Here is a 114,019-nt window from a genome sequence, read left to right on the forward strand (position 1 = left end):
ATGTAGCGGGCGAAGATTGGGCCGAACCGCCCCCACGATTGCAGCACCGTCTCATAGCAAATGTCGATCCCGGACTCGAACAGCAGATTCTTGACGTTTCGAAGCGACAGCGGGAACCGGACATACATGATCACGACCAGTCGGGTCACCTCGGGTGAGGAGTTGAACCGGCGGAACGGGCTGGGGGGCAGGGCTCTCGATTTGCGGCTCATTGGGCCACGGTAGCGAACGCCTGGTTGGTCTGACAGAGCCGAAGGGTCATGGGCTTGCGCGGCATGGAGGCCTCCTCGATGCGAGTCGGGAGAGCAAGATGCTGCGCCCGAATCTGCGGAGCCGAAATGGGGCGCGTTGCCCGCAGCAGCTTTACCAAGTCAACCAGCGCGCCAATATCGACGTAGGGAGCCGCTCGAAACGCACCTTGGCGCAAATCCCGCGATCGAACATCCATGCCGGAACCGAAGGACAGCGCTCCGACACCGAACCGCCGATACTGCAGCGGAAGATGTTCACGTCCACCCGCTCGACGGTCTCATGAATGTGAAGCTGACGGCCGGCCCAGAGATGCCACCGATAGAGAACCTCTCGAACATCGGTCCCGTGGGCGTTCCGTCGCCGCGTTGTACAACACAGTCCGTCCGCACAGCAGCCTTGGCTACCGACCACCGGCCCCGGAAACGGCTTCATCGCCATATCCGGCCTCCGTTTCCGCTTCGCTCCACCTTCGTCCGGATATGGCGGCAGCGAGCATAATCCAATAACAATAATGCCGGTCCACGCGAAGGGGGCAGGTCACCCAGCGCCGGGTGATACCGTTTTCCTGACCGACCCGCGCCTCGTCCTGCCACCAAAGCTCTATCGGCGTGCCGCGCGGGAGGCGTGCCCGGCTCGCTGCCACCTGGGTGGGGAAGTTTTTTTACAGGTCGGGATGGCATCATCGTCTTGCGCATGGTGGCGTGTTTGCGCCGACAGCTTGCGATATTCAATGGCCCGAAGCTCCCGGCTCAATGTCTGCTTGCTGATCGCGATTTCGAACTCGTCCCACACCCACTGTGCCAGATCGATCAAGCGCCAACGCACGACACCGTGCTAAGCCGGCGTAGGACCGCTCTCGACGATCTGCGCCAGCGCGCTGCGCTGCGGGTCATCGAGCAGCGGCATGCCAGCCGGCGGCGGCACGTCGATCAGCCCGTCAGACCCGGCAGCGTTGAACCGCAACACCCAGTCGCGAACCGTCTGGAGACCAACGCCGCCAAGCTGCGCCGCATCGCTGCGCGTCCTGCTCTCATAAATTGCCGCAAGCGCCAGCAGCCGACGCACCTGGTCCGCGTCTCGGCTCGATCGCGCCAAGGCCAGCATCCTCGCCGCCATGAAATCCAATCGAAGCGCCACCGCCGCTGCCATCGCAAACCTATCCTGGGTCTCGACCATTGAATCGAACTTCAAACGCTTTGGGAATCCCTCATGGTCAGCCCTCGCGGGATTTGGTATTGAGTGCCAAGGAACACTTTCTGTTTCGCTCGCGTTTTGGCTTCAGAAGGATGCTGTTGTGGCATCCGCCGATCGGAGGCTTCCCATGCTCTGGACCATCGCCGCAATTCTCGTCGTTCTCTGGATCCTTGGGTTCGCCGTGCATATCGGGGGAGGGTTAATCCATCTTCTGCTGGTAGCTGCGGTGATTGTGGTAATCTACAACCTGCTGAGCGGCCGTCGCGCGGTATAGGTAGTATAACAGGCGCCGCTGACCCGACGTATTTAACAGCGCGGCGCGGAAGGACGACCCACCCTCTTTCGCCGTTCTGCTATCGACTTTCCGGAAATGGGTGTCAGCCGACTGGCCGATTCTGCGCTGCTGCGTCCATGCAATACTTTTGATTTGCATCAGGAACGACCGGGTTTGGTGGACTGGCGACAGGCAAATTTTCCAATATGTCCGTCCGCTTGAAAACGTAAAGAGTGAGAGGTTCGAGCGGACGGAACGGCAGGGTGAGACCGGCCGCCTTGCCTTCCTGTGGGCAGATCTCCGAAGATATCGGCGTTTCACAGACCTCTGTACGTCTGCGGGCCCGCGGTGAGTTACCACTCGTTTAACATGAGCGTCAGGGCTCTTCGCAAATCTTCCACCCTACAGGATGAGCGATGCGGATCCGGGAAAAACCCTTTTTCAAGTTGCCGCGCCTGTTCGACCGCCTGAACGGTAAAACAGCAGAACCGTCTCGCCGAGAGAGCTAAGAAGCGCACGGGCGGATAGCGACGCTGCTGGTGGCCGAATTCGAAGCGCATTCCAACGGCTGGTTCTGGCAGACCGATGTCGGAGGAAACATCACCTATCTGACGACGAAGGTCGCCGTGTTGTTTCAGTCGCTTGGCCTAGACAGCAACCGATCGATCGCCCAGGCTCATCCAAATTCGCGTTTTAACGGCCTAAAAACGCGAATCGATTGAATTGAGCGTCTTAAGCATTCAATTGCCGACGTAAATTGTGACATATTTCGATTAAGCCATGGAAAATACCATAGCTTTGAAATCTGCTCGCGTTCTAATCCGGGACACGTATTCAAATGTGGCACTTTCCATCGGCTGCCGTATGTCACCTCTCGATAGTCTGGGACGGCTTTGTTGCAAAACTGATGGCGGGGATTCACGCAGGGAATCGAGCGGTATAGATAGGCGTAATGCCCAAACCTGCCGCACCTGTGTATCGTACGACGAACTGGCCTGAGTATAATGCGGCGCTGAAGCGGCGTGGGTCGCTGGAAATATGGTTTGATCCGGAGATGCACTGGCTTTCGAAGCCGTGTGGTCGCCCTGGTCGCCCGATGCGGTTTTCAGACAGCGCGATAGAGCTGTGCCTGACGCTGAAGACGCTGTTCAACCTGCCTTTGCGGCAAGTGACGGGGTTGGTTTCGAGCCTGATCAAAATGGCGGGGCTGGATTGGTCGGTGCCGGATTATACGACGCTGTGCCGACGGCAGAAGACGTTGAAGGTCAACCTCGGCGGGCGGATCAGCTCGGGCGGACTGCACCTGCTGGTCGACAGCACCGGGATCAAAATGACGGGAGAAGGCGAGTGGAAGACGCGCAAACACGGACCGTCCTACCGTCGCCAGTGGCGCAAGGTGCATCTCGGGATTGATGCTGGGACGCTGGATATCCGGGCCATTGAGGTCACGACGAATGCCATTGGTGACGCACCGACGCTGCCCGTTCTCCTGGCGCAAATTCCCGGAGACGAGCGGATACTCAGCGTCGGCGGAGATGGCGCTTATGATACCAGGGACTGCCATGCCGCTATTGCCGGGCGCGGTGCCGATGCGGTCATCCCGGTCCGCCGCAACGGGCAACCATGGGCAGAAGGCGGTCCCGGCGTCGATGCACGCAATGGAGCGCTACGCGCGACAAAGCGGCTTGGTCGCGCAATCTGGAAAAAGTGGAGCGGCTATCATCGCCGCAGTCTGGTCGAGACCAAAATGCACTGCTTCAAACTCCTGGGCCAGCGCGTTGTCGCCCGCACCTTCGATCGTCAGATTACCGAGCTCAAAGTCCGTGCTGCAATTCTCAATCGGTTCTCCGAAATAGGAACGCCGGTGACCGTCCGCATCCAATAACATCTTCAAGTAAAACGTCGGTCATGCTCTCGCGTAATTATGCAACAAAGCCCCCGAACAGGCGCAGAAGGAAATCGCCAAGCAGCTCCCCCCGCTCGCCCGCGGTGGCACCGAGGGTGCGCAGGCCGAGAGCCGGATCGTCGATATCGTCGCCGCGCAGCGCAAGGTCAGCCATCCCGAGGCGCAGGCCCAAGTGACGCGCGCCAAGGCGCAGTTCGTCAAGACCAAGAACGACACGATCGCCACCGCCAAGTCGGCGACCGACACCGCTGCCGGTGTGGCAGCCGGCACGTCGTTCATGCTGGTGATCGCGCTGCTGATCGGCGCGGGTGCTGCGAGCTTCGGTGCTACCGCCGCGACGCGCCGCCGCGTCTGATGTCGGTGACAGTGCCACCCGATCGCGGGTGGCACTGTTCTCTCATGGGAAGAAGTGCCGCCCATCTGCCATTGCTCGATCGGGTAAGCCGTTTACCTGTCAAAGATGCGCGCATATACGAGCACGCGTCGGCGCACGGTCTCGATCACGATGCGACGCCCATCGAGAGAGGATTTCTTCATGACGCTTCGTGTCGCCGCCATGCCCTTGCTGTTGGTCGCTGCCAGCGCGTCCGCGCAGGTCGCCGCGCCGCCGCCGCCGGCCAAGGTCGCGCCGGTTGCAGGAACGCCGGTGCTCCCCGCGTGGACCAAGCCCGCACTCCGCGGTGCATGGAACGATGCCAAGCTCGACCCTGATACGCGCGCCAAGGCGCTGGTTTCGGCAATGACGCGCGACGAGAAGCTGACCATGGTGTTCGGCTATTTCGCCACCGATTTTCCGGTATCGATGTATAAGGCCCCGGCCGGGGCGCGTGCCGGTTCCGCCGGCTATGTCCCCGCGATCGCACGGCTCGGCATTCCCGCGCAGCACCAGACCGATGCCGGCATCGGCGTCGCGACGCAGGGCGGCGCGGCGGTCAAGCGCGAGCGCACCGCACTGCCGTCGAACCTCGCGATCGCCGCCAGCTGGGACGTCGCGATCGCGCATGCCGGCGGCGCGATGATCGGCGACGAGGCGCGTCGCTCGGGCTTCAACGTGATGCTCGCGGGCGGGGTCGACCTGCTGCGCGAACCGCGCAACGGGCGCAATTTCGAATATGGCGGCGAGGATCCGCTGCTCGCCGGGACGATCGTTGCCGAGCAGGTGCGCGGCATCCAGTCGAACCATGTCATTTCGACGATCAAGCATTATGCCTTCAACGACCAGGAAACCGATCGCAACGCCGGCAATTCGCTGATCGAGCACAGCGCCGCGCGCGTGTCCGACCTGCTCGCCTTCCAATTGGCGATCGAGCGCGCCGATCCGGCCTCGATCATGTGCTCGTACAACCGCGTCGATGGTGCCTATGCCTGCGAGAATAGCTGGCTGCTGACCGACGTGCTGCGCACCGACTGGGGCTTCAAGGGCTATGTAATGAGCGACTGGGGCGCGACGCACAGCACCGTCGCCGCGGCCAATTCCGGGCTCGACCAGGATTCGGGCTTTCCGTTCGACACGCAGCCGTTCTTCGGCGCACCGCTCCGCGCGGCGCTCGACAGCGGGGCGGTGGCGCCCGCGCGGCTCGACCTGATGACGCACCGCATCCTGCGCGCGATGTTCGCGCAAGGCATCTTCGAACATCCCGTCAGCGAACAGCCGATCGATTATCCCGCGCATGCTGCGGTAACGCGCGCTGCGGCGGAGGCGGGCGCCGTGCTGCTCAAGAATAGCGGTGACCTGCTCCCCCTCGCTGCGAGCGCCAAGCGGATCGTCGTGATCGGCGGTCACGCCGACAAGGGCGTGCTCGCGGGCGGTGGATCGTCGCTGGTCTATCCGGTCGGCGGCAATGCCGTGCCAGGGTTGCTGCCGACATCGTGGCCCGGCCCGATCATGTATTATCCCTCGTCGCCGCTCGACGAGATCAAGCGCCGCGCGCCGGGGGCAGAGATAGCCTTTGCCGATGGCAGCGATCCCGCCGCTGCCGCCGCACTGGCGCGCGGGGCCGATGTCGTGATCGTCTTCGCGACGCAGTGGCAGGGGGAATCGTTCGACGTGCCGATGGCGCTCGACGGCGCGCAGGATGCGCTGATCGACGCGGTCGGCACGGCCAATCGCAAGACCGTCGTCGTGCTCGAAACGGGCAGCCAGGTGGCGATGCCGTGGCTCGGCAAGGTCGGCGCGGTGCTCGAGGCGTGGTATCCCGGCACCGCCGGCGGCGCGGCGATCGCCAATCTGCTGTTCGGCACGACCAATCCGTCGGGCCGCTTGCCGATGACCTTCGCCAGCAGCGTCGACCAGCTGCCCGACCCGGCCAAGCCGCACGCCGGCGACGTCGTCTACACGGAAGGCGCAGCGGTCGGCTACAAATGGTTCGACGCCAAGGCGATCACACCGCTATTCGCCTTCGGGCACGGCCTGTCCTACACGCGCTTCGCGACCGACGGCCTGACAGCGATCGCCGCGAACGGCGCGCTGACCGCACGCTTCACCGTGCGCAACACCGGCGCGCGCGCCGGCGCGACAGTGCCGCAGATCTATGTCGCGCCGGTCGCAGGCGGATGGGAAGCGCCCAAGCGGCTCGGCGGTTTCACCAAGGTCGCGCTGGCGCCAAGCGCGCGCCAGACGGTATCGGTATCGGTCGATCCGCGCTTGCTCGCGACGTGGGACGAGGCCGGGCACCAGTGGCGGATCGCGGGTGGACGCTACAAGGTGATGCTCGCGGATTCAGCGACCGACATTCGCCAGACGGTAATCGTCAGCGTGCCGGCGCGGACGATGCCGGCGACGTGGCGCGCGCGCTAGGTTCAACGGAACCGTCGCCCCGGCACGAGGCCGGGGGGACGGCGGGGGGGCTGATGGGATCAACGCGAGCATGATCCTATCAGCGTCAGCGCCTCACAATCGCTCGTCGCTCGGTACCAGCTGCGCGGCGATGGTCTTCGTTGCCGCGACCAGCATCAGCGCGACATGCTCCGCGCTGTGGATCGGCTCGCGCCGCTCGAGATAGGGGACGGTGAGCGCCGCCGCCGCCGCGCCGCCGCGCATGATCGGCGCCGAAATGTCGGTCACGCTGCTGACCAGCGGACTTTGCGTCAGCTCGACCTGGTGAGCGCGGACCGCATCGGCGCGGGTGCGGAACGCGACCAGCGCGTCCTTGCCGAGTTTCGGTGCAAACAGACCCTCCCAGCGCCGGCGCACCTCTTCGGGCTGGAAGGCATAGAGCACGACGCCCGACGCGGTGCTCGGGATCGGCCGACGATAGCCGACGCGCACCGAGAAGCCGACCTGCTCGCCCGATTCGACGCGCGCGACAACGACCATCTCGCCGCGGCTGTGGAAGGCGAGGTGGCACGATTCGCCCGAATCCTGCACCAATTGCCGCATTACGGGGAGCGCCAGCTCGACCAGATTGCGCGTGCGCGGCTGGCGCATGCCGAGCGCGAACAGCCGGTCGGTCAGGCGATAACCTTCCGAGCCGACATCGTGATCGATATAGCCGCGGAATTGCAGGACCTGCACCATGCGGTGAAGTTCGCCGCGCGACCGGTCGAGCTGGTCGGCGATTGCCGCTAGCGGCAGCGGGTCGGTCGCGTCGGCGAGCAGCTCGAGAATGTCGAGCCCCTTTTCCAGCGCTGGCGCCTTGTAACGCCGGTCTTCCCCATCCTGATCGTCCGACAGATCGTTGATCGGATCGCCTGCCTGCTCGTCCATGCCCCACCCCGTTCGGTACGCGTTCGCGCGCCGCGCTCCGTCATAGAGCGCGGCGTCGAACGCGCACAAGCGCCGCCTCAGCGGCCCATCACCTTGACCAATGCCGCGGCATCCTGACCGCCGGGCAGCTTGCCCGACGCGGTCAGCCGACCACTTGCGTCGTCCCAGCGCAGCACGGTGCCGGCTGTACCCTTGCGATAGGCGTTGCTCACCCCGTCATCGTCATACAGCGTGAAGCTGGTCGAGCGCCCGGGATAGACGCGGATGCTCTCGAGCGGCTGGCGCGTTGCGGTGCTCGGCACCTGCACGCCCATCGGCACGATCGATCCGGCGCGGACGAACAGCGGGATCTTGTCGATCGGCGCATTGGCGGTGATCGTCTGGCCACCGGTGTGGCGCTCGTTGGTCCAGTAATCGTACCAGTCGGCGGCGGCCGGCAGATACACCGAGCGGCTGGTCGCGCCCTGCTCGGTCACGGGTGCGACGAGGAAGGCGGGGCCGAACATATATTCGTCGCCCATGTCAGCGACCTTGGGGTCGTTCGGGAAATCCATGAACAGCCCACGCATGAACGGCGCACCGGTCATGTAGGTCTGGTGGCCCATCGCGTAGAGATACGGGATCAGGGCGTACCGCAGCTTGAGATACTGCGCGAGCACCGGCTCGGCCGCCTTGCCATATTCCCAGATCGCGGTGCCCGGCCGCTGGCCATGGATGCGCAGCGTTGGCGTGAAGGTATTGTACTGGAACCAGCGCACGAACAGTTCGGGATAATCGGCGTAGTTCGGTGCCATCGCGGTCGCGCCAGCGGGATCGAGCAGGACGGGATGCTCGGCCTTGGGGCCCGCCGGATATTGCCAGCCGCCGGTGTCGCTGCTCCAATAGGCCATCCCCGACGCGGTGAAGTTGAGCCCGGTCGGCACCTGCCGCTTGAGCGCTTCCCACGTCGCCTGGACGTCGGACGACCAGAACAGGCAGCCGTTGCGCTGCGTACCAAGATACGCCGCACGGCACAGGATCAGGTTGCGGAAGTCGGGACGATCCTTCGCCGAGCCGTCGGCGACGCTCGCGGTATGTACCAGCGGGAAGACGTTGTGATAGCGATCGCCCGAGCCGATCGAGAATTGGTGGCCGTCGGGCACCAGATCGGGTTCGGTTTCGTCGAGCCAGAACCAGTCGAAGCCCTGCGAGGCGATATTGTCGCGGATCTTGCCCCAGAACCAGCCGCGCGCATCCGGGTTGGTGCTGTCGAGCAGACCGCCGGCGCGGTCGGCGCGGATCGGCAGGCCGTCGACGACGGTGCCGTCGGTGTCATGCAGCAGCCAGCCCTTGGCGGCGAGCATGTCGAAATAGCGCGATTCCTTCTCGAAGCGCGGCCACACGCTGATGATGCTGTGCATGCCGAGGCCCTTGAGCTTGGTATTCATGCCGGCCGGATCGGGGAAATAGGTGCGGTCGATGTCGAGCTGGCCCATCCGGGTCCAGTAGAACCAGTCGAGCACCATCACGTCGAGCGGATAGCCGCGGCTGCGATAGCCCTCCGCGACGCCGAGCAATTCGGCCTGGCTCTCGTAGCGCGCCTTGCTCTGGATGAGCCCGAACGCGGCCTTGGGCGGGAGCGGGGTCTTGCCGGTCAGCTTGGCATAGCCGGCATAGAGCTCATCGGTGGTCGCACCGGTGATGACGAAGAACGACACGCGCTCGCCGACATCCGATTGCCAGTGCGTGCTGTTGTGCAGCCCGGGCGAGACCGTCGTCGCCGACGGATTGTCCCACACGATGCCATAGCCCTTGTTCGTCACCATGAACGGCACGCAGACCGTTTCGCCAGCCGGCGCATCGTAATTGTGGCGACAGTCGATCGTGCGGCCGCGCAGATCGAGCTTGCCCTCCTGGTTTTGGCCGAGCCCGTAATAATGTTCGTCGAGCGGAGCAGCGAAGCTCGCGCCGACCTTGAAGGTCTTCTCGCCCGCGACGGTGTGCGGCGCCATTTCCCAGCCGTTCATCTGCGTGATGAGGTGCCCATCGGCGCCCTTCACGCTGACCGACACCGGCGGCAGCGACGGCGCGAAATAGCGCTCCATCTGGCTCGGCGCCTTGGGCCACGCTTGCGCGTTGACCGTCATCGACAGCGCCGACGAGGTGAACACATCGCCGCTCGCATCGGCGCTATGGGTCCAGCCGGCGGCATCGGGCTTGGCATTCGGGCCGGGGCCGGGGGGCGCATCGGCGAGATCGCGATCGACCGCGATCGTCACGCGGACGATGTTGGGGGCATAGGGTTCGATCGAGACATGGCTGCCGTTGCGGTCGAGCGACCCGAGCGGCGCGGCCTGCGCTGCGACGGCGGGGACGAGCGCGAAAGCCGCTGCGCCAGCCCATTTTGCAAGCGCGCGTTTGCGTGCCGATACCATTGCCATATCGCTGATCCTCACCTTTGATGCCGGCGGTTGACGCACTCGCGGTTGCCAGGCAGTGCGTTCACCTATGAGTATTCGTTTCACTGGCGCAAGTGAGAATGTCATCTCTCTGCGTCATCGGGGCGTGGCTTGGGGCAGGTCGGCGGCGAACACGATCGCTCCAATGGTCGCATACGCCGCGCAAAGCGCGATCGCCGCGGGCGACGTGTCGGGAGAGGATTCACGATGAAGACCATGCCGCTGTTTCTTGCCGCACTCACGCTCGCGGCTACGCCGCTATCGGCCCAATCGCGCGACGTTCCGCACATCGCGACCAGTGCCGGCGGCCATCACGCGCTGATCGTCGATGGCGCGCCGTTCCTGATGCTGGGCGCGCAGGTCAACAATTCGAGCAACTATCCCGCGGCGCTCCCCGCGGTGTGGCCGATGCTCGACCGGCTCCACGCCAATACCGTCGAAGTGCCGATCGCCTGGCAACAGATCGAGCCGAGCGAGGGGCATTTCGATCTGAGCTTCGTCCAGACGCTGCTCGATCAGGCGCGCACGCACGACAAGCGGCTCGTGCTGCTATGGTTCGGCGCGTACAAGAATAGCGGGCCGAACTACACGCCCGACTGGGTCCGCCAGAACAATCGCCGCTTCCCGCGGATGAAGACGCGCGACGGCAGCGACCATTACGTGCTGTCGCCGCATGCGCGCAGCACGCTCGAGGCCGACAAGCGCGCGTTCCTCACGCTGATCACCTACCTGCGCGACCATGACCAGCAGAACACCACGATCCTGGTGCAGGTCGAGAACGAAACCGGCAGCTATGGCAGCCCGCGCGATTATGCCGCGGCACCCGAAGCGCTGTTCCGGGGGCAGGTGCCGGCGGCGCTGCGCAAGCGCGGCTCCTGGACGCAGGTCTATGGCGCGCAGGCCGACCGCGCGTTCAACAGCTGGTACACCGCGGCCTATTGCAACGAACTCGCGGCGGCGGGCAAGGCGATCAAGCCGCTGCCGATGTACGTCAACGCAGCCCTCGCCGACCCCTTCAAGATCCCCGCACCGACCGACGTCGCGAGCGGCGGCCCGCAGCAGGACGTGCTCGACATCTGGAAGGCCGCCGCGCCCGCGATCGATTTCGCCGCGCCCGACATTTACGACCGCAAGAGCGCGAACGTCTTTGCGTTTCTCGACGGCTATCACCGCCCCGACAATGCGCTGGCGATCCCCGAGATCGGCAATGCCGCCGAATATGCGCGCTTCTTCTGGGCCGCGATCGGGCGCGGCGCGATCGGTTTTGCGCCGTTCGGGATGGATGCGACGGGCTTCTACAATTACCCGCTCGGCGCCAAGACGCTCGACGCGCATACGCTCGACGCCTTTGCCACGCCGTATGGGCTGTTTTCCGGGATGCAGCGCGACTGGGCGAAGATCGCGTTCGACCATCCGACCTGGGGCACCGCCAAGGGCGACGACGGCGCGGCGCAATCGACCACGCTGGGCCACTACAAGATCACCGCGAGCTATGGCGAGTGGCAATTCGGCCATCGCACCGACACCTGGATCAAGTCCGAGCCGACGCCGTGGGCGAACGAGAGCGTCGGCGGGGCGGTCGTCGCGCAGCTGTCGGCGACGCAATATCTCGCTGCGGGCGACCATGTCCGGATCGAGTTCGCGCCAGCGGAGGGTGCCCCGAAGAACGCGCTGATGCTGCGCGTCGAGGAGGGGCGGATGGTGCAGGGCGCGTTCGTCGTCGATCGCGTGTGGAATGGCGACCAGACCGATTACGGCCTCAACTTCATCGACCATCCCGTGCTGCTGCGCGTGACGATGGGGCGCTACGCCTAAGCGCGGCGGCGCGCGCCGCCGCCGCCGTTCACATCCGATGATCAAGCGGATCGAGCCGGTCTCCGAGGACGGCCCGATCCGCGCGCTTGTGTCGAAGAATGATAGCGCTAACCAATTCTGTCATCTTGTTCATATATGAACACAAAAATCACCTATCCACATTTTGATTGACCCTAGGGATTGGCGGGCGTAGCGAGCCGCGATCGAGAGAGACCTCCTCAAAACTTCGGTTGAAGCGAGGGAGGCTCACAGGGGAGAGGCAAGGCGGCGTCGATGGTCGCACCCTTCCCGAGATGTTCGTGAGCCTCGCCGCGTCGAGGTATCGCTTGGAAGGAATACGAATGTCTGCTGTTGATGCCGTCCGCCGCATGGGGATGAGCAAGGCGCTGTTGCTTGGCGCCTCGGTCCTGCCATTCATCGCGATCGCTGCCCCCGCCGCCGCACAGACCACGCCGTCGACCGGCACCACGGCGCCCTCGGGCGACACATCGGCGCCGATCTCCGCAAGCGCCCCCGATGCCGCCGCTCCCGCCGCTGCGCCCGACGCCGCCACGCCCGCTCCCGCGGCAGCCGCGGGCGAGGACATCGTCGTCACCGGCGTTCGCGCGAGCCTCCGTTCGGCGCAGAACATCAAGCGCAACGCCGACCAGGTGGTCGATTCGATCGTCGCCGAAGACATCGGCAAGCTGCCCGACCGCAACATCGCCGAGGCGCTGCAGCGCATCTCGGGCGTGCAGATCCAGCGCAATTTCGGCGAAGGCAGCTCGGTCGCGATCCGTAGCCTGACGCAGGTCCGCACCGAGCTCAACGGCCGCGACATCTTCACCGCAAGCGGATCGAGCAATTCGCTGAGCCTCGAGGACGTCCCCTCCGAGCTGCTCGCAGGGGTCGATGTGTACAAGAACCCGTCGGCCAACCTGATCGAGGATCAGCTGAGCGGCACGATCAACTTCCGCACGCGGAAGCCGTTCGACTTCAACGGCTTCAAGATTTCGGGCTCGGCGACCAACACCTATTACGACCTGATCCGCAAGAGCCAGCCAGCCGCCTCGCTGCTGGTCAGCAATCGCTGGAACACCGGTATCGGCGAGATCGGTGTGCTTGCCAGCGCGTCATACCAGAAGACCGCGTTCCGCCAGGATACGATCTCGACCGAGCCGTTCTACACGCTCGACCAGAGCCGCAAGGCCGATGGCACGCCGAACAGCCCGACCGACGTCGCAACCGCCGCCTTGCTCGGTCGCACCGGCCAGACGACCACGCTGCCGCACGGCACCGGCATCGGCGAAGTGTTTGGTGACCGCCGCCGCCTCGGCGTCGACGTGTCGGTGCAGTGGCGGCCGACCAGCACGCTCGAATTCACCGGCGAGTATTTCCGCAACGATTACAAGCTGCGCTCGTACGGCTACAGCTATTTCGCCTATACCAGCGGCGCGTCGATCACGCCGCTCGCGGGGGCGCCCTTCACCTATGCGTCGAACGGCGATTTCCAGAGCGGCACCTTCACCAACGTTCCGATCGGCGACAACACCTCGATCGGCACGCGCCATTCGGTGACGAGCGATTACTCGCTCAACGGCAAGTGGAATCCGTCCGCCAATCTGACCGTCACCGGCGATTTTCAATATGTCGATTCAAAGACCAATAATCTCAACTCGATCGTCGGGCTGAGCGGCACCGCGACGACACTGACGCAGAACATTTCGGGCAATATCCCGTCGTTCCAGATCGCCTCGGCGGCCGGGTTGTCGAACCCGGGGACGTACAGCAACGCGTACTATCTCGACGACCTCAACCATTCCGAAGGCACCGACACGACCGCGCGGCTCGACGGCGAATATCGCTTCGACGGGGGCATTCTGAGCTCGATCAAGGCCGGCGTGCGCTTTGCAGATCGCAAGAACACGACGAGCGACACCGGCTATCGCTATATCGGCCTGACCGGCACGGCGAGCAATCTGACCTATGTCGATCTCAGCGACTTCTTCCGCGGGCAGGCCAATCTGTTCGGCAATATCCAGGCCTTCTCGCTGCCGACCGTGCTCAGCTATGACGCGACGCGCGCCGCGCTCAACGTGACGACGACGCCGGCCTATACGCCGAGCGGCACGAACACCGAGTCGCAGAAAACCTATGCCGGCTATGTCACCGCCTATTTCAAGGCGTCGAACCTGCCGGTGCCGATCGATGGCAATGTCGGCGTGCGCGTCGTCCGCACGCAGTCGGCGGTATCGGGCTTCTATCAGCAGGTCGATCTGATCACGGCGGCCGACGGCAGCCAATCGACCGCGGCGCCGACCTTCACGGGCCTCACCGAAACCAACACCTACACCTCGGTGCTCCCGAGCCTCAACCTGCGGGCGCATTTCACCGACCGGCTTCAGCTGCGCCTGGCCGCGTCGAAGAACATCTCGCGCCCAGGGTTCGATCAGGTCAACCCGACGCTGACGATCACAGAACCCGGCACGGCGCAGATCAACCAGCAGCACACCGCTTCGACGGGCAACCCCTATCTCAAGCCGATGAAGTCGACCAATTTCGATGCCTCGCTCGAATGGTATTTTTCGCGCACCGGGTCGCTCACGGTCGCTGGATTCTACAAGGATATTTCGAACTATATCCAGACGGTCATCACGCCCCGTAACGTCACGTTCACCGACGGCGTAACCGCGACATACGATGTCACGACCTACAACAATGCGGCCAAGGCCAAGGTGAAGGGCGCCGAAATCGCCTATCAGCAGTTCTTCGATTTCCTGCCCGGCGATCTGAAGGGCTTGGGCGTCCAGGCCAACTTCACGTACGTCGACTCGCAGGCACCGAGCCCGGCGAGCGACGGTCCCGTGACGCAGCTGCCGCTCGAGGGGCTCTCGAAGTACAATTTCAACCTGGTCGGCATCTACGAGCACGGGATCATCTCGGCCCGCGCCGCGTATAACTGGCGCGACAAGTTCCTGGTGACGACCTCTGCGAACGGCACGGGCAATCTGCCGATCTTCCAGAAGGCGTCGGGGCAGCTTGATGCGTCGATCACCGCAAACATCACGCCGCATTTCTCGCTGACGCTGAACGGCACCAACCTCACCAACACGGTGCGCTCGACCTATTACGGCATCGCCACCCGCCCGCGCGATTCGATCATGAGCGATCGCCAGATCACGGGCGTCGCGCGCGTCACCTTCTAACGGCTGACCTGGTCAGCCTGGTCCGCCCGGTGACGGGCGGACCCTTCGGTTCCTCCCCCCTGCTCGTCCGGGTGGCATCGCTTCGGTGGTGTCGTCCGGACGGGCTTTTTTGCGGCCGTAGCGATGGGGTCAGCGAAAGCGACAACCTTATCGGGAACGGCGGAAAGTGATGGATTTGCGACCGTCCCCTTTCGTGTAATATCGTCTGAAAGTACGCGTCCGTTCTCGATCGGAGAAGGTCATGAAGCCAAAGAGTACATCGTTAATCGCGGCGCTCATGGCACTCGGCGCGACTGAATTTTCAGCCCAGGCAAACTCGCCCGACGGTGTGTCGCTTAGCTCGAATGAAATACGAAAAGCTCTAGCAGGTAAAAGTATACGCTATAGCCCACCTGGTTGGGCAGAAGTGGCAATGTACGAGGAGTTTCATTCTGATGGCGTGTGGAGTGGCGTGGAAGCTGGACGTGGCGCCTGGTCATTTTCGGGACGGTGGTTGATCACCGCCAACCAGATATGTGTTACCGCCGACGCGGGGACTTCCTTCGAGCGCTGGCATTCAGGGCAGTCCTGTCGAAAGATCTGGCAGGATCGAAAAACTGGCCTTCTGCGAACCTATTATCCGTGGGCGCACCCGTCTTCGTCGAGTAAGTCTGGTACGCAAACCCTTGCGGTTTCTGATCTTGCCCTGGATAAGTAAGGCCTATGAACGTCCGCTTCTCTATCGCGGCTTGAGTCAACAGGCACACGTCACTCCCCGCCGTCGCGAATGCGCCGGTCGTGACGGATGGGCAGGCGACGAAGTGCAATACTGGGTTTCTGCCGGGCTTGAGATCGCCACACGGGGTTCGTGCTTCTCTCCGGGGTCGGCACGTAGCCGCCCCATGATGGGGTAAGAAAAAGCGGTGTGGATCAATCTTTTGGACGCCCTTGTCGCTGGCGACAGGGCTGCGGACGTTACGATCTCACACCACCTTCGTCCCCGTGAGGACCTCTTTCTGCCGAGGCAGAACCGTGAAAGCTCCTTTCTGAGATCGTATCAGGCGACCGCGACCGCGGTGCCGGGTTCGCTTCCCCAGCGGAAGTCGGTGCCGTCCGTCCACATGCGGTGGAGAACGACGGCCAGGCGGCGTGCGACGGCGACGATGGCGCGCCGCATGCCCCGGCGCTGTGCGACCTTAATCCCCCATGCCTTGAGCCACGACCAATGCCGGCTCTGGGTCATCAGGATCTGCGCCGCTTCGTACAACATCGTTCTCAGCATGGTGTCACCGGACTTGGAGATGCCGCCGTCATAGTCGATCTCGCCCGACTGATGCCGCCGGGGTGTCAGCCCGACATGTGCGCCGACCGCTCTGGAATGGATGAAGCGCTGCGGCTGGTCGATCGAGGCGCGATAGGTAAGCGCAACCACCGGGCCGACGCCGGGTGCGGTCATCAACCGCCGACACACCGGATCGTGCCGGACCGTGTCGAGCAGCATCTTGTGGAGCTTGGCCAGCTGCTGGCGCATCACCCGCCGCACCGTCAGCAACGGCTCGACAATCGCCGCCAGTCTCGGAAAGCCCTCGACCAGGTGACGGATACGAGCCTCATAGCCGATCGTGCTGACCACGCCGACCTTCAGGCCGAAGTTGCGCAGCGTGCCGCGCATGTCGGACTCGATGTCGATCAGCTTGCGCTGCACGAGCTTGCGGCTTGTCAGCAGCATGCGTTGCTCCTGCGCCGCCAGCGTCTTCACATGCACCGGCTTGAACAACCCGACCCGCATCATCTGGGCGATGCCGCGCGCATCGTTGCGGTCGGACTTGTTGATCTGCTGCGCCTGCAACAGCGCCTTCATGTGGCGGGTCTCAACACAGATCACCGGCAGCCCTGCCTCGCTCAGCCCGTTGACCAACCACTGCGACAGCGGCCCAGCCTCGATCCCGACCCGCACGTAATCGCCGCCGACCGACGTCAGCAGGACGGCAATGTCATCCGGCTCGGTCGGCACCTTGCGCTCGCACACCACCTTGCCGGCATCGTCCACCACGCACACCGACGTCTCCTTAACCGAGACGTCGAGACCCACGAAATGCGTCATCGCTCTCACTCCTTCCCTCGATGCACGAGGTCAGGTCGACCCCGATCCAGGCATCGTACGTGAAGGGGCTGCAATCTCATCTGCTGTCGAAATGCAGCCGCCGCGATACACCATCTTTTATAGAACGCAATACGGGCGGCAGAACGACTAGTTTTGGTCGAAAGAAGACGTACCCCTCCTACCACCGCATCCTAATTCACCCACCCGCCATCGATGACGTGCGCCTGCCCGGTCGTGAACCCCGCCTCGTCGCTTGCCAGATACAGCGCGAGTGCGGCGATCTCCTCGGGGCGGCCGAGCCGCCCAAGCGGTTGGCGCGCGGTGAAGTCGGCGCGCGCCTTCGCGTAGTCGCCGGTGTCGCGCAGCCGCTGCTGGAGCGAGGGCGAATCCACCGTGCCCGGGCAGATCGCGTTGCAGCGGATTCCCTGCGCCACGAAATCGGCGGCGACCGCCTTGGTCAAGCCGATCACTGCGGCCTTGGTCGTGCCATACGCGAAGCGGTTGGGGATGCCCTTGATCGAGCTCGCGATCGACGCGACGTTGACGATGCTGCCCGATCCTTGCGCCAGCATCCCGGGCAGATACGCGCGGATCGTGCGGTAGAGCGCGGTGACATTGAGGTCGTTCGAGGCCGCCCAGGCGGCTTCGTCGCAGTCGAGGATCGTGCCGTTATGGACCATGCCGGCGCAGTTCATCAGCACATCGACCGGCCCGGTCTGCGCGGGCAATGCCGCGACCGCGCCGGCATCGCGCACGTCGAGCGCGAACGTCGCGCAGTCGAGTCCGGCGAGCTTGGCGGCATCCACGTCGCTCGCGAAGACGCGCGCGCCCTCGGCGGAGAAGCGTTCGGCGCAGGCGCGGCCGATGCCCTGGCCCGCCGCGGTGACGAGCGCGGTCTTGCCGGCAAGCCGCCCGCTCACGCCGCAGCCCTTCGCGGCAGGCAGGCGGGACCGACCGGCTCGAACGTCTTGTAGGTGAGGATGAATTCGCGGTGGCCGAGCGCCTCCGAAACGCTGCGCGCGCCCCTCGCGACCGCGATCGTGCGGTCGTAGATTTCATCCCCGACGTCGCCGATCGTCGCGAGCCCCTCGATGATCCGCCCGGCGTTGATATCCATGTCGCCCGCCAGATTGCGCGCGGTCTCGGGGTTGGCGCAGATCTTGATGACCGGCGAGATCGCCGAGCCGACCACCGAGCCGCGCCCGGTGGTGAACAGCGTGACATGCGCGCCGCACGCGATGAGCTCGACGATCTCGGCATTGTCCGAGATGTTGGGGAAGCCGAAGCGCGGCTCGCCATCGGGGACGACGTCGAGCAGGTACAGGCCGGGGGAGGGGGGGATGTCGCCGGGTTTGACGATCCCCGAGATCGGCGAGCTGCCCGATTTGGAATAGGCGCCCATCGACTTTTCCTCCTGCGTGGTGAGCCCGCCCTCGGCATTGCCCGGCGCGAAGCTGCCGAAGCCGAGCACGGTGTAATAGCGCTCGGCCTTCTCGACGCTCGCGACCAGCGCCGCGCCGAGTTCGGGCGTCAGCGCGCGATCCGCCATGATCGTCTCGCAGCCGACCAGTTCGCCGGTTTCCTCGAAGATGCAGGTCGCGCCCTCGGCGACGAAGCGGTCGAACGCGCGGCCGACCGCGGGGTTGGCGGTGATCCCGCTGGTCCCGTCCGACCCGCCGCAGATCGTGCCGATGACGAGCTCGCTCGGCGCCATTGCCCCACGCGCGCCGGCGTCGGCGATCGCCTTGACGCGCGCGACGGCCGCAAGCCCGGCGGCAATCGTCGCGGCGGTGCCGCCATTCTGCTGGATCACCAGCGTCTCGACCGGGCGACCGCTCGCGGCGACGGTCGCGGCGAGCCCTTCGCGATTGAAACTCTCGCAGCCGAGCGAGACGATCACCAGCCCGCCGACATTGGGGTGCGTCGCGATCGCCTTCATCACCGTGTCGGCATAGCTGTTGGGGTAGCAGCCGGGAAAGCCGATCAAATGGACGTCGGCGTCATCGATCTTGTCGACGATCCGCCGCGCGACATGGTGCGCGCATTCGACGAGATAGGCGACGGCGACGACGTTGCGGATGCCCTTGCGGCCATCGTCGCGCAACCAGGCGGAAATCATGAGGGGCTCCGTTCGAGCGTATCGCGCAGGTGCGAGGCGATATAGTCGCTCTTCATATTGTGCAGGTGGACATGCTCCGCGCGGCCGGCCGACGCGGTCATCGATCCGATCGGCGCGCCGTATTTGATCACCGTCTCGCCCGCGGCGAGCGGCTGGCGGGCGATCTTGTGGCCGACGCCGATCGGCGCCTGGATCACGCTTGGCGTGTCGTCGATCAGCACGATGTCGCCCGGCGCGAGCGCGGCGGTAACGACGAGGATCGTGTCGTCGGGGTGGAGCAGGATCGCGCTCATCGCGGTGCGTCTTCGGCGCGCACGGCGTCCCACAGCGCGTCGGGGATCGGCGAGGCGGCGTAGCGCAGCGTCGCGGCGACCTGATCCGCGCCAACCAGACCGGGGATGACGCCCGCGACGACGGGCTCGCGCACCGGAAATTGGAGCGCTGCAGCCGCAAGCGGCACGTCGAACGCCGCGCAGGCGCGCTCGAGCTCGGCGACGCGCGCGACGATCGCGGGGGGCGGGGGGGCGTAATTGAAATGGCTGGCGGCGCGGCTGCCCTCGACCAATATGCCGCTATTGTAGGAGCCACCGATCACGAGCCGGGTGCCGGTCTTGCGACACCGCTCGATCAGCGGACGTGCCGCATCCTGTTCGAGCAGCGTATAGCGCCCGGCGAGCAGGATGACGTCGAGCTCGACCCGGTCGAGCAGGTCGAGGCACACCGCGACTTCATTGACGCCGATCCCGATCGCGCCGACCTCGCCCGCATCGCGCAAACCGCGCAGCGCGCGATACCCGCCCGCAAGGAAATCCGCCATGTGGCGCGCTGCGGCATCGCCGTGCGTCAGTACGCCGAGATCGTGCGCGAACAGCACATCGAGCCGGTCGCGCCGCAGCCGTACGCGGCTCGCGTCGACGCTGCGCAGGACCGCGTCATACGAATAATCGAACACCGGCTCGAGCGCGGGCGCATCGACGAAGCCGTGCCGCTCGGCCGCCCGGCTGTCGGTCGGCTCAAGCAGGCGGCCGACCTTGGTCGAGACGATCGCCGTTCCGTGCGGGTCATGCTCGGCCAGCGCCGCGCCCAGCCGGGTTTCGGCGAGCCCGAAGCCGTAATGCGGTGCCACGTCGAAATAGCCGATCCCGCCCGCCAGCGCCGCTGCGACGGTATCGCGCGCGGTCGCGTCATCGACCGCGCGGTAGAGGTTGCCGATTCCGGCACAGCCCATGCCGAGCGTGGGAAGCGCGATCATCGTGTCGCCCCCCGCGCGCTCAGGCCGAACAGCAGGACGACCAGGAAACATCCGGCCGGCACCAGCATCGCGGGCACGATCGATCCGCTCGCGTCCGAGACCAGCCCCATCACCGCCGGGAACACCGCGCCGCCGATGATCGCCATCACCAGCAGCGCGGACCCTGCCTTGGTGCGCGTCCCCAGGCCATCGACGGTCTCGGCGAAGATCGTCGGATACATGATCGACATGAAGAAGCTGCTCGCAACGAGCGCGACCACGCCCGCCATGCCGCCGGCGAGGCCGGCAAACGCGCAACACGCCGCCGCGATTCCCGCAAACGCCGTCAACAGCGGCAGCGGCCGGATCCGGCCCATCAGCGCGGCCCCGACGAAGCGCCCGATCATGAAGACGACGAGCGAGGCGGTGAGGTACCCCGCCGCCTCCGTTGCGCGCGTCCCCGGGATGGTGACTTCGGCATAGCGGATCATGAAGCTCCACACCCCGACCTGCGCGCCAACATAGAAGAACTGCGCGAGGACGCCGGCGAGGAAGCGCGGCGTGCGGGCAAGCGCGGCAAAATCGGCAGCCGCGCCGACGCCTTCATTCGGCTCGGGCTGCGTCGCGATCGCAGGGAAGGGGGCGAGCCGGATCAGCAGCGCCCAGAACAGCACGCCGAGCCCGATCACGAGATACGGGATCTGTACCGAAGCCGCCTGCGTCGCGCGGTCCAGCGTGTGGGGTGCGTCGGACAGGATGAAGGCGCGTCCGATCAGCACGCCGGTGATCGAGCCGAGCGGGTTGAACGCCTGCGCGAAGTTGAGCCGCCGCGCCGCCGTCTCGGGGCTGCCGAGCCGTGCGATCAGCGGATTGGCCGAGGTTTCGAGGAAGGCGAGCCCGCTCGCGATGACGAACAGCGCGACGAGGAAGAAGGGGTAGCTCAAGGCCGCCGCGGCAGGCCAGAAGAGCAGGGCGCCCGCGCCGTAAAGTCCCAGCCCGAGCAGCACCGCGGCGCGATAGCCATACGCGCGCATGAACAGGGCCGCCGGAATGGCGAGGCAGAAATAGCCGAGATAGAAGGCCGATTGCACCAGGCCCGCGCCGAAATCGCCGAGGCTGCACAGCCCCTTGAAATGCGCGATCAGCACGTCGTTGAGATTGTTGGCGGCGCCCCACAGGAAGAAGAGCGCGACGATCAGGACGGTCGGTACGATCCGAGTGGCAGCCTGTGGGTGTGGCGTCATACCAATCCTTTCCCGTCGAGACGGATTACGGGGACGAAGCCGCCCGCGGGCTTGCGCGGCAGGTCGAGATGCAGGCCTGTGGCATCCTGGCGGTGCGCGACCGGTCCGCCGCCGAGCAAGGTCGCGCGTTCGATTACGCCCGACAAGCGCCCATGCGCGAGCGACGCGACCGAAGCGGTGCCGCTCGGCCAGCCGAGGAACAGCACGTACAGCGCGCCCTTGTTGGTGGTGAAGCGCACGTCGCGCGGTGTGAAGGCGCCCGCGCCGGCTTCGTTCTGCATCCCCGGTGTAAGTCTGGTCGGCCCTTCGCCATAACGCCGCCACGGCCGCGATCCGAAGATCGCCTCGTCATTGATCGCGGTCCAGGCACCGAGCTGGTCGAGGATTGTCTCCTCCTCGCTATCGATCGCACCGTGGCCGGGTTGCGGCACCGAGAGCAGCAGATTGCCGTTCTTCGACACGACGTCGGCAAGGCGTTGCACAACCTGCTCGGCGGTCTTGTAGCTTTTGTCGTTCAACCGCGCGACGTTGTAGAACCAGTCGCCGAGGCAGGTGTCGGTCTGCCACGGCTCGTCCCACAGATGGTCGCTGAAGCCGCGCTCGACGTCCTGCACCACGCCGAAGCGTTCGTGCGGCTTCAACTGCTTGGCGAACAAGGCGACGTCGATCTTGCCCGACCATGCGATCGAGCGGTTGTAATAGTCCGCCGCCGCCTCGAGTCCGATCGATCCGAACGGCAGCCCGTAATCGTCGAAATAGACGAGGTCGGGCTTGTACTTGGCGACCAGATCGGTCTGCCGCAGCAGCCATTTGGTGACATAGGCCGGGTCGTCGGTCGGGCCGGTCTCGATCCACTGGCCGTCGTGCGTGTCGTGCCACGATTCCATGCCGGCGATCGTGTCGATCCCGTTGGGCATGACGGCATGACCGCCGGTATAGAGCTCCTGCGGGTCGAGCCCGTCCCACCATTGCCCTTTGCCGTCGGCCTTGCGCAGCCGGAACGCGTCGTAGCGCTCGCCCTTGTTGGGGCCGGTCGGATCATAGCCATAGGCGGTCTGATACCAGTGCCAGCTGTGCGCCGAATGGTTCGACACGCCGAATTTAAGCCCCGCCGCGCGCGCGGCCTTTTCCCAGGTGCCGACCACGTCGCGCTTGGGGCCGACGCGCAGCGAGTTCCAGGCGTGATAGCGGCTGTCGTAGCAATCGAGATTGTCGTGATGGTTCGCCAGCGCCATGAAATAGCGCGCGCCGGCCTTCTTGTAGCGCGCGATCAGCGCTTCCGGGTCCCAGCGGTCGGCGGTCCAGCGGTTCTGGATGTCCTTCATCCCCGCGACCGAGGGATGGCCGTAGGTCTTTAGGTGATGCGCGTACATCGGGTGGCCCTGCATGTACATGAAGCGGCCGTACCAGTCGCCTTGCTCGGGCACCGATTGCGGACCCCAATGCGACCAGATGCCGAGCTTGGCGTCGCGAAACCAGTCGGGATAGCGGTAGTTCGAGACAAGCGACGGCCAGTTGGGCTGGACCGGCCCGCGCGCGGCGCCCATCGGGCTTTGCGCCAGCGCGCCGCGCGCCATCGGCAGCGCAGCCATGCCGGCGAGGATAGAACGCCGGGTAGGGCTCACTTGCCGAGCGTTTTCGCGATTGCGGCGAGCGCGAGCGGCCGCATCACAGCATAGCCTTGCGCGGTCGGATGGACGCCGTCGCTTGCCAGGCCCGGCTTCATCGCGCCTTCAGGCGTTGCCAGCGCGGCGAAGTAATCGACATAGGTGAAGCCTTCGGCCTTGGCGTAGCCACGCAGCCAGCTGTTGAGCGCTGCAATCTGCGGCACGGGCTGCTTCGACGGGCTCCACGGGAAAGCGGCGGCGGGCGGGACCGAGGCGAGGATCACCTTGATGCCGTGCGCGCGGGCGAGCTCGGCCATGCTCATGATATTGCCCTCGACCGTCTCGATCGTCGCGGCGCCGGTATTGCCCGCCACGTCGTTGGTGCCCGCCATGATATGCACCGCCTTTGGCCTGAGCGCGATCACGTCGGCGCGGAAGCGCGCGAGCATCTGCGGCGTGGTCTGCCCGCTGATGCCGCGATCGACCACACCGTTGCTGAACAGCGCCGCGTCGGAGTGGATCCAGTTATCGGTGATCGAATCTCCCATGAAGACGACGCGGACCGGCGCGCTGCTGCCGGCGAGCGCCTGATTGGCGGCGGCGTAGCGGCAGGCTTGCGCGAAGTCGCGCGTCAGCATGTGGAGCTTCCACGCTTCCCAGCCGGCACCGTCGGTCGGGTTGGGATGCTGCGGGCAGGGATCGGTGACGATGCCGACCGGATCGCCGGCATAGGGGTCGCCAGGGACATTGGTCTGCGCCTGCGCGGCACCCGCCAACACGGCAAGAAACGGCAGTATCCACGCGGTGCGGGTCATATCCACGATCCTATCCTCTCTTTGTCTTCGCCCCGGCCGCGCAAGCGCACACCGGGACGTGACGGAGATGTCCTATCCGGTTCACTTGTGAAGCGCAAATGCACATATGAACAAATTTGAGCGCGGGTTGCCGGGGCCCGATTCGACGCTTCAGGCGGCGAAAATCCCTTGGCTGACGCCGAAGGTGTGGAGCAGGTCGGGCCAGGCCGACGCCGGGTTGGTGCGCGGCAGGCGCACGCCGAACCCATGCCCGCCCCCGGCAAAGGCATGGAGTTCGCTCGGCCGCTTCTGCGCGGTGAGCGCAGCGTACAGGGTAAGGCTGTTGGCGACGGGGACGAGCCCGTCATCGCCGGCATGGACGAGGAAGGTCGGCGGCGTATCGGCGGTGACCCGCGCTTCGACCGAGCCCGCATGGCGCAAGGCGGCGGACCCATCGCGGCCGAGCAGATTGTCGCGCGACCCGCCATGCGTGAACGGCGCCTCGAGGCTGACCACCGGATAGAGCAGCCCGACCAGATCGGGCCGCGCCGACAGCGCATCGGTCCGGTCGACCGGCGCATAGGTCGGCTCGGCGAAGCGCGTCGCGAGCGACCCTGCCAGGTGTCCGCCCGCCGAAAAGCCGAGCGCGGCGATCTTGCCGGGATCGACCTTGAAGCGCGCCGCGCCCGCGCGGATCACGCGCAGCGCGCGTTGCGCATCCTGCAGGGGTACGAGCGCCTGGTTCGCCCAGCCTTCGCTCGGCAGGCGATAGAGCAGGATGAACGCGGTGATGCCGCGCGCGTTGAGCCACGCCGCCTGTTCCTCGCCCTCATTGTCGTACGACAGGAAGCCATAGCCGCCGCCCGGCATCACCAGCACCGCGGCGCCGTTGGGCTGCGCGGCGCGCCGCACGACCAGCATCGGCTGGGCGATCCCGGTGATCCAGCGGTCGAGCCGCTTGGGATCGTGCGACTGGTCGGCGCTCTTGCGGACGATCGCGGCGTGGCGGTCGCCGGGGATCGCGCCGGGCCAGAGCGGGACGAGCTCGTCGTTCGGCCGGGTCTGCGCACGCACTGCAACCGGGGCGACCGACGCGACCGCCGCCAGCGTCGTCGCGCCGAGCAGCAGGGTCCGCCGCGTGGTCAATTCCTCGAACATTCTCAATCCTTCCGCTGTCGTTGCGCACGTCCGGTCGTCGCCGATCGCCGCTTTAGTGCCGTAGCGTCGATCCCGCGGCAATCACCGAACGCTCCACCGCGGATCGCTTGCCGTCGCGCGATCATCGCGGTTGATAGCGCGCGGTGCGATCTGCGATGATCCTGCCGCAGGGTCCCCGACCCGAAAGTGTACCGCGTAGCCGCCACACGTACATTTCCTGCCCCGAGGAGACCGCTCATGCCCAACATCACCACCAACGACGGCACCGAAATCTTCTACAAGGATTGGGGACCGCGCGATGCGCAGCCGATCGTGTTCCATCACGGCTGGCCGCTCAGCGGCGACGATTGGGACGGGCAGATGCTGTTCTTCCTCGACAAAGGCTATCGCGTCATCGCGCACGACCGGCGCGGCCACGGCCGCTCGACCCAGACCGCGACGGGCAACGACATGGACACCTACGTCGCCGACGTCGTCGCGCTCACCGATGCGCTCGATATTCAGAATGGCATCCATATCGGCCATTCGACCGGCGGGGGCGAAGTCGCGCGCTATGTCGCGCACGCCAAGCCAGGCCGGGTCGCCAAGGCGGTGCTGATCAGCGCAGTCCCGCCGCTGATGGTCCAGACGCCGGCCAACCCGAACGGCGTTCCGATGGCGGTGTTCGACGAGATCCGCACGCAGACCGCCACCAACCGCGCCCAATATTATTACGATTTCACCATGCCATTCTACGGCTTCAATCGCGAGGGCGTCGCGGTTCACGAGGGCGTGCGCCGCAATTGGTGGCGGCAGGGAATGATGGGCAGCGCGCTCGCGCATGTCCGTGGCGTGGCCGCCTTCTCCGAGACCGACTTCACCGCCGATCTCGCGGCGATCACCGTCCCGACGCTCGTGCTGCACGGCGAGGACGACCAGATCGTGCCGATCGCGATCTCGGGCGATCTGTCGGCCAAGCTCATTCCGGGGGCGCAGTACACGACCTACCCGGGCTATCCGCACGGCATGCCGACCACGCATGGCGCGCAGATCAATGCCGACCTGCTGGCGTTCATCGCTGGCTGATCTTGGGTGTCGGGTGGCGTTGCGGCGTCACCCGACATTGTGTGCGAAAGTCTCGAGAACCTTCAGAGCCTGTGGCGCAGTCGGGCATTGCCTGGCACGTCAGCGTGGTGTGTTGGTGGCCGCTCGGCGCTGGCGACCCCTACGGACGGTGTCGACCAGCTTCGAAATCGGCGGAATTCTGCGGGTTCGGGCGGTTGCGGATAGGCTCCGCTAGATCTGCGACCCGCCAACGCCCCATCCTGCCGCGCTCCCGCCGATCTGCCGGCGTCAAGCTCCGCTACCGGTCCATTCCTCCCGATTGCTCTGCAGATGCGGGAGAGCCGTCGATCACGCTTGAACCCAACCGAGCTTCAAGAGCCGATTGCTGCTCAATGAGCGCAGGCGGAAGGCGGTCGCCAAACGTCTCGAGATATGTCCGGTTGAGGCGTGCTTCCTCCAGCCACACCGGCGTATCCACCGTCAGCAAAAGATCTGCGTCGTTCGCGGTAAGCGATAGGCCGCTGAGATCGAGCGCGTCGACTTCGGGCAACAGGCCGATGGGTGTCGTGACCGCCGCGGCAGCACCCGTGACTCGTTCGACAATCCATTTGAGCGCGCGCGCATTGTCCCCAAAGCCCGGCCAGAGGAACTTGCCGGCGCTGTCCTTGCGGAACCAATTCACCAGGAAGATCTTCGGCAGGACGGACGCATTCGATTGCGCTGCTGCGCCGATCCGCAGCCAATGGTTGAAATAGTCGGCAATGTGATAGCCGCAGAAGGGCAGCATCGCGAACGGATCGCGACGCAGTTCACCGACCGCGTTTTCGGCTGCAGCGGTACCCTCCGACGCGATGTTCGCCGCCAGATAGACGCCGTGCTCCCAATCAAACGCCTCGGTCACCAAGGGCACCGCGGTTGCGCGACGACCGCCGAACAGAATCGCCGAAATCGGCACGCCTTCCGGGGAATCCCATTCGGGCGCGATGCTGGGGCATTGTGCCGCAGGAACCGCAAAGCGCGCGTTCGGGTGGGCGGCCGGCTTGCCGCTTGCCGGATCATATGGCGCGCCGGTCCAGTCCGTCAGGCCGTCGGGCGCGGTCTTGGTCAGACCCTCCCACCAGACGTCGCCATCGGCCGTCAGCGCGGTGTTGGTGAAGATGCAATTGTCGATAAGCGTCGCGATCGCGTTGCGATTGGTGCTCGGTCCGGTTCCTGGAGCGACCCCGAAAAAACCGGCTTCGGGGTTGATCGCATACAGCCGTCCGTCTTTGCCGAACCGCATCCAGGCAATGTCGTCACCAATCGTTTCGGCTTTCCAGCCGGCCAGGCTGGGCTCGAGCATCGCGAGATTCGTCTTCCCGCAGGCGCTCGGAAACGCTGCCGCGATATAATGGCTGCTACCCGCGGGATCGGTCAGCTTCAGGATCAGCATATGCTCGGCAAGCCAACCCTCATCGCGCGCCATCACGCTGGCAATACGCAGCGCGACGCACTTCTTGCCTAGCAGCGCATTGCCGCCGTAGCCCGAGCCGTATGACCAGATCTCCCGCGTTTCGGGAAAATGCACGATCCACTTCTCGTCGTTGCACGGCCATGCGACGTCGGCGACACCGTCCGCGAGCGGCATCCCGACCGAATGCACGCACCGGATGAAGAAGCCGTCTTCCCCAAGCAGATCGAGCACCGGCGCGCCGATGCGGGTCATAACGCGCATGGAAAGCACGACGTAGGGGCTGTCGGTGATCTCGATGCCGATCAGGCTCTTGTCGGATCCCAGCGGGCCCATGCAAAACGGAACGACATACAGGGTGCGACCCGCCATGCAGCCGGTAAACAAACCGTCGAGCCGAAGCCGCATTTCGTCGGGTTGCGCCCAATTGTTGGTCGGCCCCGCGTCGTTTTCCGAGTCCGAGCAGATGAAGGTTCGGCTCTCGACACGGGCGACGTCGCGCGGATCCGATCGGGCGTAGAACGAATTGGGCCGCAACGCGGGATTGAGGGGGATGAGCGTGCCGCTTTCGACGGCCTGCGCGGCAAGGGCCTGCGCTTCGGATTCCGAGCCGTCGCACCAATGGACGTTCTGCGGCAGCGTCTGCGCCGCGATCCCCTCGACCCAGTCGAGCAGGACGCGATGGCGTGTCGGCATTGCTGCCTCGGCAACCAGCAGGTTGGTCGATTGGCTCGACATGTTCGCGTCCTCTCCAGACATTTTCATTCACGTGTTTCTGCAAGGCTAGTCGCCGCCGCGGGCTACAACAAATTTCTTTATCGGAATGCCATAAGGTCATGCTAAAGTAGAGGAATGGCGACGCCCTATGACCTCAACATGCGGCACTTGCGCATGGTCGTGGCGATCGCCGACACCGGCAGCCTGAGCGCTGCGGCGCGGACGGCGGCGATTTCCCAGCCTGCGCTGACCCAAGCGCTCGCGCGTCTCGAAAAGGCGTTTGGCGCATCGCTGTTTCACCGCAGCGCAGGCGGTGTAATCCCGACCGCCGAGGGCAAGCCCGTCCTGCAGCGAATCCGCCGCGCAATGCGCAGCTTTGGCAAAGCGTGTCGGGCGATCGGGAAGACCCAGGCCGCCGAGCGGCTCGAATCGTACCTCACGACCGCGCACGTGCGGGGCTTGATCGCGCTCTCGGAAGCCGGCAGCTTTTCCCGCGCTGCGGAAAATGTCGGAATCTCGATCCCCTCGCTGCATCGCGCGGTCCGCGATGTGGAGCGTCTGGCGGGGACGCCGCTCGTCGAGCAACGGGGACGCGGCGTCGAGCTGACCCGCGCCGGGGCGAAACTGGCGCGGGGGTTCATGATGGGCGTCACCGAACTCTCTGCCGGTCTCGAGGAGACGACTGAGCGCGGCGGGTATCTGTCGCTCGGGGCGATGGCCTTGTCGCGCTCGCTCCTGTTGCCCGCGACGCTGGCGAACCTGTTGCAACAGCGCCCGGATGTGCGGGTCGATGTGGTGGAAGGATCGTATTTCGAGCTCGTCGAATTGCTGCGCAGTGGGCGGATCGACGTCCTGATCGGCGCGCTGCGCGACCATCCCGGGGCGGATCTGTTGCAGGAGCCGCTGTTCCACGATCGGCTCACGATCATCGGGCGCGCCAGCCACCCGCTTGCGGGCGCCGTCGCCGGCCTGGAGGAACTCGCCACCTATCCGTGGATCGTCGCGCGGCGCGCATCGGGGTTGCTCGACCGTTGGCAGAAGATGTTCGATCGCTCGGGGATGCCTCGGCCCGATGCGCCGATCCAATGCGGTTCGGTCGCGCTGATCCGTGGGCTGCTGGTCCGTAGCGATTTCCTGACGCTGCTGTCGACAGACCAGGTGAGCGCCGAAATTGACTCAGGCACGCTCGTCCGGATCGAGTCGAACGTGCCGGATACGATGCGCACAATCGGCGCGATATCGCGCCGCGATTGGTTCCCTACTCGAGCACAGCAGGCGTTTCTGCACTGCCTTCGCGAGACGTCCGCCGATGTCGAAGCGCCGCCGCAATAGGGCGGTTCCAGCGCGCATCCCGCGCGCCGTTCCACGTCCCATGCAAAGCTGCTCGCCGTTTGACCTTGTCAAAGCGATGCGCGATCCAGCGAAGGCTTGCCGCTTTCTGCGGTGAAAGCCGATTTCGGGAAGGGAGCCGTCGGATCCGACAGGCCTGGTGCATCTTTTAGAAAGTGAGCGCGCGCAGCTGCCGACCGATCCAATCAACGTATGCGCGATCGTGCGTATGAAATTTCGTGGCAGCGGAGAGCCCACGCCCGAGAATCATTCTATAAGAGTGGAGAGGATTGCTATGATTTCTGCCGATCACCTCATGCGCCTTGAGGTAGAGCTGGGACCTGTTGTCGATATTGGCCCTGTTCCGGGCGGGTACCGTCGGATTATTCCGATCACCGGCGGGCGCTTCTTCGGACAACGCCTTCGTGGAACGATCCTGCCCGGCGGGGCGGATTGGAATTTGGAACGCCCGGACGGCACGGTGTACCTGTGGGCTCGCTACACGCTCCAGACCGACGACGGCGCGCTGATCATGATCACGAACGACGGGCTCCAGCCGGGCGCGCGCGACATGATGGCGCAGATCCTGGCTGGCGAGGAAATCGACATGACCAACTGGTACGCAAAAACACGCCCGACGTTTGAGGTTGCTGGCGAAAAATATGCGTTCCTCAACAGTCGTATCTTCATCGGGAACCTGACGCCCCAAGGATCATCGGCAGTGGCGATAGACGTTTTTGAAATAACGTAAAATCGACGCCGGTCGGTCAAATTGCCGGCGCATCTGCGACGCGCGAGCGCAGTACGATCCCGCCATTTCCGATGCAGAACGGTGCGAGCGCGCTCGCACCGACCTGACGAAACGGCCTCCCAGGCCCGCTTCAACTCTGACTAAACAGTCCAATAGTGATACAATAAGTCACATTGCGATCAGGCGCTCCGGTGTCGCCACGACCATTGGGTATCCATTGTCGCGGTCGATAACACGGCCCCTCGTACGGATCGGCAGGAAGCGTTCGGGCAGCCGACGTTTGCGATGCCGGTGTCGCGAAGGGGTGCCTGGCGGGGTCGATAACAGCCGCAAAAAAATCGCGGCGGCATCTGGAGGGGATCACGATGAAGCAATATATCAAATGCTCGATGCTCGCGGTGGCAGTCGCGTCGATGAGCGGTGCCGCCGCTGCGCAATCGCAGGTCGCAGCGCAGCCGCAGGCCGCTGACAGCCAGGGTATCGGAGATATCGTCGTCACCGCTCAGCGGTGGGCCGAAAGCGTCCAGCGTGCCTCGATTTCGATCGAGGCGTTCAGCGGTCAGGAGATCGCCAATCGGGGGGTGACGCGTCCTGACGACCTGACCAAGATTGCCACCGGCGTGCAGGTCGGCGGGGGCACCTCGACGCAGATCTATGTCCGTGGCGTGGGCGATTTCGGGGTGGTCGCGACCGCGAACCCGGCTGTGGTGACCAACCTCGACGGTGTCCCGATCTCGCGACCCCAGGCGATCTCGGGCAACTTCTTCGACCTCGATCGCATCGAATTGCTCAAAGGTCCGCAAGGCACGCTCTATGGGCGCAACGCCAGTGGCGGCGCGCTAAACCTCATCGCGGCAAAGCCTCGGCTCAACAAGTTGGAAGGTTATTTGCAAGGTACCGCCGGCAATTACGATACGTTGGGCGGCGAAGGGGCGATCAACCTGCCTGTCGCGGACGATGTCGCGGTGCGCGCATCGTTCCAACTTTCCGATCGCGGCGGCTACCTCACCGACGGCGGCGATGATGACAAGCATCAGTCGGTTCGTCTGCAAGCGCTTGCGAAGTTCGACAAGCTGACCATCCATCTGCTCGGCGGATATACCCATCTCGGCGGCAAAGGCTCTGGCTTGGCAGTCCTTCCGAGCATTCCGGGGCAGTCGCCGTGGACCGGAACGACGTCAAAGGCCGCCGCCGACTATTATTTCTCGGTCATCAACGCAAACTTCGTCGCCTCGAGAGGCGCGTCGCCGCCCGCTGCCGTGTTCGACCGCCCGGATGCGGAGCGCTTGTTCCAGAACGTGAAAAGCTGGAATATCAGCGGTCAGGCGGATTATGATTTCGGCGGCGCGACGCTGACCGTCCTGCCGGCATACCGCCGCACCACCGCGATCTTTTCCGTATCTCCCGGCTTCAACTACTCCCCCGGTGGGAAAGGCACCAAGGGCGAAACCTCCGATCAATATTCGCTCGAAACCCGGCTGGGCGGCACCAGTGGCAAGCTGAAATGGGTCGTGGGCGCGTTTGCCTTCCAGGAGAATCAGAGCACCGATTTCGCGATCACCGCTGGTGTCATCCAGCGTGTTCGGATCGCCTCGGACCTGCAATCCAAATCCATCGCGGGGTTTGGCGAAGCGACGTACAGTCTTACGGATCGGCTGCGCCTGATCGGCGGCCTTCGCTACACGTCGGATCAGCGGTCGCTGACCAATTTCCGCAAGTTCGCGGTTTCGCCGACCGTCACCGGTTCCCCGCCGCTCGCCACTCCGTGCGTGCCGCCGACCTTTGCACCGGGCAGCGAGTGCAACCTCCTGCCGCCGGTCAATTTCGACAGCGCCCGCACTTTCAACCGCGCGACCTGGAAGGTTGGCGGCGAGGTCGATCTGGCGCCGCAGAGCATGCTGTTCGCAACGGTGAGCACCGGGTTCAAAGCCGGCGGGTTCAACCAGGCCGTCGATACGGTCGCCACCAACCGCGCGTTGCCGTTCAAGGCCTAGACGATCACGGCCTACACCGTCGGTCTGCGCAACCGTTTCCTGCACAACACGCTGCAATTCAATCTTGAGGGATTCTACTGGGACTACCGTGATCTCCAGCTCTCTTCGCTGATCCTCGACGGATCGGGCAATCTGTCGCTGACCACGCAGAATGCCGGCAAAGCGCGAATTTACGGCCTCAACGCGGACGTCGTTGCCAAGCCGTTCGCCGGGACCACGCTGCACGCGGGCGTAGAATATGTGAACTCGCGCTATCAGGAATTTTCCTTCGTACAGGCAGCGCAGTTCACCACCCCCGGTTCGACGGGCTGTGGCGTATCACCGGCAAACATTACGCCAGGGCCGCTGGGTCCGTATGTAACGGTGAATTGCGCCGGCAAGCCGCTCGTGCGTTCGCCCAAAGTTTCGGGCAATGTCGGCATGACACAAGTGTTCCGATTGACGAGCGGGAGCAACATCACGTTCGATACCGATCTGGCGTTCGCAACGAAGCGCTACACGTCGACCAGCTTCGTGCCGAATTCGCTGGCGGATGCCTATGGCAACTGGAACGCCACGCTGACCTACAACGCCCCCGGGGAACGGTGGTTTATCGGGGGGTATGTCCGCAACATAACGAACGCCACCGTCTATACCGGCGGCGGCGGCGACCAGAGCCCGTTCGTCAACGGCTTTGTCTCCAGCACGATCGGCGCACCCCGAACCTACGGCGCGCGCTTCGGCATGCGGTTCTAACGACACGGGAAGGGGGGGCGACAATGGCGTTGGTTCCTGCCGCCGGAGGTCGTCCGCGTGACGATCGAGGCCCGGCGGCAGGCCAGCGCAACCGGCGAGTGCCAGCGCTCCGCCGCGACTGCGCGCCACGACGATGGTCTGGCTGGAATTGATGCAAGCCGGCGGTACACGCATTGCGATCGGGTTGCGCCCGGGGTGGCGCTGCTCGATGATGCGGTTGCCGCTGGAGACCGCCATGACCGACGATACGCCGCCGCCCGACAGCAAGCTCACCCGTTCCAAGCAGCGTTGGGCGAGCGAGCACAAGTTCATTACGGGGGACGATGCACGCCACGGCGCATGAGCGCCTTCCACCGGGCCAGCATCTGGTGAACGACTGGCCGGTGCTCGATCTGGGCCGCCAGCCCGACGTCGCGCAGGAGCGCTGGGCGCTGGCAATCGGCGGGCTCGTCGAGCGCCCGGTGACGCTCGACTGGACGGCGTTTATGGCCCTGCCGCAGATGCGGACGCGCTCGGACATCCACTGCGTGACGACGTGGTCGCGCTACGACAACGGATGGACAGGGGTTGCCACGCGCGACCTGCTCGACCGCGTCCGGCCGCGCGAGGAGGCCGCCTTCGTCCTGTTACACGGCTATGACGGCTATACGACCAACGTGTCGCTCGCCGACTTCGCGGATGCGGCGGCGATGGTCGTGCATAGCTGGGAGGGCAAGCCGCTCACCCGCGCGCATGGCGGCCCGGCGCGGATGCTGATCCCGCACCTCTATCTGTGGAAGAGCGCCAAATGGATATGCGGGATCGACTTCTTGGACGCCGACAAAGCCGGGTTCTGGGAGGTCAATGGATACCATATGCGTGGCGATCCCTGGTCGGAAGAGCGCTATTCATGAGCAGCGGGTTCAGGACGGGCGTTTCGTGTCGGTAGCCTACGGAACGGTGACGCGCGGCACGCCATCGAAGTGAGGCCGTCGCGTGACACCGTTCGGGTCGACCAGCCCGGATCGGCGCCTCGTTATCGCTGCTTCTTCGTTGTGGTAGCGGTGAAGTCGGGATCCTTCTTCGCGACCCAATCCACGAATTTCCGGACGGCGGGATCCGCGAGCAGCGCTTCCACATCCATCGCGTGGCGTTGCAGCTCGGCGTTGGTGAAATTTGCGACCAGCGTCTGTTGGCAAATCGGATGCATCGGCACCACGTCGCGACCACCACGGCTTTTCGGCACGGGATGATGCCAGACAATCGTCTTGCCCAGCACGCGGCCGCAGAGCCAGCAGGGCGCTACCGCAGCCGGGATATCCTCGTCCTCGAGCTGTGGCGCCTCGTACGGGCCATGTTTCGAATGCTTGCGGGCCATGCGTCTCTCAATTCCAAAATCAGCGCAGGCTGTAGCAGCGCGCCGGGCGCCACGACAGCCCAGTCCGTCGCGAGGGATCGCCGGCTTCGAGTCATAAACGCCCGCGGTCACGAACCGCCCAAGCGAAGCTCCAGACGTGCCGCCGATGCCACTATCCAAAAGACCTTGCTCAAGGGTGCATTGCGGTGGATTGATACCGGGTATTACGCTGCCAAATGTCGACCCCGTTAGATCGCTCTATCTTACGTTGGACCTTCCCTTGCCGAACACCGCTTTGAACCGCTGGATCATCGACAGCGCGACCGACTTCGCGATCATCGCCACGGACCGCGAGGGGCGGGTGACCGCCTGGAACGCGGGCGCGCGGCTGATCCTTGGATGGAGCGAAGCGGAGATGCTCGGCCAGACCCTGGCGCGCGTCTTCACGCCCGAGGACGATGCAATCGGCCGCGTCGATACCGAGATGCATGAGGCGCTCATCGCGGGAGCCGGCGCTGACGAGCGCTGGTATCAGCGCAAAAGCGGCGAGCGTTTCTGGGCCAATTGTCAGATCACGGTGCTCCGTGACGACGCCGACCAAGCGATCGGGTTCGTGAAGGTGCTGCGCGACAGGACCGAGCAGAAGCTTGCGACCGAAGGGCTGAGCGGCAGCCAGAGCAACATCCGCCTGCTGCTTCGATTCGATGATGGAGGGCTTCTACGCGGTCGATACCGAGGGCGTGACGACGCTTTGCAACGCCGCGTTCCTGCGCATGATGGGCTTCGCGCGCGAGGAGGACGTGCTCGGCCGCAAACTGCACGACACGATTCACTCCAAACATCCCGACGGATCGCCCTATCACTTCAGCGACTGCCCGATCTCCAGATGCGCGCGCGACGGCATCGGCGCCCATGTCAGCGATGAGCTCTTCTTTCCGGTCAATGGCGCGCCGCCGTTGCCCGTCGAATATCGGGTCATCCCGATCATCAGCGGGGGCGAGCATCGCGGCGCGATTTGCACCTTCGTGCCCGTTGCCGAGGAGCGGAACGCCTCGGAGCGGTTGAAGCTCGCGCTCGACGCCGGTGCGATCGTCGGCACCTGGGTATGGGACGTTTCCGCGGACACTTTCATCGCCGACGATCGCTTTGCGGAATCGTTCGGCTTGTCGCCCGAACTGTGCCGATCGGGTTTGCCGCTCGATCAGGTCACCGCGTCGATCCATGAGGACGACCGAGCCAGGGTTGGCGACGCGATCCAGGACGCCCTTGCGCGCGGCGGGCCGTACTGCTGCGAGTATCGTGTGCTCCAAGGTGACGGCGTCTATCGATGGGTCGAAGCCAACGGCCGGGTCGAACTCGACGGTGAGGGGCGCGCGCTTCGTTTCCCGGGGGTGCTGCTCGACATCGAGGCCGGGCGTGTCGCGGAAGCCGAACGCGATCGCGTGACCGCGCTGCTGCGCACGTTCACGGAAGCCGTGCCGGGCGTTGTCTATGCGAAGGATCGCGAGGGGCGCTTCCTCATCGGCAACCGCGGCACGACCGAGCTCATCGGCAAGCCGCCAGCCGAGTATATCGGGCTGACCGATGTGGACGTGCTCGATGACCGCGCCGAGGGCGAGAGGATCATGGCGACCGATCGCCGCATCATGGAAAGCGGCGTAGAGGAACAGGCCGAGGAAGAGGTCAGGCTTCCGGATGGCAGACCGGCGACCTGGCTGTCGACCAAGGCCCCGCTGTTCGACGACGCCGGGGCGGTGATCGGCCTCGTCGGCTCCTCGGTCGACGTGACCGCCAGAAAGCAGGCAGAAGCGGCTGTCCGCGAACTGAATCGAACGCTCGAGCAACGCGTCGCCCAGGCGATCGACGAGCGTCAACAGGTCGAGGAAGCGCTCCGCCAATCGCAGAAGGTGGAAGCCGTGGGGCAGCTGACCGGCGGCTTGGCGCACGATTTCAACAATCTGCTGACCGGCATGATGGGGAATCTGGAACTGCTCCAGTTGCGGATCGCGCGCGGCCGGCTTGACGATATCGATCGCTTCGTGCTGGCAGCCCAAGGCGCGGGCCGCAGGGCCGCGTCGCTGACGCAGCGTCTGCTCGCTTTCTCGCGTCGGCAGACGCTCGATCCCAAGCCGACCGACGTGAACCGTCTGATCGGCGGCATGGAAGACCTGTTGCGGCGCACCGTCGGCCCGGGCAACACGATCGAGGTCGTCGGCGCTGCTGGTCTCTGGGCGTCCAATATCGATGCCGGGCAACTCGAGAATGCCCTGCTCAACCTGTGCATCAATGCCCGCGATGCGATGCCGGACGGCGGCCGGCTGACGATCGAGACCGCCAACAAATGGCTCGACGATCGGGCGGCCCGGGAACGCGACCTTTCCGCCGGTCAGTACCTTTCCGTGTGCGTGACCGACACCGGCACCGGCATGTCGCCCGAGACAATCGAGCGCGCGTTCGAACCCTTCTACACGACCAAGCCCATCGGCCAGGGCACGGGGCTGGGGCTCTCGATGATCTACGGTTTCGCGCGGCAGTCCGGTGGCCAGGTACGGATCTATTCGGAGGTGGGTACCGGCACGACGATCTGCATCTATCTGCCACGGTATCACGGGGATGCGCCCGTCGCCGAGATCGAAGAAGCATCGACGCGTCGCGATAGCGCGCACGGCCAGACGGTCCTGATCGTCGACGACGAAGCCACTATCCGCCATCTCGTCGACGAGGTGCTCGAAGATCTGGGCTACACCGTCATCGGTGCAGCCGATGGCGCGGCCGGTCTGAAGGTGCTGCAGTCGGGCGCGAGGATCGAGTTGCTGATCACCGACGTCGGCCTCCCGAACGGAATGAACGGGCGGCAGGTTGCCGATGCGGCTCGGTCGCTTCGGCCGAATCTGAAGGTGCTGTTCATCACGGGCTATGCGGAGAATGCCGCCGTCGGCAACGGGCATCTCGAGCCCGGCATGGAGTTGCTGACCAAGCCTTTCACGATGGAAGCGCTCGGGATCAAGGTCGGCGAAATGCTTCGTAAGTCAGACGCGGAAAAGCCCTAGCGATCCCGGAATGCCAAGCCGGCGAGCCATGGCGCTGACTGGGACGGAGCCGAAGCATCGTCCCTTTTCCGGCTCCAGGAACGATCGGTTGGTTTCGGGAAGCCTTGCGCTGGTCGGGGCTGCTGTTTCGAGCGGGTGGCGCGCGTCCGCCGACAGCGCATACGGTTCGAGCGCGACCGTGTCGGGAAGCCCTTCGTGCAAGGGCAAATCACAGGTGCTGAAAAGCACGTCCGGTCTGACCGTTTATGCCCAGGCTTCTCCGGTCGGTCCGGGGAACGGAATTGGGGCGCACCGTGCGTGGACGCTGAGCCATTCGCGGCCTGCTGCCACCCGATGGCGATCTGCGCCTTGCCAAACGTCGGGAACGCTTCCGCCGTCACCTGCCCTTCACCCTGATGACCTGCTGCCCGTTTCCTGGACCGTTTTGAGCTGGAAAATTCCAGTTTAGGATTGAGGGTCAGTCGATGGAGTGAGCGATGAAAAGATCGAAGTTCAGCGAGGCGCAGATCGCGTTTGTGTTGAAGCAGGCCGAGGACGGCACGACGATCGGCGAGGTGTGCCGCAAAGCCGGGATCAGCGATGCGACATTCTATGCCTGGCGCAAGAAATACGCCGGTTTGATGCCATCGGAGATGCGGCGATTACGCCAACTCGAGGATGAGAATGCGAAGCTCAAGCGGTTGGTGGCCGACCTGAGTCTCGACAAGGCGATGTTGCAGGATGTCGTCTCGCGAAAGCTCTGAGGCCTGATCGGCGGCGTCAGCTCGTCGACGACATCCGGGGCATCTGGTCCGTCAGTATCCGACGGGCGTGCAGCGTGCTTCGGGCGGAGCGATCGAGCTACCACTATCGTGGACGCCGCGCGGATCAGGCCGACCTAAAGAAGCGGATGCAGGAGATCGCTGAAACGCGCGTGCGTTACGGCTATCGCCGGATCCATGTGCTGCTCCGGCGGGAGGGTTGGGACGTGAACGCGAAACGTGTTTATCGGCTTTACAAGGAGTTGGGGCTGCAGCTGCGACAAAAGCCACCGAAGCGCCGGGTGAAAGCGAAGCTAAGAGAAGGACGCTGCGCGGCGTCGTGTTCGAATGAAGTATGGGCCATGGACTTCGTCCATGACCAACTCGCCACGGGATCGAAGCTACGCATCCTGACGGTGATCGACACGTTCAGCCGGTTCTCGCCAGCAGTAGTGCCACGGTTCAGCTTCCGGGCGCCTGACGTGATCGCCGTGCTGGACCGGGTCTGCGGCGAGGTCGGCTATCCAGCCTCGATCCGGGTGGATCAGGGCAGCGAGTTCATCTCCCGAGACCTCGACCTGTGGGCGTACATGCGGGGTGTCGTACTGGACTTCTCGCGGCCTGGCACGCCGACGGACAATGCGTTCATCGAGAGCTTCAACGGCAAGTTCCGGGCGGAGTGCCTGAACCAGCACTGGTTCATGAGCCTCGACGATGCGGTCGGAAAATGCGAGACTTGGCGTAGAGACTATAACGAGGTGCGACCACATAGCGCGATCGGCAATAAGCCGCCGATATCGCTGGTGAACCGGTCAGCGGCACATGGCCCGCCCTGGCCGGCAGGAACTGGATGACGCCCAGCCGGGTGGTCCAAGAATGGGTAGCAGCTCACTGAACCCAACCTTTCCATGCCAGGTTGGTCCAGGAAACGGGGAGCAGGTGACCTTTAGTGGGCTGCGCCTGCTTCGACGGCGCGGGTAGGGCGGGGCGACAGCCAGATGATCATCGCGGCAAAGGCGAAGACGATCGCCGACAGCAGAAAGAGATGGTTGATCGCCATCGCATAGCTTTCCTGGGTGACCGTCTGCTCGATGGTGCCACGCACCTGATCGAGCGAGAAGCCGCTGGCCTGCATCGCCGCGCTGGTCGGGTCGGCGTTGAGCTTCGACACGATTTCGCTGCGCGCGACGACGGCGTTATTGGCATAGAGCGTGGTCGAGACCGAGGTGCCGATCGCGCCCGCCATCGTCCGCAGGAAGCTCATCACGCCCGCCGCCGAGGCGGTTTCCTCGGGCTCTACCGCACCAAGCCCGATCGTGGTGAGCGGGATGAAGAAGAACGGCATGCCGATCCCCTGCAACAGCTGCGGCATCGCCAGTGTCCAGAAATCCGCGCCGCTGGTCCAGTGGACCCGGAGCAGCGAGGTCGCGCCGAGCCACAGGATGCCGAAGCAGACCAGGCCGCGCGGATCGACCCGGTCCATCAGCTTGGCGACGATCGGCGACATCGCCACCGCGCCGACCCCGGTGAAGGCGGTCACATAGCCGGCATAGGTCGCGGTATAGCCCATGCTGCTTTGGAGCCATTGCGGGATCAGCACCGCCGAGGCGAAGAACGCGGCGAAGGCGAAGGCGAGGCTGATCACCGAGACGGTGAAGCCGCGGTGGCGAAAGACGCGCAGATCGACGATCGGCTGGCGCTCGGTGATTTCCCAGGCGACGAACACCGCCAGCCCGATCGCCGCGACGATCGCGAGGGTCACGATCAGGCCGTCGCCGAACCAGTCATGCTCGCGGCCGATGTCGAGCATGATCTGCAGCGCGCCGATCCAGACCACGAGCAGCCCGAGGCCGATCTTGTCCATCGCCAGCTTTTCGGTTCCGGTTTCTGCCGGCGAGAGCAGGCGGTGCGCGCCGAACGCGCACAGCGCGGCGATCGGGATGTTGATGAAGAAGATCCAGTGCCACGACCAGCTGTCGCTGATCGTCCCGCCCAGGATCGGGCCGAGGATCGGCGCCGTGACGGTCGTCATCGCCCACAGGCCCATCGCCTGTCCCTGCTGTTTCTTTGGAAAGATGCGCAGCAGCAGCGTCTGGCTGAGCGGCATCAGCGGGCCGCCGCACAGCCCCTGGCCGATCCGACACGCGACCAGCATGGTCAGGCTGGTCGAGAATCCGCACAGCATCGAAAACAGGCCGAAACCGAGCATCCCCAGCATGAAGGTCTTGACCGTGCCGAAACGTCCGGCAAGCCAGCCGGTGAGCGGCACGCAGATCGCCTCGGCAACGGCGTAGGAGGTGATCACCCACGTGCCCTGCGTCGACGAGATGCCGAGCGAGCCGGAGATGTGCGCGACCGACACGTTGGCGATGGTGGTATCGAGCACGACCATGAAATTGGTCAGCGCCAAGACCACGCCCGCCAGCAGCAGGGTGGGCCCGGTGAAAGGCTTGAAGTCTTCCTGAACGGCCATCGCCGCCTTACTCCTGCCGGCGCCGGAGCGCCCGGTTAACGGGTTCATTTCTCGGCTGGCAGGCGGGTCGACCTATGCGATCCCGCCTGCCCTCGACGGGGCGTTCCCGAGCCGGGAGGGGGAACCCCGGGCTCTGGCGTTCGGGAAGGAACGCCCCGACAAGCACGTGCCGACGCAGGCGTTAGCGCGCGGCGGTATCGATCTCCGCGGTCATCGACAGGCCGACCCGCAGCGGATGCGCGGCGAGTTCCTTCGGATCGAGCGCGACGCGGACCGGCAGGCGCTGGACGACCTTGATCCAGTTGCCCGTCGCATTCTGTGCGGGGATCAGCGCGAAGGCCGAGCCGGTGCCGCCCGAAAAGCCGACGACACGACCGTGATACGCGACATCGTCGCCATAGAGGTCGGAGGTCAGCGACACCGCCTGGCCCGGCTTCACCTTGGCGAGCTGGCCTTCCTTGAAGTTCGCATCGACGTACATCTGGTTGACCGGGACGATCCGCATCACGGTCGTACCCGGCGCGACGCGCTGCCCGATCTGGATGCTGCGGCTCGCGACCACGCCGTCGACGGGCGCGCGCACGATCGTCCGGTCGAGATCGAGCCTCGCCTGGCGAACGCGGGCTTCGGCGGCGAGCACGTCGGGCGCGGTGGCGGCGGTGGTTCCCTGGATCAAGGCCTGGTTGGCGGCGAGATTGCCCGACGCCGCGCCCTGTTGCGACATTGCCTGCGCCACCGCGGCGCGCGCTTGCTCGAGCGTTGCGCGCGCGCCGGCCAGCGCATTGGTCGCCGATGTCAGTTCGTCGCCCGAGACCGCGCCGTTGGGCGCGAGCTTCTGCCGGCGGTTGAAATCGACCTGCGCCTTGGCGAAGCCCGCGCGCGCCGACACGAGCTGGGCCTGGGCGCTGGCGATATCGGCGCGGCGCGCATCGACCTGCGCCGACAGCGCGTTGCTGGTCGCCGCGCTCTGGCCGAACTGGCGGCGCGCCTTGGCCAGATCGGCCTCGGCACCGGCAAGCGTGATCTGCGCATCGCTGTCATCGAGCCGGACAAGCACATCGCCGCGCTTGACCGGCTGCGTGTCGGACGCGAGCACCGCGATCGTCTGCCCCGACACCATCGGCGTCACCTGTGCGGTATCCGCGCCGACATAGGCGTTGTCGGTCTCGACATGATGGCTGCCCACCACCGCATACCATCCGCCATAGCCTGCGCCGCAGAGCAGGACGACTGCGGCGATGCCGGTCAGCAGCCGCTTGCGCGTGTTCGGCGTCTTGCTGTCGGCGGCCATGTCCGGGGTCTCGGTCTGGTGGAATTGACGCGGCGTGGGGTCGGCATCAGCCATGGGTCTGGTCCTTGCTGGTCGGGTCCGTAAGGGTCCGGGCTGTCGCCACGGACGGGGAGAAGCCACCGCCCAACGCGCGCACGAGCGCGACATCGAGGGTGAAGGCGCGCGCCTGGAGGTCGGCGACCGTCCGCTGCGACTGGAGCGCACGGTCCTGCGCGGTCAGCACATCGGTGAAACGCGACAGCCCGACTTTGTAGCGCTGGCGTGCCACCGAATAGGCCGCCTGTGCCGCCACCAGTGCGGCGCGCGATTCGGACAGCCGCGTCGCCAGCGCGCGCTGGCTGACGACGGCATCGGCGACGGCGCGATAAGCGTCGGTCACCGTCTGGTCGTAAGTGGCGACCGCTGCGTCATAGAGCCCGCGCGCATGGCGATATTGCCCCTGCAACGCACCGCCGCGGAAGATCGGCAGGCTGATCGCCGGTCCGGCATTGCCGAAGGTCGATCCGCTGTCGAACAGCGAGCCGAGCCCCAGCGACTGGAGGCCGAAGACCGCGCTGAGTTTGACGTCCGGGTAGAAATCGGCGCGCGCGACTTTGATGCGGCTCGCCTCGGCCTCGACGCGGGTGCGGGCTGCGATGATGTCGGGCCGGCGGCCGATCAGATTGGTGGTGACGTCCGCCGGCACGCCGCGCGCGGTGATGATCGCGGTCGGCGCGGTAATCGCGAGCCCGCGATCGGGCCCCTTGCCGAGCAGCGCGGCGAGGCGGTTGCGCGTCAGCGCGATCTGTTCGTCGGTCGCGGCGATATCGGCGCGCGCGGTGGGTACGGCGGATTGCGCCTGTTTGAGCTCGGCCTGCGTGTCGAGCCCGGCGACGACGCGGTCGGCGGTGAGGCGCTCGGTCTGCTGGCGGATGTCGAGCGCAGTGGCCTGCACGCCGCGCTCGGCAAAGAGCTGGGCGAGCGTGGCATAGGCGTCGGCGATACTGGTCGAGAGCGTCAGCGTCGCTTGTGCGAGGTCGAGCCGCGCCGCCGCCGCGTCCGATTTGGCCGCTGCATACGATGCCTTGTTGCGGCCCCACAAATCGAGGTCAAAGCCGAGATCGGCCTCGAGCTTGCCGGTGCCTTTCCACCCCTTGGGCACGAAGGCCGCGGGATAGCCGTTATTGTAGCTCTGCTTGGCGGTCCCGACGCTGCCGCTGGCGTCGAGCGTCGGCAGGCGCGCCGCCTGGGCCTGCTGGACATAGGCATCGGCCTGGCGAACGCGCGCCACCGCGGCGGCGAGATCGGGCGTGCCCGCCATCGCTTCGGCGATCAACGCGTCGAGCTGCGGATCGCCATAATCGTGCCACCACGCCTGGTCCGGCCAAGCCGAGCGGTCGACGCCGGCAAGCGTCGCGTCCGCGGCATAAGCCGTCGACGGCGCCATTGTCGGAGCCGGGCCCAGCCTCGGGACGGTCGCACAGGCGGACAGCAGAAGCAGGGCGAGCGGTGCCATCGGGCGGATCGCGGTGCGGGGTGTCATGAGCGTCATATCTAAAACCGTACTAAGAGGTACAGTTTTCAAATGGGGGAGACGTGAACGGTTGTCAATTAAAAAGTGTACCGTATAGTACGATCATGACGATCGAACCGAACACGGCGCCGCTCGGCAAACGGGAGGCGCGCAAGCAGGACCGGCGGCAGGCGATCGTCGCCGCCGCCCGACGCTCCTTCCTCGAGGACGGCTATGCTGCGACGTCGATGTCCGGCCTGCTGACCGAACTGGGCGGATCCAAGGCGACCTTGTGGAGCTACTTCCGGTCGAAGGAGGAGCTGTTCGCCGCCGTCATAGAGGATGTGACATCCGATTTTCGCGCGGAACTCGAAGGCGGCTTGCTCGCCTCGGCCGACCTCGAAACGACGCTGTTCAGCTTCTGCCGCAGGTTCATGCAAAAGACCGCGCAGCCCGACGCCGTCGCGGCGTGGCGACTGATCGCGGGAGAGAGCGGGCGCTTCCCCGAATTGGGCGCCATCTTCTACGAACGCGCAGCGATGCGGGTCGAACACGCGCTGGCGGGCTATCTGCGCGGCCAGATTGGTGCCGGCTGCCTCCGCGACGAGGATCCGGTCGACATGGCCCAGATGCTGCTGGGCCTTTGCACGACCCAACATAACCGCCGCTTATGGGGCGTTTCGCCCGATGCCCCCGACTCTACCGAGCGCAATGCGCGGCGGTTCACCGGCTATTTTCTTCGGCTTTTCGCTGTGAACGCGACATAAGGTCGGGACCTGAAGCCGCCGGGAGGAACGTCATCATGTCAGGTCCGGGCCGTGTTGGCTGAGTCGGATCCCAACGGGCGTGATCTCTGGTTCCAGACCGCCGTTTGGAGTCGCCGTTGCAGCAGGAAGACGTGTCGGACGCTGAGTGGTCGCGGATCGTGGCCAACGATGCCCGGAGCCCTCGTTACACCCCATTGAAGCCTGTCGGGACTGTCAGACGGAATGCGGCGCAAGGTAGGCGGAGTTGGTGAAGTCGCGCTATCAAGCCATTCATTGCTTGGCGATGGTGACCCCTACGGGAGGGGGCAACGGCTCTAAGAAACGGCGGAAATCCGCCATTTTCGGCGCATATCCCCTCAGCCGCTATACCAGGAGGACCGACCTCCCGCTATGCCTGCGGCCTGCAGCATCACGGCGGCGCCGCGACAGAAACGGCATATGAATTTCAGGATGAGAGAGTCATCCTGAAAATCGGCGGCGCGCGATGGGACGCCTTCAACACGCGACGGAAGCCACCGCGCTGGAGCGACGATCAGGAGAACGCATCACTCAGCCTCGCGTGGCCGTTCGTCACCGCGGTCCGTATCAATGCCTCGAAGAAGTGGACATTCGCCACTTCACGGAACGAGAGCCGGGCAGTTGCCTTCGACTTTGGTGGCCCGTCGATGACAAGAGATCCGTCGATCGTTCGGAATGAGACCTCATGCCATCCAAACTGCGTGCGCTTCTCACCGAAGAGTTTGGAACACGGCAGGGTGATGCTTTCGTTTCGGACCACGGCGGCGCCTACGCGAAGATCGCGTCCGGTCTGGAGTTCCGAAATGATCTGACTGATCACCGGCTCCGCGAGTACGCGCCAAAGGCGTTCCACATAGGCTTCGTAGATGCCCTTGTTGCGCAATTTGATGACGGCTTCGCCCGTGCCATCGCTCCACGCGATGAGATATTCCGTGCCCGTTGGGATCCCGTTTAGCGAGTGGCTGATGCCGCCCCATCTGGCGCTGCGGATTTGCGCGACGTCATATTGGCGCCCCTTCCACTCGAGGGTGCGCGAGCTGATGCTCAGGCGCGTCTTGTTGAAGGTACCGACCTCAGCGACGTACGTATTTTTAGCTTCCAGCTGCTTCTTTTGAGCGACGAAACTGGCGATGGCCTCCCTGTCTTCGTCCGCCTTTGCAATGAAGCCCGGCAGGGCGGCGAAGCTCCTGACCAGCATTGCGTTCAGCTTTCGTGCGTCCTCGGAGAGATCGTGCTCGTTGTGAAGATCGATCGAGAGGCTGCGGATCATGTAGGCCAATCGTTCGCTATCGCGATCAGTGCGGCCTAGAATCGTCATGCTGCGCTGAATGGGCCTGGTTACCTCCTCCCAGGTCTCGAGCAGCTCGCCGAGCGCATCGATCAGCGGGCCCAACGCTTGGGGCCGGCTCCCAGCGACGTCTTTCGCCTTCTCGCAGAGCCTTTCGGCACCTGTCAGTTCTTCCTGGAGGAAGGGCTGTGTCCGCAGCGCGTAGTCTTCGATGACTTCGTGCATGAACGTGGGAAGGGCGCCCGATTTCGCCATCCTCTCCGACGCGCGGTACAGGCCTTCAGCCATCAGCGTCGTTGGCAGGCGCGACAGTAGCGAGAGGACGTCCCGTCGCCATAGTTGATGGCGTTCGCGGAGCATTTCCTCAGCCGCGTCTGTAGAGCTGAACGGCGGAAACCCCGCGATCTCGCGATCTTCGTTCACCTCGCGAAGCGTGCCGCCCAACGTCACCTCACTGACGGCTGAGGTCATCGCGATCAGGAAGCCGACGAGGTCGTCAAGCGTCCCCGGTGGGTATTGCTGGGCGCAAGCTGCGAGCGCATTCGCCATCGCCAGCCCGGCAAGGGGCATATCCTCGATTTCGCTCAGTCCGCGCGCTTGCATGGCGCGCTTGGCGGTCGATGGAGCGACGCCGGGAAACCAGCCGAGCTCGGCTTCAAACCGGCGGCGTGGTGCGGTCAGCACGGCACGGGCTTCCATGCATGCGTCGGGATCGAACATGAGCGAGCGGTCTTCGACGGCTTCGAAAATCCGCTCGCGCGTGTCTCGTGTCGTGACGTCCAGAATGGCGAAGGGGTTGGTCGCGATCGCAACCTGGTCGACGACGTTAGCTGACACGGGCACGGCCCTCCGCTTCGAGGCTCACACGCTGGTTTTCGACCTGCGGTTCGGCCATTTGCTTGTCGCTTACGTTGAACGACCGCTTGGAACAGCGGCTCTGATAATCTGTGATCGACGCGTTGATGCCATCGACATTGCTGTTGTAGCGCTCTCCGTCTGACGACCTAAGCTCATTAAGCTCCGACTGCTCGGCGGAAATGCGGATGTCCTCGGCTAGACAGTAGCGCAGTTCGCCTATCGATAGTGTCGAGCTGTCGTAGGCGGTCGGCTTCGGCATATCCGTTGGATCGCCTGCCGACGGATCGGGTCGGGGCGCAGCCGAGGGACCTTGATCGACGATCTGCCAGTTGCCGTCGGTCGAGGCAGCCGCAGTGTCCGTGGCGCCATCCGTAGGCGGCACGATGGATGTATCTTCGGCCTGCGGTGTCGAAATGGCGGGTGCAGCCGTTTCGGTACTCTGCTCGTAGGGCGCTGACGTGTGCGTCGCGCCGAAGAACGCGCCCTTTATACCGATGATGATGATGATTCCGAGGACCCAGCCGCCGATCTTCTTCGCGACTCCGGAAGATGCGCCGGTGTCGCGGTGAACTGGTGCCGCCGTAGTCGTATCCGATGTGTCCTGTCGCATCGGACGAGGCCCCGAAGCGGCACGATCTGCCTTCGCGAAAGCTGCATCGATGTCGGTTCGAAACGTGCTGAGCCCCGCAAAGCCGATCGCCTCTTTTCCCCCGTCGCTCATTAGAATCCGATCCGCTTCTGATCATCGGGATTACGTGATGGACTACGCGAAAGCGCTTCCTCGAAGTCTGTGGGCGCGATCCGGTCCTTGCCTGAGCGTGCTGCTAGGCGACCGGCCTCACGGACGACGTACGCAACGTCGGAGAGCGGCCGTCCGGCAAGATTGCTAGATAACGTAGCGAAATCTTCCAGATCATGCGGAATGTCTTGCAGGAGAGACGCAAGCATGCCTTTGATCTCCTCCAGCTCCGCGTGGTCGACCCGAACCACATGATCGAAGCGACCGCGGCGCAGGATGGCGGGATCGATCAGTTCGATCTTATTGGTCATGCCTATTACCAGGACGCGTGCGGCGCTCGCTTCGGGAATGCGCCGGAGAAATTCGGCGACTTCTTCAACACGGTGGTGGCCGGTTCCCACGTCACGGTCAGCCAGGAAGGCGTCCATTTCGTCAATGACGATCACGGCGGGAGCCGCCTTAATCGCCTCGGTGAAAATCTCGGCGACCTTGCGTGATGTCTCATGAATATACGGACTGGCGACGCTTGACGCATCGATCGAGAAACTTCGCCATCCCAGGTGCTCTACGAGTTTTTCGACGGCGAAGGTCTTGCCGCAGCCGGTGGGGCCCTCAAGGATGACGCCCCCCGGGAAGCCGATCCCCAAAGCGGCGTAGCGGGTCTCGTTCGCGACGATGTCGACGACATGCTCGTTGAAGAACGCCTCGAGATGGCTTCTTCCGGGGAGCCTGAAAGGTCCAATCGCTTCGGCCGGGACCTTGGGACTCCGCGGCGCCGAGGTTTTGCGTTTGGCCGCACGAGGTATGGGCTGCTTGATATCGATCCCGGCTGTCGCCGCGACATCTACGAGATCGTCCAGGTCCATTTTAGTGACGATCCGGTCGAGCGCGACAACGTCCTCGGCGGAAACGTCGACGCCGCCGCTCAAATAGCGACCGAGAGCGAGGGCCTTGTCGATCCGCGCGTCCCCATCCGTATCGATGGGGATCATGCACTCATGCTGGCGACAGAAAATCGCTCCGGACGTTCCTTCCGGCAGGGCCTCCAGCGCTCTGGCGAAAGGAAGAGCGTCGTCTTTGGACAATGGCCGTCCAAGCCGGGATATTTCGTCTATCTCGCCTACGACTGCCATGTAATGGTATTCGACATCGCCGAACGACAACACCGATAGCTCGGGAATCGGCACCTGATTCATTGCACCGCGGATGCCGGCATGGAACTCGCGCGTCATGATTAGCGCCCGCCCTTCGGGCACGAGCGCATGAAGCCAGAAGTCCCCATCACGTCCTACCAGCAGTCGGCCGATCTTGCGGCCATCTGGCTCGGACAGTTGGAAGCCGCGAGGAAGAGGGGAGGACGCCATTATGCCCCCACGATGTTCGTCATGGCCAAGATCTCCTCCTCACCAGGGCGAGTAAAGCGGAGCTGGTCGAGGATCATCAGTATCTCGCGCAGCTTGTCGAGATCAGGCTTGCCCAACGCGACGCGACCTTGCGAAATGAGCGCGACGTAGCGGTCGTGGTCGATGAACTGTTCCGGGCTCTGTGATAGCCAGTGGAAGCGATCCACGATGAAGTCGTCGGATCGCCATACCGTATTAATGTTGCGGGAGCGCAGCTCGGCGAGGTGTGTCTCGAAGTCGTTGCCATTTGCGTCGATAGAGTGCTGCGCAGTCCGGAGAAGTGCATCGAACGACTGCTCTTCTTCCGGGCGTGCATATCTGCGTGTCTGATCATCAAAGAAACCAGCGATGCCGTCGAGATCGACCTGACGGATGACCTTGAGGTGATCCTTGCGCAGGATCGAGATCTCCTTGCGGATCACGCGGATTTCGTCGAGCGCCAGTTTGGTCTCTTCAGGATCGGCCCGATCGGCGTCGATCTCACGGATTCGATGCAATCTTTGGCGGATGCCGGCAATGCGCGGATCGTCGACATGCCTCGCGATTTCGTCGAGACGGGAGACCGTGGTGGCAGCCTCACTCGATACGAGCGCTGCGGCTTGGGTGTAATCTAGCTGAGCGTCTTGCCGGGAATAGTAGTTGTGACCGCTCGAGAACGATCCCCCGATTGATGGTACCGACACATCGAGCTTGATGTTGCCGCTATCCGTGACCTCATACTCGAGGAGGATTTCAGCGCCTGTGGCAATCATGCCCTCATCGAAGTCGGACCCGTTCACGCGGAAGGTTCCGATGAACTGATTGTCTCGGATCTCCCCCTGGGTATCGCCTTCGTAGAGCATGAAATTCAGCGCGCCCGGACTTCCGGCTCGGAGTGTTTCCCCCGCGAAGAGAGACAGTTTTCCGCGCTTCGGGAGAGGATCTCCAGCTTTCACGAGGCGCGAAAGAGTCTCTTGGCCGCCCCGGCTCCGGAGGACCGCGAGGCCGATCGTGTGCGAGGCAGGAATGGCGTCTATCGACGCCGCGGTACGACTGACGACGATCCGGTCGTTCCCGATCTTGATAGGTCCGCCGTTCGCGTCGAACACGAAGACACGGAAAGCGTTCTCGCCCGGCTTCGCCAACGGGAGCTCCAAGGACGCCCCGTCGTGCAGATCCTTGCGTCCCGACGACCAGCCCGTGTCTAGGCTGTCGACCTGGAACTCGCCGCTCATTCCGCCGACGCTGCGGGCTACGATACGGGCCTGGGAATCGGGAGTCCTGGCGGTATAGGCGAACTCGATCCCGACCGAGGATAGTGAGCTTCGCGACGCTTTGCGGCCTCGGGTCTGCGTCGACCAGTCGATCGACTCCGCGAAGATCGCTGCACCCTCGGCGACAGCCGTCATCGGGTTGACCTCTGTCGAGGCCGAGATGCCGAGTTCGAAGGCGACCTTGTCTCGCAGCGGCTTGTACTGGGTTGGGCCGCCGACGAAGACGATGCGATCGACGTCATGCGCGCTTATGCCCCCCTGCTCCAGAGTTGCGCGCGCGGATGCGATTGCCTTGTCGAGAATCGGAGCAATTAGCTTGTCGAGTGTCATTCGATCGATGGCGATATCGACGTAGACTTCCTCGTCGGATTCATCCCGCACCGCGATCTCGGTTTCCGAAAGGGCGATCACGGAGTCCTCCGACTGGGACAGCTCGATCTTTGCCTTCTCGGCTGCCCACGTCGCCATGCGGACGAGGCCCTTGTATTTCGCGTTCGAAGAAAAATCGTCTCCGATGTCGAATGTTTCAGCCAGCCAAGGTTTTACGAGATCGTCCAGGATGGCGCGATCGATATCGCGACCGCCACACATTTCGACCCCGCCATGTGCGAGTAGGCTCACTCGGCCTTTCATGCTCTGGGCGATGGCGATGTCGAGCGTGCCGCCGCCAAAGTCGAAGACGAGGAAGGTGCCGTCGCGGTTGCGCTGACGCATCACGCTCATGACGGCTGCCACCGGCTCCTGCATCAGGGCCACGCGGCCGATCCCGGCGGTCTCTGCGGCGGCAAGCGTGGCATCCTTTTGCATCTGATTGAAGGCCGCGGGAACGGTAATGACCGTACCGGTCTCTCCGCCGTTCCGCATCGTCTCGGGCAGGTAGCCGAAGACAGTGCGCAGAATTTCGGCCGAGCATTCCTCGGGCGTCATCGTCTTACCAACCGCCTTCAAATTGATAGGCGTGCTGGTGCCCATGAAGCGCTTGAACAGGGTCGCGGAATTATCGGGGTTCCGAGCGGCGTTGTTGTACGCGCGACTCCCGACGAATTTGTTGCCTCGACGATCGAGAAAGATCGCCGAAGGCGTGACGTCGTGCTGCTCGGGACTCTTGTACAGCGTCACGTTTTCGCCGTCGAAACTGGCGATGGCACTGTTGGTCGTGCCGAGATCGATACCGACGTATTCCACTATCCTACTTCCTCAACATCATCGTGCCGGTACGGCGCACGCTATCGGGACCCATGACGACGGGCTCCATCATCTGATCGACGTAGAGGACATCGTCAGCCTCGAAGTCGGCGGCGTTCAGCGCCGTCGCAGCCATCCCGGCATCGAAGGGCTGGCCGTCGAGATCAACGAGCCGAAGCCCGAGCGGTGACAAGGACTCGTCGAGCTTGCGCTGGAAATAGCGGATCTGGTTGGATTGCCGCCCCGCCGCCTTGATGTCACGGACGTCGATCGACCTCAGGAACATTCGCGACAGGCGCCAACTTTCGACCGCTAGGTCGATCAAGAGCTCCTCGGTATTAACCGACGTTTCTTCGTCCGACATTGAAACCCCCGATGTTTCCGCCGCTTCCAGCTGCATCCTGGAACCCGTTGTAGGATGGAGGTTATGAAATTCAAAACAACAGGATGTTATCGCTCTATTATCCGGTGATAGGTGTCGTTGGCGCGGGCCGATCTCCTGGTGCGGTTCGCCCGCCGATGATGGACGCTGCTAGGCCGCGCGTCGTCCCAGCAACGAGAACATGCTGGGCTCGCGGACCAGCTCAACGCGATCGTCCCACGCGAAGCGCGTCACGGAACGCCGGATCGAACCGTCCGCCGCGGTGATGACGATCTCCTTTTCGTCGCGAAGGAAGGCGAGCTGGCTGTCGACGATGTCGGCGACTACCGGTGTGTCGTTGCACCGGGAGACAAAGATGCGCTGCTTGGTCAGCGGCGCTGCGTCCTGCTGCGCGTTCGCGTGAATGAGGCGGGGCAGCTGATCGAGCACGGCCGCCTCCGACCGTGACCTGGCGTTGTCGTTAAAGCCGAAGTCGAGATCATCCTCGCGCACATCGATGCCGGGGATGAATCCGAGCGCATTGAATCCGGTGCGTCCGAAGTGCTCGAACGTGTTCTCCAGGCCCCAGTGGATCTTGCCCATCTCCTCGCGCGCCTGATGATGCTTGGAGAGATGGAGCAGCCAGTAGTCGCGGTTGGACTTCTCGGGGTGGATGAAGAAGGGCGTGTAGAACGCTGCGCCCGTCTGGGCCTGGATGTGGCTGTACACGGTGTTCTGGATGATGCGCTTCCATCCGCGCTGCTGCTTGAGCGCCATCAATGCCTTGATGTCCTCGCGTCCGTAGTCGATCGCGGTCAGGGCGCGGAAGTCGGACATGCCGTCGTGCAGGAGGTTGACCAGGCTATCGACCATGAAGGTCAGGATCACTTCCGGGTTGGCCAGCTTGCCCATAATGTCTCGAATCGTGGCGAACGTGACGTCGCTCCAGCCGTACTGGTCGAGGAAGAACAGCGACCTGTGAGCGCGTCCCTTTTTCTTGATCCCCTCGATCACGCCGGCGCAAGCAGCCTCGAACGTCGACGTGATGATCCGGATGTCGCGACCGATGCGGTCACCGTGGCCGCGCTGATGCAGCTGGTCGCGGAGAAATTCGATGTGATTGGCATTGTCGTCAATGAAGACGAAGTCCGCCTTGATTTCAAATCCCATAGCGCGCGCGGCGTCGAGCTCGACCTGGGCCCGCTCGACCGCGGCCAGCATCCGTAGGGGTGAGCCGTCGACTTCCTGACCATACAGCCTGTATCGGCCGCCACCGCAGAACCCGTCGACAATCGTGAGGTTGAGGGCGCGCTTGAGGTGATTGCGTGTGAGCGTGCGGATGTACGCCGCGATATAGCGGTCGAAGACCTCATGCTTCGCTACACTGTGGCGACCGAGCTCGGGGAGCTGGCCGCCCAGAATCCAATCGTAGCCTAGACGCTTCCCCATCCATGTCGCCTCGCCGGCGCCCTGTCGCCGGAGCCGAGAATATGGGTAACGCGCGCGCCCGCTGTCTAGCGGAATGCGCTTGACGCTTGTCGATTCTACCGTGTTCGAAGGTCAAATTCGTTGCAGCGCGACTCGCGATGTGGCAGATTCACGGTTCGTTCTTCGGAGGCGCGAAAACTATGGCCGATGGCAGTGCGATCGAGTGGACCGACGCGACGTGGAACCCGGTCACGGGATGCACGAAGATCACGGCCGGCTGTGACAATTGCTATGCCGCGCGCTTCTCGGAAAGATGGCGCGGCGTTCCTGGGCATCCTTTCGAGAACGGCTTCGACCTGACGCTCCGCCCGGAGCGGATCGGTCAGCCGCTGTCGTGGAAGCGGTCGCGCATGATCTTCGTCAATTCGATGAGCGATCTCTTCCACAAGGAAGTCCCTCGGGCTTTCATCGATCAGGTCTTCGACAGCATGGAGAAGGCCGACTGGCACGTCTTCCAGGTGTTGACGAAACGCAGCTCGCTGATGCGGGACTATCTGAAGCGGCGCTACCGCGACGTCGCACCTCCGGCGCACATCTGGCTTGGGGTATCCGTCGAGGACAAGCGGTCGAGATCGCGGATCGATCATCTTCGGCAGGCCCCCGCGGCGGTGCGGTTCCTCTCGATCGAGCCGCTGATCGGTGCCGTCGGCAAGGTCGATCTAGCAGGGATCCATTGGGTGATCGCCGGCGGTGAGAGCGGGCCGGGGGCTCGTCCGATGTCCATCGAGTGGGCACGGGAGATCCGCGATCAGTGCGCCGGGCAGGGCGTCGCCTTCTTCTTCAAGCAGTGGGGCGGCATCAGACCGAAGACCGGTGGCCGAGATCTGGACGGCCGCGAATGGAATCAGCTTCCCGTTCCGGTGGCGTCCAGAGCAGCCTGATGCCCCTGAACCTCGCGAACTATAAGGGCCGCGAGCAGGCCTACGTGAAGCATTTCTTTCTTGCCAGCTATCTCGAGAAGCTGATCTTCAAGATTGGCAGCAAATACGATGAGATCGTCTATGTCGATGGGTTCTCCGGGCCTTGGCAGGACAAGGGCGAGAGCTTCGAAGACACGTCCTTCGGCATCGCATTGCGGGCGTTGACCCTTGCGAAGCAGACTTGGGCGACGATGGCCGATCCCGCGCAACGGCGTCGGGTGAAGATGACAGCGCACCTCGTCGAAAAGCACAAGGGCGCCTTCGCGAGGTTGGGCGCCCTTCAGGAAATGTTCCCGGAAGTCACGATCGTCCCGCACAACGCAGACTTTACCGACATCGCGGCCGACATCGCGGGCCAGATATCATCCCGGGCTTTCTCGTTCGTGCTGATCGACCCCAAGGGGTGGTCGGTCGACCTTGTGGCAATTCGACCGCTGATCGCCCGCGACAGCAGCGAGGTCGTTTTCAATTTCATGTTCGACTTCATCAATCGGTTCGCGCTCTCGGAAGACCCGACGATCTCGGGGCAGCTCGACAGGCTGATCCCGGGACGGGATTGGAGGTCACGCGTCAGGTCGATCGACCAGCAGGGGCTGCAAGATTTCGAGCACCGTGCGTCCGACGCCCGGAAGGGAGTGCTCGTCGAGGAGTTCCGTGATGCACTGGCCGATGTGGGCCGGTACCAATTCGTTTCCGACGTGGACGTGTTGCGGCCGACGAAGGATCCGACCCTCTACTTTCTGGTCTACGCCACGCGACGCCCGCCCGGCGTCGAGGTCTTTCGGGATTGCCACATCAGCTCGCTGACGGTGCAGAGTGAAATCCGCGGACGGCGAAAGCTCGAGGGGCAGGAGAGCCGTAGCGGCCAATTTGAACTGCTGGCATCAACGAACCAGATGGGACCCGATCGAAGCTCGATCTCACTCGTCGACGAAGAGCAACGTGCTCGTGCATTGCTTCGCGATCTGCCTCCAGCCGATGGGCCAGGTGTCCGCTGGGATTCGGTCTGGCCCGTAGTGCTGAGCCGTTGCGTGATCCGCCTCACCGATCTGAAACGCATCGCCAACGAGTATCGCAAGAGCGGTGTGTTGGAGTTTCCCGGGTGGCCGACCACCCCCAAGCGAACGCCCGAGGACGAATATCTCGTCCGACGCGGTGCCACGACGATGATGCAGGCGCCGCTTTTCTGAAAAAGCGCGCGCTGGCGGCCGTCAGGTCGAGCTTCCGACAAAAAGTTCAGTTCCCGGTTTGTTCGATTTTGCGGCCTGTCCTACAACGGCCGGTCTGACCCTCGAACACGCACGGATACGCCATGCCCCCACTCCGACTTCATGACGTGCCGTTCGAGATGCTCCCAAGCGAGGCCAGGCTGTTGCTCTGTCCGACGCCGGCCGGCTTTCCATCGCCCGCGCAGGATGACATGGAAGAGCCGATCGACTTGGCCGCCTGGCTGATCGATCACCCCGCGGCGAGCTACCTCATGCGTGTCTCGGGACATTCGATGACCGACGCCGGCATCGTCGACGGCGACATCGTCGTGGTCAGTAGGGCGGTGGAAGCCCGGCCAGGAGACATCGTCGTCGCGCTGGTCGCGGGTGACCGCACGATGAAGCGCCTGCGCCGATCGGGAGACCGGCTGTGGCTGGTGCCCGAATCCGAGGGGTACGAGCGGATCATCGTCGATGAGACCGTCGAGATCTGGGGCGTCGTGGTTGGCCTGGCGCGCCGCTACCGCGCGTGAGCGTCATCGCGCTCATCGACTGCAACAACTACTACGTGTCGTGCGAGCGTGCGTTCGACAGCAGCCTCGTCGGCGTGCCCGTCATCGTCGCGTCGAACAACGACGGCTGCGCGATCGCGCGGTCCTCCGAGGCCAAGGCGCTGGGCGTGAAGATGGGCGATCCCATCCACCTGATCCGCGATCGGCTCGACAAGCATGGCGTGCGGGTGATGAGCAGCAATTACACGCTCTACGGCGACATGCAGCGGCGCGTGATCGCGTCTATCCAGGATTTCGCGTCCGAGATCGAGATCTACAGCATAGACGAGAACTTCATCGACCTGGGGGGCTTCGGGGGACGCGATCTGGTGGTCCACGCGAACGCGATGCGGGCCCAGGTGCAGAGGTGGACGACGATCCCTACATGCGTGGGGATAGGCCCGACGAAGACGCTGGCGAAGCTGGCGAACGCCGCGGCGAAGAAGAACCCTCTGTTCAACGGCGTCGCGGATCTGCAGGACGAGGTCATCCGCCGCTGGGTCCTCGACCGCTTCCCGGTCGGCGACGTCTGGGGCGTCGGGCGCGCCACTGCGGTGAAGCTGGCCGAGCTCGGCGTCATGACGGCGGGGCAGCTGCGCGACATGCAGATGAAACAGGCGCGCGGCGTCGGAACGGTTGTGCTCGAGCGGCTGGTCGCCGAACTCCAGGGCGTGCCGGCGAGCGCGGTCGAGATGGTCGAGCCGCAGCGGAAGGGCATGGCGGTCACCCGCAGCTTCGGCACGCCGGTAAACGACCTCGAGACGCTGATGGGCGCGGTAACCCAATATGCCATGCGCGCCGGCGAGAAGCTGCGGTCACACGGTCTGGTCGCCGGCCGGTTGACGGTGTTCTTCCACACCAACCCGCACAAGCGCGATCGGCCGCAGCACCAGGGATCACGCAGCATGTCGCTGCATCCGATGACCGCGGACTCTCTCGAGCTCCTTGCGGCGGCGCGACGCGGTGTCGAAGCCGCATGGCGGGACGGGTTTGCCTACACCAAGGCCGGTATCATGCTAGACGACCTGATCCTTGCCGAGATGCGTCCAAGGACGCTTTTCGAGGGTGACGTCGATCGTCGCGATCGCCTGATGACCGCGATGGACGAAGTGAACTCGCGGTTCGGCAAATTCGCCGCCGTTCCGGCAGCTCAGGGGTTCAAGCGCGATTGGAAGATGCGGTCTGACAACAAGTCGCCGGCGTGGACGACGCGCATCGGAGAGCTGCCGGTCGTCCGAGCCTGAGCCTATAGCGCGGATACGACAGCCTCCCTGGTAACTTCGTCAGCGACCGGGATCGACCATGCCTCCGCCGCCAGATCCGACAGCCATGCGGCGCGTTGCGCGATGTCGGTCCGAGTCCAGGTCTCGAACGGTTTCATCGCGGCGACCGCCCGATCGATGGCGGTCTGGCCGATATCCGGCTTCTCCCCGAGCACTCGGGTCAGCAGGTACTGCGACTTGGGATAGATAGTGCGCTTGTAAGAGAAGGGCCGGCGACCAAGCGACGTGTTGATCGCCTTTTCGGCCAGCGCGAGGTTGCCGATCGACCACAGCAGCGTAGGGCTGTCCGCGCCCTCGCCGAATTCGGCGCGCACCTCGTCATCGGGCGATTGGGGCAGGATGTGTTCGATGTGGACGTTGGCACCGTCGCAATACCGCGAGAGCCACATGCTGCTCTGTGAGGACTGGCCGTAGGCGGCCCGATCGACGTGCTGCGTGAGCTTCCCGAGGATGTACCGCAGCTGATATTGGCGCAGCGTGCTGCCGTCCAGGACGGCGAACTCTCGGTGGAAGCGGGCGGCCAGCTCGCGGCGACGCTTGCGCAGCGTCTCCTCGGCGAACGGCTCATAGTCGTCGATCGTCCGTAGTGCAGCGAGCCCCGGTGCCCATTCCGGGAACATGACCTCGAACTCGCGATTTGTCTGACGCGTGACGAGATAGGTGAAAAGCAGGGCTTCGGCGTCCGCGCACAGCGCGTCGAAGACGGCGGGGGGAAGATCACGCCCCGCCAGCAGCAGGATTAGATGCTGCCGCGTCGATCCGCCGGCGAGAAGCGAGATCGACTGCACCGCAGGCGACTCCTTGCCGTCTCGACCGAGCCCATTCAGGAAGTTGAGATAGGCGGAGAGCGCATCCTGCAGCCGGTCGACGAACGCGATCGGGTCGCTGGAGAAGCCGACGAGCTTCTCGTTCTTCACGAACCAGTTGTAGAGCTCGTCCTCTCGCAGCTTGGTGACGCCGTAGGTGGCGAAGACAAAGTAGCGCAGGAAACGAAGCGGCTTTTCGCCGGCTTTGTACAGAGCGTCGGTCAGCGCCTTCCATCGGTCCTTGAGCCGATCGAACTTCGCCGGGTCGGTCTGCATGAAGAGCAGGTTCTTCAGCAGGTCCATCGCATCGAGCCCGATGCCGCGATCGTTGATCGTCTCGAAGATCTTGAGCGCTCGCGCGATGCTGTCAGTGCGAATGCGGATCAGCTTCACGCGGTGGACCAGATAGCCGTAGAAGGCCTTCGCCGCCTGCGGATCGGTGCCGAATTCCTCCGAGAGGAAATCCCGAGCCGTCTTGTAGGCCGTAGCGACGTTCTTCATCGACCTGGTGCCGGTGGCCGCAGGCGTCGTTCCGTCCACGAGCTTTTGGAATACGTCGCCGGCGTCCTCATACTGGGGATCGAGCCTGGCGCGGAAGCTGTCGTTGCCGCTGAGGTCGGTGATCGTATCGGCGATCAGCTTTTTGATGCTCTCCGTGCCGGCATCGCCGATCGCTGTGAGGTGGTCTCGGATTGCGCACAGGATCACGAACAGCGTCGTGGTGCGCTGTTGGCCGTCGATCAGGTCGAATGCGCCATCGGGGCGGGGGCAGACGACGATGGACCCGATGAAATACTCGGCGTCTGCGCCTTCGGCCTGCTCGGTGCGAATGTCCTTCAGTAGCTGATCGACCTCAGCCTCACCCCAGACGTATTCCCGTTGATAGTTGGGGACGACGTAGAAGTCCTTGAAAATGCCCGAGACGGTCTCGTCCTTGGATTCGATGGCAGCCATGGTTCCCCCTATTCGTGTTCGATACCAGTAAAGGGCCAAGATGCCAGATGCTAACGCTCGTCCGTGGGTGGCCGGCGCTTGCGAGGATCGGCGTTAATCATCGGCCTAGGAGGCTGCCACCTGGTCATCGCATCGATGCACGGGTACGCTGGCGACATGGCGGCGGGTGACGATTGGACGGCGGCAGAGCTGAATGCGATCGTCGCGGACTATTTCGCCATGCTCGGCGACGAGATACGCGGCGCGCCCTTCAACAAGGCCGCTCATAATCGCGATCTGCAGAAGACCATCGCGCGTTCCCACGCTTCGATCGAGTTTAAGCACTGCAACATCACGGCGGTGCTCGAGGAGCTCGGGGTTACCGGAATCACCGGATACAAGCGGCGCGACAACTATCAGGGCGCGATCCTGAACGCGATCGAGCGCTACCTCGACAGGACCGGCGCTCGCGATCTGTCGGCGGTGCCGGAAGTCCCGAGGGGATTGCTGACGCTGGTCGACATTCCGATCCCGAGGATCAGCAACGCGCCAAGAGTTCCGGGCCTCGAGCCGCTCGTCCGGCGGTTCGATCCGGTCGAGCGCGACCTGCGCAATCGTGAGCTTGGGCTGGCTGGGGAACTGGCCGTGCTCGACCACGAACGCCACTGGCTTGCCGATCGTGGCCGCGGAGATCTTTCGGAGCGCGTCCAGCATGTCTCGGTCGAGATCGGCGACGGCCTCGGATACGACATCGCATCCTTCACGGATCAGGGCTTGCCGAAGCTGATCGAGGTGAAGACGACGCGCGGCGGCGCCGCCACACCGTTCTTCATGTCGAAGAACGAGCGCGAAAGAGCCGAGCATCTGGCGGATTCGTACCATCTGTACCGCGTCCATCAGTTCGGACCGAAGACGTCGTCGATCTTCATGTTGAGGCCGCCGCTTGACGGGTCGGTGCGCTTCTCGACCGAAATCTGGCGAGCGGAGATCGCGTAGTCGAGATGTCCGGGCGCGAGCCTAGATCCCGGGTTCGATCCTGCCCGGGAGATCGACGTGCGGCCCGCAACGCCGCGACCACTCGCCATCCGGGCGTCCTGCAGAGCGTGCCCCTCCCGCCGCACTGATCGCAGGTGACACCCGCTCGCGCGATCGCCTTCGCTACCATCAGATCGGCTGGCCAGGTCGACGATGCGAATACGATCCTGAGCTTGCCGAGGCGCTGATCCGCAAGCGCCAGGAGCGGGACGGGATCGATAGTCGACAGCTGCTGGACAGAATCGTCGAAGATCGGGCGCCACGCGGTGGGCAGGGATGACCGCCAGCGCCGATTGGCCGCAGTCTGGATCGGCAAAAGTCGTTAGCTTGGACCACGCGCATCGCCAAGGTTCCGATAGTGTGGTCGTAACGCCCTCGGACATCAACGTGTTACCGTTGGGACTGGTCAGCTTGTGCGCGATGCATGCTGTTCCAGTCGAGCGGCATGACGTCGAGTTGAGACGCGAAGTGCTTGAGGAGCCTCTCGCCGGCATGGGTTGCATCCAAGTCGTTTGGATCGACATAGATCCAGCAGACGGAAAAGGCCTCTCCTTCCACAGTGCGCCGCTTCGTGTCGCGTAGTACGATCCGTGTCATGCCTGTGGTCCTGCGGACTTGCGTCTGCACTATGTAACGCCCCTCGTTGCTAGGTCCCACGCCTTTTCGGCGATCTTCGTTACACAGTACCACAATTTCCCGGGCGAGCGATTCCGTCGCTGTACTGACGACAAGCCGCCCGGTCTGCGTGTCGACGACGCCGACGCCACCCGAGCGCCGCCTTCCGCCCAGCACGCATTCAGGTCCGTTCATACCGAAGAGTTCGCAACCTCTATGACGCTGCCCGACGTCGTCATCGAAGTAGTAATGTCTTTCATGCAGGACCGACTGCACGGGGACAATCGATTGCCGCCCGCGATACCAATCGAGCGCTTGCTCGTCCTGTCTTCCAACCATGGATTTTTCCTCTGACCAGTTCCGATTGCCCCTGTTGCCGCCTCTCGAATGAATTTCTGGTTCGACATCACTGTCATCTGCGAGATCTGGTACGGCTGAGTTTCCAGGCTAGGGTCGGAGACAAGATCGCCGCTGGTCGCCTTCTGGCGGGCGGCGGCTGGGTGAACGACCCCAGGGTGATCAAGATACAGCGTTTCAATGCACAGCGGATCTGCGGCCGCTGCAACAATCTCGACTCGATCGATCCTGCCTCGAGACCGGGTCGATGGTTCTCGCTGACGCCGGTTGAGATGGGCATGCTTCGACGCTTTGCCGGCTCTGATTCCAACAGGGGAAAGACGGTGACCGAGGTCGTGGGCTTATTGCGCGGAGCCGCTCGTCACGACTATCTCCGCCGGATTGGACCGGCCGTACTTGTCGGTCGGGCACTCGCGGATGAAATGACGGCTGCGGCTGCGGCTGCGGCTGCGGCTGCGGTGGCGAGCGCGACCGCAGGCTGACCGCGGAGCGCCGTTCCAAGAGCAGATACGTCATTGGCCATGAGGGCGGTTTCCGCTGCTCTCGAATCCGGCTATGGTCGGATCGCTGAAGAACGGCGGGGTGTCGACAGCCGTGAGGAATGGCCATCGTTTCCGATGGCGTCACTGAAAGCCTTTTTTAGTGTCATGCGTACGGCAGGCGCGCCTGCCCGTCAGTCGGCCGCGGCGCCGTTTAGCGACGATCCCATCCTGAAAATATTCGCCTTTCTTTAACCCGGCGATTATAGCCTGGTCCCGCACGGGAAGAAGTTCTCGTGCCGGGGCGTGGAAACCCCGAGTAGAAGCCGGTCGAAAGACCAACACGGTCGAAGAGCTCTTCGGCCGGGTGGCGGACGCGTATGTCCAGACCACTCGGTTAAAGGTGCCCGCGCCTGTTCTACTCAGGTTTCCAACACCCGGCTCACAGGGGCCGGCATCCCCGAGGTTTCAACGGGATGCCGCCGGCTGTCCGGCGGACATGGACGTGTGGAAGGATTGCGCCGGTGCACGAGACAGTTCAGCATTTGACCCTGCTTGCGATTCAATCGCCCGCCTTACGGATGACTTTCTGAGATGGTCGTTTCGACCGTCGCGTTCATTCCGCCGTTCATCTTCGGCTTGGTATTCCTTCTGGGCCCGTCGCTGCTGGTGGCTCTGCTGGTGGGCGACACGGCAAGTGCTGTTGCGGCGGCTCTTATCGCGATCGCCGCATTCGTGTGGCCACGCGACAATTTCTACCTGTCGAACGTGCTGTGCGCGCTGCGCACGATTCCGGCGATCTACCTCATCGCCGTTCTGGTGGGCATGAAGATCGCGCACTCCGGGCCACCGTCCATTCCGCTTTTCATCGCCGGCATCGTCGTCGCGGGGTGCGCCCAATGGCGCATCCGCGGACTGGTCCGCGATGGCGATCTCGCAATCTGATCTGGAGAAAGAACGATGTTCATACAGGCATTGCTGCTGATGGCGGTCGGCGCGCCCGTCGCGCAGGTGGGGGTCACCGCGACGGCTCCGACGACGATGAAGACGGATCCCGCCACCTATGATCTCGGCGGGTTTCGTCTGGGCATGACAGAGGCGGAGGTCGAGCAGGTGATCCGCACGCGGCATATGACGGTCCGATCGAGGGAGCGCGTCGTCGATTTCGAGACGAAGGTGAGGACGGTGCTGAACATGCAGGACCACGGTACGAACCGCGAGACTGGAAGAGGCGTCCTGGAGGGTGCGACGCTCGACGATGGTCAGGGCGGTCAGATCGTGCTGCACCTGCTCGGCTGGCCTGATGGCGCCCACATCTCGGTGATATCGTATCTGGTGCCGCGCGGAACGACGCTGGCGAGTTGGCGGGGCGTGCTGGAGGCGAAGTATGGCGCGCCCGGCGAGGTGTCGACGAGCGCACATTACCAGGCGATGTGGTGCGGACGGGTGAAGGACTGCTTCAACACGTCTGACCGGTTCCGGCTTCAGGCTGGTGTCGGCCCGGATGGCGGCACCGTCGTACTTACGCAGCCGGAAAGCACGCGCGGTCATGTTGCCGAAGCGGTTGCTGCGGAGGCGGCGCGTCGTACGAAGGGTGGTCGCCCGACCCTCTGACAGGTCTTGAGGCATTTCGACCGACAGCGCATTGGCAGCGTTCGCATGCGCGTAGCGCGGCCACTCGCCGCGGGACCGATGGCAGGGAGGCCGGTGACGGCTATTCCGTGTTCGGCTTCTGCTGTACTCGTTCGAAGATTATGAGCCTGTAGGTCTTCGCATCCTTGCGATATTGGAGTCGGTATGAACCTGAGACTGGTCGTTCTGGCTCTCGCAGCGGCAGCCTCTCCGCTCTCCGCGCAGCAGCTTTCATTCGACGCCGTACAGCCGGACGCCGCGGCCGTACGCATCATGGAGGTCTACGCTCGATGCGCCGTTGCTCATGATCCGAAACGCGCCGCCGAGATCGTCAATGCCGATTACCGCACCGATGCATATCAGGTGGAAATCCGATCCTTTGCGATGAAGGAGCGGAGTTGTGTGCCGCGGGCCGGAAAGCTGAAGTTCCAACCGATCGTCTTCGCCGGCAACATCGCGGAAGACCTTCTCCGCAGGCGCGGGATAGACGTCTCGGCGTTGGAACATGCCCCGCCACCTTCGAGCCCAGAGGGCCCGATCGCATGCGTCGTACATACCCAGGCATCACAGGTCGCGGAGCTGTTTCGAACGCCTCCAGCATCAAGCGCCGAAACGCAGGCGGTCGCTCGCATCCAGGTGGCGATGGCCGATTGTCTGCCGAGCGGACGATCCCCGATCACGAACAAGGTGGTGCTCCGTGCGATGCTTGCGCTGGTCAGTTATCGATTCGCCACGGCATCCTGAACGAAGCTCCGCGTGTCACCGGCTACTTGAAGCGTGACCACCTAGGACCTGTAAGCTCCGCAGGCGGCGGTCAGCTATCGTCGCCTGACGGACCCCGGCGCTGCCTTTCGCTCAACGTGGCGAATACGGCAGCCTGATCCAGATGGGCGCGCTTGTCTGTCCCGGTTGTGCCTGAGGCCTTCTCGAGTTCGATCAGGGCCAGCTGCCCGTAGTCGGTGGATGTCAGGGAATCGGGCAGAGGGACCTCGTCAAATGGCTCGACCGCGGGATGCGGAATGACAGCTACGTTCCCCGAAACGGTCGGACGCAATCGGCTGCGACGGAAGGGATCAAGCGTGGTCTGAGCCCGATCAGCTCCCGCCCGGGAAGAATCCACTCGCGAGGTCGGCCCTTGATCTAACTTTGCCCTTCGGCTGTGGACCGTGGAAGCCGTGGGCATGGACGAATTCCTCAATCGGATGAACGATGTCTCACGTGCAGGGACCTGCACGTGAGATCGAAATGCATGCCGCACCGACGAGCCCACTTCGCATCTGGAGTGCGACAGACCGTTCCGCCGTCGCCGCCGCACAGATCGCATGTCCCGGCAGCAGTGGTGACAGCGTCCTGTGCCACCATCTCCGCGACCGCACACGCTTGATCGAGCTGGATCCGCAATTGCCCATATCGCTGCTCCACATTCATGATGATCGGCACTGGGTGGAGGGTCGACAGCTGATCTAGGAGGCGATTGAAGATCGGCTTCCAGCCATAGGGCACGGCCACCGCCTTGCGTCGATTGGCCGCGATCTGGATGGGGATGATGGTAGCGGATGTCATTTCAGGCTCCTCGGAAGGTCCGGCTTCGGCACACCCGAACAAATGCGTTCACAAGGGACAAGTGACCGTCGGCATCACCAGACGGAGCCGGATGCCGATGCCGGGCAACGCCTCGTTAAGCTGGTCCAGGCTTCGGACGACTATGCGATCGTCGGTTAGCAGGTCGTGGCCGAGCACCGTGGCGATCGGAAGATCTGTGGCGGTCATGATCGTTGCCGGGAGCTCGACGCAGAACAGATGGATTTCGTCGCTTGGGTGATGATACCAGGCGAGACGGCCGATCTTTATCGCGCAGCTGATACCACCGTGACCCAGATGCGCTTCGACGCAGATGTCGCTTTCCAAACTCGTAAGCACCTCGTCTCGGAACGGCGCGCTCGCCACGAGGGTATCGAGGAACGCCGGGATGGCGATACCTAGCTCGGCGAGTGCATGGACTAGGATTATGGGCAGGAGAACGGAGCGTTCGGGCTCGATGTGTGGAGACGTGTTGGATGAAGCGATGGCCGGCGCGCGCTGGCCCGTTCGTGTCCCGCCGCTGCGATCTTCCGTTGGAAGGCGACGAGACACGACGATCAGCCCTTGTGAACGATCGCGAGGCGAACGGGCGGAACGGGATCGGGATCACTGATCCGTTTCTCGTCCAGTACGAGCAGCGAGAACAGGTGCTGGGTCAGCGCGGTGGCGCCGTTCCTCAGTCCCAGTTCGCCCCATGCCGTCCATCGATCAAGTCGCTCGTACATCCACTCGAAGGTCCGATCGCGGCTCCGGTCATCCGCGAAGGGCTGATGCCAGATCGTACGGACCAGCGGCATGTCCGTGTCGAGGTCGCGATACAGCAGCGAGATCGCGGCTTTCCCGAAAAGCTGCTCGCGCACGAACGCGAACGCGAGGCGTCGAGCCTTGCCTTCAGCTGCGGCGAACCGTTCGCGATTGCATTCCGCCGCCGATCCCGGTTCGCCGAACGCCTTCACGGCGGCGCTGCCGATCGGGACACCGTTCAGGCCCAACGGCCGAGTGGCAATCAGCATTCGGATCACCGCGACGCCTTCGTCATTCGGCATGGACGCCATCGGGCTTGCCGAATGCCCGCCTTCGATCAGGCCGGCCGCGTGCAGCCAGTGAAAGTAGAACCGGTAGAAAAGCGCGCCCTTGAAGGTTTCGTGGATGCTTTCTCGCATCGCGACGACGCTGCGGTCCAGCGACGCCAGGGCGGTGAGCATCAACTCGAGCTGCTCGTCCTGCACACTCGGCATCGACCGGCTCATGCCGAGACGCTTGCCCCAGAAGCAGTCTCGAACCGAGGGCCAGCGGCCGCCTTCCTCGTCGACGAGGAAGGTGACGCCGGTCGGCGCGGTGACAGTCCGCAACCAGGAACCCCAAGGGATCTCGCGACCATATGGATATCGACGGTTCGCCATCAGCTGTCCCTCGATTCGAGGCCCATCGGTGCGGCTGAGGGGGTATCGATCGCGACCGCATGCAGCTGCGCGGCGAGATCTGTGCACTGTTCGAACACGTATTGTTCGGTGCGATAGGTCTGCTCGATCCCGAGAGATCGAGCCTCGGCCGCATGTGCAGGGTCGTCGGGCACGAGATCGGTGTTCTTGTCGCACTCGAACCCAAGCCACCAGCGGTCGTCGTGTCGGGCGCGATGATCGCTGACGTGGCAGACGGAGCTCTCCTCCGGCCCGTCGTCGTCGCACCTAGCCGAGTAGTCGAGACCGCCGTGCACCTGCAGGATCTCGCGCGGGATCGCACGGGCATCGAATCCGAATAGCGGATGGTCGTTACCGATCGCGACGTATCCACATAGATAGCCGGTGATTTCGCGCCTGATGATGCAGGCGTAGCCGGTGTCAGGATCCTGCCAGGCGATCTTCTCCGCTTCGCGACGCCATTGCCCCGACGCCTTCGGCTGAAGGTCCGGGACGTGATAGACCGCCTCCATCTCCTGGTTGCAGACGACATATGCCTTGCGCGCAGCCGGCACTCCGGCGCTGCTTTTTTTAGGGGTCCTTGCCATCATGACCTCCCGATCACAGCGGGAGCAGGGCGATGCCCGCCCCTGCAACGGTGACGGCGACGTCGACCAGGCCGATGAAGCCCAGCATCAGCAGGACTGGTACGTTGGGCGGCTCACGCCCCGTGCGCGGAACTGCGAGTACCTGACGGCCGGCCTGCACAGAGATGCTGATGCCGGAGACGCCGAGGATGGCGGTGCCGAGACCGAAGATGTTGATGGCACTCATTCGGCGTCTCCCTCGAAGTCGTAGGCGCCGAGCTGGTAGCCGCGGTCGGACTGGAACCAGTCGACCTGTGACAGGACGGCCGGGTTCAGCAGCGTTCCTGCCAGCGTCAGCCACGAGACGGCGGTGTTGATCCTCGTCGTCGGATCGATCGACACGTAGGGCTCGGCGAGCGCCTTGAGCAGCGTGACGAGCCCGAGTGCGTCGAGCTGGTGCGCAGATAGCGCCGCGCAGCTGCCCGCGATGTCCCAGCAGAGACCCAGGGTCGCGCGGTCGAGCTGGTGGAAGTGGACGGCCAGGTCGTTCCAGACCGGCACGCGCTCCTCGAACTGGGCAGTCAGGAGTTCGCTGATCAGTTCCGGCGGCGCGAGCCGGGATACGCTGATGAGCGAGGCGACGGAGGTCTCGACGACCCCCACCTCGCCGGCGAAAGTCGTGGCGCTCAGCGTGCGCCAGTAGCTCAGAGGGCTGATGAGGTGGCGCGAGAGCGCCGACAGTTCTTCTTCGAGTGCGATGTTGCGCATGGGATTTCTCCCCATGTTCGCCGGCGGCTCAGCCGGCTGCGGGTTTCAGGATGGAAGGATCATCCCATCCAGAAAGCAGAACACAAAGAGAACGAAATCGACTCATCGTCCCGCAATTTATTACGATGGGTGAGCGGAAACTTCCTTCCGAACTAGGCGCGGGCACCACCGACCGGGCATTGCGAGTATTCCAATCGGCTTGTGACGTGCGCAACCGATCTCGGAGCCGGCCGCAGGCGACGATAATGTGGTCAAGCTCAACCGCGAAGTTGATCGTCAGTATTTTGGCGTCGTCAAACGTACCGGTTTGGAGAAGTGTCGAACCAGATTGGCGTGAGGTCCGGAGTATCTATCGGTGCAACGCCACCCTACAGCGCTCGCAAATCCGAAGTCCGTAAGGAGCGATCGGGGTAGAAAAGCCTCGTCGTTGATCGCGATGGCCCTCTGCCCGTTGACGAATATGGCGCTGTAGGAATGGGCCCGGGAGGATCCTTCGTCGAAACGCGTCCAACCGCCTGTGATTGCGGTGATCCGGTCGACGTCGCCTGGCGCGGGGGCCAAGGCCTTGTCGGCGCGCCTCGCGAGATTGTGATCGAGCTCCACAACGGCGCTGTCGCATGAACCCTGGCTCGCATAGTCGTTCTGGAACAGATGGGTCACCGAAATTGCAACGATCGGAACTGCCAGCATCGCTACGATGGCCGACCGTGTTACCAGCACGGTCGACCGTCGTAGAGTCCAACAGACCGCAAGACCATGCATCCCACCGACGACTGCACCCCAGATTAAGTAGAGCGGCAGGTCGGCACCACGCTGGACGGAGTTGGCCTCGAGGGCCTGCTCGATGGGATAGGCCAGCGCGCATCCCAGAAGAGCCAGCACGATCGTAAAGACAATCGGGTGCCGCGCGATCGGGCCCTGTGCCGTCCAGACGATAGGCGCGCCGACCACCAAGCCGCATGGCACCGCTATGATCGATCCTACGGTGAAGACGAAGAGAAGCGCCACGGGTGTCATCGCAATGGGTGCACCAAGGGCTCCGCTCGTCAAGAAATCGAAGATCACGAACGCGCAACTCGCGACGAGCGCGGCGGCGAGCGTCGATGCGAGCGAGAGCGCTACCGCTCGAAGCAGCGATATGCCTCTGGGTTCGTCGATTGATGCTGGAGTTGTCACCTTACTCATGGATCGGCTTCTTTCATGAAAAATTTGCCGTAAGTTCCGTGTGACCTACTGCCTTGGTAGACGCCGGTCGAACCGATGCTCTACGGCTTGCATGGACCATGGCCGGTCCGTGACGCCGGTTGCCATGGGCCGAACTCGCGAGACGCGTCGCATCGAAATCGTATGTCGAGGTTCTGGCGCTCGCCGATGTATGACCCGTCGACGACGCATCAGAGTATGCGCGGCGTCAGGTGGCATTCCCATCCGCGACTCGGGTGGCTCGCGTCACCGTGACGGTAGAGAAATCCCAGGAGCGAGCAGAACGCGGCCGATCGGACCGCATTCGCGCAGGATCGCAAAATAAAATTTCGTTCGTGATCGCGCACTTGCTGGTTTCAGGATAGCTCAAGCAATCCCCGCTTCGGCCGAATACGTTTTTTTCCAGATCGGGTCGCTGAACCGCAGCCATCTGCGAAACGCGGATATTTTCAGTTTCAGGATGAGATTTTCGTGACTGGCTTACGCGGGTAATCACCGGCCGGGTCGTCGAGTACCTGTCGGCCTGTAATCGACTGATAGAGGGCCGGCGTCGCACTTGACGCACGTAGCTCATCCCGGAATCGTGAGTCCGTGGTCGGCGCGCATGACCGCCGTTGAGATCGTTTCGTTGAAAATGGGTCTACGGATTTCATGCATCGATCACCATCATGACCGGGCAGGGCGCCCGGTGCGTCGCGTAATCGACCAGAGTCGGCGAGGCTGCCCGTTAGGCAGGCTGCCTCGCCGCTCGGTTACGCAACGTGATGGTGTCCCGAGTCTTGAGCCCACGAGGAAACCACGATGCGCATCACCTAGATCGAAACAGAGGCTCCGACCTTCGTGAAGGCATCAGAATCGCACACGCGATTCGCGAGGTCAAGCACGAAGGCGGCCCGCCCTCGTCGATCGGCATGAGACGGCAACTCGAATTTTCTGGATGGCATATGAGCTTTCCGGAACAAGTTCTCTGTATGTTCCGTTCAAGCCGATTCCGCGGATGTGATCGAGACCGGCCTTCGCCGGCGATCTCGCCGCGATCCCGGGGGCGGGAAGGAGCAAGTCATGTCGGAACCCGCGGATGGAACCGCAGGCCGTGAAATCGAGGCCGACGTCGGGCGCATGCAGCTCCCCGACTGGCCTCGGCTCATGAGCCTGCCGCTGGCAAGCGCCTACTTCGGCGTCTGCGCGGCAAAGTTTCGTGCGCTCGAAATCCGGCCAGTCAGAATTGGCCGCCGCGTCCTGTGGGATCGGCACGATCTCGACCGATTTGTCGATGGCATGTCCGGGCAGCCCGTCATGGGCGCTGACCCGGTCGCCGTGGCAAAATCGATGGAGCGGCGATTTTACACAAGGTTGAAAAATGAAAGAGTCAAGGCTGTCGGGCCGTAAGCCCGTCTATACGTACGTCACCGCATCTGGAGGCTGGCGATTCCGCCGCAACGGCTTCGACGTCGCGCTGCCGGGTATCCCGGGAGAAACGTGCTTCGAAGTGAAGTACGCCAAGCTCAATGGAGGCTGATCATGAAAGGAACGAAACAGCCGGCTAACAGGCTGGCATACACCTACGTCGCCAAAAGCTGCTATTGGAGGTTCCGGTACAAGGGACTGGACGCCCCTTTGCCGGGCGTCCCCGGCGACGCGTGCTTTCAGGAGAAATACGCAGATCTCCTAGCGCGCTTCCTGCGTCAGCCGCCCGTGGTGGTCGACCTCGCCAGAGGCACGTTCGATCACGCACTTCGCAAGTTCTACGCGGATGCGGAGTTCCTATCTCTCGCCAAGTCGACGCAGGGCAATTACCTCCAGTTCGGTAAAATCGTATCACGGCTTCTCGGCGATTGCCTCATGGAGCAAACCACTGTCGACATGATTGGCGCGGTGCGGTCCAGCGTCAAAATCGGTTACCGAAGAACCATAAGGTGCTTCATCAGCCGGCTTTACGTCTTCGCCAGCGATCGTGGGTATGTCACGCGGGGGCTCAACGTGGCCGAGCGACTAAGGCCGCTGAAGCCTAAGAAGGGCGGGCACGAGCCGTGGAGCAACGACGAGATTGCGAAGTTCTTCGAGTATGCGCGCGGCTCCGTCCGGACGTTGATCATCATCGCGCTGTGCACGGGGCAGCGTGCCTCCGACATCGAGCAGATGTCATGGTCGCAGGTTCTCGGAGACTTCGTCAGGGTGCGGCAGCGCAAGACGGGCGAACTGCTCGAGATTCCTCTTCATCCGATGCTGCGTCGCGAACTCGATCGTTTGCGCTCGGAGGGGCTGGTTAGCGGGGTCATCGTCAGAAAGCCCAGCGGTTGCCCGACGGGGGGCAAGAGCTTCGAATACCAGATGAGGAAACTGGTCAAGGCGATCCCCAATATGCCGAGGCGTACGCCGCATGGCGCCCGGTACGCTACCGCGGCTATTCTGCAAGATGCCGGCTGCGACGTGGAGGAGATCGTGTCGATCATCGGTCACCGCAACTACGAGATGGCGATCCAGTATGCGACGAAGCGCAAACTGGCCCTGCGAGCGATGGCTAAGATGATAAGGCATGCTGCGCTTGCGGATGGCCACCCGAAGGATCAGGAAGACTATTCTCCAACGGTGTCGATGCCGATGGCATCGTGCTCCGCGGGGCCCGCTCGCACGGTCCGCTTGGTCCGCGCGGGGCCTATCGCGCCAGTGCCTGATCTGCAGCGCTGGACGTCGGACGCCGCCTGAACCGTATTCCTTTCAGATGGGTCGCCTGGGGTCGGTGCCGTTACGCGCCGGCCCTTTCTATCCTTTCGGACATCCTGGGAAACGCGCTGAGAAATTGCGAACTCGGTGCGAACTTTCGCGGTTTCCCGCCCGAAAACTTCGTTTTCGATGCTGCGACTAAAAAAGGGGGGCGTGCGGGAAAACCGCGATAGTTCGCACTCGGATGTTATGCCATCCGTAAACTGGATGACACCCAGGTTCGCATTAAGTTTGCACCTCTCGCAATCAGGCAATCTGACGACCCGCCGCTCCGCTGGGGAGATGACCCAGCTCTAGGGCCTGCCGATGGTCCTCAGTTGCGAAACCACATGCACTGAACTGGCTCCCCTGCTGAGCGCGACATAGAGGTTGGCTGCGTCGAGCGGCGTCGCGTCGAGGATGATGCCATGGTCGGCTTCCAGCCCCTTGAGCAACAAGGTGCTGCCGATGCCGCGGCGTGGCATCGATCGTCCTTTTAGCCGGCGTGCCTCTTTCACCTCAATCGCCTGCGCGCGCAGATCGTCGCTAGCCTCGGTGCGTCGCAGGGCGTCGACCACGACGGATAGGACGTCGGGCCGGAACACTCGGTGACCGTTGTTCGCGGCGAATGCCTCCAACATCCTCGCAAGTTCCGCGTGAGATGGCGTCGCTACGAGTCGAGCACCGGCAACATCCTCGGCGTTCGCCATCGGCTGCCCGTTTTCCTCGGCTCGCCGGATCATGCCTGCTCGACCAGGCGTGACGCCGGTCATCACCTTCCCGGCGAAGGCGAGCCCCCGCTCGAGAAGCTCACTCGCCGGACCATCGGCCAGAGCCGCTGCTTCCAAGATCGCCTCCGGCAGCTCCGCGCGCTCCACGACCTGCACGTCGTCGAACCGTCGGGCGATGGACACCCGGGAATCGATGCTGAATTGGTCGCCGATTATCAACGTCGTTCCGTCTGCCATTGCGGCGAGAGCTTCATCCGAATGGGTATCCTGCCGTGCGGGATCGGCGACATGTGTCCAGATGACCCTGGCCGGCGCCGAAGAGATGTCCACGCCCCTACCGGCGATCAGGTCGTTTCGGATATCCATCATCCATCGGCCCAGTTCAGGCTGGCCGGCGTTTATCCATCGCCAGGGGTTGTCGAGCACGCCGACCATGGGGAAGTCGACCAGAACCCCGGCATCCCAGTCCGGCACCGGGCCGGCGAACGTGAAGATCCGCTGAAGCGGATCGCCCAGAACAGCACAAGGTAGCCGATCTGCCAACGCGAGTACCATGCTGTGCTGAGCTTCGCTGCAATCCTGATATTCGTCGACGATCACCCGGCTGTAGGTCGCGTGAAGGACCGCATCGAGCGCCCCGCTTCTGATTGCCGCAAGGACGGCGCCTCGAAGGGCGGGATAGTGAATCGCGCCGAGGTTAGGCCGCAGACCGGAAAGCTCCGGGTAAGCGAGTACGACGCGGAGAGCCCACCCATCCAGCGTCGCCAGACGATAGTTCGCCGCCGGAACCCTGGCACGCGTCAGTCGTGCGCGTAGGGCGGTGACACCTGCGTTGGTGTGCGTGATTATCAGGACGGGCTTGCTTCGATTTCGGCCTGCCGCATTGACGATCGACTGCGTCTTGCCGCAACCGGCAGGCGCTACGATCGCACCGCGATCGACTTGCAGCAGATCGACTTCGGCCATGGCTCAGCCGCGCACCCAGATGTCGAGGGCAGCGATGATGTCGGGCAGAGTTCCAGTACTCGTGGCGAGATCGGGACCGAGGATCTCGCGTCCGACACGCTCACCCAAAGTGATGTTCTTGAACCATCCGCCCTTTTTGGCGGCCATGCCAAGGCTCGCTCGCACGTTCGGCTCGTTCAGGAAATGGATATAGTCGAAATCCCGGACAGACAGTTCCGGATCCTGTTTCGTCAGGTCCGCTTCGACCTTGTCCATGTTCTGTTCGTCGACCGCGATGGCGACGAGCTTCGGCAAAGCGTCGAGAGGAAGGCTCAGACAGAGCTGTTGCTCGGTCGACAGTCCCTCGTCCCAATGGAAATCCTCGACGCCGAGAGCAACCAGGCTGGCCAGCTGATCGGCAGGTAGCACCACGTCGCAGTCGCGCAGCAGGCAGGTCGCGTAACCCATCCGCCCGAACGTGCATGCCCGAGAGATCATGCTGCCTCCGTGTCCATCGGCCAGGGCCGCTCCGTAGGTGGCGAGAGTCGATACGTCGGTCTCGTCGCGATAGAGGTTCAGACCGCGAAGAAGACCGATTTCGGTCGCCCCCTCGCATACGATGACGCGAGGGGCGAGGAACGCTTCCGCACATGCACGAAGAGTCGCCTGATCACTGGCTTGCGAGAAGACCATGCCGCCGTCGGCCCCGCGGCCGGCACGCCAGAGCTGCGCGGCGGTCAGCTCCCGTACGACCACTGCGGAATGCGTGGTGAGGAAGACTTGGCGCTTTGACGGCTCATCCTTGCTTCCCAGCGTGTGAAGCAGACGAATGATCCGGTGTGGTTCGAGACCGTGCTCGATCTCGTCGATCAGGAGAATAGGGCTCGCGTCGCCTGCTTCCGCCTGCAGTGCGGCAACGAGAAGCCTCGCGCTGCCGGTCCCCAAGTTGCGGAGCGGCACGCCATCTTCGTCATGAAGCGCGATCGAGCCGCCGTTGAGGCTGATGCCATGAACGTCGAGAAGAGCGGTCGCCGCAGCTGCGCGCGTCACGCCGGCACGCGTCGCCACCGCACGCACGATTTCGAGAGCGTTCTCGACCGATCCCAGTGCAGCCCCGCCGAAAACCGAGCGCGCTTCACGCGCGGCCGCGGCCAAGGCACTTCCCGTGCCCTCCGGCACCGCTGCGAGCTTGTTGAGGATGGATCGGGCGCCCCATGCAAGGTGGTGCGTACCGGTCATTCCCAATCTCGTCGGAGCGAGCCTGTTGCGCTCCGTCGATGGTATCTCTCGGCGGTGGTCATCTGCTTCCGCCCGATCTGAGAATAGGCACCATCTGGGCTCGAGATCGGCGTCGACGGTGAGCCGTATGGTGATTACGGTCTCCCCGTTGGGTGTCGGTTCGTCCGACAATCCGTGTTCGGGGTGCCAACCCCTGTGCAGCATGCCATACCGCTCGAGATCGAGCATCGGATCGGGCAGCTCGCCGATGGTCGCGCGAATGTCGATCGGCTCCGACACGTCGAGCATCCAGAAGTCGGCATCCGTAAAGGTGATGTTCCGTCGAGGAGCCATCACCATTTCGATCGCGTCCAATATGGTCGACTTGCCGTTATCGCCCGAACCGATGATGGCGTTGATGCCATGCTTCGGACGCCAGACGGCTTCGCGAATGCCGCGAAAGCGGTATATCTCGATCTGCCTGATGATCGGCATCCGTCCCCCTGATGCGGACGCCCCCTTTGGCCCACCCTTGCTCTCTAAGCGTCGACCTCCTGACGCTCAAGCTCCAGTGTGATCGTCGAGGACGCTTCCAACGCAGCCGTCAGGGAAGCAGCAGGTGACGCTCGATCCGCATCCGCCCCGGCGTGCCGTCGGACGGCATGAGCATGACACTCGCCTGATCCGTCAGCCGTTCGACGAGGCGGTCAAGCGTAACTGCCTCGCCATCGAGGAAGACCTTCGGGCGACCGTCCGCCAACGTCTGCAGACCGACACCGACGAGGCTGCACCCGACTGCGACGATCTGGTCGGTATCCTGGTCGAACAAGGTATAGACGTGGGTCCCACTCATCTGCTGATCCTCGCGCCGGCATCCGATCGCGCCGCGATCCGTGCGACATGCGTCCCGACCATCTTGCGCCAGTCGACGGCGGCCGCCGCTTCCGAAAGCCCGTTCCAATCGACGGACTCGAAGGCGATCTTCGCAAGATTGCGCTTCAACGAGCGTAACGCGGCACCGCTCCCGTAGCGCGCCCCGACCGAAGCCGGAGCGTGTCCGCAGATCTGATCCAGGATCGTGTCCTGCACGTCGGCGTCGCGGCCCTCGTCCTTGAACTTGTGCCGCAGGCTGTGGAACACGAGGCGATCGTCGGTGCCGACGACGCTGTTGACGAGACGGTTCGCGCGCTTGCTCGCATCCTGCGTGACCTTGCCGTACATGTTGGCGCGCAGATCCGGGAAAAGCAGCTCCTGGCCGTGGAAGCGCAGGGCCTCGACGTAGCGTTCGAAGCCGAGCGCGGTCGCATGATGATGGATCGGGACGACGCGCCGAGATCCGTCGTTCTTCAGCCGTTTCGGCTGGAGGGCCGCGTTCGCGTCGTGCGCCTCGGCGTCGTCTATGTCGATGTAGAGGACGTCGGCGTCTACCTTGACGTCCGCGACCCGCGCCTGACCGACTTCCTCGAGGCGCGCGCCCGACGTGCAGCCCAGGACGAAGAGCCAGTAGAGGGTCAGGTCGCTGGTTATCGTCTTTCGATCGAGCAGCTGCGCCGGCCGGACGAACAGGTCGTTGCCGAAGAGGGTCGTGAGTTCGCCGTCGAGGAAGCTGCGGCGGCGCCCGGACTTGCGCGTGTAGCCTTGGATACGCACGCCGACGCCGACGTTGTGCGTGACGAATCGCTGCTCATGAGCGTAGCCCAACAGCGCCTGCACCGCGCCGATGCGCTTCTTGAGCGTCGGTCCGCTGACGCGGGGCGCGTCCGTGCCGGCGTGTTTCGCGACCCTGTCCGGGAACGCCAGACGCCGATCCGCCCTGGGCATGTTCGCGGCAAGCCGCGCTGCCTCGTCGCGATAGTCCATCAGCATGTCGGACGTCAGCGCCTCGACCGGAACGTCGCCGACGAAAGCGACGAGATCCTCTACCGCGACGGTGGCTTCGGCAAGCGACTGGAGCGTCGGCTTCCTGACAGCGGCCCAGAGGGCGAGAAGTTCGCGGAAGCGCAGATCGGGCCGTCCTCGGGGCTTCGACCCCGCGCGGCGCGGCGCCTGCACGTCGTCGACCAGGGTGGCGTGATCCTCGCGGACGCGCGCGTTCCACGCATCCATCAGCGTCGCCTCGTTGGCCGGCGTTCGCGCAATGGGCGGATCGGCGCTTTCCAGCAGCGGCTCGAGTACCGCTCCGGCCGCCGCCATCCACTTGGATCGGGGCAGATCCATCAGAGCGCCGATCCAGCCTGCGCCGAGCAGCTTCTCGTGCCGCAGTTCGATCATCCGCTCGGCGTAATCGTCGCTCGATGGGGACGGCGGCGTGAGGCCCGGCTTTACGCCGAACAGACTGAGGGCCGTGCTCTCGAGCCACCACGTGAGCGCGAGGCTCGGATAGCGCTTGAACCAGGCGTCGGGACGACGATCGAGGAACCGCGCGACGGCTCCGGCGGCATGCTCGGGCGTGATCTCGTCCTTCGCGGCGGCCTTGGCGACGTGGACGGCGGCTTCGTCCAGGAGGATCTGGAGGCGGGCGTTGGCGGCCACGAAGAGGCGCCTGGCCTCGTCGGGTTCGCGCGTTCGCAGCGACTCCTTCCAGTGGACGCGGCCGCCGAACTCCGTCCGGAGCGGCAGCGGGATCTGCCGATTGAGGTAGTAGATCCCGGTCTTGGGGTGTTTCCAGGGGGTCGCCATGTGGACCATCTCGCGTCTCGCTATGCCCGTTCGCTATGCCTGCGGAGGGTGAAGATGCGGTGAACGCTGGATTTCTGCCGAATTCCCGAAAGATGGTGACCCCTACGGGAATCGAACCCGTGCTTCAGCCGTGAAAGGGCCGCGTCCTAACCGCTAGACGAAGGGGCCATGCCGGCGTGGCCGGTTGGTTGGAGGCGGTTAGGGAAACTGGCGGCACGGGTCAAGCCATCTCTTGCAGGAAATCGTCTCAATCGGCCCAGGCGGCGTCGTCGATGTGGAGTTCGGCCGCCGGCCGCGATCCCCAGTCGTCGATCTTGGCGCGGCCGGCGAGCCACAGGCGGCGGTGTGGGGCGGCGCCGAGCAGCGCCTGGCCGAGCGCGGTATCGGCCTGACGGAAGGCGACGGCTTTCAGCGAACCCCCGCCATCGCCCGCGACGATCGCGCGGACATGGCCGTTGCCGACGACATCGGCCTTGATGATCCGCACCGGCCCGGCAACGACACGCGGCTGCGGCCAGCCCATGCCATAGGGACCGCCGAGCTCCATCGCGGTGACGAGATCGGGTGTGACGCCGCCAGCGGTCAACACCGCGTCGAGCAACAGTGCGCGGTCGCCCATCGCGCGAGTTACGGCCGCTTCGAGGCGCTCGCTGAGGAAGGCCGCGAAGGGATCGACCTGGTCCTCTGCGATCGTCAGCCCTGCGGCCATCGCGTGTCCGCCGCCGGCGACGAGCAGACCCGCCTCTTTCGCCGCGAGCACTGCCGCGCCGAGATCGACGCCCGTGATCGAACGGCCCGAGCCCTTGCCGAGCCCGGCGTCATCGAGCGCGATGACCAGGGCAGGGCGGCCGTATTTTTCCTTCAATCGCCCGGCGACGATGCCGATCACGCCCGGATGCCAGCCATGCCCCGCGACGACGAGCACCGCGCGGTTGCTCTGGTTGAGCGCGATCAGTTCGGCGGCTTCCTGGACGATGCCCTCGATCGCGCGGCGTTCCTCGTTCAGGCGGTCGAGCTCGACGGCGATCCGCTCGGCCTCGGCCGGGTCGCGCGTCGTGAGCAAGCGCACGCCGAGATCGGACTTGCCGACGCGCCCCCCGGCGTTGATCCGCGGGCCGAGCGCGAAGCCGAGATCGGTGCTGATCGGCGCGCGCGTCAGGCGCGACGCGGTGATCAGCGCGTTGAGCCCGATGTTGCGGCGCTGCGCCATCACCTTGAGCCCCTGCGCGACGAAGGCGCGGTTGAGGCCGCGCAATGCGGCCACGTCGGCGACGGTGCCGAGCGCGACGAGATCGAGCAGGTCGAGCAGTTTGGGCTCTGCCCGGTCGGCGAAGAAGCCGCGCGCGCGCAACGTGCGGACCAGCGCGGCGCCAAGGAGGAACGCGACCCCGACCGCAGCAAGATGGCCGTGCTCGGCGCCTTCGGTCTCGTCGAGCCGGTTGGGATTGACCAAAGCGTGCGCATGCGGAAGCGCGGCGGCGCATTTGTGGTGATCGACCACCAGCACGTCGACTCCGGCATCGCGCGCGGTCGCGAGCGCGTCGAACGCCTGCGCGCCGCAATCGACGGTGACGATCAGCGTTGCGCCTTCGTCCTTGAGGCGCACCAGCGCCGGGCCAGTCGGGCCATAGCCTTCGAGCATCCGATCCGGGATGTACGGCCGCGCCTCGAGCCCGAGATCGCGCAGCAGCAGGATCATCAGCGCCGCCGAGGTTGCGCCGTCGACGTCGTAATCGCCGAAGATCGCGAGGTTTTCGCCCGCCTGCACCGCATCGGCGAGCCGGTCGGCGGCGCGGTCCATGTCGCGGAAGATCGAGGGGTCGGGCATGAAGCCGCGGATGCTCGGCGCCATGTGCGCGTCGAGCGCGTCGCGCGGGCAGCCGCGTGCGAGCAGCAATTGCGTGACGAGATCATCGGGCGCGAAGCCTGGGTCGCGCGCGTCGGTCTCGAGCATGCGCCAGCGCCAGGGCTGGCCGAGGATCGAATGGCTGATGTTGAGGACGGTGTTCATTGCCCGCTCTCCTACGCGCTTGGCGTGGGAGCGCAAACCGGAGCGGTCGGCGTCAGGCCTTGATCCACTTCCCCTCGCGAAACCATTTCGTGACGATATATTTGGTGCCGCTCACCACCGGCATGCCTTCGTGGAGCGTCTCGCTATTGCGGCTGCCGTCGCGGTTCATGTTGTTCCAGGCGAGCAGCAGGCCCTTTTTGGGTGCGACGCGAATGCCGATCTGCGGGAACCAGGTCGCGCCGCCTTCCGCGACATGGTTGAGATAGATCATCGCGGTCCAGGTGCGCTGGCCGCCGGTCTCGATCATCTGCGGCCAATAAGCCTGCTTCTCGTTGAAATAATCGAAATGCGCGCGGAAATGCTGGCCGACCGCGTAGCGCTGGCCCTGCATCGTCTCGCCCTGCACGGGGTCGATTCCGAGCAGGTGCGCGATCGCCTCGTTGGTCGGGCGGACTTCGGGCGACCAGCGATCCATGTCGCAGCTCTCGCTGGTGCGGAATTCTTGGATGTTTTCCTCGGCGAGCACGGTCGAGCGGCGCTTGTTGGCGTCGATCATCGCAACGAGCGCGTCGCAGGTCGCGGCGTCGAGAAAGTCGGGGTGCTGATAGATCTGCGCGCCATCGACCGCGAAACGCGTGACTCCGGGATTGGCATCGAGCCGCGCCGAGACGGTTTCGCCGAACTGTCGCCGCAGCGGCGAGGCGCCGTTGGGTTTCTTTGCAAAGAGAGCCATGCGCGCGACTTTGTCGCGGACGCTCGAAAAAACAAGGGGTCCGCAAGGCGAGTGCCTGCGAACCCCGAGGTCGGTCTTCCGGCGCTTACCAGAAGATGTCGTACACCGTGTCGACGACATAGCCGGTGCGGATATCGACCAGCAGTGCGTCATTGTAATAGCGCACCCAGCGATACGGACCGTAGGCCGGCGGCAGGCGGTAATAATCGGCGTCGTCGATCCAGTAGTTCTGGTTGAACAGCACCGAGCTCAGCGAGAAGCCGACCGAGAAGCGGCGATATCCGCCCGACCAGCCCGACGGCGCGTAATAGCGCGGGAGATGGTAGGCATTGCGGTTCTGGCTGCGATAGCTGTTGTAGTTATAGCGGTTGTCGCGCCGCCAATCGCGGTTCCAGTCGCCACGATTGTCGCCTCGGCCGTAGCCGCCGGCATAGCTCCCACCATTGCCGCGATCCCCGAAGCGCCCGTCATTCCCGCGGAAGTCGCCGCCGCGTCCGTTGCGCAGCCCGTTGCGGGGATCGCCGCGATCGTTGTCGCGGAAATCACCGCCGCGCTGCTGCCCGTCGAAGGCCGGGCGCCCGTCGCGCGGGCCGCCTTCGAAGCCTGGACGACCATCGCGCGGACCGCGATTGAAGTCCTGCCGACCGTCGCGTTGCCCGCCGTTGAAATCCGGGCGGCCGTCGCGCTGGCCGCGGTCGAAGCCTGGGCGACCACCGGGTTGGCCGCCGGGAAAGCCGGGCTGGCCGCCGCCCTGTACCTGGGGTGGCACACCCTGCGGCGGCGCACCCTGCGGCTGGCCGCGATAGTCGCCACGCCCGCCAAAGTCGCGGCCGCCACCGCCTTGACGATCGGGGCGCTGCTGCGATTGCTGCTGGACTTGTACCGGCGGCTGGGCCTGCGCGGGCGCCTGCGGCTGGGTTTGTGGACGCTGCCAATTGGTACGGCCTTCGGCGCCCGGAATCGCTTGGCGCTGCGGCCGGCCTTCGCCTTGCCCCTCTTGCTGGCCGCGGCGCCCTTGACCGTCGCCGCGATTCGGCCGGTCGCCATTATCCTGCGCCATCGCCGCGGCGGGGATCAACGCAGAAGCCGCCATGATCGCGGCGAGCAAAGACTTGCGCATCGATACTTCCTCATCTTCGTCCGGACAGCATGCCCGGTCGTTAAACTGCTTATGCTCTGCGCGCGATGAGCCGTGGCTGAATTCGGATGACAGCGTTGCGAAAGCTTTGGCTCATCTTGGCGGGGAGAGTGCGGGGACTTCGCGCGCGGCCTCGGCGGGCGTGATCCCGGGGCGGGGCGGCGCCGCGATCGTCTCGTCCCCGCGCTGTACGCTCGCCGCGAGCAGGATCGCCTCGACGAGTCGCGGATAGACGCCGCAGCGGCACAGGTTGGTGATGCCGGCGCGAATATCGTCCTCGTTCGGATTGCGGTTCTTCTTGAGCAGGACGGCGGCGGCCATGATGATGCCGGGGATGCAGAAGCCGCATTGCACCACGTTCTTGTCGAGAAACGCCATCTGCACCGGATGCGACCGGTCGCGCGACAGGCCTTCGATCGTCGTGACATAACTGCCCTCGACCGCGCCGATCGTGCGCTGGCACGACCGCACTGCTTCGCCATCGATATCGACGGTGCAGGCGCCGCAGTCGCCCGTGCCGCAGCCATATTTGGTGCCGGTGAGGTTCGACGCATCGCGCAGCGCCCAGAGCAACGGCGTGTCGGGCGCCATCTTGTACTGGACCGGCTGGTTGTTGACGGTGAAGCGCGTCATGCGCGTCGCTCGCACACCGTCGCAGGGCAGGGGGCACTCGTCTTGACCATGCGGCGACCATGCCCGCGCCTGACCTTGCGGGCAAGCGAGGAGGCCGCCCGCGAAACGCGCCGTTTCGCGCAGCGCGATTGTCGGCGCGGCAACCCGGCGCGATAGAGGTGTGCATGAAACTCCCCACGCTTTTCATCCCGCATGGCGGCGGCCCGTGCTTCTTCATGGATCCCGCCGGTGGTCCGCCCGATCCGATGTGGCGGCCGATGCAGGCCTATCTCGCCGGACTGATCGGGTCGCTGCCCGAACGGCCGCGCGCGATTCTGCTCGTGTCGGGGCATTGGGAGACGCCCGAACTCGCGATCAACACCGGCGACGGGCATCCGCTCGATTTCGACTATTTCGGCTTCCCGCCGCATACCTATCAGCTCGACTGGCCATCGCGTGGCGATTCCGCGCTCGCACAGCGGGTGAGCGTGTTGCTCTCGGCAGCGGGAATCGCGAATCATGGCGAGGACCGCGGCTGGGACCACGGCGTGTTCATCCCGATGATGGTCGCGGTGCCCGATGCTGACATTCCGCTCGTCCAGCTTTCGCTGCGCGCCGATCTCGATCCCGCGGGGCATATCGCGATCGGGCGCGCGCTGGCGCCGCTGCGCGACGAAGGCGTGCTGATCGTCGGATCGGGGATGAGTTTCCACAACCTCCGCGCGCGGGGCCCGCAGGTCACGCCGGTCGCCGAGGCTTGGGACGTCGCGCTGACAACGGCAGCGACCGATCCCGATCCGGTGGCGCGCGCCGCGCGCATCGCCGCGTGGGAGACGTTGCCGAACGCGCATTTCGCGCATCCCGCGGCCGAGCATCTGCTCCCGCTGATGGTCGCGCTCGGCGCTGGTGGCGGCGATGCAGCGGTCTGCGATTACCGCGATGTCGTGCTCGGCTGGGTGGTGTCGGGCTATCGCTTCGGGTGAAGCGTGCGGGGCGGCACGGCGCCGCCCCGACAGGTATCAGGCAGGCTTGGCGCCGGGCGTGCCGCATTTGGCGAACTTGCCGTTCAGCCGGCACTTGGTCGCGACCGGCTTGGCCGGCGGACACTTCATGAAGCGCCCCTTGGCGTCCTTGCACGGCGCGGCCATGGCAGGCGTCGCTGCGAGCGAGAGCGTCGCGGCGGCAAGCAGAATCTTCAGCATTTTTGTCTCCACACGATACGGGCCTAACGGAGGTTAAGCGCGTCCGCGTGGGAGGCAATGCTAATAACGTACGTTGCTGATTAAGTTCAGTTTGTCGGGGTCAGGCGCGCCAGCCGGTGTCGATCTTGTCGACGAGCCGCACCATCGCGGCGAAGTCGGCAGCTCCCGGGCCGCCCGGAACCTGCGCCATGTGCAGATCGCGCTGATGTACCGCGACGACGTCGGGCGTGACTTCGATCGCGGTGCCCATCGACATGGTGGCGATCTGAATCTCGCAGGCACGCTGCAGCGACCAGTGTTTGATGAAGGCCTCGGGCAGGGTCCGGCCCATCACCAGGATGCCGTGGTTCTTGAGCAGCATCACGCGCTTGGATCCGAGATGCTCGAGCAGGCGCGCGCCCTCCTCGTCGCGCACCGTGACGCCCTCGAAATCATGGTAGGCGATCTGCCCCGCGAAGTTGCACGCGTAGAAATTGGTCGCGCGCAGCCCACCCTCGAGCGAACTGACCGCCATCCCGGCAGTGGTGTGCGTGTGCATGATGCAATGCGCGTCGGGCAAATGCCGGTGGAACAGCGCGTGCTGCACGAAGCCTGCACGATTGACCGGATAGGGATTGTCGTCGAGCTTGTTGCCGTCGATATCGATCTTGACCAGGCTCGATGCCGTCACCTCGCTGAAATGCAGCCCGAACGGGTTGATCAGGAAGGCGCCGTCCTCGCCCGGGATCTTGAGCGTGATGTGGTTGTAGATCATCTCCGACCAGCCGAGCATCGCAAAGACACGGTAACAGGCGGCGAGCTCCTGGCGCGCTTCCCATTCGGCTTCGGACATCTCGACGCGAGCGACGGCGGCGGTGGCCATGGCGGACTCTCCTGATCCGGATTGTTCTATCGGCAGAGTATCGCATGGCATTCTGCGGATTGCCAGACCGGGCTTTGCGCGGGCATGGAGGGCGCCGAGAGAGACAGGCGGCGCAAGCGGCCAATGCAGGGACCGCTTATGCACATAGATGCCGCCACGCCTAACGGCACCGACGAGATCGCAACCAAGGGGATCAACGCCCCCGATCTGCAGGTGTTCGTGTTCGCCCTGTTCTTCATCTTCGGCGGGATCACCAGCCTCAACGATGTGATCATCCCCAAGCTCAAGGACCTGTTCACGCTGAGCTACGCGCAGGCGCTGCTCGTGCAATCGGCGTTCTTCGCGGCCTATTTCGTCTTCTCGATCCCTGCCGCGGCGATCGTGCGCAAGGCTGGCTATATGCGCTCGGCGTCGATCGGGCTGCTCACGATGACGGCGGGCTGCCTGTTGTTCATTCCAGCGTCGCAATCGGGCACGTTTGCCGTGTTCCTCCTCGCGCTGTTCGTGCTCGCGGCCGGCATCACGATGGTGCAGGTCGTCGCGAACCCGCTGATCTCGCTGCTCGGGCCGCCCAAGACCGCGTCCAGCCGACTGACCTTCGCGCAGGCGTTCAACTCGCTCGGCACGACGATCTTCCCGTATGTCGGATCGATCCTGATCCTCGGGTCGCTCGCGACGATCAATCCCAAGACGCTGACCGGCGCGGCGCTCTACGCCTATCGCACCGCCGAAACGCAGACCGTCGTGCACACCTATATCGGGCTCGCGGTCGCGCTGGTGATCGTCGCGGCCGTGGTGTGGACGCGCCGCAACCGGCTGCCGACCGCGGTCGATGACCAGGGCAGCATCGTCAAGGCGTTCGCGCTGCTGCTGATGCCGCGCTTCGGCTTCGGCACGCTGTGCATCTTCCTCTATGTCGGCGCCGAAGTCGCGATCGGCTCGCTGATCGTCAGCTATCTGACCCAGGCCGATACGCTGGCGCTCGGCGCCGAAGCGGCGGGCAAGCACGTGCCCTTCTACTGGGGTGGCGCGCTGGTCGGGCGCTTCATCGGCGCGGCGGTGCTGCGCTATGTATCGCCGGGGAAGGTGCTCGCCGGCGTCGCGATCGCGGGGATCGCGTTGATCGCGCTGTCGACGCACAGCACCGGGCTCGTCTCGGGCTGGTCGCTGCTCGCGATCGGGCTGACCAATTCGATCATGTTCCCGACGATCTTCAGCCTGGCGAGCGAAGGGCTCGGCAAGCGCGCGGCCGAAGGGTCGGGCGTGCTGGCGATGGCGATCGTTGGCGGGGCGATCATTCCGCCGCTGACCGGGCTGATCGCGGATCACAGCACGCTGCGCTTCGCCATGATCCTGCCGGCGGCCTGCTATGCGATCATCGGCTGCTACGGCGTGTTCGCGCGCAAGCCGGTGATCGCCTAACCGAGCAGCGCTTCGATCTCGGCGGGGGCAAAGCCGGCTTCGCTCAATATAGCGTGACCATCGGTGTCGCCCGCCATGCGCGGCGGCACCGTCGCGCTAAGCGAATAGCGCGGGGCCGGGGCGGGCTGCGTCACGCCGCCCGCGGTGACGAAGGCCTGGCGCGCGACGTTGTGCGGATGCGCCGCCGCTTCTTCGAAGCCGAGCACCGGTGCGACGCAGGCTTCGTGGCCCTCGAACGCCGCGACCCAGGCGTCGCGGTCGCGCTGCTTGAAGCGATACGCGAGCTCCTGCTTGAGCCGCGGCCAGACGGCGGGCGCAAATTGCGCGTCCCATTCGGCGCCGTCGAGCTGCATCACGCGGCGCAAGGCGGCGTAGAATTGCGGTTCGATCGCGCCGACGGCGATCCATCGGCCGTCGGCGGTTTCATAGGTGTCGTAGAAATGCGCACCGCCGTCGAGCAGGTGCGTGCCGCGCGCGTCGCTCCACTGGCCCATGCCGCGAAACCCCCAGATCATGCTGGCAAGCACCGCCGATCCTTCGGTCATGGCGCAATCGACGACCTGGCCCGTGCCGCTCGCCTGCGCCTGCAAGATCGCAGCGAGCATCCCGAAAGCGAGCATCATCCCGCCCCCGCCGAAATCGCCGACGAGGTTGATCGGCGCGGTCGGCTTGCGGCCAGCCTCGCCCAGCGCGTGGAGTGTGCCCGAGATCGCGATATAATCGATGTCGTGCCCCGGCGCGTCGGCGAGCGGACCGGTCTGCCCCCAGCCGGTCATGCGGCCATACACGAGTGCCGGGTTGTCGCCGAGCAACAGATCCGGCCCGAGGCCGAGCCGCTCCATCACGCCTGGGCGGAAGCCCTCGATCAAGCCGTCGCACGTGGCAGCAAGGCGGCGCACCGCGGCGACCGCTTCGGGCTTCTTGAGATCGAGCGCGATCGTGCGGCGTGAGCGCAGCAGCGGGTCGCGCGTCGGGTCTGCCATCCCCGGTGGGCCGGGACGCACGACGCGGATCACCTCGGCGCCGTGATCGGCCAGCATCATCCCGCAGAACGGCCCCGGCCCGATCCCCGCCATTTCGAGGATCCGCAGGCCGGCTAGGGGCGGTGGTGCCATTCAAGCTCTCCCGAATGAACCTCCTCCGGTCTGCGCCGGGGTGAGGCGAAACCTCCGATCGCTAGAACGCCGCGATTCCCGTGATCGCACGTCCGAGGATCAGCGCATGGACGTCGTGCGCGCCTTCATAGGTGTTGACCGTCTCGAGGTTCATCATGTGGCGCATCACCTGATATTCGCCCGAAATGCCGTTGCCGCCGTGCATGTCGCGGCTCATCCGCGCGATATCGAGCGCCTTGCCAACATTGTTGCGTTTGACGATCGAGATCATCTCGGGGGCGAACTTGCCGGCATCCATCAGGCGGCCGACACGGAGCGACGCCTGCAGCCCGAGCGCGATCTCGGTCTCCATGTCAGCGAGCTTCTTCTGGTAGAGCTGGCGCCCGGCGAGCGGGGTGCCAAACTGGTTGCGGTCGAGGCCGTACTGGCGTGCCGCGTGGAAGCAGAATTCGGCGGCACCGAGCGCGCCCCAGCTGATCCCGTAGCGCGCGCGGTTGAGGCAGCCGAATGGCCCTTTCAGCCCCTGCACGTCGGGGAGCAAAGCGTCCTCGGACAGCTCGATCTCGTCCATCAGGATCATGCCGGTGATCGAAGCGCGCAAGCTGAGCTTGCCCTCGATCTTGGGGGTAGCGAGGCCCTTCGCACCCTTCTCGACGATGAAGCCACGGATCCCGTCGCCATGCGCCTCCGATTTCGCCCAGATGACGAACACATCGGCGATCGGCGAATTGGAGATCCAGGTCTTGGCGCCCGACAGCAGATAGCCGCCGTCGATCTTCGTCGCGCGCGTCGTCATGCTGCCGGGGTCGGAGCCGGCGTCGGGCTCGGTCAGGCCGAAGCAGCCGATCCATTCGCCGCTCGCCAGCTTGGGCAGATACTTCCGCTTCTGCGCCTCCGAGCCGTACGCGAAGATCGGGTACATCACGAGGCTCGACTGGACCGACATCATCGAGCGATAGCCCGAATCGACCCGCTCGACCTCGCGCGCGACGAGGCCGTAAGCGACGTACGATGCGCCGACGCCGCCATATTCCTCGGGCACGGTCGGGCCGAGCAGCCCTTGTGCGCCCATCTCGCGGAAGATTTCGGGGTCGGTGGTTTCGTTTTGGAAGGCGTCGATGATCCGCGGGGCGAGCTTGTCCTGCGCATAGGCCCGCGCCGAATCGCGGATCATCCGCTCGTCATCTTCGAGCTGATCGTCGAGGAAGAAGGGGTCTGCCCAATCGAAACGCGCCATGTCGGCCATGAGAGTGTCCTTGTCTCGCGCGTCACCCCGGCGGGAGCCGGGGCCGCTGGGTTGTGAAACGATGGCCGTGCCACACCTCAGCGACCCCGGCCTGCGCCGGGGCGACGACTATTGTTGTAAGATCCGGTCGTCGAACAAGCCGAACGCCAGCGTCGATGCATAATATCCGATTGCGCGCTCGCGCGTCATCGTATGCGCCCATTTTCGCATGTCGAACGCAGCGTTCTGCATCGCCATCAGCGCCTGCGCCGCGATCAGCGGATCGACCGGGCGGATCGAGCCTTCGGCGATGCCGTCGCTCATGGTCCCGGCGAAGCGGCGCGCGATACGGTTCGAACGATCGACCATCTGCGTGCGCGATTCGCTCGGCAGGCCCGACAGCGCCGTCGTGCGCAGCAGTGGGCCGCGCTCGGAAAACTGGACGTCGAGCAGGGTTGCGATCGTCCCCGACAGCCGCTCCCAATGGCTCCCGCCGCGCTCGTCGGCGAGCCGCTGCGCATCGGCCACGGTATCGAGGCTCCGCTTGTAGCAAGCGAGCACAAGATCGTCCTTGGCATCGAGATGGTGGTAGAAGCTGCCCTTGGTGACGTTGAGTTCGGACGCGATCTTCTGCACCGAGGCGCCGCGATAGCCGAGCTGGTTGATCAGACGCGTTGCCGCCAGCAGGAACGCCTCGCGCCCCGGTTCGGGCTCGTCATGCGCCAGGTCGATCAGCTCGGGGTCCCAGGTCGCTCTCGGTCCGGCGATGCCGTGCGCGAACACATCCATCAGCCGTTCCTCAACGCGCGGATATTGGTCGGGGTCGTAGCGCGTCAGCCAGATCGGCAGCCAGAAGGTGTTTTCGAGCAGCACATGCGCGCGCCCGCCGTGGAGATCGGTCTGCGCGCGGTTGGCGGCGGGGCCCCACAGGCTGCGGGTCTTGCGGAATACTTCGCGCCAGCCCGCCATCAGCCGGCCGAGCACGGGCTCCTCCGTCGCGCGCAGATCGGAGAGGATCGCGAAGGCGGTTTCCTCGCCACGCTGGATCCGCGCGAGCCGCACCATGTTGAGCGAAAGGTATTTCGCGACGCGCGCCTGCGGTGTCGGCTCGAGCAGCGATTCGTCGAGCATCGCCAGCAGCTTTTCGAGCGTATACTCGAAACAGGCAGCGGCAAGGTCTTCCTTGCGCTTGAAATAGTAGGTGACGCTCGTCGTGTTGAGCCCGACGCGGCGCGCGACATCGGCGAAGGTCATGCCTTTCGCGCTCTGCTCGTTGATTGCCTCGGCGGCGGCGGCGAGGATCGCATCGCGCTTGGCGCGGAAGCGCTTGGTGCTGGTCTCTTCCTCGGTCGGAACGGTGTTGCTGGCCTCCATCCGACAATCTGTACCATCATCTTTTAGAAGAAACAGTCCCTTTGTTGAGCGCGGTCAATGCGTGGCTTTTCCGCGCCAAAGACGCTTTACCGAAAACGCGGTACGGTATACCCAGCCTCGCAACGACCCGATTGGAGAGAGCAGATGGACTTCAGCTTCAGCGAACGCGAGATCTATTTCCGGGATCGCGTGAAGGCGTTCATCGACCAGCAGATCCGCCCGCGCCAGGCTGAATATGACGAGCAGCACCACAGCGGCGAGCGCTGGAAGGTCATTCCGGTGATCGAGGAGATGAAGGAAAAGACCAAGGCCGCCGGCCTGTGGAATTTCTTCATGCCGCCGCATTCGGGGCAGAGCCATGTCGACGATTCGTTCGTCTTCGAAGGCACGCAGCTGACCAACCTCGAATATGCGTTATGCGCCGAGGAGATGGGCAAGGTCGGCTGGGCGAGCGAATGCTTCAACTGCTCGGCACCCGACACCGGCAATATGGAGGTGCTCCACCGCTACGGCACGCTCGAACAGAAGGAGCGCTGGCTGCGCCCGCTGATGAATGGCGAGATCCGCTCGGCCTTCCTGATGACCGAACCGGCGGTCGCCTCGTCCGACGCGACCAATATCGAGACCTCGATCGTCCGTGACGGCGACGACTATGTCATCAACGGCACGAAATGGTGGTCGTCGGGCGTCGGCGATCCGCGCTGTAAGATCGCCATCACGATGGGTAAGACCAACCCCGACGCCGCGCGTCACAGCCAGCAGAGCCAGATCCTCGTGCCGATGGATGCGCCGGGCGTGACGATCAAGCGGATGCTGTCGGTCTATGGCTATGACCATGCGCCGCACGGCCACGGCGAAGTCGTGCTCGAGAATGTCCGCGTACCCGCCGAGAACATCCTGCTCGGCGAGGGCCGCGGGTTCGAGATCGCGCAGGGTCGGCTCGGGCCGGGCCGCATCCATCACTGCATGCGCACGATCGGCGTCGCCGAGACCGGCATCGAGGCGATGGCCAAGCGGCTGCTGACGCGCGTCGCGTTCGGCAAGCGGATTGCCGACCAGTCGGTGTGGGAGGAGCGCATCGCGCGCGCACGGATCGACATCGAGATGACGCGGCTGCTGTGCCTCAAGGCCGCCGACATGATGGACAAGGCGGGCAACAAGTCGGCGCAGCAGGAAATTGCGATGATCAAGGTGCAGGCGCCCAACATGGCGCTCAAGATCCTCGACGATGCGATCCAGGCGCATGGTGGCGGTGGCGTCTCGGGCGATTTTGCGCTGGCGCATGATTGGGCGGCGATGCGGACGCTGCGCTTCGCCGATGGGCCGGACGAGGTGCACAACCGGGCCATCGCGCGGAACGAGTTCGGGAAATATGCCGATCTGCCAGCCGCGGTTGCGGCGAAGGATGCGGTGCGGCGGTAACCTCGTCGCCCCGGCGCAGGCCGGGGCCGCTGGGTTATAGTGCCGACCAAGTGCCACAGAGCGCAACGGCCCCGGCCTTCGCCGGGGCGACGGAGTTGAGATGAAAGCAGCCATCCTCTACGCCCCCAACACCGAGCTGGTGATCGACGACGTCGCGATCTCCGATCCGGGCCCGCGCGAAGTGCTGATCCGCACTGTCGCGTGCGGGGTGTGCCGCAGCGACCTCCACTTCGTCGACGGCGCCTTCCCGCATCCGATGCCGACGGTGCCGGGGCACGAGGCGGCGGGGATCGTCGAGGCGGTCGGGTCGGACGTCGCGCATCTCAAGGTCGGCGATCATGTCATCACCTTCTTCACGGTGTTCTGCGGTGCGTGCGAGATGTGCGTCACCGGGCGGCCGTCCTTGTGCGTCGATCCCTCGACGCGGCGGCCCAAGGGCGCGCCGCCACGGTTGAGTCTGCAAGACGGCACGCCGCTCGCGCCGTTCCTCAACCTCTCGGCGTTCGCCGAGATGATGCTGGTCCACGAAAACGCTTGCGTTGCGATCAGCAAGGAGATGCCGCTCGACCGTGCCGCCTTGCTCGGCTGCGCGGTCATCACCGGCGCAGGGTCGATCTTCAACGACAGCCAGTTGCGCCCCGGCGAGAGCGTCGCGGTGATCGGCTGCGGCGGGATCGGGCTCGCTGCGATCAACGCCGCCAAGATCGCAGGCGCGGGGCAGATCATCGCGATCGACCCCGTCGCCGACAAGCGCGCGCTCGCCGAGAAGCTCGGCGCGACGCACACGCTCGATTCGAACGACGCCGATCTCGCCAAGAAGGTGTTCGGAATGACCGGCGGCGGGGTGCATTATGCGATCGAGGCGGTCGGGCGGAGCAACACCGCCGAGCTCGCCTGGACGATCCTGCGGCGCGGCGGCACCGCGACGATCCTCGGGATGATCGCGCCGGGCAATGAGGTGAAGATCGCCGGGCCGACCTTCCTGACGGGGAAGAAGCTGCAGGGCTCGCTGCTGGGCTCGACGCGCTTCCCGATCGATCTGCCGCGGCTGGTGCAGATGTACCTCGACGGCAAGCTCGATCTGGACACGATGGTCGCCGAGCGGATCAAGCTCGAGGACGTCAACCATGCACTCGCCAATCTGCGGACCGGCGACACCGTGCGCTCCGTGATCGAGTTTTCGTGATGGACGATTTCGCGCCGCAGACGATCGCCGTTCCGGACAAGGACCGGCTCGACGAGGCCGCGCTGACGGCCTGGATGGTCGCCCATGTCGAGGGTTTCGTGGGGCCGCTGACCTACGCGAAGTTCGCCGGCGGGCAGTCGAACCCGACCTTCAAGTTCGAGTCCCCGTCGGGCACCTATGTGCTGCGGCGCAAGCCGATGGGGGTGCTGTTGCCCTCGGCGCATGCGGTCGACCGGGAGTATCGGGTGATTGCCGGGCTCTATCCGACGGGTTTTCCGGTCGCCAAGCCTTATGGTCTGTGCATCGATCCCGCGGTGATCGGCACCGATTTCTACGTGATGGGCTTTGCCGACGGCCGCAATCTGTGGGACGGCACCTTGCCCGACTACACGCCCGACCAGCGTACCGGAATCTATAACGCGATGTGCGACACGCTCGCGGCGTTGCATAACACCGACCATGTCGCGGCGGGGCTCGGCGAATATGGCCGACCGGGCAATTATTTCGAGCGCCAGGTCGCGCGCTGGACCAAACAGTATCGCGCGTCCGAGACCGAGCCCATGCCGCAGGTCGAGAGACTGATCGAGTATCTCGGCCGGACGGTGCCCGAGCAGACGCGGACATCGGTGGTGCATGGCGATTACCGCATCGACAACATGATCTTCGCGCGTGACGAGCCGCGCGTGATCGCGCTGCTCGACTGGGAATTGTCGACGCTTGGGGATCCGCTCGCGGACTTCTCCTATTTCCTGATGAGCTGGGTGACGGCGCCCGAGGGCCGGTCAGGGGTGCTCGGGCATACTGGGCCGGAAACGGGGATCCCGACGATCGAGGCGATGGTCGAGCGCTATTGCGCGGCGACGGGGCGTGACGGGGTGCCTGACCTCAACTGGTATTTCTCGTACAATCTCTTCCGGCTGACGGGGATCGTCCAGGGGATCAAGAAGCGGATCGTCGAGGGGACCGCGTCGAGCGCGCAGGCGGAGAAGTCGGCGGCGGGGGTGTACCGGCTGGCCGATGCGGCGTGGGATTTCGCGGTGAAGGCGGGGGCGTAAGTCTCATTCCCCTCCCGCTTGCGGGAGGGGTTAGGGGAGGGACGTGGCGGAGCGCTTGTGCGGACAGGCCCTCCCCCAGCCCCTCCCGCAAGCGGGAGGGGAGCAGTAGAAGCCATGTCGCAATTCGATCTTACCGGCAAAGTCGCCATCGTCACCGGGTCCTCGCGCGGGATCGGCAAGGCGAGCGCGTTCGAGCTCGCCGAACACGGCGCCAAGGTCGTCATCTCGAGCCGCAAGCAGGACGCCTGCGATGCGGTCGCCGCCGAGCTCAACGCGCGCTTCGGTGAGGGCACCGCGATCGCGGTCGCCGCCAACATCTCCGACAAAGCGGGGCTCCAGCATCTCGTCGATGCCACCCGCGCCGCGTTCGGCCAGATCGACGTGCTCGTCTGCAACGCCGCCTCGAACCCCTATTATGGCCCGCAGGGAGGGATCGCCGACGAGCAGTTCCGCAAGATCCTCGACAACAATATCGTCTCGAACCACTGGTTGATTTCGATGGTCGCGCCCGAGATGCGCGAGCGCCGGTCGGGCAGCATCATCATCGTGTCGTCGATCGGCGGCCTGCGCGGGTCGACGGTGATCGGCGCGTACTGCATCTCCAAGGCCGCCGACATGCAGCTCGCGCGCAACCTCGCGCATGAATTCGGGCCCGACAACGTCCGCGTCAACTGCATCGCGCCCGGGCTGATCAAGACCGATTTCGCGCGCGCGCTGTGGGAGGATCCCGAGCGGATCGAGGCCGCGAACAAGACCGTGCCCTTGCGCCGGATCGGCGAGCCCGAGGAGATCGCCGGTGCGGTCGTTTTCCTCGCAAGCGCGGCGAGCAGCTTCATGACCGGGCAGACGATCGTGCTCGATGGCGGCGTGACGATTTAGGAGAAAACGACATGGCACGGTTCAGCGGAAAATCGATCATCGTTACCGGCGCGGGCTCGGGGATCGGACGCGCCACGGCGTTGCTGTTCGCGAAGGACGGCGGCAGCGTGATCGTCGCCGACCTGAGCGACACGGTCCACGAAACCGCCGCGCTCATCGCGCAGGCGGGTGGCACCGCTCACGCGATCCAGATCGATGCGGGCAACGAGGACGACGTGATCCGCGCGGTGACCGTCGCGTGCGAGACCTATGGCGGGCTCGACATCATGTTCGCCAATGCCGGCATTTCCGGGGGAATGGCAAACCTGTTTGATACCGATGTCGCGCTCATCACCGAAGTGCTGCGCGTCAATCTGATCGGCCCGTTCCTCGCGATCAAACACGCCGCCCCCAAGATCGCCGAGCGCGGCGGCGGGGCGATCGTGCTGACCGCGAGCGTTGCTGGGATCCGCTCGGGGGCCGGGTCCCCGGCCTATTCGGCGTCGAAAGCGGGGGTGATCAACCTCGCGATGGTGTCGGCGCAGCAGCTTGCGGGGTCGAACGTGCGCGTCAATGCGATCTGCCCAGGGTTGACCGAGACCGGAATGACCAAGCCGACCTTCGATTATGCGCGCGAGGCGGGCAAGATCGACCGTGTCGGCCGGCTCAACCCGCTGCGCCGCGGTGCTCAGCCCGAGGAACTGGCGGAAGTCGCGGCGTTCCTCGCGTCGGATGCGGCGAGCTATGTCAACGGGCAGGCGATCGCGGTCGATGGCGGGCTGTCGAGCAGCCATCCGGTGACCAAGCAGGAATATGGCAAGACCGCGGTGTAGCGGTCACTCGCGCAGGCGGATGAGCCCTTCCTGCGCGACGCTTGCGACCAGTCGCCCGTCGCGCGCGAAGATCTTGCCGCGGTTGAAACCGCGCGCATGGCCTGCCCACGGGCTGTCGCAGACATAGAGCAACCAGTCGTCGGCACGGAAATCCTCGTGCAGCCACAGCGCGTGGTCGAGACTGGCGGTCTGCAGCTTGTGCGTCATCCAGTTGACGCCGTGCGCGAGCGTCGCGGTGCCGAGCAGCGACATGTCGGAGGCATAGGCCAGGATCGCACGGTGCAGCGCGGGATCGTCACCGACCGGCGCCACGACGCGGAACCAGCTGTTCTGGCGGGGCTCCTGCTCGACCGGATCAAGCCAGCTGCGCGGGGATACGGGGCGGATGTCGACCATGCGCGGGCGCAGGAACATCGTACGAAATTTTTCGGGGATGCGGTCGATCATCGCGAGGCGGAGGTCGCGATCGCTGGTCAGGTCCTCGGGCGGGGGCACGTCGGGCATCGCATCCTGATGCGCGAGGCCGCCCTCGGGCACCTGGAGCGAGCAGGCGAGGTTGAGGATCGGCACGCCGCGCTGCGTCGCGATGACGCGGCGGGTGGCGAAGCTCTTCCCGTCGAAATCGCGCACGACTCGGTAGAGGATCGGATGGCTCTCATCGCCGGCCCGCATGAAATAGGCGTGGAGCGAATGCGCTTGCTTGGGCGCATCGGTCGAGCGTTGTGCGGCCTGAAGCGCCTGGGCGATGACTTGCCCGCCGAACACGCGGCCGAACCCATCGGTGCCGCGGGGGCCGCGGTAGAGATCGGTGTCGATCTCCTCGATGTCGAGCAGGTCGACGAGTTGCTGCGCAAGCTGGGCGGGGGTGGGGTCGGTCATCATGTCCTTCTTCTCCCGCTCCCGTTCGGGGAGAGGGTCGGGGAGAGGGGCTGTATCGCAAAACGCCGTTCGCGTAACGGCCCTCTCTCGACCTCGCTTCGCTCGGCCACCCTCTCCCGCAAGCGGGAGAGGGAGAGCGGTTAGTACCCCGCAGCTTTCGCCACCTTGTCGGCGTGGAAGTTCGCATCGCCGAACATCTCGGCCAGAACGCGCGCGCGCTTCATGTAGAAGCCGATGTCATACTCGTCGGTCATGCCAATGCCGCCGTGCATCTGCACGCCTTCCTGCACCGACAGCGTCGTCGCCAGCGCGGTCATCGCCTTCGCCACGGACACCGCGGTGTCGGCGTGGGGGCTGTCGAGATCGAGCAGTTGCTGCGCCTTCATCACCGCCGCGCGCGCGACTTCCATCTCGGAATAGAGGTGCGCCGCGCGGTGCTGGAGCGCCTGGAAGCTGCCGATCAGCGTGCCGAACTGCTTGCGCTGCTTGAGATAGCCGACCGTCATGTCCATCGCGCCGCCGCCGACGCCGAGCAGTTCGGCCGAGGCGCCGGTCCGCCCGGCGCGCAGCAGGCGGTCGAGGGGCGACCGGCCGCCATCGACGTCGCCGATCACGGCATCGGCATCGACCTCGACGCCGTCGAACTCGAGCCGTGCGGCGAGGCTCGCATCGGCGAGGCGCTCGGGGGTGGCGGTAAGGTTGGCGGCACCCTTGGGGATCGCGAAAAGCGTCACGCCCTCGGCATCGTCGGCGCTGCCCGCGGTGCGCGCGGCGACGATCAGCAGATCGGCGACATGGCCGTGCGTGACGAACTGCTTCTTGCCGGTTAGCTTGAAGCCGTTGCCCGAACGCTCGGCGGTGAGGCCTACGCTGTCGCGGTGCTTGGCGGCCTCATCGATCGCGAGCGCGGCGACGGTGTCGCCGGCGATGATGCCGGGAAACCAGCGCGCGGCATGCGCCGTCCCCTTGAGCGCCTCGACCGCAGCGACCGCGGTGGTGAGGAAAGGCGAGGGGGACAGGTTGCGACCGATCTCCTCGAGCACGACGCCCGCCTCGACGTGACCGAGCCCGAGCCCGCCTTCATCCTCGCCGATCAGGAGGCCGGTAAAGCCCATCTCGGCGAAGCTCTTCCACAGGTCGCGGCTGAAGCCGGTCGCGTCCTTGCTGTCGCGAAGCCCGCGCATGTGGCTGACGGGGGCCTGCTCGGCGACGAAATCGCGGATCGTGTCCTGCAGGGCGGTTTGGTCTTCGTTCAAAAACAGGGGCATTTCTTACTCCGTCACGCCAGCGGAAGCTGGGGTCTCGTGCCGCCAAGGGCACGCTTCGTTGCGGGGAGACCCCGGCTTCCGCCGGGGTGACGCTTGGTGTTACGCCGGCAGTTCCAAGATGCGTTTGGCGATGATGTTGAGCTGGACCTCGCTCGTCCCGCCTTCGATCGAATTGGCCTTGGTACGCAGCCAGGCGCGCGCCTCGGCGCCGCCGCGCGAGCCCTCGCTCTCCCATTCGAGCGCATCCGATCCGCCCGCGGCCATCATCAGTTCGTGGCGGCTCTTGTTGAGTTCGGTGCCGTAATATTTCATCATCGAGGGCTGGGCAGGGTGCGCGCGGCCGGCCTTCAACTCATCGATGAAACGCTCGGACATCGACCCGAACGCCTTCGCGCGAACCTCGAACATCGCGATGGCGCCACGCAGCAGCGGATCGGCGAGCCGGCCCTCGGCATCGAGCCCGATCGTCGCGATCGCGCCGTCGAGCAACGGATTGCCGCCCGTCGAGGCGAGGCCCATGCCCGAGATCATCTCGCGCTCATGGCCGAGCAGATACTTTGCGACGTCCCAGCCCTTATTCTCCTCATGGATGCGCTGCGACTTGGGGACCTTCACATTGTCCATGAAGGTCTCGCAGAAGGGCGAATAGCCTGAAATCAGCAGGATCGGCTTGGTCGAGACGCCTTCGCTCGCCATATCGAACAGCACGAAGCTGATGCCGCCCTGCTTGCTGCTCTTGTCGGTGCGGACGAGGCAGAAGATCCAGTCGGCCTTGTCGGCATAGGAGGTCCAGACCTTCTGGCCGTTGACGATGTAATGATCGCCGGCATCCTCGGCCGAGGTGGCGAGGCTCGCAAGATCCGAGCCGGCATTGGGCTCGGAATAGCCCTGGCACCAGCGGATTTCGCCGCGCGCGATCTTGGTGAGATACTCGAGCTTCTGCTCCTCGGTGCCATATTTCAGCAGCGCTGGCCCGAGCATTGAAATGCCGAACGAATTGAGCGGATTGCGCGCCTTTATTGCGGCCATCTCTTCGCGCAGAATCTTGGTTTCGGCAGGGGTGAGGCCGCCGCCACCATAGGCCTTGGGCCAGTCGGGCACGGTCCAGCCGCGCGACGCCATCGCGTCCATCCATTCCTTCTGGCCGGGCTGGAAATCCGGATTGCGGCCGCCCCAGCAGGCGTCCTTTTCCGAGCGCACGGGCTCGCGCATTTCGGGCGGGCAATTGGCGTCGAGCCAGGCGCGGGTTTCGCTGCGGAAGGTGTCGAGATCCTGGGTCATCTATCGGCTCCGGATGAGGTCGTGCGCGCGGCGCGCGACGGCGATGGCGGTATGGTCGGCGTAACGGTCGGCAATCACTTGCACGCCGATCGGCAGGCCGTCGGGGTCGATGCCGACGGGGACGCTGGTGGCGGGCAGGAGCGGGAAGGTGGCGAGGCCGGGATAGGCGATCTGCGCGCCGAACGGCGTCGGGACGCCATCGATCCACGCCTGGCGCGTCTCGATTGGGGTGTCGTCATGCGCGAAGGCGGTGGTGCCCCAGGCGGGGGCGATCACGGCGTCGAATGCACGAAACAGGCGGCGCCACGCGCGCCGACACGCTGCCTGCCGATCGAGCAGCACCGGCATCGGCGTCGAGGGCGGGCCGCTCCGCGGCGGCTGGCCGCGCGCCATCGCGACGGCGAGGATGCGCATGTAATCGGCATGTTGCTCTGCGAGGTCGGGCAGGAGGTCGCTGTCGCGCGCCACGCTCGCGCCAGCGGCGGCGAAGGCCGCGCCGATCGCTTCGACCGCGCCGCTGACGGCGCGCGAAGCAGGGGCGAGCGGGTGTTGCGGCAGGAGCAGGATGCGCCACTCAGCGGTGTCGCGGATCGGTGCCTTGGGTAGTGGCAGGTCCGCGGTTAGATCCAGCGCGAGCGCGAGATCGTCAGGATCGCGCGCGAGCGGGCCGATCACGCTGAGATTGAGCGCGGCGCCCTGCGTGCGCGGGAAATAATGGCCATCGGTGTCGAGCATGCCAAAGGTCGGCTTGTGACCCCAGACACCGCAGAAGGCAGCCGGCACACGGATCGAGCCGCCGATATCCGACCCGAACTCGAGCGGGACGAAACCCGCCGCGAGCGCGGCCGCCGATCCGCCCGACGAGCCGCCGCTGACGCGGTCATGATTGTGCGGGTTGCGGGTGCGGCCGTAGACGGGGTTATTGGATTGCAGATCGGCGAGCCCGACCGGCACATTGGTCTTGCCCAGGATAACGGCGCCGGCGGCTTTGAGGCGCTGGACGGCGAGGGCGTCTTCGCTGGCGACATGGTCGGCATGTTCGGGGAAACCCCAGCTCGTCACCAGCCCGGCCACGTCGAAGCTTTCCTTGACCGTCATGGGTACGCCGAGCAGCGGGCGGGCGTCGCCCTTGGGATCGGCGTCGATTGCGCGCGCGGCCTCGCGCGCCCGATCGAAATCGCGGACGACGACGGCGTTGATCTCGCCGTCGCCCGCCTCGATCCGCGCGATCGCGGCGTCGCATTCGGCGAGCGCGGTGGTTTCGCGCGTGCGGATCGCGGCGGCGGTTTGGAGGGCGGTGCGCATCACCGTTACCCCGGCTTGGGCCGGGGGCGGCCGGTTGTGGTGCGGATCGGGTGCCGCACGCCCCGGGGCCCCGGCCTTCGCCGGGGCGACGGCTGTCGGCTCATCCATTGAACCGCCCGCCGCTCTCTGCCTTCGACGTGAGCAACTCGGCGACGGCAAACCCGTGCTTCTCGAGCCCCGCGACGATCTTCTTGAGGCCCTCGGTGTCGGCCCAGAACATCGGCCCACCGCGATACACCGGCCAGCCATAGCCGTAGATCCACACCACATCGATATCGCTCGCGCGCTGCGCCATCTTCTCCTCGAGGATCAGCGCGCCTTCGTTGACCATCGTGTAGAGCGTTTTCTCGACGATCTCCTCATCGCTGATCGCGCGCTTCTGCAGGTTCGATTTCGAGCGGAAATCCTCGATGATCTCGGCCACGCGCGGCGAGGGGGTCGGGTTCCGCTTCTCGTCGTAATCGTAGAAGCCCTTGGCGGTCTTCTGCCCCCAGCGCCCTTCGGCCGCGAGCGCGTCGCGGATGTTCTCGATCCGATTGGGATCGCGGTGCCAGCCGATGTCGACGCCAGCGAGATCGCTCATCTGGAACGGCCCCATCGGCATGCCGAACGCGACATGGACGCGGTCGATCTGCTCGGGCGTGGCGCCTTCCATCAGCAGCTTCATCGCCTCGACCTGACGGGGTTTCAGCATCCGGTTGCCGATGAAGCCGTCGCATACGCCGGCGACCACCGCGACCTTCTTGATCGTCTTCGACAGCGCCATCACGGTCGCGAGGACATCGTCCTCGGTCTGCGCGCCGCGGACGACCTCGAGCAGCTTCATCACGTTGGCGGGCGAGAAGAAGTGCATGCCAACGACGTCGCCGGGCCGCTTCGTCACCGACGCGATCTCGTCGATATCGAGATACGAGGTGTTCGAGGCGAGGATGGCGCCGGGCTTGGCGAGCGCGTCGAGCCGCGTGAAGATCTCCTTCTTCACGTCCATGTTCTCGTACACCGCCTCGATGATGAGGTCGCACTCGGCGAGCGCCTCGAAATCGAGCGTGGGGTTGAGCGCGCCCATCGCGGCCTCGACCTGTTCGGGCTTGAGGCGGCCCTTGGCGGCGGAGGCCTCGTAATTCTTGCGGATCGTGCCCGCGCCACGGTCGAGCGCTTCCTGCGCCATCTCGACGATCGTCACCGGGATGCCCGCCGACAGGAAGTTCATCGAGATGCCGCCGCCCATCGTGCCCGCGCCGATCACGCCGACGCGCTTGATCTCGCGGAGCGCGATCTTGGGGTCGATGCCGTCGATCTTGGCGGCCTGGCGCTCGGCGAAGAAGATGTGGCGCTGCGCGGCGGATTGCACGCCCATCATCAGCTTCATGAATTCCTGGCGCTCGAAGGCGATGCCCTCGTCGAAGCTCGATCCGTCGGCGGCTTTCTCGACACAGGCGATGTTGGCGGCGGGGGCGTCGAAGCCGCGGAAGCGCTTGGCGTTTTCCTTCTTGAACGCGGCGACGGCTTCGGGGTCGGCCTGCGCGACCTTCTCGCGGGCGCGGGGCAGGCGCTTGGTGTCGGCAACTTCGCGCGCGAAGGCGATGGCGTCGGCTTCGAGACTGTCCTCGCCTGCGAGTCTGTCGATCAAGCCGGCTGACAGAGCGAGCTTGGCCGGGATCGGATCACCCTTGGCGGTCATTTCGAGCGCGAGCTTGACCCCGGCAATGCGCGGGATGCGCTGCGTCCCGCCGGCACCGGGGAGCAGGCCGAGCTTGACCTCGGGCGTGCCGATCTTCGCGCTTGGTACGGCGATGCGATAATGGCAGCCGAGCGTCACCTCGCACCCGCCGCCAAGCGCGGTGCCGTGGATCGCGGCGACGACGGGCTTGTCCGACGCTTCGATCATGTCGACCACGGTGGGGAGGCCGGGCTCCTGCATCGGCTTGCCGAACTCTGTGATGTCGGCGCCTGCAAAGAAGGTACGGCCATCGCAGCGGATCACCATCGCCTTGACCTGCGGATTGGCGAGCCCTTCCTTGATCCCTGCCTCGAGCCCCTGCCGCACCGCCGCGCCGAGCGCGTTGACCGGCGGGTTGTTCGAGATGATGACGAGGACGTCGTCGTGGAGTTCGGTGGTGATCGGGGAAGTCATGATGGTCTCCTGTTGAGAGCGACGCCCCGGCGAAGGTGGGGCCGCTGGAGGTGGTCCGCGACGTCAGCGACGCGCGCCCGACCCAGCGGCCCCGGCCTGCGCCGGGGTGACGATGGGGGTCAGATCAACGCACTGTAGATCAACGTCTTCAACTCACGCCGGATCGGATAGATGTTCGACGGCGACACCTGCGTCATGAACACCATGTGCAGCCGCTCGACCGGATCGACGAAGAAGGCGGTCGAGAACATGCCGCCCCAATAATATTCGCCGACCGACCCCGGGATCATCGAGCGCGCGACGTCGATATTGACCGCAAACCCGAGCCCGAAGCCGGTGCCGGCATTCGCCGCCTCGCTGAACAGCGATTTCGACAGCGTCGAGAGATCAGCGCCGCCGGGAAGGTGGTTCATCGTCATCAGCTCGATCGTCTTGCGCCCGACGATTCGCGCACCTTCCAGCTCGCCGCCGTTCAGCAGCATGGTGCAGAAGCGATGATAATCGAGCGCGGTCGAGACCAGCCCGCCGCCGCCCGAGACGAGCCTTGGCGGCTTGCTCCACGCGCTCGCCTCGCCACGATCGTAGAGCACGCGGCCCTTGCCGGGGGCGAGCGTGTAGCAATCGGTCAGCCGGTCGATCTTGTCGGCGGGCACGACGAAGAAGGTGTCGCGCATCCCGAGCGGCGCGAAGATGCGGGTCGCGAAGAATTCGGGCAGCGAAAGCCCCGAGACGCGCGCAACGACCGCGCCGAGCACGTCGGTTGCGACCGAGTAATTCCACGCCGTGCCGGGCGAGAATTCAAGCGGCAGCCGGCCAAGCGCCGCGACGAAGCCGTCGAGATCGAGTCCGCCATGCCAGTTTTCGATCCGTCCCTCGCGGTATGCGGCATCGATATTCGAGCGGTTCTGGAAGCCGTAGGTCAGCCCCGAGGTGTGGCGCAGCAGATCGACCATCCGCATCGGCTCGCTCGTCGGCTTCGTCTGGAACAGCACGCCCGCGCCGCCGCCGTTATAGACGCCGATATCCTTGAATTCGGGCAGCACGTGATGGACCGGGGTGTCGAGCGCAACCTTGCCCTCCTCGACCAGCATCATGGACGCGATCGAGGTGATCGGCTTGGTCATCGAGGCGATGCGGAACAGCGAGCCCTCGTCGATCGCCTCGCCGCCTTCGCGCGCCGCGCCTTGCGACGAAAAATGGACGATCTCGCCATCCTGCGCGATCAGCAGCTGCGCGTTGGGCAATTTGCCCGAATCGAGATAGCGATCCCTGAGAAATGCATCGATCCGCGCGAGGCGGCCTGAGTCGAAGCGTGTGCGGGAGGGCAAGTCTGCGGCCATCGGCGTTTCCATACCCCCTGTTCGAAAGCGAGAACACCCTATTGCCTTGAGTGGCGCGCGAATCAACACTAACCTTGCGCAAATGCTGTTCCCCGGCAAACCCGAGTTTCAACTCGGGCGTGCCCGGCGGGCTTTCGGGAGAGACTATCGTGGATATCGAACCGCTCGTCGCGCTCGATCCGGCCTGGCCCAAGATGACGCTCGATCAGGTCGATGCGGCATTGGTGACGCCGGGCGGAAAGTTCGAGATCGAGACGATCCCGATCCGCGGCATCCCGACTCGCGTGTGGAAGCATGCGCCGCCGTCGCTCGCCTGGCTGATTGCGGCATCGCGTGCGCACGGCGAGCGGATCTTCACCGTCTATGAGGACGAACGCGTCAGCTACGACGCCAATTTCCGCGCGGTCGCGACGCTTGCCCATGCACTCGCCGAGATGGGGATCGGCAAGGGCGACCGCGTCGGCCTTGCTATGCGCAACCTGCCCGAATGGCCGGTGATCTTCTTTGCCGCGGCGAGCATCGGCGCGATCGTCGTGCCGCTCAATGCGTGGTGGACCGCGGGTGAGCTCGCTTATGGCATCACCGATTCGGGCTGCCGTCTGCTGTTCGTCGATGACGAGCGCTATCAGCGGCTGGTGGCGGAGGGCGCGGCTTTCCCGGCGGTCGAAACCACCATCGTCGCGCGCGCCTCGATCGCGCTGGGCGCCGACGCGGTTCGGCTCGAGGATCTGATCGGCACGCCGAACGCCTACGCACGCCTTCCCGAACGCGATCTCCCTGCGGTCGAGCTCGACACCGACGATGATGCGACGATCTTTTACACCAGCGGCACGACGGGCCATCCCAAGGGTGCGCTCGGCACGCATCGCAACCTCACGACCAACATCCTGACTTCGGCCTTCGGCGGCGCGCGCGCGTTCCTGCGGCGTGGCGAGGCACCGCCTGCGCCGGCGCCGAAGACCTTCCTGACCGTGATCCCGATGTTCCACGTCACCGCCTGCAGCGCGACGATGATGATGTCGGTCGCGCTCGGCAACACGCTCGTCTTCATGCGCAAATGGGATACGGTTCGCGCGATGGAGATCATCGAACGCGAGAAGGTGCAGGTCACCGGCGGCGTGCCGACGATCGCGTGGCAGATCCTCGAACATCCCGACCGCGCGACCTACGATCTCTCCTCGCTCGAGGCGATCGCCTATGGCGGCGCGCCCTCGGCGCCCGAGCTGGTGCGGCGGATCTACACCGAATTCGGCGCACTGCCGTCGAACGGCTGGGGGATGACCGAGACGATGGCGACCGTCACCGGGCATGGCGGCGAGGATTATCTCGCGCGCCCGACCAGCGCCGGGCCGCCCGCACCCGTCGCCGATCTCAAGATCATGGACGAGGAGGGCGAGACCGAGCTGCCGATCGGCGAAGTCGGGGAATTGTGGGCGCGCGGGCCGATGATCGTGAAAGGCTATTGGAACAAGCCCGAGGCGACCGCGGCGACCTTCGTTGATGGCTGGGTGCGCACGGGCGATCTCGCGCGGCTCGATGCCGAGGGGTTCCTCTATATCGTCGACCGCGCCAAGGACATGATCATCCGCGGCGGCGAGAATATCTATTCGTCTGAGGTCGAGAACGTCCTCTACGCGCATCCCGCGGTAACCGATTGCGCGCTGATCGGCATCCCGCACCGCACGCTCGGCGAGGAGCCGGCGGCAGTGGTGCATCTGCGGCCTGGCACGAGCGCGAGTGAGGCCGAGTTGCAGGCATGGGTGCGCGCGCGGCTCGCGATCTTCAAGACGCCGGTGGCGATCCGTTTCGTCGCGGACACGCTGCCGCGCAACGCAAACGGCAAGATCCTCAAAAAGGATCTGAAAGCGTTGTTCGAGGATCGGATGAGCGCAGTCGCCTGAGCGGTCCCACAGCAAGACCTTAACCAGATTCGGTAACGCGTCGCCAATCGATCCGCCCGGGCTTTTGGGTAAATTCGGTGTTAACGCGCTGGCGCCGCGACGTGCTTTGCCGCTTTGCTCTGCTGCGGGAACGTGGAAGGGCAGGGCATGGCAGCGACTCGATCATGGAGCGCACGCGTCGCGGCTTTCGAGACCGCGCCATTGGTCGTGCCCTCGCTGTTCGCGCTCGCGCTCCTGCTGCGGGTCGCCGTGCTTTTCGTGCTCCCGCAGATCGCGGTGTCCGATGGCGAATGGTATATGGTGCGCGCCGCCGAAATGGCCCGCGGGATGGGCTATCAGGAGGCCGGATATCCGACCGCCTTCTGGCCGGTCGGCTATCCCGCTTTGCTGGCGGGCAGCATGATACTGTTCGGGCCGGGGCTGTTCGGGCCGTTGCTGCTCAACCTCGTGTCGGCCGCGGTGATCCTCGGTGCGATCGTCTGGCTCGGACGGGTGCTCGGCGCCGGCGCGCTCGCGACGCGGATCGCGGTGCTGCTCTACGCGCTGTACCCGGCGCACATCGCCTATGTCGGCCAGCCGTGTTCGGAGACGGCATCGACCGCGCTGAGCATGGTTGCGGTCGTGGTGCTGATCGCCGGGCGCAAAAACAGCCTCGCGCTGATCGCCGCGGGGGCGCTGTTCGGACTGTCGACGCTGATGCGCTCGCAGATGCTGGTGTTCCCGCTCGGGGTGATCGTCGCGTTGCTGCTGAGTTTCCGCGACTTCCGGTGGCGCGATGCGCTGCGTGCGGTGGTATTGGTGCAAGTGACGCTGGCGGCGGTGGTGTTGCCATGGACGCTGCGCAACGTCGAACGGATGGGGACGTTCGTGCCGGTCTCGACCAATGGCGGCGTCGCGCTGTTCTATGGCGCCAACGACCGTGCGACGGGTGACTGGTTCGCGTGGGAGCGCACGCCGTATTGGGACGAGATGGTCGGCATCCCTTACACCCAGCGCGTCGCGCAGCAGGTCGAGCTCGACCGTCGCTTCAAGGCGCGCGCGATCGCCTGGATCGCCGCGCATCCTGCGCAATGGAGCGTGCTCGGCGTCCGCAAGATGGCGATGCTGTGGCTGAAGGACTCGGACGCCTTCTGGTCGCTCGAAAAGACCTATCCCGATCGCCCGACCGCGTGGCGCGTGGTGCAGGGTGTCGACCAGTTGTATTACATGGCGATCGTCGGCTTGGGCCTGTTCACGCTCGGCGTGGCGCTGCGCGATCGATTGCGCGGGCGGTTCGACCCTGCGCCGCTGCTGCTGCTCGGGTGCATGCCGGCATTCGCGACGCTGACGGCGTTCGGCTTCACCGGCCAGACGCGCTATCATTACCCGGCGATGCCGTTCCTGATCCTGGCGGCGGGTTGGACGCTGGCGCAGCTGCTGCGGCGCCTTTCCGCCCGCGGCCGGCCTGAGGCTCAGGCGTCGAACGCGGTCGCGCGGCGCGGCAGCGTGCGATGGATGATGACGATCGTCAGCAGCAAGACGGGGATGACGAATACGCTGCCCTCGGGACCAGTGGCGCCGCCGGATAGCCATGTCGCGCCGACCGGGTGCGTCAGCAGCAGATGCCCCTGCATCATGCCGCCCGAATCGGGCACGCCATAGAGGAAGGACTGCGCCCAATCCCATGTCGCGTGAAAGCCGATCGCCCACCACAGCGAGCCGGTGCGGTACAGCACATAGGCGAAGGTCAGGCCCGCGAGCGCGACGCTGACCAGCCCCATCGCGGTCTCACCCGTGTTGAAGATGTGCCCGACCGCGAAGAGGCCGACCGAAAGGACCGCCGCCGCGACCCAGAAGCCGATCGTCCGCGCATAGGCGTTGGTCGGCGATATTGCCGAGACGATTCCGGCGATCCCGCGCGCGAGCGTGAATTGCAGAAACCCGCGTGTGAGAAATTCCTCGAACAGCCCGACCAGGCAGAAGGCGACGAGCCACAAGGCGCCATAGCGAAGCGCCTCGCCGAGACCCAGCGCAACGCCGTCGAACACCAGCACGCCCGACAGCGCGAGCATGCCGACGAGCAGCGACAGCATCGCCAGCCCCCACGCCATGCCCTTGAGCAGATCGGGCAGGAGCGCCGCCGAGCGCAGGCCATAGTGCGCGAACGGGCGCCGCTCGATACCCGCGACGAGGAACGCAGCGAGCGCGACGACGAAGAAGCTTGCCGCCTCTCCGCCGATCGTCGGCAGCGGGGCTTGCGGGGTTCCGGCCTTTGGCGTCGGGGGATGGAAGCCCATCGTGACCCCGACCATCACGGCGGCCAAGACCGCGACGAAGATCAAGTCGAGCAGCAGGCTCCACCCGGCGCGCAGCCCATCCTTGCCGATGAAGACGGAAAATCGTGCGCTGTGCGTTCGGCGTGGCACGTCAGTAGCGGTCATGATCGGTCCCTGGCATTTCCGCCGCGGTTGCGTTCGACGGTCGATTCGTAGGCGTGGGCAATACCGCCAAGTGGTTGCGAAGCGACAGACATCGCGCGCGATGCACGACATCTACGCCGGACGGGCTCACGGCACGGCGATCACCCGCTGGACTGCCGCGCGCCAGCCATCGAGCCGCGCGGCGCGATCCTGGTCGGCGATCGCCGGCTCGAAACTCTCGACCGCGCCGCGCATCACGCTCGCCGCGGCAAGATCGGCAAACAGCCCACAGCCGATCCCGGCCAGCATCGCCGCGCCGAGCGCGGTGGTCTCGGCGAATTTCGGCCGTTCGACGCAGACGCCGAGGATATCGGCCATGTCCTGCGCCATCCAATTGTTGGCAACCATCCCGCCGTCGATCCGCACGCTCTTCCAGTCGACGCCATCGGCGGCGAAGGCGGTCTTGAGGTCGTGCGCCTGGTGCGCCATCGCCTCCAAGGCCGCGCGAACGATATGCGCCTTGCCGGTAGAGAAACTGAGCCCCGAAATCGTGGCGCGCGCATCGGGCTCCCACCACGGCGCGCCGAGACCCGACAGCGCGGGGACGCAATAGACGCCGCCATTATCGGGCACGCTGTGCGCGAGCGCTTCGGTCTCGGCCGCGCTGCCGATCAGCCCGACCTCGTCGCGCAGCCATTTGATCAGGCTGCCCGCGACGAACACCGAGCCTTCGAGCGCGTAGGCACGGCGCCCGTCGAGCTGCCACGCGATCGTCGAGAGCAGGCGGTTGCGCGAGGTCGGTGGGGTGGGGCCCGCCTGGCTCAGCACGAACGCACCGGTGCCGAAGGTCGCCTTGGTCTCGCCGATCTTGAGGCACGATTGGCCGATCGTCGCCGCCTGCTGGTCGCCCGCGATACCGCAGATCGGGATTGCCGCGCTGAACAGCCGGGTTTCGCCGAACCGCCCGGCGCAATCGACGATCTCGGGCAAGGCGCCGCGCGGCGCGCCGAACAGCTCGATCAGCCCGTCGTCCCAATTGCCGCTGCCGATCGCCATGAGCGCGGTGCGGCTGGCGTTCGTGGCGTCCGTGATGTGCAGACCGCCCGTCAGTTTCCAGATCAGCCAGCTCTCGACCGTGCCGACCGCGAGTCGCTTGCCCGCCGCCTTGATCTCGGGCCAGTTCGCCATCGCCCAGCCGATCTTGCTTCCCGAAAAATACGGATCGAGCAGCAGACCGGTTTTGGCCTGGACCATCGCTTCGTTACCGACCTCCTTGAGGTCGCGGCAGATCGCGGCAGTGCGGCGGTCCTGCCAGACGATCGCAGGGCTCAGCGGCTCGCCGGTGTCGCGGTCCCAGAACACCATGGTTTCGCGCTGGTTGGTGATGCCGATCGCGGCGATCTTCTCGGCGCCGCCCGCTTCGTCGATCACGGCGCGCGTCACGGCGAGCGTCTTCTCCCAGATTTCGCGCGCGTCATGCTCGACTCGGCCTGGTGCGGGATAATGTTGCGTGAGCTCGACCGCTCTGGTCGCGCGGCATTGGCCGTCGGGCTGGAACAGCATTGCACGAGTCGAGGTCGTGCCTTCGTCGATGACGAGGAGAAGATCGGACATGGGTGTATGGCTAGCGCCGTTTGCGTGGCGTGGGAATGCCGCTACGGTCGCCTGCATGGCAGATCGCGACAACAGCATGAATGGGGCGTTCGAACTGCCCCCGGTTCCCGCCGAGGAGCCCGAGGATGAATGGCGGATCGCGATGCGGCGCGATCGCCTGCTGGCGGCGCTGACGCTGATTGCCGGGGTGGGGCTGACGGTGGCCCTGCCGTTCGCGCTCAAGGCGGGGGCGGAGTTCTTCCTGCCGACGACGGCGGCGTTGGTGATCGCGATCGCCTTGGTGCCGATCCTCGAATGGCTCGAGCGGCGGCGCGTCCCCTCGGCGCTGGCTGCGCTGACCTGCGTGCTGCTGTTCCTGGTGGCGGCGAACGTCGCGCTGGCGGCGATCATCGTGCCCGCGACTGAATTCTTCCGGCGGCTGCCCGAGCGTATCGACCGGATCCAGATGAACATCGCACCGCTGATCGACCTCTACGCAAGCTTCCAGAAATATCTCAACCGCACGGTGCAGCACCTCGCCGCGACCGGCCCCGTCAAGGCGCCGCCGACCGCAGCGGTGACGCCGCCGAGCTCGATCCTCGAACTCGCCGCGAGCTTTGCGCCGTCGGTGATCGTCCAGGTGTTTTTCGGGATCCTGGTCGTCTTCTTCTTCCTGTCGGGCTGGACGCGGCTGCGCCGCCGCACGATCACCAGCCGCTCGAGCTTCGGCGGCGCAATGGCGACCGCGCGCGTGATCCAGAATGTGGTCGACGACACCTCGGCCTATCTCGGTACGATCACCATCATCAACCTCGCGCTCGGGCTGGCGATTTCGGCGCTGCTGTATCTGATGGGGATGCCGTTCCCGCTGATGTGGGGCGGGATCGTCGCCTTGCTCAATTACGTGCCCTATTTCGGGCCGATCACCGCAGCGCTGCTGCTGGCGCTCGGCGGGCTGATGACGTTCCACGATATCTGGGTGGCATTGGTGCCGGCGTTCGTGATGATCGGCTGCCATCTGGTCGAGGCCAATGCGATCACCCCGCTGATCGTCGGGCACCGCCTGACGATCAACCCGATCATGATTCTCGTGTCGATTTCGTTCTGGTCGTGGGTGTGGGGGACGGCGGGGACGCTGCTCGCCGTACCTCTGCTGATCATCCTGCAAACCGTGCTCGGGGCGGCGGGAAAACCCGATATCGCCGGTTTCCTGTTTGAACACGGGACCTTGACCCAGCGCCGCCGCGGTAATTTTGCAAATTCTTCGGAAGAACGCGAAACGGGCGGTTGACAGTCTGGAGTCACCCCCATAGAGACGCGCCTCACGCTGAATAAGCGGGTGTAGCTCAGTTGGTTAGAGCGCCGGCCTGTCACGCCGGAGGTCGCGGGTTCGAGTCCCGTCACTCGCGCCATTCCCTGATTTGGGATGGCGTATCGCGGACTTAGATCCCAGACATTAGAGCGCAAATCTCCGGCCAGCTGTCGTGGTGCAGCTGCTCAGTCTGTCGTGTTTAGCAGGATGGTCTGGGACACTCGGACCCGGCCCCGCGAATCATCCGCGGCCTACCACGTGCCGGTTTCCATCCACGCCAACATGCGCCGGAGCGGCAAAACCCAGATCCAGGCGATTCCCGCGATGAGGTAGAACAGCGCCTGCAGCAGCGGATGCCACTGGCCGACCACGCCCGACAGGCTCGCGGCTGCCACGCACCACAGGCCGATCAAAGCGAGGATGGCGAGCATCCCCACCGGTTTGCGCCAGCTTGGGGTCATGAGCGTTCGATCCATCCGGTTTCGGTGATGATCGCGTGGAGCGGCATGTCCCACGGATCGGTCGGCAGGGTGTCGACCTGTTGAACGCTCCACGCAACACCGATCCGGCGCGCGTGCGGGAATTGCGCGAAGGCGCGATCGTAATAGCCTGCGCCCTGGCCGAGTCGGTCGAGCTTGGCGTCGAAGGCGAGCAGCGGTGTCAGGATGATGTCGGGTGCGAGCGCATCTGCCTCGCTGGCGGGCTGGTGGAGGCCGTAGGGCCCCGCCTGCAGCGCAGCTTCGGTATCCCAGGCCAGGAAGCGCATCGGTTCGCGGCGTGTCGTGACATGCGGCAGCGCAATGCTGCATCCGGCCTCGACCGCTGCGCGCGCAAGCGGGGAGGGGTCGGCTTCGCTGGCGATCGGTACGTAGGAGGTGACGGTCAGGCCTGGCGTGAGCAGCGCGAGAAAGTCGTCAGGTGGCGTGATAGCGGGCGGGCGGCCCGCGAAGAAGGCGTCGCGCTCGGCACGGATACGCGCGCGCAGGGCCGTCTTGTCGATCACGAGCCGTCGCCCCGGCGAAGGCCGGGGCCGCTATAGTGGGCGCGCTGGGCAGGCCGCACGTGCTCAGCCGGCCGCCCCCGGCCCGGGCCGGGGCGACGCAGGCGTCGCAAGGTTTGGGAAGCGGTGGCGGGACCGCCATGGCCGTGTGCCGGGTTATCCTCTGACGCGCGGTACGTCAGGTGGGGATCATGTGCTTCGGGCCAAGACCCTAGCAGGGACAACCCCCTTGGATGATGAATAGCCTCAGGGATAATAAAGGCTCGTACCGGGCAGTGCCCGCCACCAGAGGATATAGGCGCTGTGCGGCTATTGCTCAAGGGAGTTGGCGAGCGATTCGAGCCGCTCGGCGATCGTGGTGAGCAGTACCTCGTCCTTGATCTCGGCCGGGCGGCGATTGGCCTCCTCCAGCGAGTCGGCGAGCATGAGCGCGACGAACATCATCGTGCGTTCGCCGCTGAGCCCGCCCGAGGCGCGCACCGCCATCGGCCATTGCGCGTCGAGCATCGCGGCGAGGCGGCGCAACTGGTCCTCCTGACCGTCGGGGGAAGCGAGGACGTGGCGACGATCGCCGATCTCGAGCGTGACGTCGGCCATCAGGCTTCGCTCTCGCGCGCGATCACCGCATCGAGCGCGGAGACGGCTTCGGCCATGCGGGTGCGGAGCTTTTCGTGGCGCTTCTGGAGGGCGGTGTTGCTGGCGGTGCGGGCGGCGGCGGCGGCTTCGATGCGCTCCAGCGCGCGGTCGATGCGGTCGAGGGTCGAGGAGGTGGAGGTGTCTGCCATTCCGAGTGAGATAGCATGGCGGACCGCCCGAACAAGGCGGGTTCGTGCGCGCGCCGCCCGACTCGCCGCGCGTTCGGGGCGGTTGACGCGCTCGCCGCGCGCCCGCAAAGACGCGCGCATCGAAGAAGAGTCGGCGGCGCGCCGCCGATCGACCGCAAGTGCTTGAAGGAGCCAGGACGATGACGATCAAGGTAGCGATCAACGGTTTTGGGCGCATTGGCCGCCTTGTTGCGCGTGCTGTGCTCGAGCGCGGCGACACGGGTCTCGAACTGGTGGCGATCAACGATCTCGCCGACGCCAAGTCGAACGCCTGGCTGTTCAGCCGCGATTCGGTCCACGGCAAATATCCCGGAGACGTCTCGGCCGAAGGCAACGATCTCGTCGTCGATGGCAAGCGCATCCGCGTCACCGCCGAGCGCGATCCCGCCAATCTTCCGCACAAGGAACTCGGCGTCGACATCGTGCTCGAATGCACCGGCTTCTTCACCGATCGCGAGAGCTGCCAGAAGCATCTCGATGCCGGCGCCAAGAAGGTGCTGATCTCGGCGCCGGGCAAGGGCGTCGACCTGACCGTCGTGTTCGGCGTCAACCACGACAAGCTGACCGCCGAGCACACGATCGTGTCGAACGCCTCGTGCACGACCAACTGCCTCGCGCCCGTCGCCAAGGTGTTGAACGACGCGATCGGCATCGAACGCGGCCTGATGACCACGGTCCATGCCTATACCAACGACCAGAAGATTCTCGATCAGATCCACCCGGATCTGCGTCGTGCGCGTGCCGCGGCGATGAACATCATCCCGACCACGACTGGTGCCGCCCGCGCCGTCGCCGAAGTGCTGCCCGAACTGAAGGGCAAGCTCGACGGTTCGGCGATCCGCGTTCCCGTTCCCGACGGCAGCCTGGTCGATCTGTCGTTCGTGCCATCGCGCGACACCACGCGCGAGGAGGTCAACGCGGTGCTCAAGGCAGCGTCGGAGAGCGGTCCGCTCAAGGGCGTACTGGTCTATTCGGACGAGCCGCTCGTCTCGATCGACATCGTTCATACGCCGGCCTCGTCGACGATCGACAGCCTCGAGACCGCGGTGATGGACGGCAAGCTCGTCCGCGTCGTCAGCTGGTACGATAACGAATGGGGCTTCTCGAACCGGATGGTCGATACCGCCGGGGCGATGGGGAAGTTCCTCTGATGCAAGACGCCGTCGCCTCGGCGCAGGCCGGGGTCGTTCTGCTGGAGGGCTCCACGCCCGATATCGCAGCGGCCCCGGCCTCCGCCGGGTCGACGGGAGTTTTGGCGGGTATTGCCCGCCACGGCCGACCCAAGGGGCCGATGGAGACCGTCGATCATGTCGAGGTCACGCTCGACGGCGGTCTGCACGGCGATTTCCGGGGGACGATCAAGCCCGGCGGCAAGGGGCGGCGGCAGGTCACTTTGATCGAACGCGCCGACTGGGATGCGGCGATGGCCGAGGTCGGACACAGCCTGCCATGGTTCGAGCGGCGCTCGAACCTATTGGTCGAAGGCCTTGATCTGCCACAGATCGCCGGCACCAAATTGCGTATCGGGGACGATGTCGTCCTCACCATCACGCGCGAGACCGATCCGTGCGAGCGGATGGAAGCGCTCGCGCCGGGCCTTAAGGCGGCACTGCTGCCCGATTGGCGCGGCGGCGCCTGTTCGCGTGTCCTTGTCGGCGGGATCATCCGCGTCGGCGATTCTATCAGGGTGGAACCATGACAAGAGCCTTCAAGACCCTCGACGACATGGGCGACGTGCACGGCAAGCGCGTGCTGGTCCGTGAAGACCTCAACGTGCCGATGGCCGACGGAAAAGTCAGCGATGACACGCGTTTCCGCGCCACCTTGCCGACGGTGACCGAACTGTCCGACAAGGGCGCGATCGTCCTGATCCTCGCACATTTCGGGCGGCCGAAGGGGATGCGCAATCCGGACATGTCGCTGGCGCTGTTGACCAAGCCGTATGAGACGGTGCTCGGCCGTCCGGTCCAGTTCGTCGACTATGACGGTGCCAGCGAAGCAATGGCGAACCTCCAGCCGGGCGACGTTGCGATCCTTGAGAATACGCGTTTCAATGCCGGCGAGGAAAAGAACGACCCGGCCTTCGCCGCGGAACTCGCCGCGCTCGGCGACATCTATGTCAACGATGCGTTCTCGGCCGCACACCGCGCGCACGCCTCGACCGAAGGGCTCGCGCATCTGCTCCCGGCCTTCGCTGGTCGCGCGATGGAGACCGAGCTCGACGCGCTCGACAAGGCGCTCGGCAATCCCGAGCATCCCGTCGCAGCCGTGGTCGGCGGCGCCAAGGTGTCGACCAAGCTCGACGTGCTCAAGCATCTCGTCGCGCGCGTCGATCATCTCATCATCGGTGGCGGGATGGCCAACACCTTCCTCGCGGCGCGCGGTGTCGATGTCGGGAAAAGCCTGTGCGAGCATGAGCTTACCGGCACTGCCGAAGAGATCTTCGCAGCCGCCGAGCAGGCGAATTGCACGATCCATCTGCCCTATGACGTGGTGGTGGCGAAAGAATTCCGCGCGAATCCTCCGGTTCGCACCGTCAACGTCCATGAAGTCGCCGCCGACGAGATGATCCTCGACGTCGGGCCGGCCGCGACTGAGGCGCTCGCCGACGTGCTCAAGAATTGCCGCACTCTGGTGTGGAACGGCCCGCTCGGCGCGTTCGAGACACCGCCGTTCGATACGGCGACGGTCGCGCTCGCCCAGACCGCGGCGGCGCTGACCAAGAGCGGATCGCTCGTCTCGGTCGCAGGCGGCGGGGATACCGTGGCGGCGCTTAACCAGGCGGGCGTGGCGGACGACTTCACCTTCGTCTCGACCGCGGGTGGCGCGTTCCTCGAATGGATGGAAGGCAAGGACTTGCCGGGGGTTGCTGCGCTTTCGCGCTAACGCCTCCTGCTCAAGCGCTTACCGCTTCACCGGTTTAGTGGAGCGCGCACCGTCCCTGTTCTGCTTTGCGGATACCGTGAAGCAGAACAGCCGTTCGACACGCTCCTGCCAACCCTGGTGGCGATCAATCGCTCGACTGCGCCGCCTTGCCTCCAGTGGATGGCCGATCGAACAGCCCGTACAGCAGCATCGCCACGCCGCCGATCACCGCGCCGATCAGGCTCGACAGCGACCACCCACCCGCCGCGAAGCTCGCGCTGCCGATCAGCGATCCGCTCGCGCCGAAGACGAAGACGATCGTCATGTACGCGGCGTTGATTCGTCCGCCCGCGCTACTGTCGAGCGCGAAGATGATGCGTTGCCCCGAGATCTGGTTGAGCTGCACCGCTGCATCGATCAGCAACGCGGTCACCGCGAAGGCGATCAGCGCGCTTGCCGCGACGACCA

100 protein-coding genes, 2 tRNA genes and 5 pseudogenes (2 of these 107 cut by a window edge) are annotated in these 114,019 nt (G+C 64.9%); 45 read left to right on the forward strand and 62 right to left on the reverse strand.

Annotated elements, in window-relative coordinates:
- A pseudogene (locus tag ACVWYO_RS15910) lies at positions 1-212 on the reverse strand (DDE-type integrase/transposase/recombinase) (its annotated part extends 127 nt beyond the left edge of the window); the annotation flags it as partial.
- A gap of 98 nt (positions 213-310) precedes the next feature.
- On the opposite strand from ACVWYO_RS15910, the gene ACVWYO_RS15915 reads away from it, so the two are divergent.
- The gene (locus tag ACVWYO_RS15915) at positions 311-535 is read left to right on the forward strand and encodes a hypothetical protein (RefSeq protein ID WP_457352400.1); all 225 of its coding nucleotides are present in this window, start codon (positions 311-313) and stop codon (positions 533-535) included.
- A gap of 85 nt (positions 536-620) precedes the next feature.
- A pseudogene (locus ACVWYO_RS15920) lies at positions 621-758 on the forward strand (IS3 family transposase); the annotation flags it as partial.
- A 94-nt stretch (positions 759-852) separates the two neighbouring features.
- Here the strand turns inward: ACVWYO_RS15920 and ACVWYO_RS15925 are convergent.
- Both ACVWYO_RS15925 and ACVWYO_RS15930 read right to left on the reverse strand, forming a co-directional pair.
- Positions 853-1,077 carry a helix-turn-helix domain-containing protein gene (locus ACVWYO_RS15925; RefSeq protein ID WP_457352402.1) on the reverse strand — a complete coding sequence of 75 codons (225 nt, stop codon included), beginning with the start codon at positions 1,075-1,077 and terminating at the stop codon, positions 853-855.
- A gap of 9 nt (positions 1,078-1,086) precedes the next feature.
- Positions 1,087-1,347 carry a helix-turn-helix domain-containing protein gene (locus ACVWYO_RS15930; protein ID WP_457352404.1) on the reverse strand — a complete coding sequence of 87 codons (261 nt, stop codon included), beginning with the start codon at positions 1,345-1,347 and terminating at the stop codon, positions 1,087-1,089.
- Between the two features lie 226 nt (positions 1,348-1,573).
- Here ACVWYO_RS15930 and ACVWYO_RS15935 point away from each other — a divergent pair, with 226 nt between their 5' ends.
- The 3 genes from ACVWYO_RS15935 (at position 1,574) to ACVWYO_RS15945 (ending at position 3,605) form a co-directional block, all read left to right on the forward strand.
- The gene (locus tag ACVWYO_RS15935) at positions 1,574-1,720 is read left to right on the forward strand and encodes a lmo0937 family membrane protein (RefSeq protein WP_457355018.1); all 147 of its coding nucleotides are present in this window, start codon (positions 1,574-1,576) and stop codon (positions 1,718-1,720) included.
- A 539-nt stretch (positions 1,721-2,259) separates the two neighbouring features.
- Positions 2,260-2,442 carry a hypothetical protein gene (locus tag ACVWYO_RS15940; protein ID WP_457352407.1) on the forward strand — a complete coding sequence of 61 codons (183 nt, stop codon included), beginning with the start codon at positions 2,260-2,262 and terminating at the stop codon, positions 2,440-2,442.
- Positions 2,443-2,672: 230 nt separating this feature from the next.
- Complete coding sequence (locus ACVWYO_RS15945) at positions 2,673-3,605, forward strand: IS5 family transposase (RefSeq protein WP_457348219.1); 933 nt, start codon at positions 2,673-2,675, stop codon at positions 3,603-3,605.
- A 37-nt stretch (positions 3,606-3,642) separates the two neighbouring features.
- On the opposite strand, the gene ACVWYO_RS15950 is transcribed toward ACVWYO_RS15945, so the two are convergent.
- Positions 3,643-3,780, reverse strand: coding sequence for a hypothetical protein (locus ACVWYO_RS15950; protein WP_457352409.1), 138 nt, complete (start codon positions 3,778-3,780; stop codon positions 3,643-3,645).
- An 18-nt stretch (positions 3,781-3,798) separates the two neighbouring features.
- Here ACVWYO_RS15950 and ACVWYO_RS15955 point away from each other — a divergent pair, with 18 nt between their 5' ends.
- Together ACVWYO_RS15955 and ACVWYO_RS15960 are read left to right on the forward strand one after the other, a co-directional pair.
- A complete protein-coding gene (locus tag ACVWYO_RS15955) occupies positions 3,799-3,981 on the forward strand; it encodes a hypothetical protein (protein WP_457352411.1) in 183 nt (60 codons plus the stop codon).
- Between the two features lie 180 nt (positions 3,982-4,161).
- The gene (locus ACVWYO_RS15960; protein WP_457352412.1) at positions 4,162-6,423 is read left to right on the forward strand and encodes a glycoside hydrolase family 3 C-terminal domain-containing protein; all 2,262 of its coding nucleotides are present in this window, start codon (positions 4,162-4,164) and stop codon (positions 6,421-6,423) included.
- A gap of 93 nt (positions 6,424-6,516) precedes the next feature.
- Here ACVWYO_RS15960 and ACVWYO_RS15965 read toward each other — a convergent pair whose 3' ends face one another.
- The gene (locus tag ACVWYO_RS15965) at positions 6,517-7,332 is read right to left on the reverse strand and encodes an IclR family transcriptional regulator (protein WP_457352414.1); all 816 of its coding nucleotides are present in this window, start codon (positions 7,330-7,332) and stop codon (positions 6,517-6,519) included.
- 77 nt (positions 7,333-7,409) lie between these two features.
- A complete protein-coding gene (locus ACVWYO_RS15970) occupies positions 7,410-9,752 on the reverse strand; it encodes a glycoside hydrolase family 31 protein (protein ID WP_457352416.1) in 2,343 nt (780 codons plus the stop codon).
- A gap of 225 nt (positions 9,753-9,977) precedes the next feature.
- Here ACVWYO_RS15970 and ACVWYO_RS15975 point away from each other — a divergent pair, with 225 nt between their 5' ends.
- The 3 genes from ACVWYO_RS15975 to ACVWYO_RS15985 all read left to right on the forward strand — a co-directional run bounded on the left by ACVWYO_RS15975 (position 9,978) and on the right by ACVWYO_RS15985 (position 15,467).
- A complete protein-coding gene (locus ACVWYO_RS15975; protein ID WP_457352419.1) occupies positions 9,978-11,585 on the forward strand; it encodes a DUF5597 domain-containing protein in 1,608 nt (535 codons plus the stop codon).
- A gap of 341 nt (positions 11,586-11,926) precedes the next feature.
- Positions 11,927-14,770 (forward strand): TonB-dependent receptor, encoded by a 2,844-nt coding sequence (locus ACVWYO_RS15980; RefSeq protein ID WP_457352421.1) that lies wholly within the window; start codon positions 11,927-11,929, stop codon positions 14,768-14,770.
- A 241-nt stretch (positions 14,771-15,011) separates the two neighbouring features.
- Entirely contained in the window at positions 15,012-15,467 is a 456-nt protein-coding gene (locus ACVWYO_RS15985) for a hypothetical protein (protein WP_457352423.1), read from the forward strand.
- A gap of 339 nt (positions 15,468-15,806) precedes the next feature.
- Here ACVWYO_RS15985 and ACVWYO_RS15990 read toward each other — a convergent pair whose 3' ends face one another.
- From ACVWYO_RS15990 to ACVWYO_RS16030, 9 genes are all read right to left on the reverse strand, one after another.
- Positions 15,807-16,853, reverse strand: a complete 1,047-nt coding sequence (locus ACVWYO_RS15990; RefSeq protein WP_457352425.1) for an IS110 family RNA-guided transposase — start codon at positions 16,851-16,853, stop codon at positions 15,807-15,809.
- 191 nt (positions 16,854-17,044) lie between these two features.
- The gene (locus ACVWYO_RS15995) at positions 17,045-17,773 is read right to left on the reverse strand and encodes an SDR family oxidoreductase (RefSeq protein WP_457352427.1); all 729 of its coding nucleotides are present in this window, start codon (positions 17,771-17,773) and stop codon (positions 17,045-17,047) included.
- Positions 17,770-18,972, reverse strand: coding sequence for a UxaA family hydrolase (locus tag ACVWYO_RS16000; protein ID WP_457352428.1), 1,203 nt, complete (start codon positions 18,970-18,972; stop codon positions 17,770-17,772). The genes ACVWYO_RS15995 and ACVWYO_RS16000 overlap by 4 nt, the downstream gene beginning before the upstream one ends.
- Positions 18,969-19,265 (reverse strand): UxaA family hydrolase, encoded by a 297-nt coding sequence (locus tag ACVWYO_RS16005; protein ID WP_457352430.1) that lies wholly within the window; start codon positions 19,263-19,265, stop codon positions 18,969-18,971. The genes ACVWYO_RS16000 and ACVWYO_RS16005 overlap by 4 nt, the downstream gene beginning before the upstream one ends.
- Positions 19,262-20,224 (reverse strand): aldo/keto reductase, encoded by a 963-nt coding sequence (locus tag ACVWYO_RS16010; protein ID WP_457352432.1) that lies wholly within the window; start codon positions 20,222-20,224, stop codon positions 19,262-19,264. The genes ACVWYO_RS16005 and ACVWYO_RS16010 overlap by 4 nt, the downstream gene beginning before the upstream one ends.
- The gene (gene fucP / locus ACVWYO_RS16015; RefSeq protein ID WP_457352434.1) at positions 20,221-21,447 is read right to left on the reverse strand and encodes an L-fucose:H+ symporter permease; all 1,227 of its coding nucleotides are present in this window, start codon (positions 21,445-21,447) and stop codon (positions 20,221-20,223) included. Before fucP ends, ACVWYO_RS16010 begins: the two co-directional genes overlap by 4 nt.
- Positions 21,444-23,039 carry an alpha-L-fucosidase gene (locus tag ACVWYO_RS16020; RefSeq protein ID WP_457352436.1) on the reverse strand — a complete coding sequence of 532 codons (1,596 nt, stop codon included), beginning with the start codon at positions 23,037-23,039 and terminating at the stop codon, positions 21,444-21,446. The genes fucP and ACVWYO_RS16020 overlap by 4 nt, the downstream gene beginning before the upstream one ends.
- 29 nt (positions 23,040-23,068) lie before the next feature.
- Complete coding sequence (locus ACVWYO_RS16025; RefSeq protein ID WP_457352438.1) at positions 23,069-23,869, reverse strand: SGNH/GDSL hydrolase family protein; 801 nt, start codon at positions 23,867-23,869, stop codon at positions 23,069-23,071.
- Between the two features lie 150 nt (positions 23,870-24,019).
- On the reverse strand, positions 24,020-25,006 hold the full coding sequence (locus ACVWYO_RS16030; RefSeq protein WP_457352440.1) for an alpha/beta hydrolase: 987 nt from the start codon (positions 25,004-25,006) through the stop codon (positions 24,020-24,022).
- 237 nt (positions 25,007-25,243) lie between these two features.
- On the opposite strand from ACVWYO_RS16030, the gene ACVWYO_RS16035 reads away from it, so the two are divergent.
- Complete coding sequence (locus ACVWYO_RS16035; RefSeq protein ID WP_457352442.1) at positions 25,244-26,071, forward strand: alpha/beta fold hydrolase; 828 nt, start codon at positions 25,244-25,246, stop codon at positions 26,069-26,071.
- A gap of 277 nt (positions 26,072-26,348) precedes the next feature.
- Here ACVWYO_RS16035 and ACVWYO_RS16040 read toward each other — a convergent pair whose 3' ends face one another.
- Positions 26,349-28,238, reverse strand: a complete 1,890-nt coding sequence (locus ACVWYO_RS16040) for a phosphoenolpyruvate carboxykinase (GTP) (protein WP_457352444.1) — start codon at positions 28,236-28,238, stop codon at positions 26,349-26,351.
- A 114-nt stretch (positions 28,239-28,352) separates the two neighbouring features.
- On the opposite strand from ACVWYO_RS16040, the gene ACVWYO_RS16045 reads away from it, so the two are divergent.
- From ACVWYO_RS16045 to ACVWYO_RS16060, 4 genes and pseudogenes are all read left to right on the forward strand, one after another.
- A complete protein-coding gene (locus ACVWYO_RS16045) occupies positions 28,353-29,549 on the forward strand; it encodes a LysR family transcriptional regulator (RefSeq protein ID WP_457352446.1) in 1,197 nt (398 codons plus the stop codon).
- 292 nt (positions 29,550-29,841) lie between these two features.
- Positions 29,842-30,297, forward strand: a complete 456-nt coding sequence (locus ACVWYO_RS16050; RefSeq protein WP_457352448.1) for a DUF3237 domain-containing protein — start codon at positions 29,842-29,844, stop codon at positions 30,295-30,297.
- A 413-nt stretch (positions 30,298-30,710) separates the two neighbouring features.
- Positions 30,711-33,026 (forward strand): annotated as a pseudogene (locus ACVWYO_RS16055) (TonB-dependent receptor).
- A 235-nt stretch (positions 33,027-33,261) separates the two neighbouring features.
- A pseudogene (locus tag ACVWYO_RS16060) lies at positions 33,262-33,919 on the forward strand (sulfite oxidase-like oxidoreductase).
- Positions 33,920-34,041: 122 nt separating this feature from the next.
- Here the strand turns inward: ACVWYO_RS16060 and ACVWYO_RS16065 are convergent.
- Positions 34,042-34,383 (reverse strand): hypothetical protein, encoded by a 342-nt coding sequence (locus tag ACVWYO_RS16065; protein ID WP_457352450.1) that lies wholly within the window; start codon positions 34,381-34,383, stop codon positions 34,042-34,044.
- A gap of 145 nt (positions 34,384-34,528) precedes the next feature.
- Here ACVWYO_RS16065 and ACVWYO_RS16070 point away from each other — a divergent pair.
- From ACVWYO_RS16070 to ACVWYO_RS16080, 3 genes and pseudogenes are all read left to right on the forward strand, one after another.
- Positions 34,529-35,008: pseudogene (locus ACVWYO_RS16070) on the forward strand (PAS domain-containing protein); the annotation flags it as partial.
- Between the two features lie 61 nt (positions 35,009-35,069).
- Positions 35,070-37,412 (forward strand): PAS domain-containing protein, encoded by a 2,343-nt coding sequence (locus ACVWYO_RS16075; protein WP_457352452.1) that lies wholly within the window; start codon positions 35,070-35,072, stop codon positions 37,410-37,412.
- Positions 37,413-37,888: 476 nt separating this feature from the next.
- A protein-coding gene (locus ACVWYO_RS16080; RefSeq protein ID WP_457352454.1) for an IS3 family transposase occupies positions 37,889-39,006 on the forward strand; the annotation gives its coding sequence in 2 pieces (ribosomal slippage) (positions 37,889-38,141 and positions 38,141-39,006; 1,119 coding nt in all).
- A gap of 92 nt (positions 39,007-39,098) precedes the next feature.
- Here ACVWYO_RS16080 and ACVWYO_RS16085 read toward each other — a convergent pair.
- The 3 genes from ACVWYO_RS16085 to ACVWYO_RS16095 form a co-directional block, all read right to left on the reverse strand.
- Positions 39,099-40,625 (reverse strand): DHA2 family efflux MFS transporter permease subunit, encoded by a 1,527-nt coding sequence (locus tag ACVWYO_RS16085; RefSeq protein ID WP_457352456.1) that lies wholly within the window; start codon positions 40,623-40,625, stop codon positions 39,099-39,101.
- Between the two features lie 181 nt (positions 40,626-40,806).
- Positions 40,807-41,970 (reverse strand): HlyD family secretion protein, encoded by a 1,164-nt coding sequence (locus ACVWYO_RS16090; protein ID WP_457352458.1) that lies wholly within the window; start codon positions 41,968-41,970, stop codon positions 40,807-40,809.
- Positions 41,963-43,438, reverse strand: a complete 1,476-nt coding sequence (locus ACVWYO_RS16095) for an efflux transporter outer membrane subunit (RefSeq protein ID WP_457352460.1) — start codon at positions 43,436-43,438, stop codon at positions 41,963-41,965. Before ACVWYO_RS16095 ends, ACVWYO_RS16090 begins: the two co-directional genes overlap by 8 nt.
- A gap of 95 nt (positions 43,439-43,533) precedes the next feature.
- Between ACVWYO_RS16095 and ACVWYO_RS16100 the strand changes: the two genes are divergently transcribed.
- Complete coding sequence (locus ACVWYO_RS16100; protein ID WP_457352462.1) at positions 43,534-44,175, forward strand: TetR/AcrR family transcriptional regulator; 642 nt, start codon at positions 43,534-43,536, stop codon at positions 44,173-44,175.
- 532 nt (positions 44,176-44,707) lie between these two features.
- On the opposite strand, the gene ACVWYO_RS16105 is transcribed toward ACVWYO_RS16100, so the two are convergent.
- The 6 genes from ACVWYO_RS16105 to ACVWYO_RS16130 all read right to left on the reverse strand — a co-directional run bounded on the left by ACVWYO_RS16105 (position 44,708) and on the right by ACVWYO_RS16130 (position 52,729).
- Complete coding sequence (locus tag ACVWYO_RS16105) at positions 44,708-46,318, reverse strand: hypothetical protein (RefSeq protein ID WP_457352464.1); 1,611 nt, start codon at positions 46,316-46,318, stop codon at positions 44,708-44,710.
- Positions 46,308-47,060 carry a hypothetical protein gene (locus ACVWYO_RS16110; protein WP_457352466.1) on the reverse strand — a complete coding sequence of 251 codons (753 nt, stop codon included), beginning with the start codon at positions 47,058-47,060 and terminating at the stop codon, positions 46,308-46,310. Before ACVWYO_RS16110 ends, ACVWYO_RS16105 begins: the two co-directional genes overlap by 11 nt.
- Positions 47,060-48,310 (reverse strand): ATP-binding protein, encoded by a 1,251-nt coding sequence (locus ACVWYO_RS16115; RefSeq protein ID WP_457352468.1) that lies wholly within the window; start codon positions 48,308-48,310, stop codon positions 47,060-47,062. The genes ACVWYO_RS16110 and ACVWYO_RS16115 overlap by 1 nt, the downstream gene beginning before the upstream one ends.
- Positions 48,311-48,441: 131 nt before the next feature.
- Complete coding sequence (locus ACVWYO_RS16120; protein WP_457352470.1) at positions 48,442-50,919, reverse strand: Hsp70 family protein; 2,478 nt, start codon at positions 50,917-50,919, stop codon at positions 48,442-48,444.
- A 4-nt stretch (positions 50,920-50,923) separates the two neighbouring features.
- The gene (locus ACVWYO_RS16125) at positions 50,924-51,319 is read right to left on the reverse strand and encodes a hypothetical protein (protein ID WP_457352472.1); all 396 of its coding nucleotides are present in this window, start codon (positions 51,317-51,319) and stop codon (positions 50,924-50,926) included.
- Between the two features lie 132 nt (positions 51,320-51,451).
- Positions 51,452-52,729, reverse strand: coding sequence for a three-Cys-motif partner protein TcmP (locus tag ACVWYO_RS16130; protein WP_457352474.1), 1,278 nt, complete (start codon positions 52,727-52,729; stop codon positions 51,452-51,454).
- A 179-nt stretch (positions 52,730-52,908) separates the two neighbouring features.
- On the opposite strand from ACVWYO_RS16130, the gene ACVWYO_RS16135 reads away from it, so the two are divergent.
- The 4 genes from ACVWYO_RS16135 (at position 52,909) to ACVWYO_RS16150 (ending at position 56,691) form a co-directional block, all read left to right on the forward strand.
- On the forward strand, positions 52,909-53,649 hold the full coding sequence (locus tag ACVWYO_RS16135) for a DUF5131 family protein (RefSeq protein WP_457352476.1): 741 nt from the start codon (positions 52,909-52,911) through the stop codon (positions 53,647-53,649).
- Positions 53,649-54,878, forward strand: coding sequence for a three-Cys-motif partner protein TcmP (gene tcmP, locus ACVWYO_RS16140; RefSeq protein ID WP_457352478.1), 1,230 nt, complete (start codon positions 53,649-53,651; stop codon positions 54,876-54,878). The genes ACVWYO_RS16135 and tcmP overlap by 1 nt, the downstream gene beginning before the upstream one ends.
- 122 nt (positions 54,879-55,000) lie before the next feature.
- Positions 55,001-55,429 (forward strand): LexA family protein, encoded by a 429-nt coding sequence (locus ACVWYO_RS16145; RefSeq protein WP_457352480.1) that lies wholly within the window; start codon positions 55,001-55,003, stop codon positions 55,427-55,429.
- Complete coding sequence (locus tag ACVWYO_RS16150) at positions 55,426-56,691, forward strand: Y-family DNA polymerase (protein WP_457352482.1); 1,266 nt, start codon at positions 55,426-55,428, stop codon at positions 56,689-56,691. Before ACVWYO_RS16145 ends, ACVWYO_RS16150 begins: the two co-directional genes overlap by 4 nt.
- Positions 56,692-56,693: 2 nt before the next feature.
- Here the strand turns inward: ACVWYO_RS16150 and ACVWYO_RS16155 are convergent, their stop codons facing one another.
- Positions 56,694-58,490, reverse strand: coding sequence for a DUF262 domain-containing protein (locus ACVWYO_RS16155; RefSeq protein WP_457352484.1), 1,797 nt, complete (start codon positions 58,488-58,490; stop codon positions 56,694-56,696).
- A 135-nt stretch (positions 58,491-58,625) separates the two neighbouring features.
- Between ACVWYO_RS16155 and ACVWYO_RS16160 the strand changes: the two genes are divergently transcribed.
- Positions 58,626-59,465: a DUF3883 domain-containing protein gene (locus ACVWYO_RS16160; protein ID WP_457352485.1), complete on the forward strand. Its 840-nt coding sequence runs from the start codon at positions 58,626-58,628 to the stop codon at positions 59,463-59,465.
- Between the two features lie 429 nt (positions 59,466-59,894).
- Here ACVWYO_RS16160 and ACVWYO_RS16165 read toward each other — a convergent pair whose 3' ends face one another.
- On the reverse strand, positions 59,895-60,458 hold the full coding sequence (locus tag ACVWYO_RS16165) for a hypothetical protein (RefSeq protein ID WP_457352493.1): 564 nt from the start codon (positions 60,456-60,458) through the stop codon (positions 59,895-59,897).
- 176 nt (positions 60,459-60,634) lie between these two features.
- Here ACVWYO_RS16165 and ACVWYO_RS16170 point away from each other — a divergent pair, with 176 nt between their 5' ends.
- From ACVWYO_RS16170 to ACVWYO_RS16190, 5 genes are all read left to right on the forward strand, one after another.
- The gene (locus tag ACVWYO_RS16170; protein WP_457352495.1) at positions 60,635-60,958 is read left to right on the forward strand and encodes a hypothetical protein; all 324 of its coding nucleotides are present in this window, start codon (positions 60,635-60,637) and stop codon (positions 60,956-60,958) included.
- Positions 60,959-60,997: 39 nt separating this feature from the next.
- Entirely contained in the window at positions 60,998-61,210 is a 213-nt protein-coding gene (locus ACVWYO_RS16175) for a hypothetical protein (protein WP_457352497.1), read from the forward strand.
- Between the two features lie 339 nt (positions 61,211-61,549).
- Positions 61,550-61,900, forward strand: a complete 351-nt coding sequence (locus tag ACVWYO_RS16180) for a hypothetical protein (protein ID WP_457352499.1) — start codon at positions 61,550-61,552, stop codon at positions 61,898-61,900.
- A gap of 15 nt (positions 61,901-61,915) precedes the next feature.
- Positions 61,916-62,569 carry a hypothetical protein gene (locus tag ACVWYO_RS16185; RefSeq protein ID WP_457352501.1) on the forward strand — a complete coding sequence of 218 codons (654 nt, stop codon included), beginning with the start codon at positions 61,916-61,918 and terminating at the stop codon, positions 62,567-62,569.
- Positions 62,570-62,752: 183 nt separating this feature from the next.
- Positions 62,753-63,331 (forward strand): hypothetical protein, encoded by a 579-nt coding sequence (locus ACVWYO_RS16190; RefSeq protein ID WP_457352503.1) that lies wholly within the window; start codon positions 62,753-62,755, stop codon positions 63,329-63,331.
- A gap of 450 nt (positions 63,332-63,781) precedes the next feature.
- Here ACVWYO_RS16190 and ACVWYO_RS16195 read toward each other — a convergent pair whose 3' ends face one another.
- The 7 genes from ACVWYO_RS16195 to ACVWYO_RS16225 form a co-directional block, all read right to left on the reverse strand.
- Positions 63,782-64,150: a hypothetical protein gene (locus ACVWYO_RS16195; protein ID WP_457352505.1), complete on the reverse strand. Its 369-nt coding sequence runs from the start codon at positions 64,148-64,150 to the stop codon at positions 63,782-63,784.
- Positions 64,151-64,198: 48 nt separating this feature from the next.
- Positions 64,199-64,720: a hypothetical protein gene (locus ACVWYO_RS16200; protein ID WP_457352507.1), complete on the reverse strand. Its 522-nt coding sequence runs from the start codon at positions 64,718-64,720 to the stop codon at positions 64,199-64,201.
- Between the two features lie 5 nt (positions 64,721-64,725).
- Entirely contained in the window at positions 64,726-65,520 is a 795-nt protein-coding gene (locus tag ACVWYO_RS16205) for a hypothetical protein (RefSeq protein WP_457352509.1), read from the reverse strand.
- A gap of 50 nt (positions 65,521-65,570) precedes the next feature.
- Positions 65,571-66,176 (reverse strand): hypothetical protein, encoded by a 606-nt coding sequence (locus ACVWYO_RS16210; RefSeq protein WP_457352511.1) that lies wholly within the window; start codon positions 66,174-66,176, stop codon positions 65,571-65,573.
- Between the two features lie 13 nt (positions 66,177-66,189).
- Positions 66,190-66,402 carry a hypothetical protein gene (locus ACVWYO_RS16215; protein ID WP_457352513.1) on the reverse strand — a complete coding sequence of 71 codons (213 nt, stop codon included), beginning with the start codon at positions 66,400-66,402 and terminating at the stop codon, positions 66,190-66,192.
- On the reverse strand, positions 66,399-66,923 hold the full coding sequence (locus ACVWYO_RS16220) for a hypothetical protein (protein WP_457352515.1): 525 nt from the start codon (positions 66,921-66,923) through the stop codon (positions 66,399-66,401). The genes ACVWYO_RS16215 and ACVWYO_RS16220 overlap by 4 nt, the downstream gene beginning before the upstream one ends.
- Positions 66,924-67,199: 276 nt before the next feature.
- Positions 67,200-68,108: a hypothetical protein gene (locus tag ACVWYO_RS16225; RefSeq protein ID WP_457352517.1), complete on the reverse strand. Its 909-nt coding sequence runs from the start codon at positions 68,106-68,108 to the stop codon at positions 67,200-67,202.
- A 1,080-nt stretch (positions 68,109-69,188) separates the two neighbouring features.
- Here ACVWYO_RS16225 and ACVWYO_RS16230 point away from each other — a divergent pair.
- From ACVWYO_RS16230 to ACVWYO_RS16240, 3 genes are read left to right on the forward strand one after another with little or no spacing between them, the layout of a single operon-like run.
- Positions 69,189-69,515: a hypothetical protein gene (locus ACVWYO_RS16230; protein ID WP_457352519.1), complete on the forward strand. Its 327-nt coding sequence runs from the start codon at positions 69,189-69,191 to the stop codon at positions 69,513-69,515.
- Positions 69,487-69,645 (forward strand): hypothetical protein, encoded by a 159-nt coding sequence (locus ACVWYO_RS16235; RefSeq protein WP_457352521.1) that lies wholly within the window; start codon positions 69,487-69,489, stop codon positions 69,643-69,645. Before ACVWYO_RS16230 ends, ACVWYO_RS16235 begins: the two co-directional genes overlap by 29 nt.
- A 2-nt stretch (positions 69,646-69,647) precedes the next feature.
- Positions 69,648-70,832, forward strand: a complete 1,185-nt coding sequence (locus ACVWYO_RS16240; protein WP_457352523.1) for a tyrosine-type recombinase/integrase — start codon at positions 69,648-69,650, stop codon at positions 70,830-70,832.
- A 311-nt stretch (positions 70,833-71,143) separates the two neighbouring features.
- On the opposite strand, the gene ACVWYO_RS16245 is transcribed toward ACVWYO_RS16240, so the two are convergent.
- From ACVWYO_RS16245 to ACVWYO_RS16285, 9 genes are all read right to left on the reverse strand, one after another.
- Complete coding sequence (locus ACVWYO_RS16245; protein ID WP_457352525.1) at positions 71,144-72,526, reverse strand: UvrD-helicase domain-containing protein; 1,383 nt, start codon at positions 72,524-72,526, stop codon at positions 71,144-71,146.
- A 3-nt stretch (positions 72,527-72,529) separates the two neighbouring features.
- Entirely contained in the window at positions 72,530-74,218 is a 1,689-nt protein-coding gene (locus ACVWYO_RS16250; protein WP_457352527.1) for an ATP-dependent nuclease, read from the reverse strand.
- A gap of 109 nt (positions 74,219-74,327) precedes the next feature.
- On the reverse strand, positions 74,328-74,576 hold the full coding sequence (locus ACVWYO_RS16255; protein ID WP_457352530.1) for a hypothetical protein: 249 nt from the start codon (positions 74,574-74,576) through the stop codon (positions 74,328-74,330).
- Positions 74,573-76,402 carry a DUF6538 domain-containing protein gene (locus ACVWYO_RS16260; RefSeq protein ID WP_457352532.1) on the reverse strand — a complete coding sequence of 610 codons (1,830 nt, stop codon included), beginning with the start codon at positions 76,400-76,402 and terminating at the stop codon, positions 74,573-74,575. The genes ACVWYO_RS16255 and ACVWYO_RS16260 overlap by 4 nt, the downstream gene beginning before the upstream one ends.
- Before the next feature lie 93 nt (positions 76,403-76,495).
- A tRNA-Glu gene (locus ACVWYO_RS16265) sits at positions 76,496-76,570 on the reverse strand.
- Between the two features lie 79 nt (positions 76,571-76,649).
- Positions 76,650-78,413 carry a single-stranded-DNA-specific exonuclease RecJ gene (recJ, locus tag ACVWYO_RS16270; protein ID WP_457352534.1) on the reverse strand — a complete coding sequence of 588 codons (1,764 nt, stop codon included), beginning with the start codon at positions 78,411-78,413 and terminating at the stop codon, positions 76,650-76,652.
- Between the two features lie 52 nt (positions 78,414-78,465).
- Positions 78,466-79,146 carry a prolyl hydroxylase family protein gene (locus ACVWYO_RS16275; protein WP_457352536.1) on the reverse strand — a complete coding sequence of 227 codons (681 nt, stop codon included), beginning with the start codon at positions 79,144-79,146 and terminating at the stop codon, positions 78,466-78,468.
- A gap of 85 nt (positions 79,147-79,231) precedes the next feature.
- Positions 79,232-80,266 carry an RcnB family protein gene (locus ACVWYO_RS16280; RefSeq protein WP_457352538.1) on the reverse strand — a complete coding sequence of 345 codons (1,035 nt, stop codon included), beginning with the start codon at positions 80,264-80,266 and terminating at the stop codon, positions 79,232-79,234.
- A gap of 111 nt (positions 80,267-80,377) precedes the next feature.
- A complete protein-coding gene (locus ACVWYO_RS16285; protein ID WP_457352540.1) occupies positions 80,378-80,917 on the reverse strand; it encodes a (2Fe-2S)-binding protein in 540 nt (179 codons plus the stop codon).
- Positions 80,918-81,081: 164 nt separating this feature from the next.
- Between ACVWYO_RS16285 and ACVWYO_RS16290 the strand changes: the two genes are divergently transcribed.
- Complete coding sequence (locus tag ACVWYO_RS16290; RefSeq protein WP_457352542.1) at positions 81,082-81,879, forward strand: DODA-type extradiol aromatic ring-opening family dioxygenase; 798 nt, start codon at positions 81,082-81,084, stop codon at positions 81,877-81,879.
- Between the two features lie 36 nt (positions 81,880-81,915).
- On the opposite strand, the gene ACVWYO_RS16295 is transcribed toward ACVWYO_RS16290, so the two are convergent.
- Positions 81,916-82,098, reverse strand: a complete 183-nt coding sequence (locus tag ACVWYO_RS16295; protein WP_457352544.1) for a hypothetical protein — start codon at positions 82,096-82,098, stop codon at positions 81,916-81,918.
- A 100-nt stretch (positions 82,099-82,198) separates the two neighbouring features.
- On the reverse strand, positions 82,199-82,960 hold the full coding sequence (locus tag ACVWYO_RS16300; RefSeq protein ID WP_457352546.1) for a class II aldolase/adducin family protein: 762 nt from the start codon (positions 82,958-82,960) through the stop codon (positions 82,199-82,201).
- Positions 82,961-83,098: 138 nt separating this feature from the next.
- Here ACVWYO_RS16300 and ACVWYO_RS16305 point away from each other — a divergent pair, with 138 nt between their 5' ends.
- Positions 83,099-84,382, forward strand: a complete 1,284-nt coding sequence (locus ACVWYO_RS16305; protein ID WP_457352548.1) for a sugar MFS transporter — start codon at positions 83,099-83,101, stop codon at positions 84,380-84,382.
- Here ACVWYO_RS16305 and ACVWYO_RS16310 read toward each other — a convergent pair.
- The 3 genes from ACVWYO_RS16310 to ACVWYO_RS16320 form a co-directional block, all read right to left on the reverse strand.
- Positions 84,379-85,497, reverse strand: a complete 1,119-nt coding sequence (locus ACVWYO_RS16310) for a CaiB/BaiF CoA transferase family protein (protein ID WP_457352550.1) — start codon at positions 85,495-85,497, stop codon at positions 84,379-84,381. The genes ACVWYO_RS16305 and ACVWYO_RS16310 overlap by 4 nt on opposite strands.
- Before the next feature lie 61 nt (positions 85,498-85,558).
- On the reverse strand, positions 85,559-86,743 hold the full coding sequence (locus ACVWYO_RS16315) for an acyl-CoA dehydrogenase (protein ID WP_457352552.1): 1,185 nt from the start codon (positions 86,741-86,743) through the stop codon (positions 85,559-85,561).
- A gap of 108 nt (positions 86,744-86,851) precedes the next feature.
- Complete coding sequence (locus ACVWYO_RS16320; RefSeq protein ID WP_457352554.1) at positions 86,852-88,096, reverse strand: TetR/AcrR family transcriptional regulator; 1,245 nt, start codon at positions 88,094-88,096, stop codon at positions 86,852-86,854.
- 144 nt (positions 88,097-88,240) lie between these two features.
- On the opposite strand from ACVWYO_RS16320, the gene ACVWYO_RS16325 reads away from it, so the two are divergent.
- The 5 genes from ACVWYO_RS16325 to ACVWYO_RS16345 all read left to right on the forward strand — a co-directional run bounded on the left by ACVWYO_RS16325 (position 88,241) and on the right by ACVWYO_RS16345 (position 93,450).
- Entirely contained in the window at positions 88,241-89,518 is a 1,278-nt protein-coding gene (locus ACVWYO_RS16325; protein WP_457352556.1) for an acyl-CoA dehydrogenase family protein, read from the forward strand.
- Between the two features lie 100 nt (positions 89,519-89,618).
- Positions 89,619-90,704: a Zn-dependent alcohol dehydrogenase gene (locus tag ACVWYO_RS16330; RefSeq protein ID WP_457352558.1), complete on the forward strand. Its 1,086-nt coding sequence runs from the start codon at positions 89,619-89,621 to the stop codon at positions 90,702-90,704.
- On the forward strand, positions 90,704-91,759 hold the full coding sequence (locus ACVWYO_RS16335) for a phosphotransferase family protein (protein WP_457352560.1): 1,056 nt from the start codon (positions 90,704-90,706) through the stop codon (positions 91,757-91,759). The genes ACVWYO_RS16330 and ACVWYO_RS16335 overlap by 1 nt, the downstream gene beginning before the upstream one ends.
- Positions 91,760-91,873: 114 nt before the next feature.
- Positions 91,874-92,638 carry an SDR family oxidoreductase gene (locus ACVWYO_RS16340; protein ID WP_457352562.1) on the forward strand — a complete coding sequence of 255 codons (765 nt, stop codon included), beginning with the start codon at positions 91,874-91,876 and terminating at the stop codon, positions 92,636-92,638.
- Between the two features lie 11 nt (positions 92,639-92,649).
- A complete protein-coding gene (locus tag ACVWYO_RS16345) occupies positions 92,650-93,450 on the forward strand; it encodes an SDR family NAD(P)-dependent oxidoreductase (protein WP_457352564.1) in 801 nt (266 codons plus the stop codon).
- Positions 93,451-93,453: 3 nt separating this feature from the next.
- On the opposite strand, the gene ACVWYO_RS16350 is transcribed toward ACVWYO_RS16345, so the two are convergent.
- From ACVWYO_RS16350 to ACVWYO_RS16375, 6 genes are all read right to left on the reverse strand, one after another.
- Positions 93,454-94,329: an acyl-CoA thioesterase gene (locus tag ACVWYO_RS16350; RefSeq protein ID WP_457352565.1), complete on the reverse strand. Its 876-nt coding sequence runs from the start codon at positions 94,327-94,329 to the stop codon at positions 93,454-93,456.
- A 140-nt stretch (positions 94,330-94,469) separates the two neighbouring features.
- Positions 94,470-95,597 (reverse strand): acyl-CoA dehydrogenase family protein, encoded by a 1,128-nt coding sequence (locus tag ACVWYO_RS16355; RefSeq protein WP_457352567.1) that lies wholly within the window; start codon positions 95,595-95,597, stop codon positions 94,470-94,472.
- 99 nt (positions 95,598-95,696) lie between these two features.
- On the reverse strand, positions 95,697-96,878 hold the full coding sequence (locus tag ACVWYO_RS16360) for an acyl-CoA dehydrogenase family protein (protein WP_457352569.1): 1,182 nt from the start codon (positions 96,876-96,878) through the stop codon (positions 95,697-95,699).
- Positions 96,879-98,291: an amidase family protein gene (locus tag ACVWYO_RS16365; RefSeq protein WP_457352570.1), complete on the reverse strand. Its 1,413-nt coding sequence runs from the start codon at positions 98,289-98,291 to the stop codon at positions 96,879-96,881.
- Positions 98,284-100,317 carry a 3-hydroxyacyl-CoA dehydrogenase NAD-binding domain-containing protein gene (locus ACVWYO_RS16370; RefSeq protein WP_457352572.1) on the reverse strand — a complete coding sequence of 678 codons (2,034 nt, stop codon included), beginning with the start codon at positions 100,315-100,317 and terminating at the stop codon, positions 98,284-98,286. Before ACVWYO_RS16370 ends, ACVWYO_RS16365 begins: the two co-directional genes overlap by 8 nt.
- 119 nt (positions 100,318-100,436) lie before the next feature.
- A complete protein-coding gene (locus tag ACVWYO_RS16375; RefSeq protein ID WP_457352574.1) occupies positions 100,437-101,657 on the reverse strand; it encodes a serine hydrolase domain-containing protein in 1,221 nt (406 codons plus the stop codon).
- Between the two features lie 194 nt (positions 101,658-101,851).
- Between ACVWYO_RS16375 and ACVWYO_RS16380 the strand changes: the two genes are divergently transcribed.
- Positions 101,852-103,558: a class I adenylate-forming enzyme family protein gene (locus tag ACVWYO_RS16380; RefSeq protein WP_457355020.1), complete on the forward strand. Its 1,707-nt coding sequence runs from the start codon at positions 101,852-101,854 to the stop codon at positions 103,556-103,558.
- A 1,451-nt stretch (positions 103,559-105,009) separates the two neighbouring features.
- Here the strand turns inward: ACVWYO_RS16380 and ACVWYO_RS16385 are convergent.
- Positions 105,010-105,978 carry a CPBP family intramembrane glutamic endopeptidase gene (locus ACVWYO_RS16385; protein WP_457352576.1) on the reverse strand — a complete coding sequence of 323 codons (969 nt, stop codon included), beginning with the start codon at positions 105,976-105,978 and terminating at the stop codon, positions 105,010-105,012.
- 126 nt (positions 105,979-106,104) lie between these two features.
- A complete protein-coding gene (locus tag ACVWYO_RS16390; protein WP_457352578.1) occupies positions 106,105-107,571 on the reverse strand; it encodes an FGGY family carbohydrate kinase in 1,467 nt (488 codons plus the stop codon).
- A 55-nt stretch (positions 107,572-107,626) separates the two neighbouring features.
- Here ACVWYO_RS16390 and ACVWYO_RS16395 point away from each other — a divergent pair, with 55 nt between their 5' ends.
- The gene (locus tag ACVWYO_RS16395; protein WP_457352580.1) at positions 107,627-108,841 is read left to right on the forward strand and encodes an AI-2E family transporter; all 1,215 of its coding nucleotides are present in this window, start codon (positions 107,627-107,629) and stop codon (positions 108,839-108,841) included.
- Between the two features lie 44 nt (positions 108,842-108,885).
- A tRNA-Asp gene (locus ACVWYO_RS16400) sits at positions 108,886-108,962 on the forward strand.
- Between the two features lie 151 nt (positions 108,963-109,113).
- On the opposite strand, the gene ACVWYO_RS16405 is transcribed toward ACVWYO_RS16400, so the two are convergent.
- The 4 genes from ACVWYO_RS16405 to ACVWYO_RS16420 all read right to left on the reverse strand — a co-directional run bounded on the left by ACVWYO_RS16405 (position 109,114) and on the right by ACVWYO_RS16420 (position 110,647).
- Complete coding sequence (locus ACVWYO_RS16405) at positions 109,114-109,323, reverse strand: DUF2842 domain-containing protein (protein ID WP_457352582.1); 210 nt, start codon at positions 109,321-109,323, stop codon at positions 109,114-109,116.
- Entirely contained in the window at positions 109,320-109,865 is a 546-nt protein-coding gene (locus ACVWYO_RS16410; protein WP_457352584.1) for a 5-formyltetrahydrofolate cyclo-ligase, read from the reverse strand. The genes ACVWYO_RS16405 and ACVWYO_RS16410 overlap by 4 nt, the downstream gene beginning before the upstream one ends.
- Before the next feature lie 306 nt (positions 109,866-110,171).
- Complete coding sequence (locus ACVWYO_RS16415) at positions 110,172-110,459, reverse strand: cell division protein ZapA (protein ID WP_457352585.1); 288 nt, start codon at positions 110,457-110,459, stop codon at positions 110,172-110,174.
- Complete coding sequence (locus ACVWYO_RS16420) at positions 110,459-110,647, reverse strand: hypothetical protein (protein ID WP_140849795.1); 189 nt, start codon at positions 110,645-110,647, stop codon at positions 110,459-110,461. Before ACVWYO_RS16420 ends, ACVWYO_RS16415 begins: the two co-directional genes overlap by 1 nt.
- A 179-nt stretch (positions 110,648-110,826) precedes the next feature.
- Here ACVWYO_RS16420 and gap point away from each other — a divergent pair, with 179 nt between their 5' ends.
- The 3 genes from gap (at position 110,827) to ACVWYO_RS16435 (ending at position 113,572) form a co-directional block, all read left to right on the forward strand.
- On the forward strand, positions 110,827-111,837 hold the full coding sequence (gap, locus tag ACVWYO_RS16425) for a type I glyceraldehyde-3-phosphate dehydrogenase (protein WP_457352587.1): 1,011 nt from the start codon (positions 110,827-110,829) through the stop codon (positions 111,835-111,837).
- A gap of 140 nt (positions 111,838-111,977) precedes the next feature.
- Positions 111,978-112,385: an MOSC domain-containing protein gene (locus ACVWYO_RS16430; protein WP_457355022.1), complete on the forward strand. Its 408-nt coding sequence runs from the start codon at positions 111,978-111,980 to the stop codon at positions 112,383-112,385.
- The gene (locus ACVWYO_RS16435; protein ID WP_457352589.1) at positions 112,382-113,572 is read left to right on the forward strand and encodes a phosphoglycerate kinase; all 1,191 of its coding nucleotides are present in this window, start codon (positions 112,382-112,384) and stop codon (positions 113,570-113,572) included. The genes ACVWYO_RS16430 and ACVWYO_RS16435 overlap by 4 nt, the downstream gene beginning before the upstream one ends.
- Positions 113,573-113,696: 124 nt before the next feature.
- Here the strand turns inward: ACVWYO_RS16435 and ACVWYO_RS16440 are convergent, their stop codons facing one another.
- Positions 113,697-114,019, reverse strand: the 3' portion of a protein-coding gene (locus tag ACVWYO_RS16440; protein WP_457352591.1) for an MFS transporter. It continues 886 nt past the right edge of the window; only the last 323 of its 1,209 coding nucleotides appear in the window; its start codon lies beyond the right edge, outside the window; its stop codon occupies positions 113,697-113,699.

It is taken from the genome of Sphingomonas sp. UYP23 (assembly GCF_054059235.1).

Coding starts and splice junctions, on each gene's coding strand:
- ACVWYO_RS16175 (WP_457352497.1), top strand. CDS start 60,998: ATGAGGGCGGTTTCCGCTGCTCTCGAATCCGGCTATGGTCGGATCGCT.
- ACVWYO_RS16005 (WP_457352430.1), bottom strand. CDS start 19,265: ATGAGCGCGATCCTGCTCCACCCCGACGACACGATCCTCGTCGTTACC.
- ACVWYO_RS16435 (WP_457352589.1), top strand. CDS start 112,382: ATGACAAGAGCCTTCAAGACCCTCGACGACATGGGCGACGTGCACGGC.
- ACVWYO_RS16345 (WP_457352564.1), top strand. CDS start 92,650: ATGGCACGGTTCAGCGGAAAATCGATCATCGTTACCGGCGCGGGCTCG.
- ACVWYO_RS16375 (WP_457352574.1), bottom strand. CDS start 101,657: ATGGCCGCAGACTTGCCCTCCCGCACACGCTTCGACTCAGGCCGCCTC.
- ACVWYO_RS16335 (WP_457352560.1), top strand. CDS start 90,704: ATGGACGATTTCGCGCCGCAGACGATCGCCGTTCCGGACAAGGACCGG.
- ACVWYO_RS16220 (WP_457352515.1), bottom strand. CDS start 66,923: ATGCGCAACATCGCACTCGAAGAAGAACTGTCGGCGCTCTCGCGCCAC.
- ACVWYO_RS16110 (WP_457352466.1), bottom strand. CDS start 47,060: ATGAGCGACGGGGGAAAAGAGGCGATCGGCTTTGCGGGGCTCAGCACG.
- ACVWYO_RS15985 (WP_457352423.1), top strand. CDS start 15,012: ATGAAGCCAAAGAGTACATCGTTAATCGCGGCGCTCATGGCACTCGGC.
- fucP (WP_457352434.1), bottom strand. CDS start 21,447: ATGACGCCACACCCACAGGCTGCCACTCGGATCGTACCGACCGTCCTG.
- ACVWYO_RS16245 (WP_457352525.1), bottom strand. CDS start 72,526: ATGGCCGAAGTCGATCTGCTGCAAGTCGATCGCGGTGCGATCGTAGCG.
- ACVWYO_RS16405 (WP_457352582.1), bottom strand. CDS start 109,323: ATGACCCCAAGCTGGCGCAAACCGGTGGGGATGCTCGCCATCCTCGCT.
- ACVWYO_RS16100 (WP_457352462.1), top strand. CDS start 43,534: ATGACGATCGAACCGAACACGGCGCCGCTCGGCAAACGGGAGGCGCGC.
- ACVWYO_RS16165 (WP_457352493.1), bottom strand. CDS start 60,458: ATGGTTGGAAGACAGGACGAGCAAGCGCTCGATTGGTATCGCGGGCGG.
- ACVWYO_RS16035 (WP_457352442.1), top strand. CDS start 25,244: ATGCCCAACATCACCACCAACGACGGCACCGAAATCTTCTACAAGGAT.
- ACVWYO_RS16115 (WP_457352468.1), bottom strand. CDS start 48,310: ATGACGCGCGAGTTCCATGCCGGCATCCGCGGTGCAATGAATCAGGTG.
- ACVWYO_RS16155 (WP_457352484.1), bottom strand. CDS start 58,490: ATGGCTGCCATCGAATCCAAGGACGAGACCGTCTCGGGCATTTTCAAG.
- ACVWYO_RS16310 (WP_457352550.1), bottom strand. CDS start 85,497: ATGGCACCACCGCCCCTAGCCGGCCTGCGGATCCTCGAAATGGCGGGG.
- ACVWYO_RS16040 (WP_457352444.1), bottom strand. CDS start 28,238: ATGTCGAGCCAATCGACCAACCTGCTGGTTGCCGAGGCAGCAATGCCG.
- ACVWYO_RS16135 (WP_457352476.1), top strand. CDS start 52,909: ATGGCCGATGGCAGTGCGATCGAGTGGACCGACGCGACGTGGAACCCG.
- ACVWYO_RS16420 (WP_140849795.1), bottom strand. CDS start 110,647: ATGGCAGACACCTCCACCTCCTCGACCCTCGACCGCATCGACCGCGCG.
- ACVWYO_RS16210 (WP_457352511.1), bottom strand. CDS start 66,176: ATGGCAAGGACCCCTAAAAAAAGCAGCGCCGGAGTGCCGGCTGCGCGC.
- ACVWYO_RS16185 (WP_457352501.1), top strand. CDS start 61,916: ATGTTCATACAGGCATTGCTGCTGATGGCGGTCGGCGCGCCCGTCGCG.
- ACVWYO_RS16300 (WP_457352546.1), bottom strand. CDS start 82,960: ATGGCCACCGCCGCCGTCGCTCGCGTCGAGATGTCCGAAGCCGAATGG.
- ACVWYO_RS15975 (WP_457352419.1), top strand. CDS start 9,978: ATGAAGACCATGCCGCTGTTTCTTGCCGCACTCACGCTCGCGGCTACG.
- ACVWYO_RS16085 (WP_457352456.1), bottom strand. CDS start 40,625: ATGGCCGTTCAGGAAGACTTCAAGCCTTTCACCGGGCCCACCCTGCTG.
- ACVWYO_RS16290 (WP_457352542.1), top strand. CDS start 81,082: ATGAAACTCCCCACGCTTTTCATCCCGCATGGCGGCGGCCCGTGCTTC.
- ACVWYO_RS16180 (WP_457352499.1), top strand. CDS start 61,550: ATGGTCGTTTCGACCGTCGCGTTCATTCCGCCGTTCATCTTCGGCTTG.
- ACVWYO_RS15935 (WP_457355018.1), top strand. CDS start 1,574: ATGCTCTGGACCATCGCCGCAATTCTCGTCGTTCTCTGGATCCTTGGG.
- ACVWYO_RS15980 (WP_457352421.1), top strand. CDS start 11,927: ATGTCTGCTGTTGATGCCGTCCGCCGCATGGGGATGAGCAAGGCGCTG.
- ACVWYO_RS16355 (WP_457352567.1), bottom strand. CDS start 95,597: ATGCCCCTGTTTTTGAACGAAGACCAAACCGCCCTGCAGGACACGATC.
- ACVWYO_RS16430 (WP_457355022.1), top strand. CDS start 111,978: ATGGAGACCGTCGATCATGTCGAGGTCACGCTCGACGGCGGTCTGCAC.
- ACVWYO_RS16255 (WP_457352530.1), bottom strand. CDS start 74,576: ATGAGTGGGACCCACGTCTATACCTTGTTCGACCAGGATACCGACCAG.
- ACVWYO_RS16240 (WP_457352523.1), top strand. CDS start 69,648: ATGAAAGGAACGAAACAGCCGGCTAACAGGCTGGCATACACCTACGTC.
- ACVWYO_RS16065 (WP_457352450.1), bottom strand. CDS start 34,383: ATGGCCCGCAAGCATTCGAAACATGGCCCGTACGAGGCGCCACAGCTC.
- ACVWYO_RS16000 (WP_457352428.1), bottom strand. CDS start 18,972: ATGATTTCCGCCTGGTTGCGCGACGATGGCCGCAAGGGCATCCGCAAC.
- ACVWYO_RS16230 (WP_457352519.1), top strand. CDS start 69,189: ATGTCGGAACCCGCGGATGGAACCGCAGGCCGTGAAATCGAGGCCGAC.
- ACVWYO_RS15990 (WP_457352425.1), bottom strand. CDS start 16,853: ATGACGCATTTCGTGGGTCTCGACGTCTCGGTTAAGGAGACGTCGGTG.
- ACVWYO_RS16010 (WP_457352432.1), bottom strand. CDS start 20,224: ATGATCGCGCTTCCCACGCTCGGCATGGGCTGTGCCGGAATCGGCAAC.
- ACVWYO_RS16215 (WP_457352513.1), bottom strand. CDS start 66,402: ATGAGTGCCATCAACATCTTCGGTCTCGGCACCGCCATCCTCGGCGTC.
- ACVWYO_RS16125 (WP_457352472.1), bottom strand. CDS start 51,319: ATGCAGCTGGAAGCGGCGGAAACATCGGGGGTTTCAATGTCGGACGAA.
- ACVWYO_RS15915 (WP_457352400.1), top strand. CDS start 311: ATGCTGCGCCCGAATCTGCGGAGCCGAAATGGGGCGCGTTGCCCGCAG.
- ACVWYO_RS16295 (WP_457352544.1), bottom strand. CDS start 82,098: ATGCTGAAGATTCTGCTTGCCGCCGCGACGCTCTCGCTCGCAGCGACG.
- ACVWYO_RS16285 (WP_457352540.1), bottom strand. CDS start 80,917: ATGACGCGCTTCACCGTCAACAACCAGCCGGTCCAGTACAAGATGGCG.
- ACVWYO_RS15965 (WP_457352414.1), bottom strand. CDS start 7,332: ATGGACGAGCAGGCAGGCGATCCGATCAACGATCTGTCGGACGATCAG.
- ACVWYO_RS16390 (WP_457352578.1), bottom strand. CDS start 107,571: ATGTCCGATCTTCTCCTCGTCATCGACGAAGGCACGACCTCGACTCGT.
- ACVWYO_RS16195 (WP_457352505.1), bottom strand. CDS start 64,150: ATGACATCCGCTACCATCATCCCCATCCAGATCGCGGCCAATCGACGC.
- ACVWYO_RS16395 (WP_457352580.1), top strand. CDS start 107,627: ATGGCAGATCGCGACAACAGCATGAATGGGGCGTTCGAACTGCCCCCG.
- ACVWYO_RS16305 (WP_457352548.1), top strand. CDS start 83,099: ATGCACATAGATGCCGCCACGCCTAACGGCACCGACGAGATCGCAACC.
- ACVWYO_RS16260 (WP_457352532.1), bottom strand. CDS start 76,402: ATGGCGACCCCCTGGAAACACCCCAAGACCGGGATCTACTACCTCAAT.
- gap (WP_457352587.1), top strand. CDS start 110,827: ATGACGATCAAGGTAGCGATCAACGGTTTTGGGCGCATTGGCCGCCTT.
- ACVWYO_RS16275 (WP_457352536.1), bottom strand. CDS start 79,146: ATGGCTCTCTTTGCAAAGAAACCCAACGGCGCCTCGCCGCTGCGGCGA.
- ACVWYO_RS16025 (WP_457352438.1), bottom strand. CDS start 23,869: ATGACCCGCACCGCGTGGATACTGCCGTTTCTTGCCGTGTTGGCGGGT.
- ACVWYO_RS16090 (WP_457352458.1), bottom strand. CDS start 41,970: ATGGCTGATGCCGACCCCACGCCGCGTCAATTCCACCAGACCGAGACC.
- ACVWYO_RS16130 (WP_457352474.1), bottom strand. CDS start 52,729: ATGGGGAAGCGTCTAGGCTACGATTGGATTCTGGGCGGCCAGCTCCCC.
- ACVWYO_RS16145 (WP_457352480.1), top strand. CDS start 55,001: ATGCCCCCACTCCGACTTCATGACGTGCCGTTCGAGATGCTCCCAAGC.
- ACVWYO_RS16365 (WP_457352570.1), bottom strand. CDS start 98,291: ATGGATGAGCCGACAGCCGTCGCCCCGGCGAAGGCCGGGGCCCCGGGG.
- ACVWYO_RS16190 (WP_457352503.1), top strand. CDS start 62,753: ATGAACCTGAGACTGGTCGTTCTGGCTCTCGCAGCGGCAGCCTCTCCG.
- recJ (WP_457352534.1), bottom strand. CDS start 78,413: ATGAACACCGTCCTCAACATCAGCCATTCGATCCTCGGCCAGCCCTGG.
- ACVWYO_RS16385 (WP_457352576.1), bottom strand. CDS start 105,978: ATGACCGCTACTGACGTGCCACGCCGAACGCACAGCGCACGATTTTCC.
- ACVWYO_RS16160 (WP_457352485.1), top strand. CDS start 58,626: ATGCACGGGTACGCTGGCGACATGGCGGCGGGTGACGATTGGACGGCG.
- ACVWYO_RS16095 (WP_457352460.1), bottom strand. CDS start 43,438: ATGACACCCCGCACCGCGATCCGCCCGATGGCACCGCTCGCCCTGCTT.
- tcmP (WP_457352478.1), top strand. CDS start 53,649: ATGCCCCTGAACCTCGCGAACTATAAGGGCCGCGAGCAGGCCTACGTG.
- ACVWYO_RS16045 (WP_457352446.1), top strand. CDS start 28,353: ATGGCGACGCCCTATGACCTCAACATGCGGCACTTGCGCATGGTCGTG.
- ACVWYO_RS15945 (WP_457348219.1), top strand. CDS start 2,673: ATGCCCAAACCTGCCGCACCTGTGTATCGTACGACGAACTGGCCTGAG.
- ACVWYO_RS16280 (WP_457352538.1), bottom strand. CDS start 80,266: ATGCGCAAGTCTTTGCTCGCCGCGATCATGGCGGCTTCTGCGTTGATC.
- ACVWYO_RS16225 (WP_457352517.1), bottom strand. CDS start 68,108: ATGAGTAAGGTGACAACTCCAGCATCAATCGACGAACCCAGAGGCATA.
- ACVWYO_RS15960 (WP_457352412.1), top strand. CDS start 4,162: ATGACGCTTCGTGTCGCCGCCATGCCCTTGCTGTTGGTCGCTGCCAGC.
- ACVWYO_RS16235 (WP_457352521.1), top strand. CDS start 69,487: ATGAAAGAGTCAAGGCTGTCGGGCCGTAAGCCCGTCTATACGTACGTC.
- ACVWYO_RS16315 (WP_457352552.1), bottom strand. CDS start 86,743: ATGGCCGACATGGCGCGTTTCGATTGGGCAGACCCCTTCTTCCTCGAC.
- ACVWYO_RS16370 (WP_457352572.1), bottom strand. CDS start 100,317: ATGACTTCCCCGATCACCACCGAACTCCACGACGACGTCCTCGTCATC.
- ACVWYO_RS16075 (WP_457352452.1), top strand. CDS start 35,070: ATGGAGGGCTTCTACGCGGTCGATACCGAGGGCGTGACGACGCTTTGC.
- ACVWYO_RS16250 (WP_457352527.1), bottom strand. CDS start 74,218: ATGCCGATCATCAGGCAGATCGAGATATACCGCTTTCGCGGCATTCGC.
- ACVWYO_RS16380 (WP_457355020.1), top strand. CDS start 101,852: ATGACGCTCGATCAGGTCGATGCGGCATTGGTGACGCCGGGCGGAAAG.
- ACVWYO_RS15970 (WP_457352416.1), bottom strand. CDS start 9,752: ATGGCAATGGTATCGGCACGCAAACGCGCGCTTGCAAAATGGGCTGGC.
- ACVWYO_RS16415 (WP_457352585.1), bottom strand. CDS start 110,459: ATGGCCGACGTCACGCTCGAGATCGGCGATCGTCGCCACGTCCTCGCT.
- ACVWYO_RS16020 (WP_457352436.1), bottom strand. CDS start 23,039: ATGGCTGCGCTGCCGATGGCGCGCGGCGCGCTGGCGCAAAGCCCGATG.
- ACVWYO_RS16050 (WP_457352448.1), top strand. CDS start 29,842: ATGATTTCTGCCGATCACCTCATGCGCCTTGAGGTAGAGCTGGGACCT.
- ACVWYO_RS15950 (WP_457352409.1), bottom strand. CDS start 3,780: ATGGCTGACCTTGCGCTGCGCGGCGACGATATCGACGATCCGGCTCTC.
- ACVWYO_RS16030 (WP_457352440.1), bottom strand. CDS start 25,006: ATGTTCGAGGAATTGACCACGCGGCGGACCCTGCTGCTCGGCGCGACG.
- ACVWYO_RS16350 (WP_457352565.1), bottom strand. CDS start 94,329: ATGACCGACCCCACCCCCGCCCAGCTTGCGCAGCAACTCGTCGACCTG.
- ACVWYO_RS16320 (WP_457352554.1), bottom strand. CDS start 88,096: ATGGAGGCCAGCAACACCGTTCCGACCGAGGAAGAGACCAGCACCAAG.
- ACVWYO_RS16340 (WP_457352562.1), top strand. CDS start 91,874: ATGTCGCAATTCGATCTTACCGGCAAAGTCGCCATCGTCACCGGGTCC.
- ACVWYO_RS16330 (WP_457352558.1), top strand. CDS start 89,619: ATGAAAGCAGCCATCCTCTACGCCCCCAACACCGAGCTGGTGATCGAC.
- ACVWYO_RS16325 (WP_457352556.1), top strand. CDS start 88,241: ATGGACTTCAGCTTCAGCGAACGCGAGATCTATTTCCGGGATCGCGTG.
- ACVWYO_RS16360 (WP_457352569.1), bottom strand. CDS start 96,878: ATGACCCAGGATCTCGACACCTTCCGCAGCGAAACCCGCGCCTGGCTC.